Origin of the sequence: Reyranella sp., assembly GCF_965279465.1 — a bacterium.
GTDB lineage: Bacteria > Pseudomonadota > Alphaproteobacteria > Reyranellales > Reyranellaceae > Reyranella.
In genome coordinates this window covers 5139466-5249181 of record NZ_OZ257242.1, presented here as the reverse complement: position 1 = coordinate 5249181, position 109716 = coordinate 5139466, and the positions used below count along the sequence as shown (strand labels likewise).

Annotated in this window: 115 protein-coding genes and 4 tRNA genes (2 of these 119 cut by a window edge); 58 read left to right on the top strand and 61 right to left on the bottom strand. The window is 64.9% G+C overall.

Features of this window, described 5'->3' with window-relative positions; all coding sequences use genetic code 11:
* The 4 genes from ACQY8M_RS25655 to ACQY8M_RS25640 form a co-directional block, all read right to left on the bottom strand.
* A protein-coding gene (locus ACQY8M_RS25655) for an XdhC family protein (protein WP_428661555.1) crosses the window boundary here: on the bottom strand, positions 1–156 show its start. The gene continues 573 nt to the left of window position 1, outside the view; only the first 156 of its 729 coding nucleotides appear in the window; the start codon lies at positions 154–156; its stop codon lies off the left edge, out of view.
* A gap of 4 nt (positions 157–160) precedes the next feature.
* The gene (locus ACQY8M_RS25650; RefSeq protein ID WP_428661552.1) at positions 161–481 is read right to left on the bottom strand and encodes an XdhC family protein; all 321 of its coding nucleotides are present in this window, start codon (positions 479–481) and stop codon (positions 161–163) included.
* A gap of 3 nt (positions 482–484) precedes the next feature.
* A complete protein-coding gene (locus ACQY8M_RS25645) occupies positions 485–1732 on the bottom strand; it encodes a vWA domain-containing protein (RefSeq protein ID WP_428661549.1) in 1248 nt (415 codons plus the stop codon).
* Positions 1733–1877: 145 nt separating this feature from the next.
* Positions 1878–2801 carry an AAA family ATPase gene (locus ACQY8M_RS25640; RefSeq protein ID WP_428661546.1) on the bottom strand — a complete coding sequence of 308 codons (924 nt, stop codon included), beginning with the start codon at positions 2799–2801 and terminating at the stop codon, positions 1878–1880.
* A 53-nt stretch (positions 2802–2854) separates the two neighbouring features.
* Here ACQY8M_RS25640 and ACQY8M_RS25635 point away from each other — a divergent pair, with 53 nt between their 5' ends.
* On the top strand, positions 2855–3598 hold the full coding sequence (locus ACQY8M_RS25635; RefSeq protein ID WP_428661544.1) for an SDR family NAD(P)-dependent oxidoreductase: 744 nt from the start codon (positions 2855–2857) through the stop codon (positions 3596–3598).
* A 101-nt stretch (positions 3599–3699) separates the two neighbouring features.
* Positions 3700–5106: an amidase gene (locus ACQY8M_RS25630; protein WP_428661541.1), complete on the top strand. Its 1407-nt coding sequence runs from the start codon at positions 3700–3702 to the stop codon at positions 5104–5106.
* A gap of 11 nt (positions 5107–5117) precedes the next feature.
* On the opposite strand, the gene ACQY8M_RS25625 is transcribed toward ACQY8M_RS25630, so the two are convergent.
* From ACQY8M_RS25625 to ACQY8M_RS25605, 5 genes are all read right to left on the bottom strand, one after another.
* Positions 5118–5999: a TauD/TfdA dioxygenase family protein gene (locus ACQY8M_RS25625; protein WP_428661538.1), complete on the bottom strand. Its 882-nt coding sequence runs from the start codon at positions 5997–5999 to the stop codon at positions 5118–5120.
* Between the two features lie 115 nt (positions 6000–6114).
* Entirely contained in the window at positions 6115–7035 is a 921-nt protein-coding gene (prpB, locus tag ACQY8M_RS25620) for a methylisocitrate lyase (RefSeq protein WP_428661535.1), read from the bottom strand.
* An 11-nt stretch (positions 7036–7046) separates the two neighbouring features.
* Positions 7047–7937: a DMT family transporter gene (locus tag ACQY8M_RS25615; RefSeq protein WP_428661532.1), complete on the bottom strand. Its 891-nt coding sequence runs from the start codon at positions 7935–7937 to the stop codon at positions 7047–7049.
* A complete protein-coding gene (locus ACQY8M_RS25610) occupies positions 7922–8587 on the bottom strand; it encodes a DUF1007 family protein (RefSeq protein ID WP_428661529.1) in 666 nt (221 codons plus the stop codon). The genes ACQY8M_RS25615 and ACQY8M_RS25610 overlap by 16 nt, the downstream gene beginning before the upstream one ends.
* Before the next feature lie 11 nt (positions 8588–8598).
* Entirely contained in the window at positions 8599–8964 is a 366-nt protein-coding gene (locus ACQY8M_RS25605) for an acyl-CoA thioesterase (RefSeq protein WP_428661526.1), read from the bottom strand.
* A gap of 117 nt (positions 8965–9081) precedes the next feature.
* Between ACQY8M_RS25605 and parE the strand changes: the two genes are divergently transcribed.
* Genes parE through ACQY8M_RS25590 form a run of 3 tightly spaced genes read left to right on the top strand, consistent with a single transcriptional unit; the run spans position 9082 to position 12710 of the window.
* Entirely contained in the window at positions 9082–11097 is a 2016-nt protein-coding gene (parE, locus tag ACQY8M_RS25600; RefSeq protein ID WP_428661523.1) for a DNA topoisomerase IV subunit B, read from the top strand.
* A gap of 1 nt (position 11098) precedes the next feature.
* Complete coding sequence (locus ACQY8M_RS25595) at positions 11099–11662, top strand: hypothetical protein (RefSeq protein WP_428661520.1); 564 nt, start codon at positions 11099–11101, stop codon at positions 11660–11662.
* A 4-nt stretch (positions 11663–11666) separates the two neighbouring features.
* Entirely contained in the window at positions 11667–12710 is a 1044-nt protein-coding gene (locus ACQY8M_RS25590) for a quinone-dependent dihydroorotate dehydrogenase (RefSeq protein ID WP_428661517.1), read from the top strand.
* Between the two features lie 268 nt (positions 12711–12978).
* Here ACQY8M_RS25590 and ACQY8M_RS25585 read toward each other — a convergent pair whose 3' ends face one another.
* Positions 12979–14640 carry a winged helix-turn-helix domain-containing tetratricopeptide repeat protein gene (locus ACQY8M_RS25585; protein WP_428661514.1) on the bottom strand — a complete coding sequence of 554 codons (1662 nt, stop codon included), beginning with the start codon at positions 14638–14640 and terminating at the stop codon, positions 12979–12981.
* 59 nt (positions 14641–14699) lie between these two features.
* Here ACQY8M_RS25585 and ACQY8M_RS25580 point away from each other — a divergent pair, with 59 nt between their 5' ends.
* Positions 14700–15602, top strand: a complete 903-nt coding sequence (locus tag ACQY8M_RS25580) for an alpha/beta hydrolase (RefSeq protein ID WP_428661511.1) — start codon at positions 14700–14702, stop codon at positions 15600–15602.
* A gap of 13 nt (positions 15603–15615) precedes the next feature.
* On the opposite strand, the gene ACQY8M_RS25575 is transcribed toward ACQY8M_RS25580, so the two are convergent.
* Both ACQY8M_RS25575 and ACQY8M_RS25570 read right to left on the bottom strand, forming a co-directional pair.
* Complete coding sequence (locus ACQY8M_RS25575; protein WP_428661509.1) at positions 15616–16620, bottom strand: extradiol ring-cleavage dioxygenase; 1005 nt, start codon at positions 16618–16620, stop codon at positions 15616–15618.
* Between the two features lie 38 nt (positions 16621–16658).
* On the bottom strand, positions 16659–17756 hold the full coding sequence (locus ACQY8M_RS25570) for a choloylglycine hydrolase family protein (protein WP_428661506.1): 1098 nt from the start codon (positions 17754–17756) through the stop codon (positions 16659–16661).
* 257 nt (positions 17757–18013) lie between these two features.
* Here ACQY8M_RS25570 and ACQY8M_RS25565 point away from each other — a divergent pair, with 257 nt between their 5' ends.
* The gene (locus ACQY8M_RS25565) at positions 18014–18790 is read left to right on the top strand and encodes a hypothetical protein (protein ID WP_428661503.1); all 777 of its coding nucleotides are present in this window, start codon (positions 18014–18016) and stop codon (positions 18788–18790) included.
* A 23-nt stretch (positions 18791–18813) separates the two neighbouring features.
* Here ACQY8M_RS25565 and ACQY8M_RS25560 read toward each other — a convergent pair whose 3' ends face one another.
* Complete coding sequence (locus ACQY8M_RS25560) at positions 18814–19995, bottom strand: Rieske 2Fe-2S domain-containing protein (protein ID WP_428661500.1); 1182 nt, start codon at positions 19993–19995, stop codon at positions 18814–18816.
* Positions 19996–20120: 125 nt separating this feature from the next.
* Between ACQY8M_RS25560 and ACQY8M_RS25555 the strand changes: the two genes are divergently transcribed.
* From ACQY8M_RS25555 to ACQY8M_RS25540, 4 genes are read left to right on the top strand one after another with little or no spacing between them, the layout of a single operon-like run.
* On the top strand, positions 20121–21026 hold the full coding sequence (locus tag ACQY8M_RS25555) for a DMT family transporter (RefSeq protein ID WP_428661498.1): 906 nt from the start codon (positions 20121–20123) through the stop codon (positions 21024–21026).
* Between the two features lie 16 nt (positions 21027–21042).
* On the top strand, positions 21043–22206 hold the full coding sequence (locus ACQY8M_RS25550; protein ID WP_428661495.1) for a CaiB/BaiF CoA transferase family protein: 1164 nt from the start codon (positions 21043–21045) through the stop codon (positions 22204–22206).
* Entirely contained in the window at positions 22203–23747 is a 1545-nt protein-coding gene (locus ACQY8M_RS25545; protein WP_428661492.1) for an acetyl-CoA acetyltransferase, read from the top strand. Before ACQY8M_RS25550 ends, ACQY8M_RS25545 begins: the two co-directional genes overlap by 4 nt.
* 7 nt (positions 23748–23754) lie before the next feature.
* Positions 23755–24588, top strand: coding sequence for a phytanoyl-CoA dioxygenase family protein (locus tag ACQY8M_RS25540; RefSeq protein ID WP_428661489.1), 834 nt, complete (start codon positions 23755–23757; stop codon positions 24586–24588).
* Here the strand turns inward: ACQY8M_RS25540 and ACQY8M_RS25535 are convergent.
* The 5 genes from ACQY8M_RS25535 to ACQY8M_RS25515 form a co-directional block, all read right to left on the bottom strand.
* Positions 24558–25019 carry a GNAT family N-acetyltransferase gene (locus ACQY8M_RS25535; RefSeq protein ID WP_428661486.1) on the bottom strand — a complete coding sequence of 154 codons (462 nt, stop codon included), beginning with the start codon at positions 25017–25019 and terminating at the stop codon, positions 24558–24560. The two genes, ACQY8M_RS25540 and ACQY8M_RS25535, sit on opposite strands and share 31 nt — an antisense overlap.
* On the bottom strand, positions 25016–27694 hold the full coding sequence (locus tag ACQY8M_RS25530) for a valine--tRNA ligase (protein WP_428661483.1): 2679 nt from the start codon (positions 27692–27694) through the stop codon (positions 25016–25018). Before ACQY8M_RS25530 ends, ACQY8M_RS25535 begins: the two co-directional genes overlap by 4 nt.
* 70 nt (positions 27695–27764) lie before the next feature.
* A complete protein-coding gene (locus ACQY8M_RS25525) occupies positions 27765–28346 on the bottom strand; it encodes a DUF2497 domain-containing protein (protein ID WP_428661480.1) in 582 nt (193 codons plus the stop codon).
* Positions 28343–29758 carry a TolC family outer membrane protein gene (locus tag ACQY8M_RS25520; protein ID WP_428661478.1) on the bottom strand — a complete coding sequence of 472 codons (1416 nt, stop codon included), beginning with the start codon at positions 29756–29758 and terminating at the stop codon, positions 28343–28345. The genes ACQY8M_RS25525 and ACQY8M_RS25520 overlap by 4 nt, the downstream gene beginning before the upstream one ends.
* An 81-nt stretch (positions 29759–29839) precedes the next feature.
* Complete coding sequence (locus ACQY8M_RS25515; protein ID WP_428661475.1) at positions 29840–30499, bottom strand: protein-L-isoaspartate O-methyltransferase family protein; 660 nt, start codon at positions 30497–30499, stop codon at positions 29840–29842.
* A gap of 128 nt (positions 30500–30627) precedes the next feature.
* On the opposite strand from ACQY8M_RS25515, the gene ACQY8M_RS25510 reads away from it, so the two are divergent.
* A tRNA-Cys gene (locus ACQY8M_RS25510) sits at positions 30628–30701 on the top strand.
* Positions 30702–30798: 97 nt separating this feature from the next.
* Positions 30799–30873, top strand: a tRNA-Asn gene (locus ACQY8M_RS25505).
* A 94-nt stretch (positions 30874–30967) separates the two neighbouring features.
* Here the strand turns inward: ACQY8M_RS25505 and ACQY8M_RS25500 are convergent.
* Positions 30968–31702 carry an SDR family NAD(P)-dependent oxidoreductase gene (locus tag ACQY8M_RS25500; protein ID WP_428661472.1) on the bottom strand — a complete coding sequence of 245 codons (735 nt, stop codon included), beginning with the start codon at positions 31700–31702 and terminating at the stop codon, positions 30968–30970.
* 81 nt (positions 31703–31783) lie between these two features.
* On the opposite strand from ACQY8M_RS25500, the gene ACQY8M_RS25495 reads away from it, so the two are divergent.
* Positions 31784–32221 (top strand): winged helix-turn-helix transcriptional regulator, encoded by a 438-nt coding sequence (locus tag ACQY8M_RS25495; RefSeq protein ID WP_428661469.1) that lies wholly within the window; start codon positions 31784–31786, stop codon positions 32219–32221.
* 302 nt (positions 32222–32523) lie between these two features.
* On the opposite strand, the gene ACQY8M_RS25490 is transcribed toward ACQY8M_RS25495, so the two are convergent.
* A complete protein-coding gene (locus ACQY8M_RS25490) occupies positions 32524–33264 on the bottom strand; it encodes a dienelactone hydrolase family protein (RefSeq protein WP_428661466.1) in 741 nt (246 codons plus the stop codon).
* 84 nt (positions 33265–33348) lie between these two features.
* Between ACQY8M_RS25490 and ACQY8M_RS25485 the strand changes: the two genes are divergently transcribed.
* A complete protein-coding gene (locus ACQY8M_RS25485; RefSeq protein ID WP_428661463.1) occupies positions 33349–34569 on the top strand; it encodes an ABC transporter substrate-binding protein in 1221 nt (406 codons plus the stop codon).
* A gap of 14 nt (positions 34570–34583) precedes the next feature.
* Complete coding sequence (locus ACQY8M_RS25480; protein WP_428661460.1) at positions 34584–35633, top strand: VPS10 domain-containing protein; 1050 nt, start codon at positions 34584–34586, stop codon at positions 35631–35633.
* Positions 35634–35729: 96 nt separating this feature from the next.
* Here the strand turns inward: ACQY8M_RS25480 and ACQY8M_RS25475 are convergent, their stop codons facing one another.
* A complete protein-coding gene (locus ACQY8M_RS25475) occupies positions 35730–36806 on the bottom strand; it encodes an HlyD family secretion protein (RefSeq protein ID WP_428661457.1) in 1077 nt (358 codons plus the stop codon).
* The gene (locus ACQY8M_RS25470) at positions 36803–37249 is read right to left on the bottom strand and encodes a MarR family winged helix-turn-helix transcriptional regulator (RefSeq protein ID WP_428661454.1); all 447 of its coding nucleotides are present in this window, start codon (positions 37247–37249) and stop codon (positions 36803–36805) included. Before ACQY8M_RS25470 ends, ACQY8M_RS25475 begins: the two co-directional genes overlap by 4 nt.
* 45 nt (positions 37250–37294) lie before the next feature.
* Here ACQY8M_RS25470 and ACQY8M_RS25465 point away from each other — a divergent pair, with 45 nt between their 5' ends.
* Entirely contained in the window at positions 37295–38836 is a 1542-nt protein-coding gene (locus ACQY8M_RS25465) for a DHA2 family efflux MFS transporter permease subunit (protein WP_428661451.1), read from the top strand.
* Positions 38837–38842: 6 nt separating this feature from the next.
* Here the strand turns inward: ACQY8M_RS25465 and ACQY8M_RS25460 are convergent, their stop codons facing one another.
* Entirely contained in the window at positions 38843–40015 is a 1173-nt protein-coding gene (locus tag ACQY8M_RS25460; RefSeq protein WP_428661445.1) for a hypothetical protein, read from the bottom strand.
* A 320-nt stretch (positions 40016–40335) separates the two neighbouring features.
* On the opposite strand from ACQY8M_RS25460, the gene ACQY8M_RS25455 reads away from it, so the two are divergent.
* On the top strand, positions 40336–40506 hold the full coding sequence (locus tag ACQY8M_RS25455) for a hypothetical protein (RefSeq protein ID WP_428661442.1): 171 nt from the start codon (positions 40336–40338) through the stop codon (positions 40504–40506).
* A gap of 185 nt (positions 40507–40691) precedes the next feature.
* On the opposite strand, the gene ACQY8M_RS25450 is transcribed toward ACQY8M_RS25455, so the two are convergent.
* The 4 genes from ACQY8M_RS25450 to ACQY8M_RS25435 all read right to left on the bottom strand — a co-directional run bounded on the left by ACQY8M_RS25450 (position 40692) and on the right by ACQY8M_RS25435 (position 43831).
* The gene (locus ACQY8M_RS25450; protein WP_428661439.1) at positions 40692–41288 is read right to left on the bottom strand and encodes an NUDIX hydrolase; all 597 of its coding nucleotides are present in this window, start codon (positions 41286–41288) and stop codon (positions 40692–40694) included.
* Positions 41285–41461, bottom strand: coding sequence for a hypothetical protein (locus tag ACQY8M_RS25445; RefSeq protein ID WP_428661437.1), 177 nt, complete (start codon positions 41459–41461; stop codon positions 41285–41287). Before ACQY8M_RS25445 ends, ACQY8M_RS25450 begins: the two co-directional genes overlap by 4 nt.
* 10 nt (positions 41462–41471) lie before the next feature.
* Positions 41472–41873 carry a DUF3617 domain-containing protein gene (locus ACQY8M_RS25440; protein WP_428661434.1) on the bottom strand — a complete coding sequence of 134 codons (402 nt, stop codon included), beginning with the start codon at positions 41871–41873 and terminating at the stop codon, positions 41472–41474.
* A gap of 1184 nt (positions 41874–43057) precedes the next feature.
* Positions 43058–43831 carry an SDR family oxidoreductase gene (locus tag ACQY8M_RS25435; protein WP_428661431.1) on the bottom strand — a complete coding sequence of 258 codons (774 nt, stop codon included), beginning with the start codon at positions 43829–43831 and terminating at the stop codon, positions 43058–43060.
* A 136-nt stretch (positions 43832–43967) separates the two neighbouring features.
* Here ACQY8M_RS25435 and ACQY8M_RS25430 point away from each other — a divergent pair, with 136 nt between their 5' ends.
* Complete coding sequence (locus tag ACQY8M_RS25430; RefSeq protein WP_428661428.1) at positions 43968–44870, top strand: LysR family transcriptional regulator; 903 nt, start codon at positions 43968–43970, stop codon at positions 44868–44870.
* Between the two features lie 169 nt (positions 44871–45039).
* On the opposite strand, the gene ACQY8M_RS25425 is transcribed toward ACQY8M_RS25430, so the two are convergent.
* Positions 45040–45357, bottom strand: coding sequence for an H-NS family nucleoid-associated regulatory protein (locus ACQY8M_RS25425; protein ID WP_428661425.1), 318 nt, complete (start codon positions 45355–45357; stop codon positions 45040–45042).
* A gap of 371 nt (positions 45358–45728) precedes the next feature.
* Positions 45729–45920, bottom strand: coding sequence for a hypothetical protein (locus tag ACQY8M_RS25420; protein WP_428661423.1), 192 nt, complete (start codon positions 45918–45920; stop codon positions 45729–45731).
* A gap of 136 nt (positions 45921–46056) precedes the next feature.
* On the opposite strand from ACQY8M_RS25420, the gene ACQY8M_RS25415 reads away from it, so the two are divergent.
* Both ACQY8M_RS25415 and ACQY8M_RS25410 read left to right on the top strand, forming a co-directional pair.
* Positions 46057–46626: a hypothetical protein gene (locus ACQY8M_RS25415; RefSeq protein WP_428661420.1), complete on the top strand. Its 570-nt coding sequence runs from the start codon at positions 46057–46059 to the stop codon at positions 46624–46626.
* Positions 46627–47082: 456 nt separating this feature from the next.
* Positions 47083–47265: a hypothetical protein gene (locus ACQY8M_RS25410; RefSeq protein ID WP_428661418.1), complete on the top strand. Its 183-nt coding sequence runs from the start codon at positions 47083–47085 to the stop codon at positions 47263–47265.
* A 90-nt stretch (positions 47266–47355) separates the two neighbouring features.
* On the opposite strand, the gene ACQY8M_RS25405 is transcribed toward ACQY8M_RS25410, so the two are convergent.
* Entirely contained in the window at positions 47356–47610 is a 255-nt protein-coding gene (locus ACQY8M_RS25405; RefSeq protein WP_428661415.1) for a hypothetical protein, read from the bottom strand.
* A gap of 996 nt (positions 47611–48606) precedes the next feature.
* Between ACQY8M_RS25405 and ACQY8M_RS25400 the strand changes: the two genes are divergently transcribed.
* Positions 48607–49107, top strand: coding sequence for a hypothetical protein (locus ACQY8M_RS25400; protein WP_428661412.1), 501 nt, complete (start codon positions 48607–48609; stop codon positions 49105–49107).
* Positions 49108–49428: 321 nt separating this feature from the next.
* Here ACQY8M_RS25400 and ACQY8M_RS25395 read toward each other — a convergent pair whose 3' ends face one another.
* Complete coding sequence (locus tag ACQY8M_RS25395; protein ID WP_428661409.1) at positions 49429–49815, bottom strand: hypothetical protein; 387 nt, start codon at positions 49813–49815, stop codon at positions 49429–49431.
* A gap of 1221 nt (positions 49816–51036) precedes the next feature.
* Here ACQY8M_RS25395 and ACQY8M_RS25390 point away from each other — a divergent pair.
* The 3 genes from ACQY8M_RS25390 to ACQY8M_RS25380 all read left to right on the top strand — a co-directional run bounded on the left by ACQY8M_RS25390 (position 51037) and on the right by ACQY8M_RS25380 (position 53434).
* Positions 51037–51249, top strand: coding sequence for a hypothetical protein (locus tag ACQY8M_RS25390; RefSeq protein ID WP_428661407.1), 213 nt, complete (start codon positions 51037–51039; stop codon positions 51247–51249).
* Positions 51250–51399: 150 nt separating this feature from the next.
* Entirely contained in the window at positions 51400–51528 is a 129-nt protein-coding gene (locus ACQY8M_RS25385) for a hypothetical protein (RefSeq protein ID WP_428661404.1), read from the top strand.
* 580 nt (positions 51529–52108) lie between these two features.
* Positions 52109–53434, top strand: coding sequence for a tyrosine-type recombinase/integrase (locus ACQY8M_RS25380; RefSeq protein WP_428661402.1), 1326 nt, complete (start codon positions 52109–52111; stop codon positions 53432–53434).
* A gap of 65 nt (positions 53435–53499) precedes the next feature.
* Here ACQY8M_RS25380 and ACQY8M_RS25375 read toward each other — a convergent pair whose 3' ends face one another.
* Together ACQY8M_RS25375 and ACQY8M_RS25370 are read right to left on the bottom strand one after the other, a co-directional pair.
* Positions 53500–54438, bottom strand: coding sequence for a DUF2971 domain-containing protein (locus ACQY8M_RS25375; protein ID WP_428661400.1), 939 nt, complete (start codon positions 54436–54438; stop codon positions 53500–53502).
* A gap of 297 nt (positions 54439–54735) precedes the next feature.
* Positions 54736–55032 (bottom strand): hypothetical protein, encoded by a 297-nt coding sequence (locus ACQY8M_RS25370; protein WP_428661397.1) that lies wholly within the window; start codon positions 55030–55032, stop codon positions 54736–54738.
* A 286-nt stretch (positions 55033–55318) separates the two neighbouring features.
* Between ACQY8M_RS25370 and ACQY8M_RS25365 the strand changes: the two genes are divergently transcribed.
* The 11 genes from ACQY8M_RS25365 (at position 55319) to ACQY8M_RS25315 (ending at position 63395) form a co-directional block, all read left to right on the top strand.
* Positions 55319–56005, top strand: a complete 687-nt coding sequence (locus ACQY8M_RS25365) for a recombinase family protein (protein WP_428661395.1) — start codon at positions 55319–55321, stop codon at positions 56003–56005.
* A gap of 702 nt (positions 56006–56707) precedes the next feature.
* Complete coding sequence (locus tag ACQY8M_RS25360) at positions 56708–56929, top strand: hypothetical protein (protein WP_428661393.1); 222 nt, start codon at positions 56708–56710, stop codon at positions 56927–56929.
* A gap of 4 nt (positions 56930–56933) precedes the next feature.
* Positions 56934–57161 (top strand): hypothetical protein, encoded by a 228-nt coding sequence (locus ACQY8M_RS25355; protein WP_428661391.1) that lies wholly within the window; start codon positions 56934–56936, stop codon positions 57159–57161.
* A 90-nt stretch (positions 57162–57251) separates the two neighbouring features.
* Positions 57252–59180, top strand: coding sequence for a hypothetical protein (locus tag ACQY8M_RS25350; protein WP_428661388.1), 1929 nt, complete (start codon positions 57252–57254; stop codon positions 59178–59180).
* 212 nt (positions 59181–59392) lie between these two features.
* Entirely contained in the window at positions 59393–59980 is a 588-nt protein-coding gene (locus ACQY8M_RS25345; protein WP_428661385.1) for a hypothetical protein, read from the top strand.
* A gap of 271 nt (positions 59981–60251) precedes the next feature.
* Positions 60252–61181 (top strand): hypothetical protein, encoded by a 930-nt coding sequence (locus ACQY8M_RS25340; protein ID WP_428661382.1) that lies wholly within the window; start codon positions 60252–60254, stop codon positions 61179–61181.
* 89 nt (positions 61182–61270) lie between these two features.
* Positions 61271–61486 carry a hypothetical protein gene (locus tag ACQY8M_RS25335; RefSeq protein ID WP_428661379.1) on the top strand — a complete coding sequence of 72 codons (216 nt, stop codon included), beginning with the start codon at positions 61271–61273 and terminating at the stop codon, positions 61484–61486.
* 4 nt (positions 61487–61490) lie between these two features.
* On the top strand, positions 61491–61925 hold the full coding sequence (locus ACQY8M_RS25330) for a hypothetical protein (RefSeq protein WP_428661376.1): 435 nt from the start codon (positions 61491–61493) through the stop codon (positions 61923–61925).
* 240 nt (positions 61926–62165) lie between these two features.
* Entirely contained in the window at positions 62166–62678 is a 513-nt protein-coding gene (locus ACQY8M_RS25325; RefSeq protein ID WP_428661374.1) for a hypothetical protein, read from the top strand.
* A gap of 131 nt (positions 62679–62809) precedes the next feature.
* Positions 62810–63208: a hypothetical protein gene (locus ACQY8M_RS25320; protein WP_428661372.1), complete on the top strand. Its 399-nt coding sequence runs from the start codon at positions 62810–62812 to the stop codon at positions 63206–63208.
* A gap of 19 nt (positions 63209–63227) precedes the next feature.
* A complete protein-coding gene (locus tag ACQY8M_RS25315) occupies positions 63228–63395 on the top strand; it encodes a hypothetical protein (protein WP_428661369.1) in 168 nt (55 codons plus the stop codon).
* Positions 63396–63431: 36 nt separating this feature from the next.
* Here ACQY8M_RS25315 and ACQY8M_RS25310 read toward each other — a convergent pair whose 3' ends face one another.
* Positions 63432–64199, bottom strand: coding sequence for a hypothetical protein (locus tag ACQY8M_RS25310; protein ID WP_428661366.1), 768 nt, complete (start codon positions 64197–64199; stop codon positions 63432–63434).
* Between the two features lie 28 nt (positions 64200–64227).
* Entirely contained in the window at positions 64228–64908 is a 681-nt protein-coding gene (locus ACQY8M_RS25305) for an SOS response-associated peptidase (protein ID WP_428661363.1), read from the bottom strand.
* Positions 64909–65382: 474 nt separating this feature from the next.
* Between ACQY8M_RS25305 and ACQY8M_RS25300 the strand changes: the two genes are divergently transcribed.
* Positions 65383–65763: a hypothetical protein gene (locus ACQY8M_RS25300; protein ID WP_428661361.1), complete on the top strand. Its 381-nt coding sequence runs from the start codon at positions 65383–65385 to the stop codon at positions 65761–65763.
* Positions 65764–65797: 34 nt separating this feature from the next.
* Here ACQY8M_RS25300 and ACQY8M_RS25295 read toward each other — a convergent pair whose 3' ends face one another.
* From ACQY8M_RS25295 to ACQY8M_RS25255, 9 genes are all read right to left on the bottom strand, one after another.
* Positions 65798–66031, bottom strand: a complete 234-nt coding sequence (locus tag ACQY8M_RS25295; RefSeq protein ID WP_428661358.1) for a hypothetical protein — start codon at positions 66029–66031, stop codon at positions 65798–65800.
* Positions 66032–66205: 174 nt separating this feature from the next.
* Positions 66206–66281, bottom strand: a tRNA-Glu gene (locus tag ACQY8M_RS25290).
* Between the two features lie 62 nt (positions 66282–66343).
* Positions 66344–68164 (bottom strand): single-stranded-DNA-specific exonuclease RecJ, encoded by a 1821-nt coding sequence (gene recJ / locus ACQY8M_RS25285; protein ID WP_428661355.1) that lies wholly within the window; start codon positions 68162–68164, stop codon positions 66344–66346.
* A 34-nt stretch (positions 68165–68198) separates the two neighbouring features.
* Complete coding sequence (locus ACQY8M_RS25280; protein WP_428661352.1) at positions 68199–68600, bottom strand: SRPBCC domain-containing protein; 402 nt, start codon at positions 68598–68600, stop codon at positions 68199–68201.
* 72 nt (positions 68601–68672) lie between these two features.
* The gene (locus ACQY8M_RS25275; protein WP_428661349.1) at positions 68673–69188 is read right to left on the bottom strand and encodes a hypothetical protein; all 516 of its coding nucleotides are present in this window, start codon (positions 69186–69188) and stop codon (positions 68673–68675) included.
* Positions 69189–69201: 13 nt separating this feature from the next.
* Entirely contained in the window at positions 69202–70185 is a 984-nt protein-coding gene (gene glpX / locus ACQY8M_RS25270; protein WP_428661346.1) for a class II fructose-bisphosphatase, read from the bottom strand.
* 37 nt (positions 70186–70222) lie between these two features.
* A complete protein-coding gene (locus tag ACQY8M_RS25265) occupies positions 70223–71515 on the bottom strand; it encodes a homoserine dehydrogenase (RefSeq protein ID WP_428661344.1) in 1293 nt (430 codons plus the stop codon).
* A gap of 27 nt (positions 71516–71542) precedes the next feature.
* Complete coding sequence (locus tag ACQY8M_RS25260; protein ID WP_428661341.1) at positions 71543–72799, bottom strand: LL-diaminopimelate aminotransferase; 1257 nt, start codon at positions 72797–72799, stop codon at positions 71543–71545.
* 17 nt (positions 72800–72816) lie between these two features.
* A complete protein-coding gene (locus ACQY8M_RS25255; RefSeq protein ID WP_428661339.1) occupies positions 72817–73008 on the bottom strand; it encodes a hypothetical protein in 192 nt (63 codons plus the stop codon).
* 190 nt (positions 73009–73198) lie between these two features.
* Here ACQY8M_RS25255 and ACQY8M_RS25250 point away from each other — a divergent pair, with 190 nt between their 5' ends.
* Entirely contained in the window at positions 73199–75013 is a 1815-nt protein-coding gene (locus ACQY8M_RS25250; protein ID WP_428661336.1) for a PHA/PHB synthase family protein, read from the top strand.
* A gap of 36 nt (positions 75014–75049) precedes the next feature.
* On the opposite strand, the gene ACQY8M_RS25245 is transcribed toward ACQY8M_RS25250, so the two are convergent.
* The 5 genes from ACQY8M_RS25245 to ACQY8M_RS25225 all read right to left on the bottom strand — a co-directional run bounded on the left by ACQY8M_RS25245 (position 75050) and on the right by ACQY8M_RS25225 (position 77775).
* On the bottom strand, positions 75050–75592 hold the full coding sequence (locus ACQY8M_RS25245) for a gamma carbonic anhydrase family protein (protein ID WP_428661333.1): 543 nt from the start codon (positions 75590–75592) through the stop codon (positions 75050–75052).
* Complete coding sequence (gene queE, locus ACQY8M_RS25240; RefSeq protein ID WP_428661330.1) at positions 75592–76191, bottom strand: 7-carboxy-7-deazaguanine synthase; 600 nt, start codon at positions 76189–76191, stop codon at positions 75592–75594. Before queE ends, ACQY8M_RS25245 begins: the two co-directional genes overlap by 1 nt.
* Positions 76192–76256: 65 nt before the next feature.
* Positions 76257–76742: a 30S ribosomal protein S9 gene (gene rpsI / locus ACQY8M_RS25235; protein WP_428661327.1), complete on the bottom strand. Its 486-nt coding sequence runs from the start codon at positions 76740–76742 to the stop codon at positions 76257–76259.
* 2 nt (positions 76743–76744) lie between these two features.
* On the bottom strand, positions 76745–77209 hold the full coding sequence (rplM, locus tag ACQY8M_RS25230) for a 50S ribosomal protein L13 (RefSeq protein ID WP_428661325.1): 465 nt from the start codon (positions 77207–77209) through the stop codon (positions 76745–76747).
* Between the two features lie 119 nt (positions 77210–77328).
* Positions 77329–77775 carry a PaaI family thioesterase gene (locus ACQY8M_RS25225; RefSeq protein ID WP_428661322.1) on the bottom strand — a complete coding sequence of 149 codons (447 nt, stop codon included), beginning with the start codon at positions 77773–77775 and terminating at the stop codon, positions 77329–77331.
* A gap of 33 nt (positions 77776–77808) precedes the next feature.
* Between ACQY8M_RS25225 and ACQY8M_RS25220 the strand changes: the two genes are divergently transcribed.
* The 3 genes from ACQY8M_RS25220 to ACQY8M_RS25210 all read left to right on the top strand — a co-directional run bounded on the left by ACQY8M_RS25220 (position 77809) and on the right by ACQY8M_RS25210 (position 80702).
* Positions 77809–78603, top strand: a complete 795-nt coding sequence (locus tag ACQY8M_RS25220; RefSeq protein ID WP_428661319.1) for an enoyl-CoA hydratase — start codon at positions 77809–77811, stop codon at positions 78601–78603.
* A gap of 471 nt (positions 78604–79074) precedes the next feature.
* Entirely contained in the window at positions 79075–79533 is a 459-nt protein-coding gene (locus ACQY8M_RS25215; RefSeq protein WP_428661317.1) for a MarR family winged helix-turn-helix transcriptional regulator, read from the top strand.
* Entirely contained in the window at positions 79530–80702 is a 1173-nt protein-coding gene (locus ACQY8M_RS25210) for a multidrug effflux MFS transporter (protein ID WP_428661314.1), read from the top strand. The genes ACQY8M_RS25215 and ACQY8M_RS25210 overlap by 4 nt, the downstream gene beginning before the upstream one ends.
* A gap of 159 nt (positions 80703–80861) precedes the next feature.
* Here the strand turns inward: ACQY8M_RS25210 and ACQY8M_RS25205 are convergent, their stop codons facing one another.
* The gene (locus ACQY8M_RS25205) at positions 80862–81623 is read right to left on the bottom strand and encodes a class II aldolase/adducin family protein (protein ID WP_428661311.1); all 762 of its coding nucleotides are present in this window, start codon (positions 81621–81623) and stop codon (positions 80862–80864) included.
* Positions 81624–81755: 132 nt separating this feature from the next.
* Here ACQY8M_RS25205 and ACQY8M_RS25200 point away from each other — a divergent pair, with 132 nt between their 5' ends.
* The 5 genes from ACQY8M_RS25200 to ACQY8M_RS25180 all read left to right on the top strand — a co-directional run bounded on the left by ACQY8M_RS25200 (position 81756) and on the right by ACQY8M_RS25180 (position 87036).
* Complete coding sequence (locus tag ACQY8M_RS25200; protein WP_428661308.1) at positions 81756–83072, top strand: NtaA/DmoA family FMN-dependent monooxygenase; 1317 nt, start codon at positions 81756–81758, stop codon at positions 83070–83072.
* 11 nt (positions 83073–83083) lie between these two features.
* Positions 83084–84196: an ABC transporter substrate-binding protein gene (locus ACQY8M_RS25195; RefSeq protein ID WP_428661305.1), complete on the top strand. Its 1113-nt coding sequence runs from the start codon at positions 83084–83086 to the stop codon at positions 84194–84196.
* Complete coding sequence (locus tag ACQY8M_RS25190) at positions 84181–85272, top strand: ABC transporter ATP-binding protein (protein ID WP_428661303.1); 1092 nt, start codon at positions 84181–84183, stop codon at positions 85270–85272. Before ACQY8M_RS25195 ends, ACQY8M_RS25190 begins: the two co-directional genes overlap by 16 nt.
* A gap of 115 nt (positions 85273–85387) precedes the next feature.
* A complete protein-coding gene (locus ACQY8M_RS25185; RefSeq protein WP_428661300.1) occupies positions 85388–86233 on the top strand; it encodes an ABC transporter permease in 846 nt (281 codons plus the stop codon).
* Positions 86230–87036 carry an ABC transporter permease gene (locus ACQY8M_RS25180; protein ID WP_428661297.1) on the top strand — a complete coding sequence of 269 codons (807 nt, stop codon included), beginning with the start codon at positions 86230–86232 and terminating at the stop codon, positions 87034–87036. The genes ACQY8M_RS25185 and ACQY8M_RS25180 overlap by 4 nt, the downstream gene beginning before the upstream one ends.
* Here the strand turns inward: ACQY8M_RS25180 and ACQY8M_RS25175 are convergent.
* Both ACQY8M_RS25175 and ACQY8M_RS25170 read right to left on the bottom strand, forming a co-directional pair.
* A complete protein-coding gene (locus tag ACQY8M_RS25175) occupies positions 87014–87553 on the bottom strand; it encodes a peroxiredoxin (RefSeq protein WP_428661294.1) in 540 nt (179 codons plus the stop codon). The two genes, ACQY8M_RS25180 and ACQY8M_RS25175, sit on opposite strands and share 23 nt — an antisense overlap.
* A gap of 61 nt (positions 87554–87614) precedes the next feature.
* Positions 87615–88784, bottom strand: a complete 1170-nt coding sequence (locus ACQY8M_RS25170; protein ID WP_428661291.1) for an NADH:flavin oxidoreductase/NADH oxidase — start codon at positions 88782–88784, stop codon at positions 87615–87617.
* Between the two features lie 14 nt (positions 88785–88798).
* On the opposite strand from ACQY8M_RS25170, the gene ACQY8M_RS25165 reads away from it, so the two are divergent.
* Positions 88799–89299, top strand: coding sequence for a CoA-binding protein (locus tag ACQY8M_RS25165; protein ID WP_428661288.1), 501 nt, complete (start codon positions 88799–88801; stop codon positions 89297–89299).
* 184 nt (positions 89300–89483) lie between these two features.
* Here the strand turns inward: ACQY8M_RS25165 and ACQY8M_RS25160 are convergent, their stop codons facing one another.
* Entirely contained in the window at positions 89484–89849 is a 366-nt protein-coding gene (locus tag ACQY8M_RS25160; RefSeq protein WP_428661285.1) for a nucleotidyltransferase family protein, read from the bottom strand.
* Here ACQY8M_RS25160 and ACQY8M_RS25155 point away from each other — a divergent pair.
* Positions 89836–90840 (top strand): LLM class flavin-dependent oxidoreductase, encoded by a 1005-nt coding sequence (locus tag ACQY8M_RS25155; RefSeq protein WP_428661282.1) that lies wholly within the window; start codon positions 89836–89838, stop codon positions 90838–90840. The two genes, ACQY8M_RS25160 and ACQY8M_RS25155, sit on opposite strands and share 14 nt — an antisense overlap.
* Here the strand turns inward: ACQY8M_RS25155 and ACQY8M_RS25150 are convergent.
* Together ACQY8M_RS25150 and ACQY8M_RS25145 are read right to left on the bottom strand one after the other, a co-directional pair.
* Positions 90744–91586, bottom strand: a complete 843-nt coding sequence (locus tag ACQY8M_RS25150) for a DUF5131 family protein (protein WP_428661279.1) — start codon at positions 91584–91586, stop codon at positions 90744–90746. The genes ACQY8M_RS25155 and ACQY8M_RS25150 overlap by 97 nt on opposite strands.
* Positions 91587–91771: 185 nt before the next feature.
* A complete protein-coding gene (locus ACQY8M_RS25145; RefSeq protein ID WP_428661276.1) occupies positions 91772–93265 on the bottom strand; it encodes a Do family serine endopeptidase in 1494 nt (497 codons plus the stop codon).
* Between the two features lie 96 nt (positions 93266–93361).
* Between ACQY8M_RS25145 and ACQY8M_RS25140 the strand changes: the two genes are divergently transcribed.
* Genes ACQY8M_RS25140 through ACQY8M_RS25130 form a run of 3 tightly spaced genes read left to right on the top strand, consistent with a single transcriptional unit; the run spans position 93362 to position 96271 of the window.
* Entirely contained in the window at positions 93362–94036 is a 675-nt protein-coding gene (locus ACQY8M_RS25140) for a winged helix-turn-helix domain-containing protein (protein WP_428661273.1), read from the top strand.
* The gene (locus ACQY8M_RS25135) at positions 94014–95378 is read left to right on the top strand and encodes an ATP-binding protein (RefSeq protein ID WP_428661270.1); all 1365 of its coding nucleotides are present in this window, start codon (positions 94014–94016) and stop codon (positions 95376–95378) included. The genes ACQY8M_RS25140 and ACQY8M_RS25135 overlap by 23 nt, the downstream gene beginning before the upstream one ends.
* A complete protein-coding gene (locus ACQY8M_RS25130) occupies positions 95375–96271 on the top strand; it encodes an EamA family transporter (RefSeq protein WP_428661267.1) in 897 nt (298 codons plus the stop codon). Before ACQY8M_RS25135 ends, ACQY8M_RS25130 begins: the two co-directional genes overlap by 4 nt.
* Here ACQY8M_RS25130 and ACQY8M_RS25125 read toward each other — a convergent pair whose 3' ends face one another.
* The 5 genes from ACQY8M_RS25125 to ACQY8M_RS25105 all read right to left on the bottom strand — a co-directional run bounded on the left by ACQY8M_RS25125 (position 96272) and on the right by ACQY8M_RS25105 (position 101003).
* Positions 96272–96988, bottom strand: a complete 717-nt coding sequence (locus ACQY8M_RS25125; protein WP_428661264.1) for an ABC transporter ATP-binding protein — start codon at positions 96986–96988, stop codon at positions 96272–96274. It abuts the gene before it with no gap.
* Entirely contained in the window at positions 96985–97731 is a 747-nt protein-coding gene (locus ACQY8M_RS25120; protein WP_428661261.1) for an ABC transporter ATP-binding protein, read from the bottom strand. The genes ACQY8M_RS25125 and ACQY8M_RS25120 overlap by 4 nt, the downstream gene beginning before the upstream one ends.
* A 19-nt stretch (positions 97732–97750) precedes the next feature.
* On the bottom strand, positions 97751–98752 hold the full coding sequence (locus ACQY8M_RS25115; RefSeq protein WP_428661258.1) for a branched-chain amino acid ABC transporter permease: 1002 nt from the start codon (positions 98750–98752) through the stop codon (positions 97751–97753).
* A 6-nt stretch (positions 98753–98758) separates the two neighbouring features.
* Complete coding sequence (locus tag ACQY8M_RS25110) at positions 98759–99643, bottom strand: branched-chain amino acid ABC transporter permease (RefSeq protein ID WP_428661255.1); 885 nt, start codon at positions 99641–99643, stop codon at positions 98759–98761.
* 91 nt (positions 99644–99734) lie between these two features.
* On the bottom strand, positions 99735–101003 hold the full coding sequence (locus ACQY8M_RS25105) for an ABC transporter substrate-binding protein (protein ID WP_428661252.1): 1269 nt from the start codon (positions 101001–101003) through the stop codon (positions 99735–99737).
* 193 nt (positions 101004–101196) lie between these two features.
* Between ACQY8M_RS25105 and ACQY8M_RS25100 the strand changes: the two genes are divergently transcribed.
* The 5 genes from ACQY8M_RS25100 to ACQY8M_RS25080 all read left to right on the top strand — a co-directional run bounded on the left by ACQY8M_RS25100 (position 101197) and on the right by ACQY8M_RS25080 (position 106961).
* The gene (locus ACQY8M_RS25100) at positions 101197–102258 is read left to right on the top strand and encodes a lactonase family protein (protein ID WP_428661249.1); all 1062 of its coding nucleotides are present in this window, start codon (positions 101197–101199) and stop codon (positions 102256–102258) included.
* Positions 102258–103544 (top strand): O-acetylhomoserine aminocarboxypropyltransferase, encoded by a 1287-nt coding sequence (locus tag ACQY8M_RS25095; RefSeq protein ID WP_428661246.1) that lies wholly within the window; start codon positions 102258–102260, stop codon positions 103542–103544. Before ACQY8M_RS25100 ends, ACQY8M_RS25095 begins: the two co-directional genes overlap by 1 nt.
* A gap of 93 nt (positions 103545–103637) precedes the next feature.
* Complete coding sequence (locus tag ACQY8M_RS25090) at positions 103638–104972, top strand: Rieske 2Fe-2S domain-containing protein (RefSeq protein ID WP_428661243.1); 1335 nt, start codon at positions 103638–103640, stop codon at positions 104970–104972.
* On the top strand, positions 104972–106309 hold the full coding sequence (locus ACQY8M_RS25085; protein ID WP_428661240.1) for a Rieske 2Fe-2S domain-containing protein: 1338 nt from the start codon (positions 104972–104974) through the stop codon (positions 106307–106309). The genes ACQY8M_RS25090 and ACQY8M_RS25085 overlap by 1 nt, the downstream gene beginning before the upstream one ends.
* A gap of 43 nt (positions 106310–106352) precedes the next feature.
* Complete coding sequence (locus ACQY8M_RS25080) at positions 106353–106961, top strand: glutathione S-transferase family protein (protein WP_428661237.1); 609 nt, start codon at positions 106353–106355, stop codon at positions 106959–106961.
* On the opposite strand, the gene ACQY8M_RS25075 is transcribed toward ACQY8M_RS25080, so the two are convergent.
* Positions 106962–108230 (bottom strand): MFS transporter, encoded by a 1269-nt coding sequence (locus ACQY8M_RS25075; protein WP_428661234.1) that lies wholly within the window; start codon positions 108228–108230, stop codon positions 106962–106964. It lies immediately after the preceding gene.
* Between the two features lie 84 nt (positions 108231–108314).
* On the opposite strand from ACQY8M_RS25075, the gene ACQY8M_RS25070 reads away from it, so the two are divergent.
* Together ACQY8M_RS25070 and ACQY8M_RS25065 are read left to right on the top strand one after the other, a co-directional pair.
* Positions 108315–108391 (top strand) — tRNA-Pro (locus tag ACQY8M_RS25070).
* 425 nt (positions 108392–108816) lie between these two features.
* Positions 108817–109716, top strand: partial view of an ATP-binding protein gene (locus ACQY8M_RS25065; protein ID WP_428661231.1) — the 5' portion only. It continues 666 nt past the right edge of the window; the window shows 900 of its 1566 coding nt (coding positions 1–900); the start codon lies at positions 108817–108819; its stop codon lies off the right edge, out of view.

Genomic DNA, 109716 nt, shown 5'->3' with positions numbered 1-109716 from the left:
GGCCGCCGAGACGACTGCAGCATCGCCGGCCAGTTGCCCGTTCGCGGTATCGCGATAGACAAGGCCTTCGGCGCCGTCGCCGAGGCGGGTGGCAAGCGTCACCGCTTGCCGCTTGGTGCGCGCCTCCTGGAGGGCGGCGAGGGTTTCGCTCTTCATGGGATCAGTTCACCTTCTCGACGAAGACCTGAACCTTGCCGCCGCAGGCGAGGCCGACATCCCAGGCCTGCTCGTCGGTGACGCCGAAGTCGAGCAACCGCGGCTTGCCGTCCTTGATCGCTGCGAGGGCCTCCTGCACGACCGCGCCCTCGATGCAGCCCCCGGAGACCGAACCGACCATCTGGCCGCTATCGTCGACGCCGAGCTGGCTGCCGACCGGCCGCGGCGAGGATCCCCAGGTGGTGATGACGGTTGCAACAGCGACGCCCTTGCCGGACGCCTTCCACTTGCCGACCTGATCCAGAACTTCCAGCGCGTCGCTCATGGCCTACTCCTTGCGCAATTCGGTCTGCCAGCCCGACAGCCGCTTGTCCGAGCGGTGCTGGGGATGGCTGTCGAGGGCGGCGATCAGCCCGGCCAGGCTATCGAGATTGTGCACCGGCCGGAACTCATCGACATGGGGCAGCATCGCCTTGTTGCCCTGCGATTTGGGTTCATAGGCCCCGTATCGCAAGAGCGGATTGAGCCAGATGAGACGGCTGCAGGACTTGTGCAGGCGCTCCATCTCCTCCGCCAGACCAGCCGCGCCTTCGCGGTCCAGCCCGTCGGTGATCAGCAAGACGACCGCTCCTTGGCTCAACACCCTCCGCGACCACTTGTTGTTGAACTCGTGCAGCGCCACGCCGATCCGCGTACCGCCGGACCAATCTTCCACCTGCGCCGACGCTTTGGCCAGCGCTATATCCACGTCCCTATAGCGAAGAGCTCGGGTGACGTTGTTCAGGCGGGTGCCGAAGGTGAAGCAGAAGACCCTGTCCCGATCGTTGGTAATCGCATGCATGAAATGCAGGAACATGCGCGAGTAGCGGGCCATCGATCCCGAGATGTCGCACAGGATCACCAGTGGCGGCGGACGGCGGCGCGGCTCGCGGCGGCGCAGCTCGATCAGCCCCTCGGGCCGCAGCGCCCGGCGCAGCGAGGCGCGGAAGTCGATTTTTTGACCACGATGTGACGGCCGATAGCGCCGCGTACGCCGTTCCGGCACCGGCAGGCGCAGACGCGCGATCGCGCGTAGCGCGCTATCGATTTCAGCCTGTGTCATCTGCTCGAAGTCGCGGTGCTGCAGAACCTCGCGGTCGGAGACGGTGAAGGTCGCCTCGATCTCGACTTCGGGCGGCTCGTTCTCGTCGGCCTTCGGCGATTCGCCCTGCCCCGGCGACAAGGCGTCCTGCAGGCGGCGGCTGAGCTCCCGGCTCTTGTCGGGATCGGCCGGCGTATCGATCGACGGCAGCAGCATCTCCATCATCTTCTCGAGGAGACGCGGGTTGCGCCAGTAGACATGGAAGGCCTGGTCGAAGATCTCGCGCTGGTCGCGACGGTTCACGAAGACCGAATGGAGCGTCCAGTAGAAGTCGTCGCGCTTCTTGAGGCCGGCGGCTTCCACGGCTTCGATCGCGCGCAGGATCTGTCCGGGCCCGACCCGCAGGCCGGCCGTGCGCAAGGTGCGGGCGAAATGGACGATGTTGGTCGCGAGCCTGCCCTGCGGGCTTTCGCCGGTGGCAGATTGGCCGTCCATCACCACTGTCCATCCGTCGTCCCGACCGAAGCCGAGCAAAGCGAGGCGTAGCGGAGGGACCTGTTCACGCGACGTCCGCCGCGATGAGTAGGTCCCTCGACTACGCTTCGCTCCGCTCGGAACGACGGATACCGGGCCATGTGGTCTATCCCAACGGCTGGGCGGCGATGTCGGCCTTCACCTTGCGCAGGATGTCGGCCGCCTCCGTGCCCTGCATGCGCTGGATGTCGTCCTGGTACTTCAGCAGCACGCCCAGCGTGTCGTTGATCGTCTTCGGGTCGAGGTCGAGAACGTCCAGCTCGGACAGAGCTGTCGCCCAGTCGATCGATTCCGCGACGCCCGGCGACTTGAACAGGTCGATCTTGCGCAGCTCTTGTACGAAGCCCACGACCTGCCGGGACAGGCGCTCACCGGCGCCCGGCGCCTTGACCTTGAGGATCTCCAGTTCGCGCCGGAGGTCGGGATAATCGACCCAGTGATAGAAGCAGCGGCGCTTCAGCGCGTCGTGGATCTCGCGCGTGCGATTGGACGTGATGATCACGATAGGCGTTTGTGCGGCCTTCACCGTGCCAAGCTCAGGGATCGTCACCTGGAAGTCGGACAGGACCTCGAGCAGGTAGGCCTCGAACGGCTCGTCGGTGCGATCGAGCTCGTCGATCAGCAGGATCGGCGCGCCCTCGGCATGCGGCTCGAGTGCCTGGAGCAGCGGGCGGCGGATCAGGAAGCGCTCGTTGAAGATGTCGGACTCGAGCTGCCCGCGATCGTGCACACCCTGCGCTTCGGCAAGCCGGATCTCGATCATCTGGCGGGCGTAGTTCCACTCGTACACCGCGGAGGACACGTCGAGGCCCTCGTAGCATTGCAGGCGGATCAACGGCCGCTCCAGCGTCGCTGCCAGCACCTTGGCGATCTCGGTCTTGCCGACACCCGCCTCGCCTTCGCAGAACAGGGGACGCCCGAGCTTCAGGGCGAGGTACAGGACGGTGGCGAGGCTGCGGTCGGCGATATAGTCGCCGTTCTTCAGCAACTCGACGGTGGCGTCGATCGACGCAGGTTTGGCGGAGGACATGTTCCTTCGATATGATGGGAAAACAGCGTCAGTTCAAGCGCTTGGGAGGAAGCATGCAGGCGGAGACGTTCAAAGGTCGCACGGCCGTGGTCACCGGCGGCGCGCGCGGCATCGGGCTGGCCTGCGCGGGGAAAATTGCAGCCGGCGGCGGCCGGATCGCGCTGTGGGACCGCGACATGGACCGCGCCCGCCAGTCCGCCGCCTCGCTGGGCGATGCGATCGCCGTCGAAGTCGACGTCACGAGCGAGCAGTCCCTGGCGGACGCCGTCGCCGCGACGGAGAAGCAGCTCGCCCCGCCCGACATCCTGGTTGCGAGTGCCGGCATTACCGGCCCCAACACCACTGTGATCCAGTATCCAGTCGATGCGTGGAAGCAGGTGATCGAGATCAACCTGACCGGGGTGTTCCTCAGCAACCGCGCAATCGCGCCGGGCATGGTGAGCCGCGGCTGGGGCCGCATCGTCAACATCGCCTCAGTCGCGGGCAAGGAAGGCAATCCGAATGCTTCCGCCTACTCGGCCTCGAAAGCCGGCGTGATCGGCCTCACCAAGTCGCTTGGCAAGGAACTTGCGACGAGCGGTGTGCTGGTGAACTGCGTCGCGCCGGCCGTGGTGAAGACGGAGTTGTTCAGCCAGATGACCGAGCAGCACATCAATTACATGCTGTCGAAGATCCCGATGAACCGCTTCGGCGAGGTCGGCGAAGTCGCCGAGATGGTCGCCTGGCTCGCCTCCCCGCTCTGTACCTTCGCGACCGGCGCGACCTTCGACCTGTCCGGCGGACGAGCGACCTACTAGGCCTGCTGGGAGCGTGGCTCTCCAGAGCCGTTCTTCCTTCGGTTTGCCACATCCCATGAGCGGCTCTGGAGAGCCGCGCTCCCAGCGAGAGATCTCACCCAATGAAGCTGCACGAAAAGACGCTGACGGAGCTGGCTGCCGGCCTCTCCGCGAAGAAATTCTCCTCGCGCGAGATCGCCGATGCCCTGCTCGCCCGCATCGAAAAGGTGGACGGCAAGCTGCATGCCTTCACCGAGGTCTATGCCAAGGAAGCACGCGCGCTGGCCGGTGCGGCCGACACAGCGCGCGCCTCGAGCTTTCCGCTCGGGCCGCTGCACGGCCTGCCCATGGTCTACAAGGACCTGTGCGACATCAAGGGACGCATCGGGACCGGCGGCTCGAAGATGTGGGAGAATCGGGTCGCCACCGAGACCTCCGCCACGGTCGAACGGCTGACGGCGGCGGGCATGTTCCCCCTCGGCAAGCTGCACATGGTCGAGTTCGCCTTCGGCGGCTGGGGCACCAATCCGCTGATGGGTGCGCCCTGGAATCCGTGGGATCTCGAGACCCATCGCACGCCCGGCGGCTCGTCGAGCGGCACCGGCGTCGCGGTCGCGGCGCGGCTCGCGCCGGCCGGCATCGGCAGCGACACCGGCGGCTCGGTGCGCATCCCCTGCGCCTTCAACGGGCTGGTGGGATTGAAGGTCACGTTCGGCCGCATCAGCCTGCACGGCACCATGCTGCTGAGCTGGACGCTCGATTCGATCGGGCCGATGGCGCGCAGCGTCGAAGATTGCGCGCTGCTGCTCAACGCGCTTGCCGCGCCCGACCCGCGCGATCCGACGACGCTCGACCAGCCGCTCGAGGATTTCACGGCCGCCGCCAAGGGCGGCTCGATCGAGGGCATGCGGCTCGCCCTACCCGATTCGAGCCAGCTGCCGGATTTCGTCGACCCCGACGTGGTGCGGGCCTGGCAGTCGGCGGCGCGGACTTTCGAGGAACTTGGCGCCACAGTCGAGGCCGTGCGCCTGCCGGGCTGGTTCTTCGAGATGCAGAAGGGCGCAGGCACGATCTCGACCTCGGAGATGTTCTCGCTGCATCGCAAGTGGATTGAGGACAAGTCCAAGCCGATCGGTGACGGCGTGCGCGGCCGCGCCCTGCTCGGCAAGAATTTCGTGACGGGCGGCTATGCCGAGGAGCTGCGCTTCATGAAGCAGCGCCGCGCCGAGTTCGCCGAATGGATGCGGCCCTACGATGCCCTGCTCACTCCGACCGTCGCCGTGCCCGCGATCCCGCTCACCGAAGTCGACGAGACCTCGCCAGTATCCGGTTACATGACGCGGCCCGGCAACTATCTCGGCCTGTGCGCCCTGTCGATGCCGAGCGGCCTGTCGCGCGGCCTGCCGGTCGGCATCCAGATCTTCGGCAAGCCGTACGCCGAACGCGACGTGCTCAAGTTGGGCAAGGCCTTCCAGGACGCGACCGACTTCCACCGTCGCGCGCCGGATCTCTCGAGCCTGGGCTTGTAGAGGACAGCCTCTCAGTAGGGACGGTCGCCGCGCACCAGCATCCGATACAGGCGGCGATGCTGGCTGTGATCGTAATCGAATCCGGCTTTGTGCAATGAGGCGCGGTCATCGATGATCAGCAGATCGCCCTTCTCATACTGGTGCGCATAGCAAAATTGCGGCTGCGTGATCCTTTCAGTCAGATCCTGCAGAAAATCCTGGGTTTCTTCGGGTGACATGCCGGTGACCGTCTCGGTCTTGGCCTTATGAAACCACGCTGCCTTGGTGCCGGTCTCGGGGTGGGTGCGGACCAGGGGATGGATCGTCGGCGGCTTCGTCGCCTCGAGCTGGGCCTTCACGATATCCGGATTGCCTGTCTTCATCCGCGCGCTGCTGATCAGCGTATTCTCGGTCTTCGCATCGACGATCTTCAGTTTCACCTCGTCCGGAAGCGCTTCGTAGGCTGCGCGGGAGTTGCAAACCGATGTCGCGCCACCCTTGTCGGGCACGGCGACCGCATACAGCATGGTGAACTTGGGCGGCAGTTCCTGGTTGGTGTGGTCGGTGTGCCAAGTGGAATTGGTGCCGACTTTTGCGGGCTGCCCTTTGCTGTCCAAGTGCCGGTTGTCGAGCACACTGATCAACGGAAATCCGTCGACGAGATAGCGCCGGTTCTGGTCCTCCATCAGCTCGCCGAACATTTCTCCGGCGGCTTGCAACTGGCCCGGGGTGAGATGCTCCTGCCCGCGAATCACGAGGACCACGTTTTCGACGACGGCATCGTAGAGCTTCTTCTGCGTCGCGGCATCGATGGGGCGCGCAAGGTCGATACCTGTGACAATGGCGCCAATGTGCTCCTTGACCTTCTCGATCTTCATGGTCTGGGCGGGAATTATCGACGCGACAGCGCTCATGATCTGGCTCCTCATTTGTGACCCGCCGATTGTGGCGGGCGCATTTCGCAACTCGGAAGACCACTCTCGCCAATAGCATCAGCCGAATATTTGCATCTATCAAGTATCGTCCGAATTATCGTTGCGGCATGCCTTGCGGCACGACGGTCTGCACGATCGAGGCGTCGAGCGCCTCGTATTCGTGGTAGCCGATCGTCGCGTAAAGCTCGGCGCGGGTCTGCATCTCGCCGATCATGTTCTGGGTGCCGCCGTCGCGCTTGATCGCGGCGTAAAGCTTCGCCTGTGCCTTGTTGGCTACGCGGAAGGCCGATGCCGGCCAGATCACCATGCGGTAGCCCATCGCCTCGAATTCCGACGCGGTGAAGAACGGGGTGCGGCCGAACTCGGTCATGTTCGCGAGCAGCTTCACACCGGGCATCGCCTCGGCGAAGGCGCGGAACATCCCGGCGGTGGTCAGCGCCTCTGGGAAGATCGCGTCGGCGCCCGCTTCGAGATAGAGCCTGGCGCGGGCCACGGCGCCATCGATACCCTCGCTTGCGGCCGCGTCGGTGCGGGCAATAATCACGAGATCGCGCCGCGCCCTGGCGGCGGCGTGGACCTTGGCGGCCATGTCGTGCGGATCGGCAAGCTTCTTGTCGTTGAGATGGCCGCATTTCTTCGGCAGGAGCTGATCCTCGATATGGACCGCGCCGGCGCCGGCCTCCTCGAAGGCGCGGACCATATGCATCACGTTCAGCGCTTCCCCGTAGCCAGTGTCGCCGTCGACCAGAACGGGCAGGCCGCTCGCCCGCGCCACCTGGCGGACGAAGAAGCAGACTTCGTCGACGGTGATCACGCCGAGGTCGGGCAGGCCCATCGAGGCCGACATCGCCGCACCCGAGAGATAGAGCGCCTCGAAGCCGGCGGCCTTGGCCTGGAGGGCGGCGAGCCCGTTGTGCGTGCCGGGCATCTGGAGGATGCCCGGACGTTCAAGCAATGCCCTGAAGCGAGAACCGGCCGAACCGACTGGCAGATCGGCGGCAACGAGATACGGCATGCTTTCCTCCTTCAGCTCTTCTTCTTGCGGCCCTGCCATCCCACGAGCAAGCCGGCGACGATGATCACCGCGCTGCCGGTCCACGTGTAGAAATCCGGCACTTCGGCGAACATCAGATAGCCGACCACGACCGAACCGATCATCTGGGTATAGTTCAGCGGCGCGATCAGGTTGGCCGGTGCATAGCTGAAGGCGCGGGCCACGCAGTAATGGCCGAAGCCGCCGGAGACTCCCAGCGAGAGCATCAGCGCCAGGTCGCGCCAGTTCTCCGGCGTCTTCCAGTTGAACGGTACGAACAGCGACGCCACCAGGGTGCAGCCGAGCGCGCTGTAGAAGGCGGTGGTGGCCGGTGAATCGACGGCCGCCACGCGCCGTACGATGATCTGATAGACGGCGTAGGACACCGCGCTCGCGACGATCAGCAGCGACGCCCACTGAAAAACCGAGCTGCCCGGCCGGATGACGATCAGCACGCCGGCGAAGCCGATCACGACCGATGCAAGCCGAACGACGGTGATGCGCTCGCCGAGAATCGGCCAGGCGAGGAACGTCACCACGAGCGGCGAGATGAAGGAGATGGCGATGGCCTCGGTGACGCCGACAGACTTCGCCGCGGCGAAGAAGAAGAACGTCGCACCGAGCAGGCCGGCCGAGCAGATGACCTGTTGCAGTGGCGCCCGGGTGCGCAGGAGCGCCAGGCCGCGGCGTGGCAGGAAGACCACGCACATCAGGACGAGATGCGTGGCGAGCCGAACCCAGACGACTTCCTGGAAGGGATAGATCCCGGTCAGCAGCTTCACCACGGCGTTCTGGACCGGGAACAGCGCGCAGGCCACACACATGAAGAAGATGCCGAGCCACGGCCGGTACGCTGGAACGGGAGGCGTCAGGGAAGGCGGCACGTCACCCTGTCTGCGAACACCGGCTGGCCGGGAACGAACTCGGACTTATAGGTCGGATGCTTGTCGAGCGTGCAGCCGGCCGGCAGAGACTCCTTGTCGACCTCGACCCGCATCTCGTCGTCGGGCTGGTAGGTCGTGATCGAGAACGAAGTCACCGGCCGCGGCAGTTCGAAGCGCATTGTGTAGACGAGATTGCGCTCCTGCTCGCCTCTAGGCGGCAGCGACATCGCCTGGCTCTTGTTGTCCGGCATCCTGTCGCCATCGCCCGCGCCGCGATCCCATTCGGGCGGCGTGAAGGTGGCCGGATTGTCGATGCGCGCGTCGAAATCCGGGACCTCGGGCGGGCGGAAATCCTTCTCGCCGATGTTCAGCCACGTGAGGAAGCCGGCCTTTTGCAATTCGGGCATCATGTCGCGCACCAGCAGGCGGATCTCCTCTTCGGAGAACTGGCCGTCATTGTCCTCGTCGATCGCCGGAATCTCATCCTCACTGGCATGGGGGTCGAACTTCCATTCGATCTCGACGTGCGTATAGGCCCCGTTCTCCGTGACCACCCGTACGACTTGCGAAATCCACAGATGCGGATGCGCCGCAGCAGCGAGCGGAACGAAGGCGAGCGAAGCCGCCAACACAGGCCCTGCGATTTTCATGCCGACTCCCCTCACGGCGACACCTGGCGCGGCTTGCCGTCATCGTCGATCGCCACGAACACGAAGGTTCCGTGGGTCACCTGGATCGGGGTCGGATCGAGCCGGCGCTGGACGACGGTTTCCAGGGCAATGGTGATGGAGCTACGGCCGACCTTGCTGACCTCACCGTAGATAGAGACCAGGTCGCCGACCTTGATCGGCTGAACGAAGGTCATGGCGGTGATGGCGACCGTCGCTACCCTCCCCTTGGCCACCCGGGACGCCAGCGTGCCGCCGGCGATATCCATCTGCGACAGCACCCAGCCGCCGAAAATGTCACCGTTTCCGTTCATGTCGGCGGGTTGGGGCACGGTCCGGATGATCGGGTCGCGCGGCATTTCGGACATCAATTCCCCACCGGATGTGGTTGCTTTTCAACGTTTTTCCTACCATACCCATGACCGACCGGCCATCCGGCGATCCCCTCGCGCGGCCGACGAAAGATAAGAAGCAGCATGGCGAAGAACGGCGACCTTTTCGGAGGGTCGGGCGGCAAGCGTGTCGCGGCGACCAAGGACAATTCCTACACCGCGGCCGATATCGAGGTGCTGGAGGGGCTCGAACCCGTCCGCAAGCGCCCTGGTATGTACATCGGCGGCACCGACGAACGGGCGATGCACCATCTCGTCGCCGAGGTGCTCGACAACGCCATGGACGAGGCCGTCGCGGGCCACGCGGACACCATTCATGTCGAATTGCTCGCCGGCAACAAGGTCTCGATCCGCGATAACGGCCGCGGCATGCCGGTCGATCCGCACCCCAAGTTCAAGAACGTCTCGGCCCTCGAGGTCATCCTCACGACGCTCCATTCCGGCGGCAAGTTCAACAGCAAGGTCTATGCGACCTCGGGCGGCCTGCACGGCGTCGGCGTCTCGGTGGTCAATGCGCTGTCCGACGAAGTGGTCGTCGAAGTCGCGCGCGATCGCCAGTCCTGGGTGCAGACGTTCTCGCGCGGCAAGCCGACGTCGAAACTGAAATCCGCCGGCCCCGCTCCCAACCGGCGCGGCACGACAGTCACCTTCCATCCAGATCCCGAGATCTTCGGCAAGCAGCAGTTCCAGCCCGAGCGGCTCTACCGCATGGCGCGGTCGAAGGCCTACCTGTTCCGGGGCGTCGAGATCCGCTGGCGCTGCGACAAGAGCATCCTGCCCAAGGATGGCTCGATCCCCGAGGAGGACACGTTCCACTTCGCCGGCGGCCTCAAGGACTACCTCGTCTCCGAGATCGGCGAGCGCCCGACCGTGGTGCCGCAGCCCTTCGCCGGAGAGGCCAAGAGCGAGAGCAACGGCACGGCCGGCGGCAAGGTCGAGTGGGCCGTATGGTGGCCCAACGACGAGGAAGGCTTCGTCCGCTCCTACTGCAACACGGTGCCGACCGCCGAAGGCGGCACGCACGAATCGGGCTTCCGCAGCGCGCTGGTCCGTGGCCTGAAGCGCTATGCCGACCTCACCGGCAACCGCAAGGGCGCGGTGATCACGGCGGACGACGTGATTGATGGCGCGGCGGGCCTCGTCTCGGTGTTCATCGAGCAGCCGCAGTTCCAGGGCCAGACCAAGGAAAAGCTGGTCAGCGTCGAGGCCACCAAGCTGGTCGAGACCATCGTCGGCGACAATTTCGAGCACTGGCTGACCGGCGACAAGGAAGCCGGCACAGTTCTGCTCGAGCACGTCGTCGCCAAGGCCGAGGAGCGCCTGCGGCGCAAGCAGGATCGCGAGCAGCAGCGCAAGACGGCGACGCGCAAGCTCCGCCTGCCCGGCAAGCTTGCCGACTGCAGCAACTCCTCCTCGAACGGCACCGAGATCTTCCTGGTCGAGGGCGATTCGGCCGGCGGCTCGGCCAAGGCTGCCCGCAATCGCGAGACCCAGGCGATCCTGCCGTTGCGCGGCAAGATCCTGAACGTCGCCAGCGCCTCGGCCGACAAGCTGCGCGAGAACCAGGAAGTGCAGGACCTGATCCAGGCGCTGGGCTGCGGCACCGGCGCCCACTACAACGACGAGCGGCTGCGCTACGAGCGGGTCATCATCATGACCGACGCCGACGTCGACGGCGCGCACATCGCCTCACTGCTGATGACGTTCTTCTATCGCGAGATGCCGAAGCTGATCGAGAACGGGCACCTCTTCCTCGCCCAGCCACCGCTTTTCCGCATCACCAAGGGCGGCCGGACGGAATACGCCCAGGATGAGGCGCAGCGCGACGAACTGCTGCGCTCGGTGTTCGGCGGCAAGGCCGACATCACCCGCTTCAAGGGCCTGGGCGAGATGCAGTCGGTCCATTTGCGCGAAACCACGATGGACCCGGCCAAGCGTGTCCTGCTCAAGGTCGATGTGCCCGCGATCGCCGATACCGACGGGCGCGTCGAGGACATGCGGACACGGACTCTTGTCGAGGATTTGATGGGCCGAAAGCCCGAGAAGCGCTACGCTTTCATTCAGGAGAACGCGAAGTTCGCCCATGACCTGGATGTCTGAAATGACCATCTTGAAGAAGCTTGCGGCCACCCTCGCCCTCTCGATGCTGCCCGTCGCCGCCCTCGCCGCGACCATCGGCGGGACCGAATACGCGCCGCAGTACGACTATCGCGAATTCTTCACCGCCGCCGATGGCAAGCAGTTCCGCGTGGTGCTTGCCGGCAATGCCTTTCCCGGTATGGCGGTCGAGCAGGTGGCAGGGCCGCTGCTGACCCAGATGCAGGCCAGCAAGCCGCAACCTCGCCTGACCTTCACCTACGACCAGCCCACCGAGCAGCCGCGCCCGGATTACCGCCTGGTCCTGATGTTCGACCCCGCCAACGATATGGGCGCATATTCCGTGTGTGCCGGCGTCAAGCCGCGCTTCAAGGCCAACACGCCCGGCCGCGTCTATATGCAGGCCGTCTATTGCCGCAACGACCTCGCTTTGTCGCAGACGACGGCATGGACCGATGCCTCCGGACCGGACGATCCGCGGCTGGGCGAGCTGTTCCGCCAGCTATTCCCGGTGGTGTTCAGTGATGCGATGGGCCTGCGTCCGCAATCCGGCGGCTCGCTAAGATAGACGTATGGCTGTTTGGTACCGGGCTACCGATTTTTTCCTGTCGCGCATCGACGCCGAAACCGCCCACGGCCTTGCGATCCGCGCACTGAAGGGAGGGCTGGCACCGCGCGACAGAAAGCCAGATCCGCCCTCGCTGGCCGTGACCGTGTGGGGCCGAACGCTCCCCAATCCGATCGGCCTCGCCGCCGGCTTCGACAAGAACGCCGAAGTACCGGACGCCATGCTCGCAATGGGCTTCGGGCTGGTCGAGATCGGCAGCATCACTCCCAAGCCGCAGGAAGGCAATCCGCGTCCGCGCCTGTTTCGCCTCGGCGAGGACCGCGGTGTCATCAACCGCATGGGATTCAACGGCGAGGGCCTGAACGCCGCGCTCGCGAGGCTGAGCGCCCGTCCCCGTCAAGGGTTCGTCGGCGTGAATGTCGGCGCCAACAAGGACAGCACCCACCGCAAGGCCGACTACGTTACCTGTGCAGCCGCGCTCGCACCACACGCCGACTATCTCGTCTGCAACGTCTCCTCGCCCAACACGCCCGGTCTGCGCACCCTGCAGGGCCGCCTGCAACTCGCCGATCTGCTCAAGCAGGTGCAGGACGCCATTGCGGTCAAGCCGATACCCTTGTTGGTGAAGATTGCGCCCGACGCCACCGACGCTGACCTCGATGATATCGTCGCCGTTTGTCGCGACCTCAGGATTGACGGCATCATCGTCGGCAACACCACGTTGGAGCGTCCGGCCTCGCTCCAATCGGCACGGCGCGCCGAAACGGGCGGCCTGTCGGGCGCACCGCTGATGGCGCTCTCGACTGATGTCCTGCGCAAGACGGCACGACGGGTGGAGAAGCAGTTCCCGTTGATCGGCACCGGGGGTATCGGCTCGGGTGCCGACGCCTATGCCAAGATCCGCGCCGGCGCGACCCTGGTGCAGCTCTATTCGATGCTGGTCTACGAGGGCCCGCCGCTCGTCCGCCGCATCAAGGACGAGCTGGCCGCACTGCTCCTCCGAGATCGTTTCACCTCGGTAGTCGACGCGATCGGGGCCGACCTGTAGCGCTCGGTGCCGTCAGGCCCAGTGGCCGAAGCTCGCGATGCTCGAGCGCGCCGGCGGCGCAGCCCACGATCCAGCCGCCGCGTCATCTCGGGGGCGCGCTTCCCGCATCCTGTTCGGCACATTGGCGATCGTCTCTCCGCGGTAGACGCGTTGCCGTGCTGCTCGAATTCGACGGTCAGCAAATCACGAGCGATATCCACGGGCTAACCAGGCATTGCGGACGCGATGCGCTTCTCTTGGGACTTGCCACTCATGATCTAAATCGACATCAGTCGGACTGGGGGACCATGGGCGACTCCTCGGCGGTAGATATGGAATCGGAAAGGCCAAGCGCGATACGGTAGAAGCGAAGCTCGCGCTCTCTGTGCTCGGGGCGTCGAAGTCCCGAGATGCCCTTGCGCACGCGCTCCTGAAACAGAGGAGATTTGATCCGATCGGCTTCGATCCGGGCGTGCTCGATCTGGCCAAGCCCAACATGGAGCTTGATGGCGGCTTGGATCGTCGGGCGAAAGTCCGGGTGAATTCGTCTGCTCTCGGCCACCCACCTCAGGCCCTCGGCGTACTCACCCGTCAAGACACAGACGTGCGCGAGGAACGAAGTTGTATTGTAGCGCATCGGATCCTGGGGATTCAAGCGGAGCGATTGCAGTCCATGCTCCTTGGCCAGCTGTGCGTCGCCGTTCCTTAGTTCGCCGTAAGCCAGAACTTGCAAGGCGAGTGCATCACTGGGATTGAGCTCGCAGGCCTGCCGAAGGTCGGACAGCGCCTCGTCGTAACGCCGGAACTCCAGATGGAGCATCCCGCGGAACATGTAGGCGCGATGCTCGAACCGATCCAGCTCAATGGCCCGTCGCGCGGCGTCGAGGCCGGGCTGGCACATTTCCTGTGTCCGCTCCTCCTGAGAGTAAAATACCGACTGCCAACACAGGTACGCGACTGTCACCCAGGCGAGAACACAGTCTGCGTCGAGCGCGAGCGCCTGCCGCGCCGACGTTCTTGCGCGCTCCTGCACGGCGGCGTCGGCCGAAACATAGGCGGCGTCCGCCTCGTGCCATGCGCGCAAGGCAAGCTCGTGGGCGTTCAGGTTGGCGAGACCGAGTCGACGTGCGCGCGCAATCTCCAATGCCTCTATCGCCGGCGCGATTCTGGAAACGATGCTACGAGTGATCTCCTCCTGAACCGCGAAGAAGTCGACGAGCTCGCGATCGTAGCGTTCGACCCAGAGATGGTTTCCGCTCTCGCAGTCAATCAGCTGTGCTGCGACGCGCACGCGGTTGCCGACCTTCCTGCTACTCCCCTCCAGCACGTAGAGCACGCCGAGCTCGCGCCCTACCTGCCTTATGTCAACGGCCCTGCCCTTGTAAGTGAAGGAGGAGTTGCGAGCGATGACGAAGAGTTCGCGGAAGCGCGACAGGGCAGTGATGATGTCCTCGGCGATGCCATCGACAAAGTGTTCCTGCTCGGGATCTCCGCTCATGTTCACGAATGGCAAGACTGCGATGGACGGCTTACCGGTCGAAGCTTTGGCAGACGTCACGGGTCGACCCGTGACCGGCGCGACCAATCGGTAGCCACGCCGATATCGGGTCTCGATGTAGCGCGGCTGTCTTGCATCGTCGTTGAGTGCCCGCCGCAATTCCTGGATGCAAGTGGTCAGGGCCTCGTCGCCCACTGCCTTGCCGTCCCACACCCGGGCAATGAACTCCTCCTTCGCGACCAGCCGCGGCGCGCGCTCGACCAGCAGCGCGAGCACGGCAGCGGCGCGCGGCGTCAGCCGCGCCGAGCTGCCACTCGCTTGCAGCTCGCCGGTCCGGGTGACGAAGCGCATGTCGCCGAAGGCGATCACGTCCTCGCTGCCCCTGGATGCCTCCAGCGCCTTCCCGGAAATCTCCCGGATTCCTCCCATGATTTCCTGCTCGCGTTCGCACAACTTTCTCGCACGTGGGCGGGCGCGGCGCAACCACGGCGGCAACCTGAGAGGCGGCACAGATGCGCAAAGATGTCGAGTTCAAGACCGAGGACGGCGTGACACTGCGTGGATGGTTGTATCTGCCCGATCAGATGCACGGCCGGGTGCCGGCGATCATCATGGCGCACGGCTTTTCGGCGGTGAAGGAGAACTATCTCGACAAATATGCCGAGGTCTACGCCGCGGCCGGTCTCGCCGCGCTCGTATTCGACAATCGGAACTTCGGCGCCAGTGACGGCGAACCCCGTCAGCATATCGACCCCTGGCGTCAGGTCGCCGACTATCGGGATGCCATCACCTACGTGTCGACGCTCCCAGAGGTCGACGACACCAGAATTGGCATTTGGGGCTCGAGCTACAGCGGGGCACACGTTCTGGTGGTCGGTGCGCTCGACCGCCGGGCAAAGTGCGTTGCGTCGCAAGCGCCGTTGATCAGCGGTCGCCGGAACGCCCGTCGACTGATCAGAGCGGACATGATTGCTGCCGTGCAGGCAATGTTCGTGGAGGATCGCAAGGCGCGGTATGCTGGCAAGCCCCACGCCATGATCCCGGTCGTCTCCAACGATCCCAATGGCCCATGTGCGCTACCGACGCTGGACGCGCATCAGTGGTTCACCGAGACGGCCAAACTGCGGGCGCCGGCCTGGCGGGATGAGGTAACGCTGCAATCCGTGGAACTGTTCACTGAATACGAACCGGGCGCCTATATCGAATACATCAGCCCAACACCGCTTCTCATGGTGGTAGCGGCGGGCGATCATCTGACGGTGGCGGACGAAGCGATAGCTGCATATGGCCGCGCACTCGAGCCGAAGAAGCTCGTCCTATTGTGCGGCGGACATTTCGACGCCTATGTCAAAGACTTTGCCGTATCCAGCGGCGCCGCTCGGGACTGGTTCGTGGAGCACCTCGGCTGCACCTAAGAGAGAGTCTCCCTCAAGCCCAATGGGCGAAGCAAAGGCCGGTTCCCGTGCCCGCGGGCGTCCGGTATCCCGGCGCGTAGTGCAGCCATTGCAGGTCGAGATGCTCGAGCGCGCCGGCGGCGCAAATCCAGTTGCGGATCTCGGAACTTCCGGAATTGAGCTGCTCGCGCGGCAGGGATTGCAGCGCGTCGGCGTCTTTTTCGCGGAGCGCCCGAATGACTTCGCCATCGAGCGCTTCGTCGATGGTGAAGTGGCTGAGCCCGCCTGACGCGACGACCCCGATGCGAAGATCTTCCGGATAGCCTTCGATCGCTTGTCGGATGGCCTGGCCGAGCCTGTAGCAGCGGCGCGGCGACGGCTGGTTCGGCGGGTAATAGGTATTGAGGAAGACCGGGACTACGGGGATCGCCAGTCCCTTCATGAGCCGCTGATGGACGAAGCCGAACGCGTGCCCTTCCCCCTCTCCTGCGGGAAGAGCGTTCGCGGTCGACACGTCGAACTCGCGGTCGACCAATGCAGCGATGAGGTGATTGGCGAGCTTCGAATCGACCGGATAGTGCCGCGTCTCGCTCTCTTCGTAGTACCGGGCGGATGCGCGCTTCGCCCAATCCGGCCGCCATGCCACATCGGGTTCCGTTGCCCGCGTCCGGTTCGGCACGTTGGCGATCGTCTCACCGCGATAGACGAGGATGCTCGGCATGTGATCGTCGTGATAGATTTCCTTCTGGTCGTCACCGACAATAACGGCCACATCGAGCCTTGCTGCGGCCAGCGTTTGATGCAGCCGACCCAGCGCTGTCATTGCCTCCGCATGACGCTCGGCGAGCTTTTCCGGAGCAAGCTCGGCCTGCAGCGACGGTGGCGCGATCGCCAAAAGCTCGCCGTAGGTTGCGGGCCGTCCGTCCTTGTGAAGGTGCGAGCGCCGTCGGTCGAGGTCTTCGAACCGCCGCCAGTCTTCAACCCCGACATTGAGCATCGGCGTATGCGAGGTTCCGATTCCGAGGACGATCCGAGCCATGGGCTTCGCTCAATCTTCCAGTTGCCTTGCCTCTCCGACTATTTGATCAGTGCCTTCGTTCCATCGACGCCCTTCGGATAGGGCAGCGCCGAGACAAGCACCGACGCAGGCTTGTCCTGCGCAAAGACCTGGTTGAGATCGAGCGTCAGATAGGTGGTGCGGTGATCGTAGTCGGTGATGATCAGCCGGTTACCGGTCAGGTCCTTGATGGCGATCCACTGCGTGTAATCCGACACGATCTCGTTGCCCGCCTTCGACTGGGCGATGCCGAGCGGTATGTCCACCGTGTTCAGGATGTGGCCGACGAGCTCGGTTGCCTCGTCCACATTCCTGGGCTTTGTCGAATAGTGGCGCAGGAAAGCGGCGCGTACGAAGCGCGATGGCGGCGTGTAGTCGCCCGGAATGCCGACGAGTCCCCCTCCCTGACCGAGTGCCGTGACGTTGGTCTCCCCGATGCGCAGGGAGCCCGCGGCCACGGTTGAGAGACTGAGGTAATTCCGGACATTGGAGAGATGCCAGTCATAGGTCGGCGCATTGGTCAGCACGCGCGCGGCATTGTCGAAGATTCGCTGCTGACCGTTGACGAACTCGACGACGATGCTGGCGCCGCTCTTGTCGGTGAAAGCGAAGTGCAAGGTCGGTGGCGTCGGACCGCTCTGCAGCGTGTCGTCCGCCCACACCTTGATGCCGGGCAGCGCCTGGCGCAGCTCGCCGACGGTCGCGAACTGGCCGAGAGCCCATGCGCCAAATCCGAGGATCGAGACATAGCCTTTATCCTGCGGCATCACTGTCTGATATTCGGTGAAGCCGGGAAGGAAGTTTCCACTCATCCCCAGCCCGGCCGAGTTCTGGCCTTCGAGCAGAGTATCGCCCGGGATGATCCCCGGCTTGACCCCGACCACGGCGTATTTCGACGTCACCGTCACGGTCGGAAGCTTGAGAGCCGGCGTCGCCGTCATCGCCAAGGAGGTTCCCTTGGGAAGGCTGACAAGGGTCCACTGCATGTCGAACGCCCATTCCATCGTCCGTCCTGCGACGACGGAGCCATCGGCAGCGACCATATCGACGGCTGTGCAAGCCAGCGCGGCATTGAAAGTTGCAGCGACGGCCGCTGTGGCAATGATTGCTTTGAACATCGCTTCACTTTCTTCTACTGACGCTCGGTCGAGTTCTCACTGCGAGGAGTTGTATGCGAAGATGCGGTGAGAATGACATGACCAAACGAATTTCCCGCAGCCCTATTGGCGCGCTTCTGCTGACAGCGATCTCTGCCTTATCGCCCCCTTCCTTCGCGCAGACGACTGCTGCCGACCCGGCGGCGAAGCTGGCTGTGGCGTCCCCGCAAGAGAGGGAGTGGTCCTATACCTTCACGCCGTACGCTTGGCTTACCTTCATGTCGGGGAGCCAGACGGTCAAGGGCCGAACCGTTCCGGTCGACACCAATGTTTTCCAGCTGCTCGAGAGGAGCCAGTCGCTCGTGCCGTTCATGGGATACTTCGAGGCGCGCTACCAGGATCGCCTCGGACTATTCGTCGATCTGATGTACGCCAACATCACTGCCGGAGACTCGGCCACCAGGAACTACAATATTCAACCGGGCGTCGACCTGAACGTAAGGGCGCGGGCTTCCGTAAACTACGAGAGCCTGACCATCCAGTTCGGCGGCGCCTACCAGGTGGTCAAGGTCGGGCCCGACAGGAGCGCGGAGGGGCCCAGGATGGCGGGCGTGGGCCAGACGGCGTTCGACGTTCTGCTCGGCGGCCGCTACTGGTACCAGAAGGCCGACATCACGTTTGACCTGAATGCCGCATTGAACGTCAACGTGCCGGATCTCGAGTTCTCGGGCGATCGACGAAAGGTGATCGCGCGGTCGGGGAATATCGGTTGGGTCGATCCCTTCATCGGCTTCCGCGTCAAGCACAGGGCCGCTCCAGGGCAGGACCTGTCGCTCGAGGCCGATATCGGCGGCTTCGGCATCGGCAGCCGGATTTCCTATCAAGCGCTGGGCGCCTACCGCTTCAATGTCGGTGCGACCGGCAGCGTCGCCTGGGCGGGCGTGCTGGGCTACCGCGTCCTCTATGTCGACTATATCCGAGGCTCCGGTTCCTCGCTGTTCGAGATGAACCTGCTCCAGCACGGTCCGCTTCTCGGGCTGAGCGCGCGATTCTAGCGCCGCACATCGTCCGGCAGTCGCTAGTCGTCGAGGTACTGCCCGGCGTCGAACTTCACATAGGCGTCCTTCTCGTTGAACGTCACACCGATGGGATCCTTGCCCGCAGCAACAGTGTCGACCTGGCGCTGGAGCAGGATTCGCAGCATCGAGACGCCCTGGTCGGAAGACATCAGGTGCTCCTCGGAGTGGAAGGTGATCGGCCCTTGGCCGACCTGAGCCTCGGCGTCGCCGGGGAACCTCTGGTGCTCCTCCGGCGTGAGCTCGGCCCAGCTCTTGCCATTGTACCGTGACTTGAACCTGGTGAGGTCGCCCTTCTCCCTGACGCGTCCGGCGACATAGATGCGGTAATGCGTGTCGTCGATCGGCAAAGTCCATCCGATCGACTCGACCATGCCATACTGCGCAACTTGCGGGTTCGGCACCACGCGCAAGGTCGGCACGACGGCCTCCGTAACACGCCGAAAGCTCTTGCCATCCGGTCCGGGACGAACCGATGTCGCCTTCACGCCCATCGGGCCGTATTCGAACTTCACCTTCGGGAAAGCCGACATCTGTTCCACGAACTGCGCACCGCTGAAGGAGCCGTGCAGGATCGGCACGTGGTATGGATCGACGACGTTCTCGAAGTGCTGCAGCCAGTTGCAGGGTGCGATCGCAATTCCACCCGAGCCGATGCTCGAATCGTCGGCTTCGACGAACTCGCCAGGCCCCTTGACCTCGAGGCATTCGTAGCGCGGCAGGACCGGCTTCTTCTCCGGTGGCCCGAGATAGGCGAACACCAGCCCATAGCGATCTTCGGCCGGATACCACGGCTGACGCACCCGCGCGCATTGAGGACCGGTCGGATTGGGCTCTGCCGGCATCTCGAGGCACCGGCCTTCGACGTCGAACAGCCAACCGTGATAGCAGCAGCGGATGCCGCGCTCTTCGACCTTGCCGTAGTAGAGCGTCGTGCCGCGATGGCAGCAACGGGGATAGACGAGGCCCGGCCGGCCCTGTCCGTCGCGGAACAGGATGAGCTCCTCGCCCAGGATCTTCACCGGCTGCGGGGTCGCGCCGGCGTCCTCCGTAAGCCCGACAGGATGCCAGTAGCGGCGCAGCAATTCGCCCATCGGCGTGCCGCGTCCGACCTCCGTGAGCTTGGCATTGTAAGTCGGTTGCTCGAGAGAATAAGCCGACCCGGAATCGGTCGCGGCCATCATTCCACCTTCTGGCGGCGGACTGCTGCGTCAAGCCACCCCGCCGCCGTCAAACCCTGTCGCATCGTGAAAAATCTAGATGGCAGACGTCGGCGCGTCGAGGCCATACACTGATGATCGGAGGAAACGTGCCACTCTGGATACCGATCACCATCGCTGCGGCGCTGTGCCAGAACATCCGTACGACGATGCAGCAGAAGATTCGCGGCATCCTGAGCGTCGATGGCGCCAACTTCGTCCGCTATCTCTACGGCGCGCCCCTCGCCCTCGGCATGCTGGCTTTCCTGGTGTTCGGCACGGGCCGGCAGGTCCCGCACATATCTCTGGCATTCCTCGGCCTCGTAACCATCGCGGGCGTGGCCCAGATCGTCGCCACCTCGCTCATGATCCATTCCTTCTCGCTGCGCAATTACGCGGTCGGGACGGTGTACTCCAAGACCGAGACGGTGTTCGTCGCCCTGTTCTCGACCTTCATCGCCCATGAATCGCTGAAGCTCGGTGCGTGGATCGGCATCCTGGTTTGCCTGGGCGGTGTGGCGATCCTGAGCGTGCGCGGCTCCTTCGCCAACGTGCGCTCGGTGCTGGCCGACCTCACACACAAAGGCGCGCTGTTCGGCATCGCTTCAGGGGCGATCTTCGCCGTCGCGGCCGGCACGATCCGCGAAGCCTCCAAGCTGCTGCCCGAGGGCGATTTCATGATCCGCGGGATCACGACGCTCGCCTGCATGAACACCATTCAGGTCGTCCTGATGGCGCTCTATCTCGCGCGAAGGGACCGGCCGCAGCTCGGCAAGGTGTGGTTCAACTGGCGATCGTCGATCTGGGTCGGCATTTTCAGCGTGCTGGGCTCGGCCGGCTGGGCGCTCGCCATGACGCTCGAGAACGCAGCCCTCGTGCGCGCCGTCGGGCAGATCGAGCTGGTCTTCACCTTCATTGCGTCGCACGTCGTGCTCAAGGAACGGCCGTCCGCAGGCGAGTGGATCGGCAGCATTCTCGTGATCGGCGGCGTGGTCCTCATCCTCATTGTCCATTGATGCATCAGGGAAGCCCATGACCAACGCCAATCCGCGTCCGCTCTCAGACGTCCGGGTGCTCGACTTCTCGACCACCATCGCCGGGCCGCACTGCGCGCGGTTGCTGGCCGACATGGGTGCCGATGTGATCAAGGTCGAATCGCCCGAAGGCGACCTGATGCGGAGCCGGCCCGTGCAGCGCAACGGCCAGGGCACGATGTTTGGCCAGCTGAACGCCGGCAAGCGGTCGATCGTGCTCGACCTCAAGAAGCCCGAGGCGATCGCGGCGATCAAGAAGCTGGTCGCCAGGGTCGACATCCTGGTCGAGAACTACCGGCCGGGCGTGATGAAGCGGCTGGGCCTCGACTATCCCGAGCTTGCCAGGATCAACCCGAGGCTCGTCTACGGCGCGATCTCGGGCTATGGCCAGACCGGCCCCGGTGCGGGCCGCCCGGCCTACGCGCCGGTGATCCATGCCTCGACAGGATACGACCGGGCGCATCTCTTCTACCAGCAGGGCCGCGAGCGGCCGGACAATTGCGGCATCTTCGTCGCCGACTACGCTTCGGGCGCCTATGCGGTGGGCGGCATCCTGGCGGCACTCCACCAGCGCGACGTGACCGGCAAGGGCCAGATGGTCGACGTCTCGATGTTCGAGGCGCTGGTCGGCATGCTGCTCGGCGAGGTCAACCGCGCGCAGTTCGATTTCGAGATGCCGTCCCGGCCGATGTACGGGCCGGTCGAAGCCAAGGACGGCTACGTCATGCTCGCGACGGCCAGCGAGAAGACCTTTCAGGACATGGCGACCGCGGCCGGCCGGCGCGATTGGCTGACCGACCCGCGCTTTGAGAAATATGCCGACCGGCGAATGAACTGGGATCAGTTCGTCGACGAATTCGAGCGCTGGTCCAAGACGCTGAGTGTCGCGGACTGCGTCGCGGCGCTGGAGAAGCACGGCGTGCCCTGCTCACCGTATCTCACCGTCACCGAAGCGCTGCAGGACCCGCAGGTCGAGCACCGCGGCACTCTCTGTCCAATCGAGGACAGCGCCGGCAAATACCTCTCGCCGGCGCCGCCGTTCCGCTTTTCCGGCTCCCCGCTGCAGAGCGGTCCCACTGTTGCCGAGCTCGGCCAGCATACGGAAAGCGTGCTGACCGAGGCAGGCCTCAGCCCCGACGAGATCAAGGTCCTGACCAAATGATCGATCCGCGCACACCCATCCTGGTCGGCTGCGGCCAGATCACCGACACCACGAGCCGGCCTTCCAGCGAGCGCTCGCGCGTTGCTTTCTGTGCTGACGCGGCGAAGCTCGCGCTCGAGGATTCTGGCGCAGCGATCGGTGGCCATGCGCTCGGCCACGAGATCGACGCGATCGCCGTGATGGAGTTCTTCAGCGACATCAGCCCGCGCTTCGCCTCGCCCTTTGGCCGCTCCAGTAACCCGCCGCAAAGCGTGGCCCGCCGCCTGCACGCCCACCCGCGGCAGCTTCTCTACAGCCACTCCGGCGGCAACATGCCCCAGTACCTGGTCAACCGCTTCGCCGAGGAGATCGCCAATGGCGAAACCGAGCTGGCGCTGATCTGCGGCGCCGAGCTGCTGCGCAGCACGCAGAATGCGCGCAAGGCCGGCATGGCGATCGACTGGAACGAGGATCCCGGCGGCGAGCCGACCCGCATCGGCGACAATCGCTGGGGCTTCTCCGAGGAAGAGGCGCGGCACGAGCTGCGCGCCGCCATCCACTTCTATCCGCTGCTGGAGAACGCCATCCGCGGCGGACTGAAGCGCGACGTGGCGAGCCATATGACGGCGATGGGCAAGCTGTTCCATCGGCTAGCCGTCGTGGCGAAGGACAATCCGCTGGCGACCCGGCGCGAGGGCTACAGCGCGGAGCGTCTGGCGACGATATCCGACGACAATCGCTGGATCTGCTTCCCCTACCCCCGGCTGATGAACGCCAACGCCATCATCGACCAGGCGGCCGCCGTGCTGGTGACCTCGGTCGGCAAGGCGCGCGAATGGGGCATCCCGCCGGAGCGCTGGGTGTTCCTGCACGGCTGCGCCGACGGCACGGATACCTGGGTCGTGTCGGAGCGTACGCGGCTCGACACGTCCCCGGCGATCAGGGGCTGCGCGCGCATCGCCCTCGACATGGCCGGCAAGACGGTGGCCGACGTCTCGGCCTTCGACCTCTACAGCTGCTTCCCTTCGGCGGTGGAGGTGGCCATGAAGGAGATCGGCATCGCCGAGGACGATCCGCGCCCGATCAGCGTGACCGGCGGCCTGCCCTTCTTCGGCGGACCCGGCAACAACTACGTCACCCATTCGATCGCCGAGATGATGAACGTCGTGCGCGCCAAGCCCGGCTCGTTCGGCATGGTGACCGCCAACGGCAACTATCTGACCAAGCACTCCGCCGGCCTCTATTCGACCGAGCCGACCAGGGGCCCTTGGCGGCGCGAGGATCCGAAGAAGTTCCAGGCCGAGCTCGATGCGCAACCGAAGCAGCGTGTGAACACGGCGCCGAGCGGCACCGGCACGATCGAGACCTACTGCGTCGCGTACGGCAAGGACGCGCCCGAAAGAGGCTACATCCTCGGCCGCCTCGACGGTTCCGCCGAGCGCTTCGTCGCCATGACGCCGAAGGAGCCGGCCCTGCTCGCCGACATGCTGACGAGGGAGCAGCTTGGGCGTAAGGTCGCGGTCGATCAGGAGGACGGCCGAAACGTCTTCCGCCCGATCTGAGGAGACCATGCCCAACGTACTGAATGCCGCGCAAACGGCCGAATTCGCCCAGAAGGGCTTCACCTACGCCCGCGGCCTGTTCACGCCCGACGAGGTCAAGCTGCTGACCGACGCCATGGAGCAGGACCCGGCAGTGCGCTCCAGCATTCTCGACCGGCGCGACGGCGAGGGCCGGTCGACGCGCATCGCCCTCTGGAATCGCGCCGGCGACAGCGTCTACGGCCTTGCAGCACGCTGCGAACGGATGGTCGACACTTCGGCCGGATTGCTGGGTGGCGACATCTATCACTACCAGTCGAAGCTCACGGCCAAGGAGCCGGAGGTCGGCGGCGCCTGGGAATGGCACCAGGATTACGGCTACTGGTACTATAACGGCTGCCTGCGGCCCGACCTGCTTTCAGTCATGATCGCGCTCGACAAGACCGACCGGAGCAACGGCTGCCTGCAGATCGCAACGGGATCTCACCGGCTCGGCCGCATCGACCACACACCGCTGTCACCGACCCAGAACGAGGTCGACCCCAAGCGCATGCCGTACATCCTCGAGCAATGCCCGATCGAGCATTGCGAGCTCGAGGCTGGCGATGCTCTGTTCTTCCACTGCAATGCCATCCATCGCTCCGACGCCAACCGCTCCGCAAACCGGCGGTGGACCCTGCTGATCTGCTACAACCGGGTCGACAACGACACGATCGTCAAGAGCGACGACCGCTATTTCGTGCCGCTCGAGAAGGTCGACGATGGCGCGCTGCTGCGCACCGGGCTGCGCTTCGCCCGGGGCGACAACCAGGAGCACTTTGCGTCGCGCCCCTACGTGCCGGACCTGCGCAAGGCCTCGTAGCGGCGGAAGCGGTATTTCGGCCCGTCGCCTTCGCCGGTCGGTGCGAAGCCGAGCCGGGCCATCAGGCGATGGGAGCGTTCGTTCGGCAGGTCGACCGTGGCGAGGATACGCCCAAGGCCCAACATATCGAAGCCATGCCGCATAGAATGACGTGCGGCCTGCAACGCCGCGCCGCTTCCCCAATGGCGCTCGCTGACCGCGACGATCAGTTCCCGGTCGGCACCGACGGGACGCAGCGCTACCAGGCCGACGATCTCGCCGTCCCGCCGGATCGTCCAGGCATCCTGGGCGGACGCCGCCTCGACATGCTCCTGTGTCTCCGCGCGCGTCAGCTCGAGGTCGTCGAACAGGAAGCGGCGAACCCCGGGTTCGGTGAAGATCGCGTGCAAGGCATCGCCGTCGGCACTTTCGACGGCGCGCAGGGCGATCATGCGCTCAGGCGTTCGAGGGCCGTGCTGAGGCGTGCGCGCGTCTGCTCGGCCTGGGCGCGGCGCTCGCGCTGCTCCTCGACCACCTCTTCCGGCGCTTTCGCCACGAAAGCGGCATTACCGAGCTTGGCGTCGATCTTGACGACCTCGTCGCCCAGCCTCTTGATCTCCTTCTGGAGACGTGCGCCCTCGGCCTTGAGGTCGATCACCTCGCCGACCGGCAGCGCATAGGTCGCCTCGCCGACGACGATCTGCAGCGCGGCCTTCGGCGGGGCAGCCGCCGTCTCGACACCTTCGACTCGCGCCAACCGTTCGATGGCGGCGCGGTGCGTCTCGAGCCGCTTCTGCGTCGTGTCGTCGGCGCCGACCACAAGCAGCTTCAGCTTGGCGCCGGCGGGCACGTTCAGCTCTGCCCGCGCCGAGCGGATGTCGGAGATCAGCTTCACCAGCCAGCCCATCTCGGCATCGGCGGCAGCATCGGTGGCGGCGGGCGCGGGCCACGGCTGTCCGATCAGAGCGCCGTGCGTGGCGCGATGGCCGAGCTTGTCCCACAGCTCCTCGGTGATGAAAGGCATCACCGGATGCAGCAGCTTCACCGTTTCGCGCAGCACAAAAGCGGTGACGGCGCGGGTCTCGTCCTTCTCCGGGCCGTCAGCGCCCTGCACGATCGGCTTGGTCAGCTCGACATACCAGTCGCAGACGATGCCCCAGATGAACTCGTAGAGCGTGGTCGCCGCCTCGTTGAGGCGGAACTCCTCGATTGCCCTGTCGATCGCCTGGTTGGCGCGCGCGAGCTCACCCAGCATCCACTTGTTGACAGTGAGCTTCACCCCTGCCGGATCGAATCCTTCCGGCAGGGCCGCGCCGTTCATCTCGGCGAAGCGCGTGGCGTTCCACAGCTTGGTCGCGAAGTTGCGCGAGCCCTCGACCCTCGCCGGCGTGAGCCGCAGGCGACCGGCCGAGGCGGCCGCGAGCGAGGCCATGGTGAAGCGCAGCGCATCGGCGCCGTATTTGTCGATCAGCTCCAGCGGGTCGATGACGTTGCCCTTGGACTTCGACATCTTCTGGCCCTTCTCGTCCGTCACCAGCCCGTGCAGGTAGACGGTGCGGAACGGCACCTCGGTCATGAAGTGCATGCCCATCATCATCATTCGGGCGACCCAGAAGAACAGGATGTCCCAGCCGGTAACCAGCACCGACGTGGGATAATACTTCGCCAGCGCCGGCGTCTCGTCGGGCCAGCCGAGCGTCGAGAACGGCCACAGGGCCGAGCTGAACCAGGTGTCCAGCACGTCGGGATCGCGCTCCAGCGGCACGTCCTTGCCATAGTGCTTGCGCGCTTCTTCCTTCGCCTCGCCCTCGCTCAGCGCGACGAAGACCTTCTTGTCCGGCCCGTACCAGGCCGGAATCTGATGTCCCCACCAGAGCTGGCGCGAGATGCACCACGGCTCGATGTTCTCCATCCAGCGGAAGAACTCGTCGCGGCCGCGCTCGGGCACGAAGCGGACGCTGCCGTCGCGCGCCGCCGCGATCGGCGCCTCCGCGAGCTTCTTGGCGTCGGCATACCACTGCTCGGTCAGCAGGGGCTCGACCGGCACACCTCCGCGATCGCCATAAGGCACGGAGTGGGTGTGCGGCTCGATCTTGTCGAGCAGGCCCGCCGCCTCCATGTCGGCAACGATCTTCTTGCGCGCGTCGAAGCGGTCCATGCCGCGATACTCCTCCGGCGCGTTCTCGTTCAGCCGCGCGAACCGGTCAAAGATCGAGATCGCCTCGAGCTTGTGCCGCTTGCCGACCTCAAAGTCGTTGAAGTCGTGCGCCGGCGTGATCTTGACGGCGCCCGAACCCTTCTGCGGATCGGAATATTCGTCGGCCACGATCGGGATGCGCCGGCCGACCAGCGGCAGGATCGCATGCTTGCCGATCAGGTGCTTCCACTTCGGATCGTCGGGATGCGCCGCGACCGCGGTGTCGCCGAGCATCGTCTCGGGCCGGGATGTGGCGACGACGATATGCTCGTCGCTGCCCTCGATCGGGTACTTGAAATACCAGAGACTGCCTCTCACCTCGCGCGATTCGACCTCGAGGTCCGAGATCGCCGTCAGCATCTTGGGGTCCCAGTTGACCAACCGGTTGTCCTTGTAGATCAGGCCCTGGCGATAGAGTTCGACGAACACCTTGAGCACCGCCTTCGACAGGCCCTCGTCCATCGTGAAACGTTCGCGGCTCCAGTCGCAGGACGCCCCCAGCCGCCGGAGCTGGCTGGTGATCGTGCCCCCCGAATAGGCCTTCCACTCCCAGACCTTGGCCAGGAACTCTTCGCGGTTCAGCAGCTTCTTGTTGGCATCGTTCTTTGCGGTACCCTCGACGGCCAGGCCGATTCCTTCCGCCTCGAGATTGCGCACCACGACCATCTGCGTCGCGATGCCGGCATGGTCGGTGCCCGGCTGCCACAGCACGTCGTCGCCCTTCATGCGCCGCCAGCGGATCAGGATGTCCTGCAGCGTGTTGTCGAGCGCGTGGCCCATGTGCAGGCTGCCCGTGACGTTGGGCGGCGGGATCACGATGCAGTACGGCGGCTTGGCCGAATCCGGATGCGCCTTGAACGCACCGCTCTGCTCCCATTCCGGGTAGCGGCGGGCTTCGATCTCCTGGGGGTCGTAGGTCTTGTCGAGCATGGGAGGCCTTATAACGAAAAACGCCACGGATTTGGCCCGTGGCGTTGATGGAAGGATCGGGCGCCTGGGGTCAGCGGCGGGTCAGCCGGACAATCTCGCGTTCGACGAAGCGTTCGACCACCGCCGGTAGGTTCTTGTCCAGCCACTCCTTGAGCATCGGCCGGAGCAGTTCCTTGACGATGTCCTCGATGTTGCGCCCGCTCGGGCCCATGCTCGGCCCCGGGTCGTACGCCACGGGTTGCGGTACGGCGTCCTGCACGGCGTGGCTCAACCGGTCGAAGGCGGATGCGGCAAGTCCGGCGGTCCCGGGTTCGACGAGACTCTGATCTGCGGGAGGTTGCTTCATCGAAGCCTCCACAGGAGGAACGGGCTTTGCAGCGGAAACCGATGGCGCTGGCACGGCCGGCTGCGCGAATGCGCTCGACGCCGGAGGAGACGGAGCAACCTTCGGTTCATCGACCAGATCGGTCAGCAAAAGCACGTCTTCGCGCGCGGCCGGCGACTCCGCCGCAACCGGTCCCGGCGGCTGCGGTGCCGGGGTCACAGCCTCACTTGCCCGGGCGCGCGCCTCGTCATCGGAAATGATCTTGCGGATGGAGGCGAGGATGTCGTCCATCGAAGGATCGTTGGCGGGGCCCTTGGGATCGCTCATTTATTGGCCGATCCCCTTGCAGCTCCCGGAGCTACCGGCACCGAGTCGCCGATCCAGCGGGAGCCCACATCCTTATAGTACCTCTCCTCGTCATAATATTCGACGGGCAGTCCGAGTGTGCGAGCGGTCAGTCGGCCGATGCCGGCCAAGACGCCGTAGTAGTTGATCTGAACGTCGCGGCGCGCGGAAATCAGGCTGACCTGCGAATTCAGCAGTTCCTGCTCCGCGTTCAAGACGTCAAGCGTCGTGCGCGATCCGACGAGCGCTTCCTGGCGCACGCCATTCAAGGCAACATCGTTCGCTTTCACCTGGGCAGTGAAGGACGTGACGCGAGACCGTGCCGAGTCGAGGTTGCGCCAGGCCGAGATGACTGTCTGTGCGGCCAGGCGGCGGGCGCTATCGAGTTCGTTGCGGCGCTGGCCGACCAACTCCTTGGCCTGGCGGATCAACGACCATTCGCTGCCGTTCTGATAGATCGGCACGGTCGCCTGCACACGCACACCGTACTGGTAGTACTGATCGTTGGGTACCTGCAGGTCCTGCTGGTACTGCACGAAACCCACCACGTTCACCGTGGGCAGCAACGACGCAATAGCACTGTTCACGCTATAGCTTGCCGCCGTGATGCGATTCTGAGCGCTGACGGCACGCGGACCATAGTCCATGGCGAGCGCAATGCACTCATCCTCGCTCGCCGGCAAGGCGCCGATCAGGGGAAGCTCACCCAGGATTCCCGGCCGCATGCCGGTCACACGCTGAAAGGCGGCTTCATCGACGCGCACCACGGCTTCGGCCTGGACAAGATCCGCCTTGGCCTGCTCGAGACGCGCCTCGGCCTGAGAGACGTCGGTGATGGTAAGCTCGCCGACGCGGAAGCGTTCGCGCGTCGCATCGAGCTGCTGCACCAGCACCCGGACGTTGTTCTTGCGGACGTCGACGATGCCGACGTCGCGAAGCAGATCAGCGTAGGTATTCGCGGCCTGCAGCAGCACCGTCTGCTCGGTGTCCTGCAGCAGCGCGCGCTGGGACTGGATGTTCGCTTGCGCAGACTTGGTGTCGGCCACCGTCTTGCCGCCGCGGAAGAGCGGCTGGGTGACCGATAGCAGCGTAGTCCGGCCGTTGAGGGCATAATAGGTCGCCGCACGCACCCCCGGCAGCGAGTTGAACTGGATTTTGTTGTACTCGACGGACAGCGATACTCTGGGCCGCCAGTTCGCGACGGCCTGGGCCAGGGTTTCGTCCGTCTGGCGCAGCAATGCGCGCTGGGCCAGCAGGTCGGGGTTGCTGTTGTAGGTGGTGGACAGCGCCTCGATCAGGCTCTGCGCCCGAACCGGCGCAGCGGTGGCCAACCCGAGCGCAAGCGTGGTCGCTGCCCCGGCGCAGGCGAGCCTCAGGTGGGGTCGGATACGCATGGAACTACCTTCATATGCATGGACCCTATCACTGCCGGAACCGCAATGGGTAGTCCCCACAACTGACCGGACACGGACTATCTAGAAAGTGAACCGCGGCGGAGCGACAAAACCCGGTAGAGGCGGTGTCCCCGCGTCGAACAGGGGACGGCCCGATGCAACGCCGCCTTCCTTCACCATGAGATGGGCCACGCCCAGCATGCCCGTGGGAGCAGCGATGACGGTTCCCAGCCGGCCGCCCTCGGCGAGCTGGTCGAGGATCGCAGCCGGCACTTTCTGCACGGCGCCTTCGATCAGGATCACGTCGTAGGGGGATTGGGCGGCACAGCCCTCCTCCATCTTTCCGACGACCTGCTGCACGTTGGTGATCCCTAAATTCCTGATGGTCTGCTCGGCCGTCCCGGCGAGTTCGGCGTCTGCCTCGACCGCCACTACGGCCTTCACAAGCCGTGCCAAAAGGGCCGCGCCGTAGCCGGCGCCCGACGCAACGACCAGTGCCTTGTCCTCCGGCTGGGGCTGCAGGGTCTGGAGCAGGCGCGCCAGCACCATGGGTTCCATGAGGAAGCGGCCTTTCCCGAGCGGCACGTCGTCGTCGGCATAAGCAACCGACTGGAGCCCTGCTGGCAGAAAGCGCTCCCGCGGCAAGTCGCCGATCGCGGCCAGAAGCTGCGCGCTGGTGACGCGGTTGGGCCGAAGCTGGCCGTCGACCATGTTGCGCCGCGCGAGCACGAAATCCGTCATCGACTCTCTGCCCCCAATGATTGGATGTTTATAGGCGGCGTCCCACAAGAGCGTCAAAGGCCGCCGCGTCGCGGGCCCGCTTGACCGTTCCCGCGCACCATGCGTATAGCACCGCCGTTCCTCGCGCCGGCCTGGTGGCAGAGTGGCTATGTAGCGGACTGCAAATCCGTCAATGCCGGTTCGATTCCGGCCCAGGCCTCCACGCGACGGCAGTGGATTTACACTCTTGCCTCGCAAGGGACGCTCTGCCAAAAGACCCAGCCTCGCAGGCCGAATACCGCCGGCCGCGACCGAGTTTTTCCGGAGTAGCTCAGCGGTAGAGCAGGCGACTGTTAATCGCCGGGTCGCAGGTTCGAACCCTGCCTCCGGAGCCACTGTCTTTCGTACGCTACGGCGAGCTGATGCCGCCGCAGCGTACGAAAGGGCAATGTGGATGAGGGCTTGCCTCACACTTAAAGGCCTGTCTCCTCAGACCTGCGCCAAGCCGCCGTCGACGAATACCTCGCCTCCGGTCATGAAGCTGCTGTCCCCGGACGCCAGGAAGGCCGCTACGGCCGCGGTTTCAGTCGGATCTCCCATGCGTCCCAGCGGGGTGGTGGCGCCCATCGCCTCCATCGCCTCCTCGCCCATGACCTCGATCGCCAGTTCCGTTCTCGTCGGCCCGGGCGAAAGGACATTGACGCGGATGCCCGTGCCCCGCAGGTCGAGCGCCCAGCTGCGCGCCAGATTGCGGATCGCCGCCTTGGTGGCGCTGTAAACGCTGAACTGCGGTGTCCCCATCACACCCGTGCTGGAACCGACGAGGATTATCGACGCTCCTGCTGACAGCAGCGGCAGGGCTTTCTGCACCGTGAACAAGGTCCCTTTCACATTGATGTCGAAAGTTTCGTTGTACTGTTCCAGCGTGATCGTCCCCAACGCGGCCTGCCCCCCGGTGCCAGCGTTGGCAAACAAGATGTCGAGCCCGCCCCGCTCCGCCTTTACTGTCTCGTAGAGCCGATCGAGGTCAGCCAGGTCGGCTACCGAGCCCCGCACCGCCCGGGCGTTGGGTCCCAGCTGCACAAGGGCGGCGTCGAGCGCCTTCTGCCGCCGTCCGAAGATGTAGACGAACGCCCCCTCTTCGACGAACCGTTTCGCCGTCTCCAGACCGATGCCGGTTCCGCCGCCGGTTATCACAGCCGTCTTATTTTCCAGTCTTCTCATGAAGTGCTCCTGCATTGAGGTTGCACACAGCTGGTGTGTCTACATACCTATTGGCAAGTATGCACCTTTTGGTAAGTATCCATGATGTCTCGAGACCACTCAGGTTCGACCCCGCCCTCGGCCCAGGCTCCGTCTCCAGTCAAGGCGTGCACGCCGACATTACCGGGGTTCACATGCGGCCTCGATGCGACCCTGCGCGTCATCGCGGGCAAGTGGAAACCGCTGATCCTCTACTTCCTCGCCCAAGACGGTCCGATCCGCTATGGCGAGCTTCGCCGCGCCGTGCGCGACGTCAGCGACAAGATGCTGATCCAGCAACTCAAGGAGCTGGAGGCTGACGGACTCGTGAAGCGAACCGACTACAAGGAAATCCCTCCTCGGGTGGATTACAACCTCACGCCGCTGGGCGTCAGCCTGGCCCAGGCGCTCGTGCCGCTCTGCACCTGGGGCACGGAAAACATGGCCGAGGTCACACGCGTCTTCGCGCAGCGGGCAGCATGGAATGGCACGAAAAGCTGAGCAGGTTGCCGAGGAGAAGCTCGATATCGCAATGCTGAAACCATGCGACGAAGCAGCTTGCGACGAAGGATAAGGCGGAGCCCGTCCGCCATGAGGTCGCGTTCCAGGGCTACCTCAAGGTCGGCCAATACCCGTTCCGGCACACGCTGCACGGTGGCGACCCGAGCGGCGTGCTCACACGCAAGGTGTTCGAGCGCGGCCAATCCGGCGCCACCTGAACCGCACTAACGGCAAGGTGGTGAGCGGCGTCCCCCGCTACGCCGGCCAGACAATCATCGCTGGGAGCGCGGCACTTGCTTCCTTCAGCCCAGCCGCCGGCGATAGAGCGCGATCAGGCGTTCCCAATGGCGCTCGGCGGCCGGCTTGTCGTAGCACCAGCGTTCGGGGAAGGCGAAGCCGTGATGGACACCCATCTGGATCTCGAGCTCACCGCTGTTCCCCGACTTGTCGAACAGTGCCTTCAGCTCCTTCACCATATCCGGCGGCGCCAACTCATCGTGCTCGGCGCAGGAGATGTAGAGTTCGCCCTTGGCCTTCGCGAGCGTGAGGTGCGGGCTTTCGACGTTCTCGCTCACCAGCCACGTGCCGTAGAACGAGGCGGCAGCGGCGATCCGGTCGGGATAGCGCGCCGCAGCAGCCAGCGAGTACGGACCGCTCATGCAGTAGCCGTGGGTGCCGACGGGCCCCTTCTTCGATGCCGGCTGGCTGTCGGCGAAGGCGATCATCGCCGCAACGTCGTCCATCACCGGCGGGATCGTCATCTTGGTCCGCACCGCCCGCATGCGGGCCTGCTCAGCGCTGCCCTTTTCCAGCACGTCGGGGCCGTACTTCGTGTCCTTGCCCGCGCGGTAATAGAGGTTGGGCAACATCACGTAGTAGCCGACGGTCGCCAGCCGGCGGACCATCTCGTAGAGCTCCTCGCGGATGCCCGGCGCGTCCATCAGGAACAGGATCGGCGGATAGGGTCCGCCGCGCTCCGGATGGCAGATGAAGGTCTCCATCGCACCGTCCTTCGTGCCGATATCCTGAATCCATTCTTTCATGACGCTCACTCCCGCTTTGCGGCCATGCGAGCACCTTGCTAGGCTCGACACAACAAGAAAGCCTTTTGGGAGTGAAATAGCGAAATGATGAACCGCGGTGTGGTAGGTGCGATTGCGGCGGTGCTGGCCGCCTGGACGGCGCCGGCGTGGGCGCAACTCTCGAACGATTCGGTCAAGGTCGGCGTCGCCACCGACTTGTCGAGCCTCTATGCCGACATCAACGGTCCCGGCGCCGTCATGGCCACGGAAATGGCGATCGCCGATTTCGGCGGCACGGTCCTCGGAAAGAAGATCGAGCTGGTCTCAGGCGACATCCAGAACAAGGCCGACGTCGCGGCCTCGCTCGCCTCGCGCTGGTACGACAGCGAGAAGGTCGACATGATACTCGGCGCCGGCGCGTCGTCCTCGTCGATTGCCATCCAGGGCGTCGCCGGCGACAAGAAGCGGATCTTCATCGCGCCCGACCCCGCCTCGTCCGACCTCACGGGCAAGCTCTGCAACCCGTACTCCATCCACTGGGTCTATGACACCTTCGCCCTGGCCAACGGCACGGGCTCGGCAGTGGTGAAAGCGGGCGGCAAGGAGTGGTTCTTCCTGACTGCCGACTATGCCTTCGGCTACGCGCTCCAGCGCGACGTCGCCGCGGTCGTCACCAAGGCAGGCGGCAAGGTCGTGGGCGAGGTCCGGCACCCGATCAACACGCAGGATTTCTCTTCCTTCCTGCTCCAGGCGCAGGCCTCGAAGGCGCAGATCATCGGCTTGGCGAACGCCGGCGGCGACACCATCAACTCGATCAAGCAGGCGGCCGAGTTCGGAATCAACAAGGGAGGCCAGAAGCTCGCTGGGCTGCTGGTCTTCATCACCGACATCCATTCGCTGACGCTCGAGCGCGCCCAGGGCCTGCGCCTCACCGAGGCCTTCTACTGGGACCTGAACGACAAGACCCGTGCTTTTGCCAAGCGTTTCGCGGAGAAATTCAAGGGAAAGATGCCGACCTCGGTGCAGGCTGGTTTCTACTCGGCGACGCTCGCCTATCTGAACGCGGTCAAGGCGGCCGGCACCGACGATCCCGACAAGGTGATGGCGCAGATGAAGGCCACGTCCTGGGACGACCCGGTGTTCGGCAAGAGCTCGGTCCGCGCCGACGGCCGCAAGATGCACGACATGTATCTGTTCGAGGTCAAGACACCCGCGGAGTCGAAGGGGCCGTGGGACTATTACAAGCTTCTCGCCACGATCCCCGGCGACGAAGCCTTCCGTCCGATGGACCAGGGCAACTGCCCGATGGTCGCCAAGAAGAACTGAACTGGAGGTCTGCCATGGCTGATGCATCGCATGTCTACGCCGGCGTCGCCGGTTACTTCGGCAAGCCCGACCATCCCGGCAAGTCCGGGGTGTTCATGCGGCCGGCCAAGGGTGGCGAGTGGAAGCACGTTCTGGACGGCGTCGAGGCCTATACGGTCTTCGTCCATCCGGGCAATCCGGAGACTGTCTTCGCCGGCACCAACGACGGCGTGTGGCGCAGCACCGATCGCGGCGCCACCTTTCAGCGGACCGACTTCCCGAACAAGACGCAGGTCTGGTCGTTCCTGGTCGACCGCCGCGACCCGAAGAAGATGCTGGCCGGTGCCTCGCCGATCGACGTCTATCGCAGCGAGGACGGCGGCGCGAGCTGGCGCAAGCTCTCGACGCCCAAGGTCGGCGAGCACTGCAAGGGCCCGTTCGCCTCGCGCGTGATGCGCTTCGCGCAGAATCCGAAGAAGCCGGATGAGATCTACGCCGCGCTCGAGATCAACGGCGTGATGCGCAGCACCGACGGCGGCGAGAGCTGGACTGATTGCAGCGCTGGCCTGATCGCACTGGCCGAGCGGCCGCATCTCAAGAGCAAGATCGTCAGCGACACCACGGCCGAGGGCATGCTCGACGGCCATGCGGTGACGATCAATCCGGCCGATCCCGATTCGCCCATCCTGGCGCTGCGCATGGGCCTTTTCCGCACCAACGACCACGGCAAGACGTGGGAGGACATGGAGGTCAAGCGCTTCTCGCCGGTCACCTACGGCCGGGACGTGAAGGTCTCTACCAGCGAGCCGAACACGCTCTACACCGCGCTCTCCGTCGCCGCCTCCAGCCACGACGGTGCGGTCTATCGCAGCCAGGACAACGGCCAGAGCTGGCAGCGTTTCGACAAGGTTCAGGTTCACGGCACCATCATGTCGATCGGCCTGCACCACAGCGATCCGAACCAGGTCTACGTCGGCGCGCGCTACGACGGCGAGATCTTCGGCACCCAGGACGGCGGCAAGAGCTGGGAAGCGATGCCGCTTCCCGGCGAGGTACAGCACATCTACTCGATAGCCTGCGGCTGAGCTCATCCGCTGGGAGCGCGGCTCTCCAGAGCCGCTCTTCTTCGGATTGCCGCACCCCATGAGCGGCTCTGGAGAGCCGCGCTCCCAGCGGTCAGACTACTCGCTCGCGACCTTTGTCTGCGGCTCGCTCCGACCGAACAGGCCGGCGAGCGGCAGGCTCCTTTGCCGGCCGGTATCGATGCTGACCGTCGCCGTCATGCCGGCGCGCAAGGGCGGCTCGCCGACGTGGGCCAGCAGGCGGAGCTTCACCGGCAGGCGCTGCACCACCTTGACCCAGTTGCCCGAGGCATTCTGCGGCGGCAAGATCGCGAACTCCGCGCCGGTCGCCGGACTGACGCTCTCCACCAGCGCCTCCCAGGTCGTGTCGGGATAGGTGTCCAGCACCACGGTCGCCTTCTGGCCGACCTTCACGTGGGTTAGTTCGGTCTCCTTGAAGTTGGCCTCGACCCAGGGGCGGCTGGCCGAAACCAGGGCGAACAGCGGCGTCGCCGCCTTGACCTGCTCGCCCTGCTGCAGGCGGAGGTTCACCACCACGCCCTCGACCGGAGCCCGCACGCTGGTGCGCGCGAAATCGAGCGCCGCGCGCTCGCGCGCCGCCGTCTTGTCGCGCACCATGGGATGCTCGTCGGGCGGCATCTCGGGATCGCCGTTCAGCGCCGTCAGCACGCGCCGCAGCCGCTCCTTCACCGTCCTCACCCGATCGGACGCGGCGCGGGCGTCGTTCTGCGATTCGTCACGCTTGGAGGCCGAGGCGACGCCCTTGGCCGCGAGCTCATCCTGGCGCTGCCACTGGCGCTGGAAATAGTCGGCGCGCGCCTCTGCATCGGCCAGTTCGGTGACAGTCTCGCGCCACAGCGCGCGCAAGGTCTCGACCTGGGTGCGGGCAGCGTCGAGCTCGGCCTCGGCGCTGTCGAGCGCCAGCCGGAACGGTCGCGATTCGATCGTGAGCAGCGTCTCGCCCGCCGCGACGCTGGCATGGTCGCGAGTCAGCACGCGGCGGATCCGGCCGGAAACCTCGGGCGCGATCTGCACGATATGCGCCTTCACATAAGCGTTGTCCGTCGACACGTAGCGCCCGCCCGACAGCCACCACAATGCACCGCCCGCGATCGCCAGCAACGGCGCGACGACGATCAGCGCGAGGCGGACGAACGTCTGGCCACGATAGGTCACGGCGTCGCTCCGGCCAGCGCCTGCAGGCGTCCCTTGACCTGGGCGGTCATACGCGTGAACTCCTTGCGCTCGCGTTCCGACAGCGCGCCGAGCGCATCGTCGACCGTCGCTTCGGCGATTTTCCACATCCGCGCATGTGATTTGCGCGCACCGGGCGTGAGGTACAGGCGATTGATGCGCCGGTCACCGTCGTCGGGGCGGCGTTGCACCCAGCCCGCCTTCTCCATGCGGTCGATCATGCGGCCGGCGCTGGCGCGGTCGATCTCGAGCATGTCGGCCAGCTCGGTCTGGCTGGCGCCCGGGCGGCGGTGGAGGCGCGTCAGCACCAGCCACTGGGCACGCGTCAACCCGAGCTTGCGCACTCTCCGGTCGAACACAGTGCGGATCAGTCGCGCCACGTCCGACAGCATGTAGCCGATGTATCCGTCGTCGTCCGGGTTCAAAGCCCCTCGCCCCATATTGTTGCCTAGGCTACAGTAGCCTAGCCCATGGCATCAAGCGCGACTGCGGACGACGCCCTCCCGATCCCCACTGCCGATACCTACTCGGTCGGCCGGCGCATCCTCATTCTCGTCATGGTCGTGCTCGGCTCGACGCTCTACGCGACGACGCTGCTGATCGCGTCGACCCTGCTGCCCCAGATGCAGGGTACCATGTCGGCCACCCAGGACGAGATCGCCTGGACGATGACCTTCAACATCCTGGCGACCGCCGTCATGACGCCGATGACGGGCTGGCTCGCCGCCCGCTTCGGCCGTCGCGAGACGATGATCTGGTCGGTGTTCTGCTTCACCATGACGACCTTGATGTGCGGCCTCTCGGACTCGCTCGAGACGCTGGTGATGTGGCGCGTCCTGCAGGGCGCACTCGGCGCGCCGGTGATCCCCCTGTCGCAGACCATCCTGCTCGACACCTTCCCTAAGCGGCAACAGGGCTTGGTGACCTCGATCTTCGGCATGGCGGTCGTGATCGGCCCGGTGATCGGCCCCACGGTCGGCGGCATGCTGTCGGAACTCTACAACTGGCGCTGGGCCTTCTACATGATCGTCCCGGTCGGCTTCGTGTCCTTCATCGGATTGCGGTTGACCCTGCCGGCCGACAAGCCGCTCGGTCGCACCAACCTAGACTGGACCGGCTTCCTCTCGCTCTCGATCGCGATCGCCGGCGTCCAGCTCGTGCTGTCGCGCGGACAGCGGCTCGACTGGTTCGAGTCGGGCGAGATCCTGATCGAGGCCTTTGTGGCGGCGATCGCCTTCTGGATCTTCGTGAGCCACAGCCTGACGGCGGAAAAGCCGTTCCTGAATCTCCGGCTGCTGCTCAACCGCAACTACGCGCTCGGCCTGGTGCTGGTGCTGATCTACGGGATGCTGAACTTCACGCCGATGGTCCTGCTGCCGCCGCTGCTCCAGCAGCACGCGGGCTTCCCCGACGCGCTGATCGGCGAGATCATCGCCGCACGCGGCGTGGGGGCGACACTCGGCTTCTTCAGCGCCATCTTTCTCGGACGGCTCGACCCGCGCGTCGGCATGATCGTGGGTTTCCTGCTGCAGGCGATCTCGGGCGCCTGGCTGATGAGCGTCGACCTCAATGTCGACACCACCACGCTGATGCTGAACAGCCTGTGCCAGGGCATCGCCATCGGCGTGATCTGGGTGCCGCTTACCCTGGTGACATTCTCGACGATCAGCTCGGCCAACCTCGCCGAGGGGACAGCCGTCTATCACCTGCTCCGCAACATCGGCTCGAGCTTCTTCATCTCGATCTGCGTCGCCGAAATCGTGCGCGCGACGGGGGCCAACTACGCCTACATGACGGAATGGATCACCCACTACAGCCGCCCCCTGGCGCTGCCTTGGGTGATGGGGGGGTGGGACGCCGACTCGGTCGGCGGTCTCGCCCGTCTGTCGAAGGAGATCAACCGGCAGGCCGCGATGCTGGGCTACATCAACGCCTTCGGCTTCTATACGCTGTCCTCCGCGCTCGCGATCCCGCTGATCCTGCTGTTCAGCCACAGCCGCCACGCGCGCTGATTAGACCTATTCTGGCGGACGAGCAGGCTTGGGCCCTGGAGTCGCGGCAGGCGTCGTCAAGCTCGATGCCGCGGCATGGCGCGACGGATTGATGAGATCCGCCGGCCCGTGGCGGGCCATCCAGCGGCATCGCGCCGGCGCCGCATGGGCCGGCGCCGACAGGCCCTTGGGGCCGACCACGACAATATCGTAGATGTCGGGATCGCCGGTGGACAGGCTCACCTTGCATGACTGTCTCAGAGTCGCCGGCGTAGGCGCCACGTCGTAGATCATGCCGGACAGGTCGAGCAGCGGAAGGCCGGCTGCTCGAAGGCCTTCGTAGAGGTCGGACAGCGCTTTTTCCTCGCCCGCCGCCATCGCGGCTCGGAAGCGAGCCACGAATCGGTTGTTGGCGGCCGAGGCTGGACTGCGGCGTTCGACCTCGCGCAACAGGGCCAGCCGCATGTCATGCGCCGTCGTGGGGCGGACCTTGCCGCCTCCGCTGCGCCCAGCGGGACCGATCGCGTTGCTGCAGATATTGTCCGCCTGCTGCTCGACACTGACGGTCACCGCGACGGGCTGCGTCAGGCAGGTCTGCAGCTCGATGAAACTGCCGGCCGTGGCGATGTAATCGAACTCGTCGATCGGACGGCCGAGCAACCTTGCTGCGAAGCCGGCGTCGATCCCCATGTCGGTTACGTAGCGGATCAGCAGCGAGGCTCCGCCTCGGGCGACGTCGAAGCCGGCGATCGCCGCGTTCGGCGCCTCCTCGCGGCTCGAGTTGCGCAGCCCGAGACGGTTCAACCACACATTATGGAACCCGACCTGGCCGCCGAACTCGATACTGCGCCACGGAGCGGGAAACGCCCCTGGCGGTAGGGTGCTGCCGCCGAGAAATGCGAGCGCACAGGCCGAGAAACAGACGTCGGTCGCCCGCACCAGTGTCCCCACCGCGAACTGGCGAAAGACATAGCCGATGGCGACCCCCTCGTAGACGTCACCGCCGCTGCTGCTGAGCTCGGCGGTCGCAAGCGTGCCATCGGGGGCAATCGACGTTGCAGCCTTCACTTTCTCCAGCAGCTTGCGAAGCGCCTCCGCGTCGCCGCGCTCGATCATGCCAGTCATGCGGATTGTGTAGAATGGTCGGGCAGAAGCCAGTCCGGCGCGCAGAGGGGCACGATTCTCGATGGTCACGGTCATCGCAAACGCCGGGACTGCAAGCGACAGCAAAGCACCGGTCAGAAGCAACCGCACCACGCTAAACACTGCCAACCTTGTTGATACCGAAGGCCGCGCCCGACCGCGCGGCGCGGAATTGCATCCAAAGCCCCAAGTATCGCTCGCCGGATGCATTTCGACCGGTCACCTCGAGACAGACCTGCTAGTGGTATCTCGTTTGCGCTCTTGACATTAACATGCGGAAGGGGCCGCGTCAGGAGGGAACGCATGTCAAGTTGACAAGATTGCTGCCGCTGGGGATTGGGGATTCTGCTCGCCTCGCTGGACCGTGTGCGGCCGAGGTGGTCCGGCTCGAGATCAAGGAGGGCTACGGCACTTTCCAGCACGGCGGGTGCGCGCTGTGGAAAGGCCGTGTGCACGGCGACGTGGCACCTACCGAGCCGATCCCCGATCTCGACGAGGCCAGGCGAAAGGAGCGCCGCCAGCAAAATCAGCTTCCCTTGCGGCATTGATGCCGCCCCTGTCGTTGATCGTTTGGTAGAAGGTGGCGATCGCCTTGCCGTTCACGCCGCAAGCGGAGACCGCTTGGGAACGCAGGCCTGCTTGATTTCCTCTGCTCCCTCCCGACGCCGGAACTCATTGGTTCCTCCCGGGAAGCCCATACCGGCCGTCGCACCCATGAGAATGGGGAGGAAAGTCAGAGCGTCAGGCGACGGATCGCAGGATCGGTGCTGGCGCCGGCGAAGAGATGCAGCAGCAGCAAGGTCGACATCTGGTTCGCCTCGCGCAGGTGCAGCTGGCCCGAGCGCAGCCCGTCGGCGAATTCCGGCCAGGGGATTTCGCGCAGACGAAGACTTTCGCTTTCCTCCGCCACGGGCTCGGCGAGCCGGGTCACGCCGACCGCGAGGAAGGCATGGACCTGGTTGGTGAACCGCGACGCCGCCGGATGCAGCGCGCCCAGCGCGTGCCATGTGCCCCCGCCGTGGCCGGTCTCCTCCAGCAGCTCGCGGCGTGCGGCGGCCTCGAGACCTTCGTTCGGATCGACATGGCCCGCCGGAATCTCGAGCATGGTCCTGCGCACGGCGTGACGGTACTGCTCGACGAGCAGCATGTGGCCGCTGGCGCTGATGGCGACCACGTTCACCCAATCCGCGATTTCGATCACGTGGTACGGCGAGAGCGTGTTGCCGTCAGGCAGACGCACGCTGTCGCTGCGCAAAGTCAGCCAACGGTCGCGGAACGTATAGGTCGACTGGATCAGGCGCCACGGCTCGATCGGCTTGTCGCCGCTCACCGGCCGAGTTCCTGGCGCATCCGCGCAAGTGCTTCCTTCTGCGGCTCGGGTTCGTCGGCCAGTCGCAGGCACATGTGCGCGACGCCTGCGTCGGTGCAGGACTTGAACCCGGCGGCCGCGTCCCGGGCGTCGCCGGCGAAGCATATCAGCAGCAGGTAGCCCGGTTTCGCCATCGCGCGCTCCTCAGCAGTCGCCGAGCCTCTTGCCCGACAGCAGGCTCGTGCCCTTACTGTCGTGGCCGTCCCTGGCCTTGATCTCCACTGTGCCCGATCCTTCGAACGACGTCGGCGTGAATTTCAGCTCCATCGCCGCGCCAATGGCAGGATCGCTGTCGCTGACCGGACAGGACATGCTCATCCTGACAAGGCCCCGCCCCGTCGTGGAGACGCTTCTGTCGCAGCCGCGTGCCGCGGCCTCGTCGGCCGTGATCAGCATCAACCGCTCGAGGCTCGCTTCGCCGGCCTTGAGGCAGATTTTCTGCGGCCGGGACGGCAATTCTTTGCCGTCGAGCGTTGCCTTCTCGGTTCTCTCCCAGACCCCGGGCTGGATCGGCGTTTCCGCATAGGCTGGGAGAGCAAGCGACAAGACCGCTGCAATCATCCATGATTTCATGAGGACACTCGAAGGGCAGACCTGCGTGAGGACAACTACCACGTCGAATCGGCCTGTGAGCCTGTCATCGGGACAGCGGCACCTTTCACACAAGGCATGCAGGTTCGGCAATGGCGCGCGCCAGCCTCGCAGTTCTATCGTGAAGTATTTGCATCGTATCCATGAGGAACATGTGCATGACGCGATGGCGCGCCAATGAGCCACACCGCTCTCATCGCTCATTATCTCTCGATCCGAATCGAACGAAGGCATCACTCCCGCACATCGGACAAAGCTGCATAAGGGCGCTGCACGTATCAAGAAAGCTGGCGATCCAGCCGCCCTGGCGCACCGGTTCGAAGCGCGTATTTGGCAGGTAAAAGCAGGCGTCATGCATGTATATTTCTTCTTCGAGCGCCTCGGCACAAGCGCCTGCACCGGCGTCCGACTGAACTCGTCGTCATTCGACAGTAGCCTTTTCGGAGCGACGACTTCCCCTTCTCCTCTCGCTTGCTCATGGCGTGGTCCCTCCACGGGTTCGGTGACGTGCGAAACCTCGAACATGCCGTGAGCCCGCAAGCAGGCAGTTCTCTGATCCTGCTGAACACCGCCTTGGCGAGTGCGCCTGAGGCGCTCGCTTTTCACGGCATCGCCTACAGGAATGCTACAGCGACAGGTGAGAAGCCTCGGCGGATCTGATCAGTAGCGCTTCGGACGCACACCGGGAAGAACCGCAACTATAGCGCGCAAACAGTCGATCATCCTCCTCTCGCAATGGGTGTGCATCGCAGTTTGGCCTGGAGAAGAGAGCACCACATTCCCGTGGTGAACCAGCGTGCTCGCCGCGAAGCCAATCCAATGAGAGTCCTCGGCTCCAGGTGTCGGGGGGCCGCCAACACCAAGCACGCCGGCGCTCTATCGAACGCTTACGAGGCCCTGCTCACGCAGGAGACCGTCCAATGAAAAGCGCGACGATGATGATTCCGATGCCGCCGATCGCCGCCAAGGACAGGGCGATCCCGCGCAACGCACCCACGCAGCGCCTCTCGGTGCAGGAAATTCTGCACCTCGTAGACCGCGTCGAAGAGGACTGCGGGGCTGTAGCATGTGCCGCAGGGGCGGCAAACGAAGCGCCTCATGTAGCTTTCTATCGTCCTTCCTTCCTGCCGCCCGGCGAATCACTTGGTGGTGTAACCGCCGTTGACGAGGATGGTCTGGCCGGTCATCCACCAGCCGTCCGAGACGAGGAAGCGGATGTAGGGCACAATGTCCTCAATATCGGTCAGGCCGGTCTTCGAGAAGTGGGACAGTGCCGCCGCCGTCTTGTGGTAGGCCTGTGCCTCCGTGCTCTCCTGTCCGTAGAAGAAGGGCGTGTCCATCGGGCCGGGGCCGATCGCGGTCACCGAGATGCCGCGCTCGCCGAACTCCTTGGCCGCCGCACGGGTGAAATGCTCGACCGGCGCCTTCGTGCCGGCATAGATCGCATAGAAGGGTGTGAAGGCGCCGAGCAGCGAGGTGACGAGCGTGCAGAGCTTGCCGTTATCGTTGAGATGCTTGCCGGCTTCCTTGACAAAGAAGAAGGCAGCCTTTGAATTGATCGCGCTCATCTCGTCGTATTCGGCTTCCGAGATCTCGACGATCTGCTTCTTCAGCACCTTGCCGACGGTGTTGATGGCGATGTCGGGTTTGCCGAACGCCGCGACCGCATCGGCGAACAGCTTCTCGACTGCACCGGCAGTGGTCAGGTCGGCTTGGAAGGCCGCCGCGTCGGCGCCCGCAGCCTTGACGGCTGCAATGGTGGCGTCGGCATCCACCTTCGTGGCAGTGCTATTATAGTGGATAGCGATGGCCTTCGCGCCGTGGGCAGCGAGATCCCGGGCGATCAGTCCGCCGAGGTTCTTGGCGCCACCGCCGATGATGACGGTTTTGCCCTTGATGGAATGATCGGTCATGGATCGAGCCTCCGTGAGAAAGGGCGGCAGCACCAGACCGCCGTCCTTGTGGCTCAATCTACCGTCTGGAATATCCAGATAAAGAAAGGCAATCTGGCATCACCTGTCAGATCTCGCGAACAGTCAGCTGAATCTCGTGGACCGCATCGACCGCTTCCGTATCTTCGCTCGTGTCGTTGACGCGGCAAGTTTCACCCGGGCCGCCGACATGCTGGGGCTGCCGCGATCCTCGGTCTCGGCAGCGGTTGCGGAGCTGGAGGGGCGGGTTGGCGCCAGGCTCCTGCACCGCACCACGCGCAAGGTTTCGCCGACGCAGGATGGCGCGGCCTTTTACGAGCGCTGCCTGCGCGTCATCGCCGATGTCGAGGAAACCGAGGGCTTGTTCCGCCAACGCAGCGCCAAGCCTTCGGGCAAACTCCGTATCGACGTACCGGGCCGAATCGGCAGGCTCGTCGTCGCGCCGGCGTTGCCGGCCTTCCTTGACGAGTATCCCGAGATCGACATCGATCTTGGCGTGACCGATCGGGCGGTCAATCTGATCGAAGAGAGCGTGGACTGTGTGCTGCGTGTCGGCCCTCTGAACGATTCCGGCCTGATCGCGCGGAGTATCGGCAAGCTGCCGCTCGTCAATGTCGCCTGCCCCTCTTACCTTGCCTCCCACGGTACGCCGCGAACGCCTGGCGATTTGAGCCTGCATTGGGCCGTGAACTACGCCTCGCCCTCGACGGGCCGTGTCGAGCCGTGGGAGTGGATGGACGGCGATACCATGCACACCCTCCCGCTGCGCGGGCGCGTGACGGTCAATAGCGCGGAAGCCTATATCGCCTGCTGCCTGGCGGGCCTCGGCCTCATCCAGGTGCCGGCCTATGACGTACGCCATCATCTCCACTCGGGCGCACTGGTGGAAGTCATGCCGGACTATCGTGCCAAGCCGCTGCCCGCGACACTCCTCTATCCCCATCGCCAGCATCTCTCCCGCCGGGTGCAAGTCTTTGCGGACTGGCTGGAGCGGCTTCTGAAGAAAGCATTCGCGCCGTGATCTGTGGCCTTTGGCCGAAGTCAGTCGCTCGGACATTCCCTATTGCGCGAGCCCCCGAAGTTTCCTCCGAGGCACTCATTCTCACTTGGTGGGTTTTTGGGCGATGCTCGCGGTTATCCAGCTGATCGCCTTGTCCCTCATACGGGTTGCTGTGCCCCAGGCCCGAAACCTACTTGATCAGGAACGACTCGCGCTTCCGGCCGGTCTTTTCAGCGGCCACCAGCCACAGCGGCGGACGACCACGACCCGCCCAGGTATTTCCCTTGCTGTCACGATACTTCGGCGCCACGGACTTGCCAGCCATCGGGCTGCGGCCGCGTCGACCGTGACCATTCATGGCCATCTTGAGATCGCTCATGGACAGATCGTATTTGGCGATGACTTTCGCGGCGGCTTTGATGCCCTTCATATTTGAGCGTTCGCGTTCTCTGGCGGCGGCTTCCAATTTGGCGATTTGCTTGCGGATGGCTTCGAGGCTGAGAGACATGGCTTCTTCCTGAATCGTGTATCGAGTTTATGGTGTTCGATCCGAACGCCCTTTCTAACTGCACATCTCGCTATCGAAACGCAACCGCTGATGGGAGATATTTCACCGCGTGCACTGCAACAAATATGCACGCCCCAAACAGAAGTGCTCCGAATTCACGGCCCAGAAATTCAAAGTTCGGTGATGTATTCGGTGATGTATATAGCGTGCAGCAACCGGGGCGGTCTTGGTCGCGTCGGCATTTCGCGAGGGATGCTCCCCGTCGCCTCGCGGCCACTGTCGATCTTCCGCCGTACCTGTAACTCCCACGCGATCCACGCCCGTGGTCCGATGTAGATGTTGCTGATGCGCGTTATGCGAAGCTCGCTGGATTAAAGTTTGGCCTTCTTCTCCCACCTACCTGATTTCCGGTGCTCAAGCTGGATCAGGTCGAACGCAGCCTGAGCCAACCCCCTCCGGGCCGTGTTGATGTCCATAGGGCGACCCCCGAACGCCCGGACGATGGCTGTCACGGTGATCCGGGCGACTTCTTCCACCGTCACCGGATCGGGTTTGGGCGTCACTTAGGCTCCTCCATTCTTAGGTGGAACTTCGGACGGTAGTCGGACTCAGGAACGACACAATTTACATATGTTAAGATATTTGCAGTATGCTTGGGACAAGACCGTTGAGCCGAGAGTTGAGGCGCAACCCGGCGCGATGCACACCGTCGCGACACCGGGCCGGAAAGAGGTTTTTCGCTTTTTGGCAATCTTTGTGCCAAAGGACTTCAGATACTCGGCCTTGCCGGGCGCTTCTCTTAGGGTCCTTCGGGATGGCCCGGCGACCGTAGCAGAAGCCGGTGCGCGGATGCTTGAACGGAGTAGCTATTTGAGGCCGACTTTATTGCTACAGCCCATGCCAGTGAGTGTCGTCGTTGACCATCAGCACAGGCTCGTGCGCGTTCACGCTGAAGGCGAAGTCGGTTTGAAGGATGTCGAAGGCTTCCTCGATGCCCTGATCGTCGACAACGCGATGGCATACCGCAAGTACATCGATTCGCGGAATGCCATCGCCCGATACACTGCGGCGGACGTGGTGCAATTGGCGGCTCGCCTCAAGGTCTATGGACATGTCGACCGACGCGGTGCTGTCGCCATGGTGGTCAATCCACAGCACCGCGACCTCCTCGAGCAATTCCTCCAGCTGGGTCGGCCGCAACGCCCCGCCCGCACCTTTCTCGATCCCCAGACGGCTGAACTTTGGCTGAACGAGCAGCCCGAGGTCTAATCACGGGAGCAGGGCGAGAGCCACGAAGCGACGAGCGACTGTTGCCGGTGGTCTTTTCCTGCACATTGCCGCGTGCGTGGTACTTGAAGAGCGCGCGTTTAGGGCGACAGGAGGCCTGCTACGGGGAGCTGCTCGGCTTCGTGCCAAACCTCGACGCTGCGGGCTAGTGGCAGGCAAAAACCCCGACTTGGGCCCATTACTTCCTCGTTTGAAGGAAGCTGAATGATGCGCAGCACACTTCTCTGCTGCGCGGCCTGGGGGTGCTCCAATGGGTGTTCCTGCTATGTCCATGTCGGCGCCCGCGCTCTGCTTGCTATCGATTGCGGCGCTCATGGCCATTGGCTACGGCTGGAGGCGGTTAGCAGCCGAATTTCCGAGGTTGGCGACGGTGGAGAGGTTAGCCCCGGCTTGATCCAAATCAGACGCGAGCCGCCCGGTGCATCGTAGACTTGATCAATGATGAAGCCGATTCTCATTTGCTGCCCGACGACCGGCATAAATGTGCAGGCGGCCGTTCCGGGTGAGCCTGCGGTCGACGGGGTTCGCCGCTACGACGCGATCGACTGCGCGGCTTGCGGGCGAATTCACCTCGTAAATGCTGCGACCGGGAAGCTGCTGGCGGAAGAAGACAAAGAGTAGCGCTCGACGCCGGCGCCCGCATGAGATCTGACCAACGCCAGAATGTGAATCCGGGCGGTAACTCGCCATGTTCGAATGCGGCCTGGACGTCTAGGTTGGCGGGCCGGTGATGTAGATCCTCGGGCTGTACGTGGCGCTCCATGATTGCTCGGTCAGCGCCGCGGCGAGAGACAGCAGGACGCCCTCCGCGTACGCCCTTCCCGCCCTTGGCAAGATCTGAGGGTTGACGACGTTCGAAACTTCAATGCTCGCGTCAAGACCATCGTGCTCGAATCTACAATGAATGCTGCGTTGCGAGCTTTTCGGCGTGTTCGGCAGACAGATCACAGGTTTTTCGATGGGCATTGGGCCGGCCTCCCTCGCCTCCTTCCCATTCGAGTTAGCCCCGGGACTTCGCCGCTTTAGGGCGATCTATATTGCACGACTTATACTCCACCCCGATGGGGCTTCCTGATAACCCATCGAATTGACTGGCGTCCCCTACCGGAGTTGAACCCGTGCTACCGCCGTGAAAGGGAGACGTTACCCCCCTCGGCTGTCCACCCCCGTCCGCATAAATCCGCGATTTAATTGAATTTATGTGGACACCCCAGCTTGCGTCCGCGCACTTGAGCGGCCGCACGGCGATGAAGGCCGCGTGCGCGGCGGCCGGCATTGTGCCTCGTGGCGCGAAACCTTGGCCTCAAGGACACCCGCATGGTCGAGCGTCACTATGGCCACCTCGCCCCGAGCTATGGGGCCGATACGATCCGGCCCGGCGCGCCGCGTTCGGCATCGCGGAAACGGCCGACGTCGTGCCGCTGCTAAGCACCTTATGACCGGCAAGCCAAGGCCTGCACGAAGCAGCCCCAGCGGATGCCGCTATTCCCATGGAAAGCGGGGCACCATGACCCGCGCCACATACCGCCCGATATCCGGAATCTTCTGCCCAACGTCTTCGCGGCCGTTGCGAAGGAGTGGCTTGGCGCGGCTAGCCTCCCAACTGACGTTCCCGAATACGAAAAAGCCGAGACGCTCGAGGAGGTCGAGCGCCAATGTGAGGGTTGGACGAATCCGCATTCCGGGACTTGGTAGTCGCCTCCCTCGTGGGAAGCGGCGCTTGATTGCGCCGCGATGGTGGAGCGCACCGCCGAATATGTCCGCGACCGGTGCGGCGACGACCGGCAGGGAGACCACCGCCGCGCGTTCGAAGACAAGGTGTGGGCGTGCGAAAGCTTGCCGCGGCGAGGACACGGTAGAGACCTTCTCCGCGGCATTGTGGTTACTCCCACTGACGGTTGTACGAATGGTTGCCACTCGCGCTGCAGCATGCGACGCTTCCCTCAGTTTGGGGAAAAGAGCATGAAATTAGAAAGAACAATGGCCGCCATTGGCGGCTGCATACTGCTGGGCGCGTGCTCGAGCATTATCGAAGGGCGCAGCCAGCAGATCATGATCAACAGCAACCCGCCCGGCGCGGACTGCGGGCTGTATCGACAAGCCCTCCGCATCGCAACGGTGCAGAACACGCCCGGCATCGCGCTGGTCGAGAAGACCAAACATTCCATCTGGGTGGCCTGCGTCAAGCCGGGCTACCAGATGGCGAGCTACTACAACAAGTCGGGCGCGGCCGGCGCGACGTTTGGCAACATCATCCTGGGCGGCGGCATCGGCTGGGCGATCGACAGCGCCTCTGGCGCGGACAACAAGTACGATTCGCCGGTCAACATCACGCTGGTGCCGAACGTGCCGGGCCAGCCCGAGGGGCCGATGACCCTGCCTGCGTCCTATATGGCGCCAACGCCCGCACCCGCCACGACGCCGGAGGCAGTGCCTATGCCTGCGCCAACAACGGCACGGTGAGGCTCCTTGACGGCGCGCCGCCCGCCCGGTGCGCGGGGCGTGTGGCCTCGAGCGATCGTGATGGCCCCTGGTGTATCGTTAGAGGCCGCGGCTCCTTGTTCAATTTGTTCTGCTTGGAGCCTTGCCGGCATGTTCGAGGCCGGGCAGCTGCGTATGCCCGGCCGCATCTCGGCATTGCTCGATTTCACGGCCGGCTGCGCAGGGCTCGATCGGCTAACGGTCGGGCGAGGATGACGGTATCTGCGGGCGAGGGTTAAACAGCGGTAGCCAAAATCGACCGGTGGCGTTTAGTGGGCAAATACGGGTGTGGCGCCGGAAACGCTAGGCACCTCGGCCGCAACGGTCGGCGATGGCGCGAGTTTTGGATATCAAGTTGGCGTTCTTGAATACCGCGGCTATGCGGCGGAAGCGGACTTCGGTATTTGCGTTGGAACCTTGCTTCACGACAAAGTCGAATCGCTCGACGAAATCCGAGACCCCAATCGACTTCGTGGTCACGGTGATGATGGCGAGGCGCTCGCGCGGATCGATCTGGGGTGCCACGTCGTAATCCTGGGACATGCGCCGGACGAGGCAGTCGGTGAGCGCATCGAATTCGACCGGATAGGTCGCGCGCCACAAAACGAGTGGATCTCGGACATCGTCAGAGGTCGTGCAGCCGGCGGCAAGTGCTGCGACGGCTGCGGCAATTGGAATCACGCTCTTCAACAGGTCTTCTCCATCTGGTTGCAGCAGTGCGCACGAGGGCGTCCCCGGGAGAGCGTCTGCCTTGATGGCATGGATCTCTCACCGCGCTTTCCCCTTGGCCAGCCCCAGCTCGACCAGGCTGCGGATTGCCTCAGAGCGGGTAATGTCGCCTCCGGCCTTCGCGGCCCATGCATCTACGGCAGCGGTAAGGTCGGCAGGAAATCGAACGCCGATCATGGGATCTCGGCCGCCAGTTGGGGGCCGACCACGCTTTTTTGGTTTAGCCGTAATTGACTTCGCCATATTTTTGGCTTTACCATAAAGGACAGCCGAACGGAAGGCTGCAACCTCCGCCAGGCTCTGACCGCAACCCGGCCTCCTGAAAGGACGCCGGACTACGGTTGACGGCGACGCGACCGGCGGTGTCGGCGGTGGTCGCCCCAGCATCGACAGGAAGGCCCCGATGAGCGGGGCTTTTTTGGCGGCACCGTGGCGGAGGGCGAGGCCGCTACGCTGGCCATGGTGGCACGCCGACACGACCGCATAGCTTCGCCGACCTCGAGTAGCTACTCCAAGCGCTCGTAGATTGTCTCCGCGGCTCCTTGCCATGCGCGGTCCCAAACGGTGCAGATGTCAAGGTGAGCAAGTTGCCAGACATTTGCCCGGTCTGAGTGCGCTCCGTTCCAGTGAAGACTTGGTTGGTCGAGGCCGTGTAGCGGAGGTTCACCTTGTCGCCGTTGACCTTGTAGATCCCGCCGCCGGAACCGCCTGTTTTGCTCGGAAGCGCTCGGCATCGTGCGTTTCCCAACACCACCACTTGGGTTGCCAAGTCCTGTGCCGAGGCGATAACGGGTGATGCAAGCAGCAATGCAAGTGCGGCTGCTCCAACAAGTCTGTATGCCATGGATAGCCTCTTGTGCTGAGGGTCAGGTACTCGCGCGAGACCCCACGCAGCTGGACTATCTTAAGTAGAGCAGCGGTGAACATCGTTGGCAATGGCGCGGCTCCGGGCGGTCGTGACCTCGGGCGAGTTCGCCATGCGCATGTCTGTCGCATCGCGTGGGCAGAGCACCATCGGCGGACGCCGCCGGGCGGACTGCGGCGCTACCCGGCGATGCACTGGCCCCGCTGATCGGGGCCTTTTCTCCTTCTGGTCGGGCTACCTCCGCTGCGCCAGCCGCGCCGCCATCGGCGTGCGATACGCTCACAGCGCCACGCGGCAGGCACGGGGAGACCGGAGACATGGGGCGCGCAATTCTCTCGCTTGCCGGGTTCGAGATTGGCGGCAGCTGGCTCTTGGTGTCGACGCTCGAACTCATGCCGATCGCGGCCTACGCCTTGTCGGTGGGCGCCGCGTCCATCGTGGTGACGCTCTTCATCTTGCGCGCCTCATGGTCGCTATCGCGTCGCAGTCATCACCGGGGCGGCTTCGGTAGCTCCAATGTCCGCCGATGACAATGCCGCCGCGGCTCCGGCAGTTAGGTGGCGCCCCTCGCCCTGGCTTCGGCCGGAGTCCGAAGTGCACGGCAACGTCGCGTCGCCATGGTCGTTCATACTTCGGGTGCCTGCGCGAAGCGCGCGGGTGGGGTGTGCGTGGTGAATGTCGTGACAGATGTGATTTGGGACACCTTCGGGTGGATCCTCGACAACCCGACGTGGTCGGCGTCGATCGTCGCGGGAGTGGTGTTCTGCATGGTCTTTGCGCTGCCGGCGCCGCGCGGCAGCAAGAAGTGAAATAGCGCGCCTTTGCCCGGCCATAGCCTCGAGCGCGATCGCCGGCCCGACACGCGCCAGTGCGGCAATGGTTCGTCGTCTCGCAGGCGGTTAGGACGCTTTCCCGCCTTGCCGCGAGAAGCGCTCGATTGCGCTGGGCCAGGTTGCGGCTTGTGGCCACGTCATTGGGCGGCTCTCACGCCTTGCAACCGTCAGTCGCGCGTGCTCCGATCGCCGGCGTAGTGTTCTTCATCGCATGGCACGTTCTCGAGATGGTCCGCACGGGGAAGGCCTCAGGCTTTTGTATTTGAGACGACACTGGCCGCGCGGCCAGTGTGTCAGACCGCCCTTCCCAAGTCGCCCGCAGCCCCCTCGCCCCTCAGTCTATACGAGACCTCGGTGCCAATTCGCAGAGGCGTCATCTTGGCATTGGACAAATATTGGGCGTGCCACTTGGCGCGTGCCGCCAAGTCAGTCAAATCGCTGGCGTCCCCTACGGGAGGGGGCGACGATGGCCGATCTAAGTCAATAAACGCTGGACTTCCTGCACTTCTTGGCCCACCGATACTCCTAATTCCTACTACTATTTCGGAGCGATACGGTGCCGACTTATCTCGTCAAGCAGGGCAACAGGTATTGGGCGCGGTTTCAGGTACCCGAGGACGTGCGCGCCGCTTTCGACAAGCGCGAGCATTGGGAGAACCTGCGGACCGACGACCTCAAGCTCGCCCAGGCGCGGCGCAATCGAGCCCTCAGCGACTTCCGGGCGCGCGTCTTGGAGGCTCGAGGAAGTGTCGGCATCATGGACGACGACGCCCTCGCGTGGCGGCAGACGGTGCGCGAAGCGGCGGGCACAGAGGAAGCGGGAACCGTCGTTGATCTCACCTTGGAGAAGGCAGCGGAACGATATGTCCCCGGTGGCCTCAAGGCGGCGCAGCGGGCGGCGCGACTGTTTCATGATGAAGACCTGAGCGACGCGGTCCTCGACCTAGGAGGCCCTGAGGCGCGCCGGTTTATCGCCGTAGCGCTAGAAGGAAAGCTCCCCCTCGCCCCCTTCGTCGACCCGTGGAACACCGTGCGCAAATCCGAGGTTGAACCCAAGACCGCCCACATGGACAGGACCGTCGTCGAGCGGTTCGTCGCCACGTTTCCCCTTGCCGCCGACGTGACGCCTCCTGCCGTCGCCGCGTGGATCGACAAGCGCCGCACGGACGGAGACGTATCCCCGTCGACCCTACAGCGCGAAGTGAGTGGCCTGCGGAGCTTCTGGGGATATCTCAAGGGCCGCGGAGAGGTCCCCAAGGAGGCCCCTGACCCGTTCCAAGGGCTGCGCTTCAAGGGCAAGGCGAAGGACGCCACCCGTTCGAAGCGCCAACGCTTCTCCCCGGGCGAGATCGCCGCGCTGTACCGCGAGGCCCTGCGTCGAGACGATCAGGACTTGGCGGACCTGATCGCCATCGCGGCCTACTCAGGAGCACGGCGGGAGGAAATCTGCGCCCTGTCGATCCCGCAGATCGTCAAGGGGTGGTTCAGGATCGAAGACGCCAAGACCGAAGCGGGCGTTCGCGAGGTCCCGGTGCATCCGCGTATTGAGGCCATCGTCAAGCAGCGCATCGACGGCCGGAAAGCTGGCTACCTGTTCGAGGACCTCGACAGCGACAAGTACGGAAACCGAGGCGACGCCCTTGGGAAGCGCTTCGGGCGGCTAAAGACCGCCATGGGGCACGGCCCCGAAAAGGCGTTCCACAGCATCCGCCACACCTTCACCCGCATGCTGGAGGAGCAGAAGGTCCCCGAGAACCTCACGGCGGACCTGATCGGGCACGCCAAGACGACCATGAGCTATGGCGTGTACTCCGGGCGTGGCGCGACGCGCCCGCTGCTTGGCGATGCAATACGGAAGGTGTCCTACCCGAAGCCCCTATAGGTTGAGAACCTCGTGGTGAACAGCGCGGAGAATGAAAGGAGCCGCTCACCGTGAAACTCCGTCCGTCACTTGACCACGCGATAGGGCACTCCGGAGGAAGTGACGGGGACAGTGGAGCCATAGCCCCGCTGGACGAGAAGCGCCCTGACTGCCTCGGCCGTATGCGCGGCCATTCGGCCCGGCCCGACGATGATTTCAGCCAGGGGCATTCTTCCGGTCGTCGGAAGCTTCAGGTCGAAGTCCCAAGCGGGAGTGATGACCGTCTCATGGCCGATAAATGTAACCTTTGACAAGTCGCTCGGCTCGACTCTCCGCACGATGCGCCATTCATCTTCCGCGCGGAACGTCTTGTGCTTGGGAATTGCCGCTAGTTCGGTGCTTTTCTCATTCAGGGCAAAAGCGTAGTCCCGCGCCGACACCGCCACGCCTTCGGCTTGGAGCTGTTCGTAGAGTTGCACGCCCCGCTGGACAAGTTGGTCGGCCGCACGGCGTTGGCGAACTTCGTCGTACTCAACTGGTAGGAGAAGCTGTGGAACCCCGGGCGATTGCACGCGCTCCAATAGCGCATCGAAAGCGAACCCAATGCTGATGCCGCCCTCGGCACCCCCGTAAGCTCGCCACTGCGAGAGGTCATCTCTCGCCGCAGAGAACGCCCCGGCAAAGACAGCATTCGAGGTCGCCAGCGATAGGCCCATTGTGAAGAACCTTTCCATCTCGACCAGCACCGCTTGGGCGTGTTGCGATGGCATGGTCGAGCGCGCGGCGGCAATTCCGTCCAACACAAACTGCGCCGCGTGGATGTACTCTCGCTCATCGTTCATGAAGCGAATGTGCGACGCGCGAAGTGTGCCGTGCTCCAGAATCTTCAAGAACGCTTCGGGCTTCGTGTAGTGCCACAGGACGTCCGGAAAGCGTGCACCCCAACGGCTCGCCGCACCCATCAGCAAGTCGTTCAGAATGGAGCCGAGCAAAGCCGTCATCCGGTCAAGAATATCTTGGTTCATCGCGTCCCTTCCCAGCGTGACGACTAGCACAAGTTCCTGATCCGGAACGCCTGGGATTTTCTGCCGGAAACGCAAAGTGGTATTCGTCCCCACCGCGATCGACCGTTCCCCCCGTACCCCTCCCCCGCCACCCATCGCCTCGAACGTTGGCCCGCCGTGCTGCCGGCCCCGCCAGCCGGTCCGCAAGTCCACCGAGGGTGCCAGCCAGCGCCCAGCGCCGCCCCGAAGGCAGACATAGCGAAGCCCCGGAGGGGCGTCCTCCGGGGCTCCTATAGGCCCTCCTGATGCCGCCCTTGGCTACGCCGCGAGGGCTGCCGCCTCCTCCGCATCATACCGCGCCATGGCTTCGGCTCGCCTCTTGGCGTCCCTCTCCCGCTCCGCACGGACGTTCTCAGCCGAGTCGATCCAGCGCAGCCAATCGCCCCAGCGCTGAACGGAGCAGCCCGGAGCAATCATGAGCATCTCGTTGAGTTCAATGCCCCCGAACTGACCAGGGCTGTAAGGCTCCCACGACACCCTCGTCCCGTTCTTGCGCACCCTGCCCGCGCCCTTCCACCACTCCTTCTTCGCTTGCCGCATGCCGATCTCCTTCATGTCTCGCAGCGCCCCGCGCGGCGTGAGGAGGAGTCTAGTCGCGGGCCAATCGCTGGCCCCACGAGATTTCCGGCACGCGCCAAGGGGCTTCGATTGAGTCCCCATGCGAACTTCGCGTGAGCCCCTCTAATCTCACCTTGGAATTTTTGCGATACGGGAAGAGTTGCAGCCCGGAGGCTTGTCTCCCGCCATGGTGAGTCAACCCGCCGCAGGGACAGCGAGCGACTCAAGCCCATATAAATCCGCCTAAGGTCCCTCACGGGGTTCTACAAGGGGAGCGCGGCACATGGACAGGCTGGTTAGCTACCTTCGGGTTTCGACCGACAAGCAGGGACGAAGCGGCCTCGGGCTGGAGGCCCAGCGTCAGGCAGTGGCTGACTACATTGGCGGCGGGCGCGGCAAGCTGGTGGCCGAATTCGTCGAGGTCGAGAGCGGCGGACACGATGACCGCCCCCAGCTCAAGGCCGCGCTTCACCGGGCCGAAGTGACGGGCGCGGTCCTCTTGGTCGCCAAGCTCGACCGACTGTCGCGCGACGTGGCCTTCCTCGCGAACCTCCAGAAGAGCGGCGTGAAGTTCCGCTGCTGCGACATGCCGGACGCCAGCGAGTTCACCATCAACATCCTGGCCGCCGTGGCCCAGCACGAACGGAAGCTCATCCGCGACCGCACGAAGGCCGCCATGGCAGCCGCGAAGTGGCGAAAGGGCTTCAGGGGCTACGGGAACCCGAACGGCGCACGGGCCTTGCGTCGCGCGAGGAAAGGCAACGCGGCGGCTATCGCGGTCGTGGCTGCCAACGCGGACACGCGCATGCAAAGGCTGCTCCCGGTGATATCCGACATCCGGGCGTCCGGGCACACATCGCTGCAGGCCATCGCGGACGAGTTGAACGCGCGGGAGATCAAGACCGCACGCGGCGGACGCTGGTACCCCACGAGTGTGAAGAACGTCCTCGACCGCAGCGCGGCGGCGTGAACAGGCGGGCGAACCGGATGGCCCTAGGAGGCGCTAGGAGACTCGTATAGCGCCTCCGTCGCGACTGGCACGGAACAGCGCGCCAACCCCCGAGGGCCTCCAGCGAGTCTCCTAGAGTCTCCTGAGGGCATCCATCGGGGAACCCTGCGGTCTTGGAAGCGTGTCCGCCAGATCCTCGGCTTCGGCGTGCTCGCCTTGAAAGGCCCACCCTTGCAGCTACCAGCCGGGGGCGACCCGCTGGGATCACCCCTCGACGCCTAGATGTGGTGGCATTCTTGAATGGCGCACCATTGCAGTACAGAACCACCCGGTGACGTACCAGTGGTGGTCGGCCGCCGGTTCGACTTGAAGGTCGCACCTATGCAGTACGAGACCCGCCCCGGCGCACGGTCCTGGCGCTGGCGGGCAATGACGGGTCACGCGCTTGTAGACCTCCGGTAGCAGTACGGGGCGGCTCGCCGTGGCCCGTCGCGACCTCTCATCGTTTTTGCCCGTACATCCCCAACAACCCGAACAACACGACACACCATGCCCAAAATCAAACTCAAGGCGGCATCCATGCGGGTCGCCGTAGACGCTCGCTGCACTTCGCAGCTCGATTGGCTCCGCAAGGTCAGCGTCCTGACCATCGGCGGCAAGCGCCCGCCTTCTCACTCTCAACTTGTCCGACGCGCTGTCGGGCTCCTCACGGAACACACCACCATGAAACTAGAAGCTGGCCGCCACGACGGCCTGACCGGACCTCGCCCCGAGGACACTGCAGCCGAGCGCGCCGCGCTGGAAGACCACGGCAGGATCACCGACGCCGCCTCGCCCGCCCGCATGGTCGACCCGGAGGGACGGCTCCTGCCTTGGCAAGAGGCGATCCTCTCCAGCCTTGCGGGCGCCCTTGGCCGGCGCCTCGCGTTCCCGGTGAAGGAGTAAGCCCATGAGCATCCGCCTTACCGATGACGAGCGGACCGGGCTCCTCTGGGCGCTCTATGACGCTCTCCTGAAGCATCTTCACGCGGCACTCACGAGCGGCGGCCCGGTCAAGGCGTCCATGCTCGACGTGGCTCGCCGCTTCCTGGCATCCCAGGGCATCCATGCGACGACCCGAGGCGAAGCCGCGCGTAGTCTCGACGCGCTGTCGAAGCTGCCGTTCGACCGACAGTAACGGGGCGAGACCACACGCCCTTTTTCCTTTCGCGCTTTCTTTGAGGATGACCCCCTCGATCTCCTAGCGCATCCCCACCCGGAGCCGACCATGCAACTCCCGAACCGTCATCAACGGCGGTCGATCAAGCACGCCCTCGCGCGATCGGACTACGCGACCCCAACCAATGGCGTCACCCACGACGCACTCACGGGAGGCTCATTCGCCGTCCTGTGCCGTCTCCTGCAGGACAACGGTAACGTCCTCAGCGAGGAACACCAAACCGCGCTCTATGCCCTGTGCGGGCTGTTCACGAAGTCGGCTCAACACAAGCTGACCGGACGGTGGGCTTTCGGGCTGCCGACGGGGATGGGTAAGACCTCCGCGATCGTCGCATGGTGCGCCACGCTGGTGGCCCAGGGACACGACCACATCTCCGTTGCCGTCTCCGCGTCCAAGGTCGAGGCTCTTTGCGATCTCAAGCGCGCCTTGATCCGACAGGGTGTCCCCGAGGAACGCATAGGCCTCCTGTACGCGGACGGCGGGCGCTACTCCATGCCCCGCACCCTCGACAATGAGGACCGACAGATCATGCTCGTCTCCCATGCCCGCGTACGGATGGGGACCGGGCTGGAGCGGTTCAACAGATATCGGGGCAAGCCTCGGGACCTGCTGGTTTATGACGAGAGCCTCATCACCAGTGACGCAAAGGGCATCTCCGCTCTTGAGCTCAAAGGTGCCGCGGCACTCATGGCTGTCCTCATTGCCGAACACGACGGAGCGAAGGACATGCTCGCCTATGTCTCCGGCGCAGTGTCTGCGATCGACGCCGCTCTGGCGCGGGCCAAGACCACGGACAGAGCCCAGGTCATCCAGCTTCCCCAGCCTGCCGAAGGGACCGTTGAACAGTACCGCGCGCTCGTTCCCAAGCGGGCCTCCATGGCGCCCATCGAGACCCTTCTAGACCTCGCGCATGAGGACCTTCGGGTTGTCTCGACAAGCGAAGGGGGAGCCGTCTGGTACGACCTGGCAGTCCCCCGTGAGCTTCACAACGTGCTGGTCCTCGACGCGAGCTACTCGATCCGGGAACTATGCCTTGCAGACGCATCGATCCGGGACGCCGAGAAGCATCTCGACGCGGTGAAGCGGATTGGCGTTCCCCTGTCACATCTCAAGGACTACTCCGCGGTCGAGCTGCGACAGCTCTTCGTGAGCGGCGGCAGACACAGCATGGAGCGCGACTACAGCCGCGACCCGTGGGACCGCAAGATCACGAAGGAGATCGTTGAGGTCGTGAAGGCGATCCCGGAAGACGAAGCGGTCTTGGTGTTCGTGTTCAAGCCTCGGGCATCCGGGCCGGACTTCGGACGCCTTACCTTGTCTGCTCTCGCACAAGCGGGCATCGACGTTCGCGCCCAGGTGACTGCCCTTGAACACGGCAAGGAGGTCCCACGCGATCGGATCAACGTCGTGACGTGGGGCATGGAGACATCCCTGAACTGCTACGCCCATTGTCGAAACGTCATCCTCGCTGGTGTCCTGCACCGATCGACCCTCGACCTCGCGGGCCTCTATCTGGGCCAGCGCGACAACCTCACCGCCGACTTGGACAGCAACCTCATTCACCGCCTTGTGCGTTCCGAGGTCTGTCACTGCATATACCAAGCGCTCAGCCGCGGAAGCTGTCGAGTGATCAACAACGGCAAGGCGGAAGCCATGCGCGGCTGGATCATTCACAAGGACCTCGAAATCCAGCGCACCCTCTCCAGCGTCATGCCCGGTGCGGTCTGGTCCGAATGGGCGACCGACGACCAAGGCGTCCGTGGGAACATCACATCCAAGACCGCGCACGCGATTTTGGCGTATCTCAAGGCCCTCCCCGACAGCGTCGACAAGGTCTCCTCGCGCAAGCTCAAGGACGACCTTGGGCTAGCGAATGTCGTCGCCAAGACCTTCACGCGCTCTCTCACTGTCGCCCTCTCCTCCGTCGTTGGATGGCAGACGGAGGGGAGGTCGCTGGTCAGGGTCGCCGCCAGTTAGTGGACGTGTCCCCTATAAAGAGAACCCTATAGGGATATGTCCATTAAGTTGGTCCCTCAACTCGTCTCCCTGCCCGGTCATCACCCCGGCGCATCGAGACAATCCCCCCGCGCCCCGTAGACCTCCGACAGAGACCCCGAGGGGTCGAAGAACGAGACACCTGCAGGGCTCGGGGGTGATCCCTAGCTCCTCCCACAACCTTCGGTCTCACCATGGAAAGCTGTGCTGCCACGGCTTGCAGTCGTTCGCGTGCGAAGCGCGGACGCTACTGCAAGTCCCACAGTAAGAAGCTGAACAAGTACGGCCACCCTCTGGGCCGCCCCATCCCGCGCAACTGGCTGTTCCACTTCGCCGCCCAGGCGATGCCGGTCATCGTGGCCCACAGCACCGACCACCCAGGCATCAAGCTTGCGTTGGGTGAACTCCAGTCCCTCCTAGGCGCCCCTCACGTCCTCCTCGGAAGCCGTGCAGGGGACCATATCGCCCGTATCGCGGCCACCGCCATCGAGCCCCGCTACGTGCTTGCTATGGTCGCGTCTGTCGCCCTGTTCGACAGGGACCAGCCTCGCTTCCTCCGGGACGCGAAGGCGTACCGGTTCGCCATCGCTCGCGCTGTCTTGTCGCTGGCCCCGTGCCCGCGCTCGATAGCCCCTCGTTCACGCGCCCTCGACGCCATCGGCTCTCTGATGGTCACCCGATACAGCGCGTTACTCGCCGTGATCCTCGCGGCGATCGACACCACCGACAGGCAGGCCAGAGAACGGGCCGCCGCCATGTCGGCTCCTCTCCCCACTCTCTGACTTCAACAACAGCAAGGTCAAACACATGTGCTTCCCATCAGGCGCTGCTGCGCCCGCCCCCGTCCAGACCGTCGCGGCCGTGCCGCCCCCGCCGCCCCTGAAAGACCCCAAGGCGCCCCAGATCGACCCCAACAAGATGAACGGGCAGGACACTGCCTCCGCAAATCGGCGAGGTACTTCGCTCTTCCGCAATGACCTCTCGTTGCCGACCACGTCGGGCTTCGGCTCCGGTCTCAACATCCCCCGCTAATCGAAAGGAACCACCATCATCATGGCCAGCGATCAATCAGTCACCGTCACTTCCGAGGAAGCCAAGCAGCTCGCGGAATTCTCCCGCGCCCAGCGCGAAGCCGAGGCCCGCACCCGCCCGCTCCCTCCCCAGTCTGGCATCCCGGAAAGCGCGTACCCGCCCGGCGAAGGCCCGGCATATGTGGCCCGCATGATGGCCCGTGCCGATCAGGGTGGGTGGTCCAACACTCAAGACACGGTGAGTGCCTCAAGTGCCGGTGACCTTCCGCCCCTCGACGCCTCCAACGTCGACCCGCGAGGTGATGCCGGCGCGCGGTCCCTTTCGGCGCTGCGCCCTGGCGCAACCGTGTTTCATGCCGGCATGCGGACGCGTATCGAGGTCGAGCAGGCCGTTGCATTGGGCCTGCTGGAACACTCCGAACGCGGCGGCTATCGCTTGCCCGACCGCCGTGACCCCGCCGTGAATGGCGACGCCAAGCCGCGCATTGAGCAGCGCGTTGGCCAAGATCAGCGGCAGGAAGCCGACCTTCCGGCGGAGCGAGAAGCCGGTGAGGTCGCCGACGCCGAGACCCGAGGTGCGATGGACCTTGCAGAAGGTCTCATCGACGCCCCCGTCTTGAGCGCGATCACAGAGGACCTTGCGGTGAACGGCTCCTTCTCGATGGCCCATATCGCCGAGGCTTCCCAGCGAGCGGGCATCTCGACCGAGCACGGTCAGGCGCTCGCCTACAAGCTGTTCACGGGCGGCATACGTCAGGCCACGCGGGCGGCCGTTACCGCCGGTGTTCCTGCCGATGAGGTCGACGCCCTCTGGGGTTGGGCTCAGCGCGAGCGTCCCGGTGATCACCGCAACGCGGTCCGCGAGATCGCGATGGCCGGTCGGGCGGGAGCCATCAAGGTTCTCGCCAAGGCCTATCTGGCTCAGCGGAACGACAAGGCCCGCAACAGCTAAGCGCGCCTCCCGCACCGCCTTACACGCCACCGCCCTCGACGTTCATTCGTCGGGGGCGACTTTTGCCAAAGCGATCAAGGAACACATTCATGAGCCGCATTGCACTACCTCGGACCGTCGACGCCCTGATTGACATGCTCGACACCAGCGCCTTTCCGCTGAAGACCCTGCCGGTTACCGCCACTGTCGACGAAGTCCACCGCCACTTCGGCACACGCGACGCGGTCGACTTTCTGCGGGCACTCCAGCGCGAGAGGGATGAAGCTATCCACGAACGGAGCATCACCTTTGACGGTGACGAGTAACCCCGTGGCCGCTCAGACATCATTCCGGGGCCGCGTCGATCGGCGCACCCGTCGCCTGACCCTGCCCGTCCCCTCGGGCCTCTGTACGTTCTCCATCGCGGGCTGTTGGGGCAACCCCGCGATCGACGGCAACGGCTCCGCGGTCGTGAAGGTCCACTGCCGCTCTGAGAAGACCGGACAGCACGCCAGCTTCCGGTTGACCCGTGACGCCTCCTTCGACCTCCCCGCGACGGATGGCGTGGTCGTCGAGGTCCTCCAGGCCGTCAACGCGACCTCGCTAGAGGTCTCCGTAGCGACCCGTGAAGCGCCCTCAGCGGCTCCGAAGGCACCCGCCCCCGGACGCTATCGTCACCGGTTGCCCTCTATGCTGTCCGGCGAGGTGGTCCTGGCGATCTCCAAGGGCCACTTTCCGACTGCACATGCCTACTCGCGCACGTAGCCCCAAGAGGCAACGCAAGACGCTCGCAGAGCAGGCGCGCGAGTTGGCTGAAGAGATCGCCGCCACGAGTGCGGCGCGTTCGTCGCCTCCTCCTTCGACGCCGGACTTAAGCTTCGATACCGAGCCGGGTTGGTTCGACGTGCCGGACAACCCTTTGCCGCGCCCCAAGACAACCCTACGGGCCATGGGCGTGCGTCGATAGCGATCCCGGCACGCTCCCCCTACACGAGGAACATTACCATGCTTGAACCTCTTCGATCGGGGGAGCGTCGACGCGCGCTCCCGGCCGGTGTCGTTATTCGTCCTGCCACTGCTGAAGATTGCCACGACATCGCGCCGCGCCTGCGGTCCGCCGATGCCCAAGAGCTTCTCGCCGCTACTGGTAGTCCTCCAGACGTGTCGTTGCCCTCGACCCTTCGTTGGCATCCTTCCGTTGTCGAATTGGAGGGGAGGCCCGAGGCGATCATGGGATGCGCGCGCCTCGACGATATCGAGGGTGTTCCTTGGTTCGCCTCAACGGACGTTCCGGTGTCCCCGAGGTGGCGCGTGGCGTTCCTGAGATACAGCCGTCAGGTGGTCGACGACTGGCAACGGACGTTCCCGCTCCTCCACAACTTCACCGACGCGCGCAACACGGTCCATCACCGATGGCTCAAGCGCATCGGCTTCACATTCCTCGCCCGTCATGAGCGCTTTGGCGCCCTCGGGCTCCCATTCCTCGAGTTCGTAAGGATAGACCACCATCATGTGTGATCCAGCATCCGCAATGGCCGGCACCTCGCTCGCCATCGGCACGACCCAGTAGCCCGCCTCCCTTCGCGATCCTCCGGTGCCGCTCCCTTGGCATCGGAGGCCGCTCCCCTCTCCACCCCTTTAGGAACCCCATGACCATCACCGCACACGCGCGCGTCGATCGCCGAACGCGCCGCATCACACTCCCCTTGCCCGACGCCGCGGGCCACCACGAGTTGACCATCACCGGCACTTGGCGAGACCTCGCAGAGGACGGCCCGGACGCTACGGCGATCGTTGTTCGTTGCGAGGGCTACAAGGGTCTCACGGGGTCGTTCAGGATCACCGAGGACGCGACCTTGCGGTTGCCCGCGAAGACGCTGGGCGTGAAGCTGGAGGTCCTCGACGCGTCTCCTGTAGCCGACCTCAGGGTGACCGTGCGCCCGGCCGATGCGTCACCCGTGGCGAGCGATGGTGTCGCCCCCGAGGGCACGGGAATGCCGGACTATGTCATGCCGCCGGTGCTACGCGGGATCTTTCGCCATGGGTAGGCGCAGAGGTTCCAGGGGGTTGTCGAAGGAGAACGAGACGGAAGCGGACATCACCCTGGCCGACATTTACGAGAACGACGCCCCGCGCGGCGATGCTGTGTTCGCGCCGGACCGCCTAGAGGATGACGATTATTGGTTGCCGGGGAAGGAGTTGCGCTCGCAGCTTGTTCGTAGGTCGGTTCGCTAGCTGGAGGACGATCAGTTAGGGATGAGGGACGCGCTGCTATTTCGATCCTCGGCGCTCCTTCACTCGCCTGATGTCGCCTTTGGGAACCCAAAGCCAGTCTTCGCCTTGAGCCAAAATAAGGCCTGAGTCGAGGACGCGTACTAGTGTGCCGACAATGACGCCCCTTTGCATTGCTTGGGAAACCTCGACCTCGACAGTTAACGCCTTGCCCTGGTCAATGGCGGTGCGACTGCCGCGAGCGCTCAAGGCAGACCCTCCGAGGAGAGCGAGTACCGCGAATACGCCAATAGGCCAGAGTGCAACAAACCCGACTAATCCAGAAGCCTCGGCTCTTTTAATGACCCACGAGGCGCCATAAGCGACTGCGAATATAGCGGCCGTGAACCCAACGATCAGTATGATTGATGTTCCTGTTACCTTCTCAATGCCAAGGCGTTCCTGTAGTGACGTACCCTGTACAACCCAGAAGAAGAAAAACAATGCGCCATAGCCTCCGAAGCTCAGGGCCAAAATGGGCCAATCTGAGAATTGCAGGGGCCGCATTCTGTAAAAGTACCAAGCGCCTACCACTGTAATGACCCCGACCCCAAGCCCAAATGGTAGCGCGTACATCGTGGAAACAAGGTTGTCTGCTGCAGAGACATAGAAGAGCCATGGCGACTTCTCGCCCGCAAAGAACGCGATGTTGTAAGTGATACCCAGCAGTAGGCTTGCGGCGCCTAGAACGGCAGCGACCTTGATTAAGGTCTCTATCGACAGTCCAGTTTCACGAGATTGTGGTTGCTCTGGCGGCGCGTTTGTCATGGCTGCTCTCCCCCCCTTGCTACGCAGCTCACAGCAGCGCTGCACGTTCCATCAACTCGGGACCTTTATTGCGCACGTTGCCCACCGCATCGGGCACCTGCCACAGGTCGATAGCTCCCCCATAGGGTTGCATCATAGCCGCTGCGTCCTCCGGCGGACCGCGCATCCAGTCGTCAAACTGGCCCTCTTCCAAGACCAGCGGCATGCGGTCGTGATAGGCGGCCGTGCCGGGCGCGGCGTCCGTCGTCACGATGGAAAAGCTTGTTACCTTCGCCTGACCATCCGCGCCCCACGCGTCATAGACCCCGCCGAACGCGAACGGGGTCGACTTGGGTTGGAAGTGATAGGGCCGCTTGATCTTCGCACTGACCTTCTGCCACTCATACCAGCCCGTTGCTGGGACGATGCAGCGCCGCTTTTTGAACGGCTCGCGGTAGGTCGGGGCCGTGGCGATGCGATCCGAGCGCGCGTTGATGGTGCTATAGGGTTGCTTGGCGAGTTGGTCGGGCTTGAGCCAGAACGGGATGAGCCCCCAGCCTGCCATGACAAGCTCACGCCCGTTCCCCGCCGGTCTAATGATCGGCATGACGGTTGTTGGCGCTACGTTGAAGTTCTTCTTCAGGGCCTCGGGAGGCTCGTCCGGAAGCGTCAGGCGGTACAGGTTAACGATTTGCTCCCAAGTCAGGTTGTGAGTGTAGCGCCCGCACATGCTCAATCCCTCCTCATGAACCTAGCCAGGTCGCCACGACGGCCAAAGGTCTCAACAACGAAGTCTCGATGGCCACACTTGGTGCACCTGAAGCGAAGGTCCACGAGCTTCCTCATGAGACCGTGCTTCTCAATCAAAGTACCGAAGTCCACCAGCGATCTTTGAAGGCAGAAGTTGCACATGACCCCGAGTGGGTGATGAGTGTCGCGAAGCATCCGAAGGTTTCACGGGTCGTCCACCATCACAACACATGATGCTCTCGACAGCACCGCCAGAACCACGCCCGATGCTCACGCTCCGCCCATTCGATCATGTAGCCCGCCCAGACTAGCGGGTAAGGCACGGACGCGTCAGTCTTCGCCAACACTCTCCCCGGTGCCTCGCGCACCTTGTAGGAGGACGCCCAAGCGGTTCGCCTTGACACTATCTGGCGGGTTGCGTTTCGATGCAGGACCTAAACTTCTGGAGTGAAGCATGGCCATACTGAGCACCTTTACGCCCCTATCAATCGCCCTCGCCGCGATAAGCATTTCCACGGCTGCCCTTGCGCAGCCCGCGCCACCTTCGTTTCAGGGCGATCCTGAGGTCTACAAAGTGATCTATGAGGACCAGAACTTTCGCATTATCGAGTCGACACGCGGGGTTGGCGTCCGAGACAAGCCGCACGGACACCCCTTGCCGTCTGTTGTGTACAATCTGACTGACTGCCAATCGAGGCAGTACGCAGCCGACGGCAAAACCACGGACAACGCGGTTAAGGCGGGCGTTGTGACCCCTCTCCCTATCATCGCGTCGCATGCGGCCGAGAACACCGCTAGCACCGATTGCCGCCAACTCTTCATAGAACGCAAGTAGCTACCGGCCGGCGTGACGGTACCGCCAGCCACAGCTACCTCGCGGCGTAGTTCTGGGCCTCGAATAGCTCGTCAAAGAGGACTGCCGTGCTTCGGCCCAGCGTCCCACACACCCGGCACCGTAGGGCCTCCTCCAGTGGCCTGTAGTCCCCCTTGGCGACCCCGAGGTCCCGCGCCTCGACCACTACACGTTGGCCGCAGTTGTCGCACTCGATGCCTACCAGTGCGTCGCTGGAGGCGACCTCGTGGCAGATAGGGGCGAACTTCATGGGACGGAGTCTACGTCACCTGCACATGTTCTTCAATTGTTCTCTCTTTTACCGGATGGTCAGATACTCCTAAATCCTACTCCTAAAGCCTCCGCGATCAGCACGTTACGAGACGGCGGTAAAATGCATCTCTGCTTGTATATTATGGCATTCCGCAGGGCTCCTGTAGAGCGCTGGCGTCCCCTACGGGATTCGAACCCGTGTTACCGCCGTGAAAGGGCGATGTCCTAGGCCTCTAGACGAAGGGGACGAGGCCGCGAGCGGCAGGGTGTAACGGCCCGCGCCGACGAAATCAAGGCGGCCCGATCACCTTCAGGGAAGCATCGATCCGGTCGCCCGGGCGGCGTCGTCGATCTGCAGGCGGACGCTTTCGCGGCCGTTGTAGCGGTCGATACGCAGGGCGCCTGCGACATGCAGGATCGGCCGCGCCGGATCGAGCAGCGCCGGGCCGAGCTCGCTCTGGCCGGCGCGGAAGGCGATGGCCTCGACCCGGCCGCGCTGGTGGCCGACCAGGGTGCACCGGACGTGGCCCTCCCCAACCCGCTGCGCAAAGTCGACACGGACACCGGTCAGCGCGAAGCGCGGCAGGGCGTTGCCGGCGCCGAAAGGACCGGCGCGCTCGATCATGGCGACCAGTTCCTGCGTTGCCGCGCCCGGCGCCAGGGCGGCATCGATGCCGAGCTCGCGCACCGGCGGCGCCGCGCCGAGCTGCGGCGCGATCCGCTCGTCGAGGAACTGCGCGAGATGCGGCAGCTGCTCGCGTTCCACCGTCAGGCCGGCCGCCATGGCATGGCCGCCGCCGTTGACCAGCAGGCCCGACTGCCGGGCGGCCAGCACCGCCGCGCCGAGATCGACGCCGCGCACCGAGCGGCCGGAGCCCTTGCCGATGCCGCCGTCCATGCCGATCACGAAGGCCGGCCGGCCATAGCGTTCCACCAGCCGGCTCGCGACGATGCCGATCACGCCGACATGCCAGCCCTCGCTCTCGACGATGAGGGCCGCAGGCAAGCCCTTCCGGTCCGGCCCGTAGAGCCCTTCGATCCGGGCAATCGCCTGGTCAAGCACCTCGCGCTCGATGGCGCGGCGCTCCGCGTTGAACTCGTCGAGGCGCAGCGCCAGCGCGCCGACCTCGTGCGCATCGTCGCTCGACAGCAGGCGTGCGCCGAGATCGGCCTGGCCGACCCTCCCGCCCGCATTGACCCGTGGCCCCAGCAGGAAGCCGAGATGATAGGCCCCCGGGGCCTCGCGCAGCCGGGCCACGTCGGCGAGCGCGGCGAGGCCGGCGTTGCCGCGCTTCTGCATCACCAGCAACCCTTGGCGTACCAGCACGCGATTGACACCGGTCAAGGGCACGACGTCGGCCACCGTGCCGAGCGCCACGAGGTCGAGCCACTGGCGCAGGTCCGGTTCGGGCCGCGCGTCGCCGTACCAGCCTGCCTCGCGCAGCGCGCGGTTGACTCCGACGCAGAGCAGGAAGGCGACGCCGACCGCGGCGAGCTGCTTGTGCGGGCTTTGATCGTCGATCCGGTTGGGGTCGACGACGGCGACGGCGTCCGGCAGTGCGAGTTCGGCCTGGTGATGGTCGATCACGATCAGGTCGAGCCCGGCCTTCTTCGCCGCCGCCAGCGGCTCGTAGGCGGTGACGCCGCAATCGACCGTGACGACGACGGAGGCGCCCTCCTCCTGCAGCTTCAGCAGCGCCGGCGCGTTCGGACCGTAGCCTTCCTTGCGGCGGTCCGGGATGTAGACGCCGATCGAGCCACCGACGCTGCGGAAGAAGCGCAGCAGCAGCGCCGAGGAGGTCGCGCCGTCGACGTCGTAGTCGCCGAACACGACGATGCGCTCGCCCTGCTGCACCGCGCGCACCAGCCGCGCGACGGCTAGGTCCATGTCCCTGAGATGAAGTGGGTCGGGCAGGAATTTGCGCAGGGTCGGCTCGAGGAAATCCGGCACATCGTCTAGTCCGACCTCGCGCGCCGCCAGCAGCCGGCAGATCGCATCGGGCAGGCCGTGGCGCTGCGCCATGGCCAGCGCGATACGCTCGTCGCCGAGGCGCTCGGCCCATCGCCGCCCGGTCAGCGAATGCTCGATGCCGAGGAATGCCGCGCGCTGATGCCGTGCTTCTGAGGACATGCCGTGTCTATAGACCAAACGGCTGGGGAGCGTTTCAGCCGGCGAGGAGGCGGCGCCACGGTGTCCAGTAGTAGAGCTGCCAACCCTCGGTGACGCCCTTGTAGTCGGCCTTCGGCACATCGAGCTGGACCAGGTCGATGCGGCCCTTGTTCTTGCCCGCGTCGTAAAAGCTCAGGAACAAGGTGGAGTCAGGGTCGTCGGCATGGAAGTTCGTCGAGCGCCACGACTGCACGATCAGGCGCGGCTTCTCCGCCAGCAGCGTGCGGCCGCTCAAGGAGCCGTTGAACGCGCGAAAGCGCGAATTCGGGGTGGCCGAGATCGTCACCGCGCCGCCGGTGATCGCGGCGTGCTTTTTCGGATCGAGATACATAGCGAACAGCTTGCCGGAAGCCGCAGGCAGGACGACCGAGAGGTGGATGATGCTTCTGCGTGCCATCCTTCATGGTACGCTAGCACGATACGCATGACCAATCGATGCGTCAGCGACCCGCGCTGCCAGCCACGAGAATCACCAGCGCCACTCGAAGGGCCAGACCCGCACCACGGCGATGTTCATGCGCCGCACGCCGGCGCCGCCGAGCTGCAGCGTGAGCGGCTCGCCCTTGACCTCGATCTCGAAGCTCCGCCGCACGCCACGGCATTCGACTTTCCGGCCCGAGGGCCTGATCGGCAGGCGCGCGTTGTCCTGGATCGCCTCGATCCAGGCCTCTTCGGAGAGAGCGATCTGGTAGCGACCGGCCGCGACGTTCTCCAGCGTGATCACCGCACCCCACGCCCCGTCGCTGCCGCGCTCTGGCAGCGTCGGGTAGATCACTTCGGCGAGGGGCCGCAGCATCACCGCGAAGACACCTTCCTTGGGCAGCGACTGGGCGCTCTGCACCATAGGCAACGGCTCGTCGAAGAGATCGATCGACCGCCCCACGGACCAGGAGAAATTGCGGCAGTTCTCCTCCGCCGTGGCCTCGGCCGCGGCGATGAAGGGAAAGACGAGAGCAAGGCCCTTGGCGATCAGCGCTGCCGGCATCTTTCCATCATGATCACGCCCAGCTCGGCAGGCCAGTCTTGATCGAGAAATTGTGATGGGCTGAGACCCACCGCACCGTGCCGGTCTTGGAGCGCATCACGATCGAATGCGTCTCCGCGCCGCTGCCGAAGCGGCGCACGCCCTTCAGCATCGAGCCCGAGGTGACGCCGGTCGCCGCGAACATCACGTCGCCCTTGGCCATGTCGAGCATCGAATATTTGCGGTTGAGGTCGGTGATGCCCCACTTCTTGGCGCGGCCCCGCTCGTCGTCGTTGCGGAACAGCAGCCGCCCCTGAATCTGGCCGCCGATGGCGCGCAGCGCCGCCGCCGCCAGCACGCCTTCCGGCGCGCCGCCGGACCCCATGTAGATGTCGATGCCCGAATCGCCGGTCGAGGTGGCGATTACGCCCGAAACGTCGCCGTCGCCGATCAGCATGATGCGCGCGCCCGCCTCGCGCACCTTGGCGATCAGCTCGGCATGGCGCGGCCGGTCCAGAATGCAGACCACGAGGTCGGAGAGATCGACCTTCTTGGCCTTGGCAAGATCGGTGAGATTCTGCAGCGGCGTCTTGTCGAGATCGACAATGCCGTCGGGCAGGCCGCCGCCGACCGCGATCTTATCCATGTATACGTCGGGGGCATTGAGGAAGCCGCCATGCTCGGCCATCGCCATGACGGCGAGGCCATTGGGCAGGCCCTTGGCGGTGATGGTCGTGCCCTCGAGCGGATCGAGCGCGATGTCGATCTTGGGGCCGCCCGCGCCGACCTTCTCGCCGATATAGAGCATCGGCGCCTCGTCGCGCTCGCCTTCGCCGATCACGACAGTGCCGTCGATGTCGAGCACGTTGAGCGCGCTGCGCATGGCGTCGACCGCGGCTTGGTCGGCCTTCTTCTCGTCGCCGCGACCCATCAGCTTCGATGCCGCGAGCGCCGCCGCCTCGGTCACGCGCACAGCTTCCAATGCGAGATTTCGGTCCATCTTGCCAATGTCGGCCATCGTTTCCTCTCCTCGGTCCTTGCCTAGCGCCGTTTGCCTAGAATGCCTCGATGCGGATCAGGCAGGGCTCCTCGGCGACCGCCTTCAATCTGGAAATCCTCGCGAGCGCGCGCTGCATGCGCGCTTCCTCCGTCTCGTGCGTGGTCAGCACCACCGGCACCTCGCCGGACTGCGACCGTCCGCGTTGTAGCATCGACTCGAGTGAGATGCGCTCCCCGGCCAGCGCCTTGGAGACGGCGGCGATGACGCCCGGTCGGTCCTGCACCATAAGGCGCATGTAGTAGGCGCCGACATGGCGATCCATCGGCGAGGCCTTCTTGTCGGCCAGCCGCGCGGCGGGCACGACGAAGGCCGGCATGTTGCGCCCGCGCGCCACGTCGACGATGTCGGCGACGACCGCCGACGCCGTCGGACCCTGCCCCGCGCCACGGCCCTGGAACATTGTCTTGCCGACGTAGTCGCCCTCGATCGCGACGGCGTTGAACACGCCCTCGATGTGGGCGATCGGCGCTTCGAGCGGCACCATGCAGGGATGCACCCGCTGCTCGATGCCGTAACCGGTCTCGCGCGCCAGCCCGAGCAGCTTGATGCGGTAGCCGAGCTCCTGGGCGAACTCGATATCCATCGACGTCACGCGGCGGATGCCCTCGACATGCACGCCCGCGAAATTCACCTTTGCACCGAAAGCCGTGCCGGTCAGCACCGCGAGCTTGTGCGCCGCGTCGATGCCGTCGACATCGAAGCTCGGATCGGCCTCGGCGTAGCCGGCGGCCTGCGCCTCGGCCAGTACGACGTCGAAGTCGCGGCCGGTTTCGCGCATCGTGGTCAGGATATAGTTGCAGGTGCCGTTGAGGATGCCGTAGAGGCGCGAGACGCGGTTGCCGACGAGGCCCTCGCGCAGCGCCTTGATGATCGGGATGCCACCCGCGACGGCAGCTTCGAAGGCGAGCATGCTGCCGCGCTTTTCCGCGAGCTCGGCCAGCTCGGCGCCATGCATGGCGAGCAGCGCCTTGTTGGCGGTGACGACGTGCTTGCCGGCGCGCAGCGCACGTTCGGCGAGCCGCTTGGCGACACCGCCCGAGCCGCCGATCAGCTCGACGACGACGTCGATGTCCGCCGCGTCCGCCAGCGCCAGCGGATCCTTTTCCCAGCGGACGCTGCCGAGATCGATGCCGCGCTTCTTCGCCCTGGAGCGTGCGCTGACGGCCACCAGCTCGAGGCGCCGGCCGCCGCGCAGCGCCAGGAGCTTGTTGTGCTCGGCGAGCAGCTTGACCACGCCCGCGCCCACGGTGCCGAGCCCGGCGATGCCGATCTTGAGAGGTGAAGTCATATGGCAGCCTGATACGACAGGTTCCGATCAGGCGCGAGCTTTTAGCGGCGTGACGTTGTCCCCCACGCCGCGCAGGTAGAGATCGATCGAACGCGACGGATCGCCCAACACCGAGCGGATGCTGCGGATCGCCTGACGGATACGATGCTTGTTCTCGACCATGGCGATACGGACGTAGCCGTCGCCATGCTCGCCGAAGCCGATCCCGGGAGAGACCGCGACATTGGCCTGCGTCAGCAACAGCTTCGAGAAGGCGAGCGAGCCCAGCTCGGCGAATGCCTTGGGGATCGGCGCCCAGGCGAACATCGATGCCGACGGTGCGGGCAGGTCCCAGCCCGCCGCGGTCAGGCCCTCGATCAGCACGTCGCGGCGTTCCTTGTAGGTGTTGCGCGCCTCGGCGATGCAGTCCTGCGGGCCGTTGAGCGCCGCCGTTGCCGCGACCTGGATCGGCGTGAACGCGCCGTAGTCGAGGTACGACTTGATCCGGGTCAGCGCCTGGATCAGCGTCCTGTTGCCGGCGGCGAAGCCGATGCGCCAGCCGGCCATCGAGTAGGTCTTGCTCATCGAGGTGAACTCGACGGCGATGTCGCGCGCGCCCGGCACCTGCAGCACCGACGGCGGCGGATTGCCGTCGAAGTAGATCTCGGCATAGGCGAGATCGCTCAGGATCCAGATGCCCTGGCGTTTGCAGAAGTCGACGATCGCGGCATAGAAATCGAGGTCGACGACTTGCGCCGTCGGGTTCGAAGGATAGTTCAGCACGAGCGCGATCGGCTTGGGCACGGCATAGCGCACTGCACGCTCGAGCGCGGGCAGGAACTCAGCGAGCGAGGTTGCGCCCGGCACCGGGATATGGCGGATCGACCCGCCGGCGATGATGAAGCCGTAAGGGTGGATCGGATAGCTCGGGTTCGGCACTAGCACGATGTCGCCCGGCGAGGTGATCGCCTGGGCGAGGTTGGCCAGGCCCTCCTTCGAGCCCAGAGTGACGATGACCTCGCTCTCAGGATCGAGAGAGACGTTGAAGCGGCGCTGGTAGTAAGCGGCCTGGGCCTTGCGCAGGCCGGGGATGCCGCGCGACGCGGAGTAGCCGTGGGCGCGCGGATTGCCGGCGGCCTCGGCGAGCTTGGCGACGATGTGGGGCGCGGTCGGCAGATCGGGATTGCCCATGCCGAGATCGATCACGTCCTGGCCGGCGGCGCGGGCGCGCGCCTTCATGGCGTTCACTTCCGCGAACACGTAAGGCGGCAGGCGCTTCAGGCGGTGGAATTCCGAATCGTCCATTGCTCTTTCCTGGGATGCTACAAATCGAGAAAGACTTCAGTGCGCCGGTTTGCGGCGAGGCCGCGCGCGATGCTTGTGCCACAGGCCGGCTCGGCATCGGAAGCGGCTTCGGCCAGGACACTGCCGCGCGGCACGCCGAACCGCATCAGCAGATTGGTGGCGTCGAGTACCCCGCTGCCGATCCTTTGCGCATGCTTGTCTATCGTCATCGCCCCACCGCTCATCGTCCCCACCCCCAATTTCTAGCGGAAAGCGAGGAGCCGTTTGACCCGTTGTTTGTCGCAGCCTACCTAGGGAGGGTACTTGGCAGCCTGGGCAAACCAACTCACAGGACCATTCCGGGACGTCAAAAGTACCGCAAGAAACGACGCAAAGCCAATGATATTAAAGGGGAAACGCATGTCGGACACGCCCGCCCCGGAGGTTATCCCCGGTTTCTCGCCCGCCGAGGCCGAGAAGATGCAGACCGCATTCAAGGATATCGCGGAGCGCAGCCAGAAGCTGCTGACCGAGTTCGCCGAGCGCTACAAGGCCGACGGGCCGCAGCCCGCCGACCCCATGAAGCTCACCCAGACCTTCATGGATTTTACGGCCAGGATGCTGGCCGATCCGAACAGGCTGCTGCAGGCGCAGATGGAGCTTTGGGCCCAGTACATGAAGCTCTGGCAGACCACGGCCCAGCGCCTGATGGGCCAGACGGTCGAGCCGGTCGCGGAGCCGGTCAAGGGCGACAAACGCTTCACCGACCCGGCCTGGAAGGACGAGGTCGTGTTCGACTACCTCAAGCAGTCCTACCTGCTCACCGCGCGCTGGCTGCAGGGCACGGTCAAGGAGGTCGAAGGCATTGACGACAAGACGGCGCAGAAAGTCGAGTTCTATACGCGGCAGTTCATCGACGCGATGTCACCGTCGAACTTCGCTCTGACCAACCCGCAGGTCGTGAAAGCGACGATGGAGAGCAAGGGCGAGAACCTGATCAAGGGCCTGCAGAACCTGCTGACCGACCTCGAGCGCGGCAAGGGCACGCTCGCCATCCGCCAGACCGACATGAAGGCGTTCAAGGTCGGCGAGAACGTCGCGACCTCGCCGGGCAAGGTCGTTTTCCAGAACGAGCTGATCCAGCTCCTCCAGTACGCGCCGGCGACCGAGCAGGTCTACCAGACCCCCCTCCTCATCGTGCCGCCATGGATCAACAAGTTCTACATCCTCGATCTCAAGCCGCAGAACTCGTTCATCAAGTGGGCGACGGAGCACGGCTACACGGTGTTCGTGATCTCGTGGGTCAATCCCGACGAGAAGCTCACCCACCTCGTGTTCGAGGACTACATGAAGCTCGGTCCCCTCGCCGCGCTCGACGCGATCGAGAAAGCGACGGGCGAGAAGAAGGTGTCGGCGATCGGCTACTGCATCGGTGGCACGCTGATGGCGACGACGCTGGCCTATATGGCCGCACGCAATGACGACCGGATCGTGGCCTGCACCTTCTTCACCGCGCAGGTCGACTTCACCGAGCCGGGCGAGCTCGGCGTCTTCATCGACGAGGACCAGCTCGCCAGCGTCGAGCAGGTGATGAGCAAGAAGGGCTATCTCGACGGCTCCGAGATGGCGACGACCTTCAACCTGCTGCGCGCCAACGACCTGATCTGGTCGTTCGTCGTGAACAACTACCTGATGGGCAAGGATCCCTTCCCCTTCGACCTGCTGTTCTGGAACGCCGACGCGACGCGCATGCCCGCGGCGATGCACATCTACTACCTGCGCAACATGTACCAGAAGAACCTGCTGGCGAAGCCGGGAGGGCTGGTGATCGACAACGTGCCGATCGACCTCGGCAAGATCACCACGCCTGTCTACCTGCAGGCAGGCAAGGAGGACCACATCGCGCCGGCCAGGTCAGTCTACAAGGCCACGCAGCTCTTCTCCGGCCCGGTGCGCTTCATGCTGGCGGGGTCGGGCCATATCGCGGGCGTCGTCAATCCACCATCGGCGAAGAAGTACCAGCATTGGCTGAACGAGACGGCGAAGAATCCGCCGACGCTCGAGGAATGGCGCGCCGGCGCGACGGAGTACCCCGGCTCGTGGTGGAACGATTGGGATAAGTGGCTGTCGGAGAAATCCGGCCCCAAGGTACCGGCGCGCGTGCCGGGCCATGGCGGCCTGCCCGCGATCGAGGATGCGCCGGGCAGCTACGTGAAGGTCCGCCTGATCGAGTGACGATGACCTGTGAAGAGCGCGAACTGCGGCGCCGGCTTAATCTGCCGCCGACCTGACGGCCTCGTCCGGCCCATAGGACCGGGCAAGATTCACGTAACCGGCGACGACGCGCTTGAAGTTTGCGTAGTCCTTCTCGGTGAGGTCGCGCAGCTTGCGTCCTGGATTGCCGGCCCACAGCTCGCCCCGCCGAACGATCTTGCCCGGCGGGATCAGTGCGCCGGCAGCCACCATGGCTTCGCTCTCGATCACCGCACCGTCGAGCACCGTCGAGTGCATGCCGACGAAGGCGCCGTCCTGCACCTCGCAGGCATGCAGCAGCACCATGTGGCCAACAGTGACGTTCTTGCCGACGACGGTCATCAGTCCACGCGCGGCGACATGGACGACCGTGCCGTCCTGGAGGTTGGAGTTCTCGCCGATCCGGATGCCGGGGCCGTCGCCGCGCAGGATGACGCCGAACCAGATGCTGGCGTTGGCGGCGATCTCGACATCCCCCACGAGCGTGGCATTGGCGGCGATGAATGCCGTCGGATCGACGCTGGGAACGAAACCCCTGTGGGGAACGATGAGGCCTGACATTAGCGAATTCCCAGGTACTTATGTGTCTGCAGGCTGAGCTGCCATCGCGGGTGCGCCAGGCAATAGGCGACGGCACGCGCGGTGTTCTCCGCCAGTGCCGGCCCGTCCATCGGCTGCAACGAGAAACGGTCGAAGGCAAGATCTGCAAACGCTTCAGGTGGCACCTCGGCCTGCGGATAGACCAGCTTCAGCTCGTTGCCCGCGCGGAGCTTGAGGCCGTCTCGGCTTTTCGGGCTGACGCAGATCCAGTCGATCCCCAACGGAGCATGGAGTGTGCCATTGGTCTCGACTGCGACCTCGAAGGCGCGCTCATGCAGGCGAGCGACGAGTCCGGCGTCGACCTGCAGCAGCGGCTCGCCGCCGGTCAGGACGACGAAGCGACGCGCTGATGGGCCGTCCCAGACGCGCTCGATCGCGGCTACGAGGTCGCCGGCCGAGTCGTAGCGACCGCCGTCAGTGCCGTCGACGCCGGCGTAATCAGTATCGCAGAACGTGCAGCCGAGATTGCATCCCGAGAAGCGGCAGAACACGGCGGGTCGCCCCGCGTGAGCTCCCTCCCCCTGCAGCGTCTTGAATATCTCCTTGACGGCGTAGCTCATGCGATCGCCACCAAAAGGAAGGGCGCCGCGGAGGCGCCCTTCGATGACAATCCAGTCGCGTACGGTCAGCGCTTCGAGAACTGGAAGCGGCGGCGGGCGCCGGCCCGGCCGTACTTCTTGCGCTCGACCACGCGGCTGTCGCGGGTCAGGAAGCCGTTGGTCTTCATCGCGCCGCGCAGGCCCGGCTCGAACTTCGAGAGCGCCTGGGCGATGCCGTGGCGCACTGCACCCGCCTGGCCCGACAGGCCGCCGCCGGAGACGGTGGCGATCACGTCGAACTGGCCGTTGCGCTGGCTGACGTCGAACGGCTGCTGGATGACCATCTGCTGCGTCGGACGCGCGAAGTAGACCTTCTGGTCGCGGCCGTTGACGGTGATCTTGCCGGTGCCGGGCTTGACCCACACGCGCGCGACGGCGTTCTTGCGGCGGCCGGTTGCGTAGGCGCGGCCCTGCGCGTCGATCTCCTTCTCGCGGATCGCGGCGGGGGTCTGGATGCCGGCGGCGACAGGCGCCTTCTTGAGCTCGGCGAAGGACGAAAGTTCGGTAGCCATGGTCAGCCGATCCTCGAATTCTTGCGGTTCAACGCGGCAACATCGAGCTTCTCGGGCTGCTGGGCCTCCTGCTCGTGGTTGGGTCCCTTGTAGATGCGCAGGTTCTTCATCTGCGCACGGCCAAGCGGGCCACGGGTGATCATGCGCTCGACAGCCTTCTCAATGACCCGCTCGGGGAAGCGGCCTTCGAGCCGCTTGCCCAGGGTCTCGCCCTTGATGCCGCCGGGATGGCCGGTGTGCCAGTAGAACACCTCGCGCTCGGCCTTGCGGCCGGTGAGGCGGACCTTCTCGGCGTTGATTACGACGATGTTGTCGCCGCAATCGATGTGCGGGGTGAAGGTCGGCTTGTGCTTGCCGCGCAGGCGCATGGCAATGATCGAGGCGAGGCGGCCAAGAACCAGCCCGTCAGCGTCGATCAGCACCCACTTCTTCTGCACGTCGGCAGTCTTGATGCTAAAGGTTTTCATCGCTCTTTCTTCCGTGAGGCGGCGCTTATGGGGGCCATGCCGGGGAAAGTCAAATCTCCGGAAATTATCAAGGAATTACAATGGATTAAGATTGAGGTATCCAAATACCTCGACCTATCTTATTGATATCGCTCGAAAGACGCTCGGCGCGCTGGCGGGATCGAATAGGTCACCGTCGCATGGGCAACCGGATCCTCCTTGCCCTCGCTCCAGATCGTGAAATCGCCGACGGCCAACGCCCTGCCGAGCTTCAGCAGCCTTGCCTCGCCCAGCAGGTCGCCCGGCTCGGGCTTGCGCATGAAGTTGATATTGAGATTGGTCGTGACGGCCATCGCCACCGCCGCGGGCCCGAGCCTGCCCAGCAGCAGAAGGTAGAATCCGCAGTCCACCATCGCCATCATCGTCGGGCCGGACAGAGTGCCGCCCGGCCGCAGATGCCCGTCATGCGTCTTCTGGCGGATCCGGATGGTTGCGTCCTCGATCGCCTCGACGACAATGCCGGGAGGAGCCTGGGGAAAGTGCTCCTCCAGGAACCGATGCAGATCATCCGGCGTCATCACCGGCATGGCGCCCTGCCCTTCAGCGAGTAGAATGACACCATGCCTGCCGCTCCCAACGAACCGGTCCTGCTGCGCCGCGACGACGGCCCCGTTGCCATCCTGACGCTGAACCGCCCGCACGCCATGAACGCTCTGTCCGGCGAGCTTATAGACGCGCTGCAGGCGGAATTCGACAAGCTCGCCAAGGACCGCACGATCCACTGCGTGATCGTGGAGGCCAAGGGCCGCGCCTTCTCGACCGGCCACGACCTGCGCGAGGTCAATTCGCGCCACGACTACGCCTTCCACCACGACCTGCTGACGCGCTGCTCGGCGATGATGCTGAGCATCAACCGCCTGCCTCAGCCGGTGATCGCCAAGGTCCAGGCGATCGCCACGGCCGCGGGCTGCCAGCTCGTCGCCGCCTGCGACCTCGCCGTCGCCTCGAGCGAGGCGACTTTCGCAACCTCGGGCATCAACAACGGCCTATTCTGCGGGACGCCTTCGGTCCCCGTGGGGCGCAATGTCGGCAGTAAGCGCGCCCTCGACATGCTGTTCACCGGCCAGTTCGTGGACGCGGCGACCGCGCTACGCGATGGCCTGATCAGCCGCGTTGCAACTCCCGACAAGCTCGACGAGGAAACGCTGGCGCTCGCCCGTCACATCGCCAGCCAGCCACCGCAGCAGATCGCGAGCGGCAAGGCGATGTTCCACAAGCACATGGAGATGGACCTCGCGCAAGCCTACGCCTACGCGACCGAGTTCATGGCCGGCGCGATCCAGAGCGAGGACGCGAAGGCCGGCATCGATGCCTTCGCGAACAAGAAGCCGAAGCCGGAGTGGAAGGGGCGCTGACCGCAAGTGACCTATATTGGCTGTCGGTCAGGGCGAACCTTACAAACTCGCTCAAGTGGTTTGTCTGCCGCCTTGCAGTGCTCGCGTTATGGCGCTGGTTTCACCCGGTCGGGGTAGTGATACTTTCAAGTGTTGTGGCAACGGCCGTCCTGGAAGCAATCTCGACTGATCTGCACTTCAACTACGGCAGCAGTGACTAGGCTTTCGCTAGCATTTCCGGTCATCTGTTGGTGGCGCTGATCATCAACACAATGTTGGCAACACTCCTCTTCTTTGCCCTTGGGCGGAAGTGAGGCGAAAGCGGCGATAGCCAGCACCTGCCATTGGATCAGGCGAGTTGCTGCACCAACTGGCACCCGCAACTACATGGCGCCGCGGCAACATCGTTTCCCTCCCACTGCTCAACGAATTCCATCACCGGCGGAAAAGTAGATGACTTGCCATCTATTTATATGTCATCTAATTCGGAGTATGGCTTCCCGTCCCCAGACCGGTCGTGCCGCCTTTGGCTCCCTGCTGTCGCGCGCCTATCGCCAGTGGCGCCGCGCCGCCGATCTACGCCTGCAGCCCTTCGACCTCACGGAGGCGACCTGGCTGCCGCTGGTCTACATCGCCCGCGCCTCGACGCCGCCCCGGCAGAAGGACCTGGCGGCATCGATGTTCGTCGACAACTCCTCGGTCGTGCGCCTGCTCGACAACCTCGAGAAGGCCGGGCTCGTCCAGCGCCAGGAAGGCGAGACCGACCGGCGCGCCAAGACCATCCTGCTGACGCCGCGCGGAAAGGCGATCGCGGACAAGGTCGAGACAGTTGCGCGCCGCATCCGTACCGACGCGCTGGCCGGGCTCTCGGAGAAGGATATCGAGACGACGATCCGCGTGCTCGACCATGTCTGCCGCGTGCTCGATCCGACGGCGGAGCCCGTGCAGTGACTGCCCCGCTCTGGCTCCTCACGCTGATCACCTTCAGCGGCACCTTTGCCATGCACATGTTCGTGCCGGCGCTGCCCGAGGCAGCGCGCGCCCTCGGCGCCAGCATCGGCGAGATGCAGATGACGATGAGCGTCTATATCTTCGGTCTCGCGGCCGGCCAGCTCGTGTACGGCCCCCTAGCCGACCGGTTCGGCCGCCGCCCGATGCTTCTGGGTGGCCTCGCGCTCTACACGGTTGCCGGCGTTGCCGCTTCGGTCGTGCCCGGCGTTCATAGCCTGATCGTGGCCCGCCTCATGCAGGCTCTGGGCGGATGCGCGGGCCTTGTGATCGGCCGTGCCATCGTCCGCGACTCCGCCCTGCCTCGGGACGCGGCGAAGCGCATGGCGACCATGAACCTGATGGTCGTTCTCGGACCGGGCCTGGCCCCGCTGATCGGCGGCGCCTTGTCGACGACGTTCGGCTGGCGCTCGCTGTTCTACGCCTTGTCCGCGCTCGGTGCGTTCAACCTGCTCTTCACCATGTGGCTGCTGCCGGAGACCCGTGCGCCCACCGCGAATATCAGCGGCTCGGCGCTTGCCCGCAATTACGGCAAGCTGCTCACCTCGCCCGCCTTCCTCGGTTTCGCCATCGGAGGCGGTTGCGCGACCACGTCGATGTACGCCTTCATTGGCGTCTCACCCTTCATCTTCGCCGACCAGCTGCACCGTCCCGACTACGAGATCGGCCTTTACCCTGCCATCCTGGTCGCCGGCATCTGGCTCGGCAGCGTCGCCGCCACGCGGCTGATCCCACGCCTGCCGATCGACAAGCTCGCCGTGTGGGCGAATGTCGTCAGCGTCGCGGCGGCTCTGTTCTTCCTCGGCGCGGTGCTGTCGCAGCATCTCACAGTGTTGCTCGCCATCGGACCGATGTTTGTGTTCGGCATCGGCGCAGGCATCGCCTCGCCGGCCGCGCTGTCACAGGCGATCAGCGTCAATCCACAGGTGATCGGCTCGGCCTCGGGGCTCTATGGCTTCTCGCAGATGGGTGTCGGCGCAATCTGCACCGCGCTGGTCGGGCTGGGCAGCGATCCCGCGCTCACCGCCGCGATCATCCTCTCGGTGGCCGGTGTGATCGGCCAACTCTCGTTCTGGATCGCGCTACGGTACCGGGCGCCGACGACCTCATAGATTTCTTCCCCTTTGCGGACTCCGCGAAGGGGAAGTGTCCGCGTCTTACGCGGACGAAGGGGTCATGCGCCACGGTGCACATCGCGTCCGTGGCCCGTGACCTCTCCGTCCCGATTACGGGACACCTCCCCGCGCTGCGCGCAGGGAGGAACGGTCAGCCTACTGCGCCCAGTCGGTGCCGCCCTTCTTCTGGACCTGGCGCTTGAGCGCCTCGAAGTAGACGACGCCGAAGCTGGGATCGGAGCGGAGCTGCTTCATGCGCTGCGCGGCGCGGGCGATGATGTAGTCGTCGATCATCACCGGCTCCTCGCCGAGCTGGCGCGACATCACCTCGAGCTCGGAGGCGCGCTCCAGCATGTAGAGGCCGCGCAAGGCGCCCGGCAGGGTCGGTGCCGCGGTCAGCAGGCCATGATTGTGCAGGACGACGTGACCGCCCTTCTGGCAGGTCTTGCCCAGCTCCTCGCATTCCTCGACCGTCGCCGGCACGCCGTACTCGTGATAGACGATGTCGTCATAAACGCTGAGCGCGTCCTGGCTGATCGGGCGAATTCCCTTCTTCAGCAGCGACACGGCGCCGCCCGCCCGCGTATGGGTGTGCATCACGCAGTTCACGTCGGCGCGTGCCTTGTAGATGCCGCTGTGGATGGTGAAGCCCGCCGCGTTGAAACGGCCCTGCTTGCCGTAGATCTTCCCGTCGATGTCCATCTTGATCAGGCTCGAGGCCGTGATCTCGTCGAAGTTCTCCTCGTAGTGGTTGATCAGGAAGCAGTTCGGCTCGCCCGGAACGCGCACCGACATGTGCGTGTCGATCAGGTCGGTCCAGCCCAGGAAATCGCAAATCCGGTAGAGCGCGGCGAGATCGACTCGCGACTGCCACTCGGCTTCACTCATCTCGACGCGATCACTCACCATCGTATCCATCGCCTGCTCCTTATGCTGCGCGTGTGCCCACGAAGGAGCAATTCTAGGGTAAGTTTCGCCTCAGGGCGAGATTCGCGTGTACCGGCTGTCGGCACGGTATTTGCCTCGTTGTTCCATCAGTTGGAGAAGATCGTGGCCCCCAATCCGTTTCATCTGGCGTGGTTTCTACAAGGCTCGAGCGTACAAGCCTGGGCCGAGCCGTGGACCGGCCATATCGGCACGACATGGGAAAAGCCCGAGCTGTTCCTCAACATGGCGCGGTCGCTCGAGCGCGCCTGCTTCGACTACATCCTGATCGAGGACTCGTCCTACGTCGGCGAGAGCTTCGGCGGCTCGACCGAGATCTATCTCAAGAACGCGATCGCCGTGCCGCGCCAGGATCCGTCGGTCGTGGCCGCGCTGATGACCCAGGTGACGAGCCGGATCGGCATCGTCCCGACCTTCGGGACCTATGCCTATCATCCCTATCTGCTGGCCCGCCTTGTCGCCACGCTCGATCAGGTGTCGGGCGGCCGCATCGGCTGGAATGCCGTCACCGGCAGCTCGGACTACGCGGCGATGAACTTCGGCATGCAGGGCATGCCCGAGCACGACACGCGCTACGACATGGCGGACGAATACATGGAGGTCGTGCGCAAGCTGTGGGGGTCGTGGGAGCCCGACGCGATCATCGCCGACCGCAAGACGGGCGTGCTGGTGGATCCCTCCAAGGTCCACGCCGTCAACTATCAGGGCAAGTATTTCAGCACGCGCGGACCGTTGAACTCCGGCCCCGGCCCGCAGGGCCAGCCGGTGATCGCCCAAGCCGGCGGCTCGCCGCGCGGCCGCAAGTTCGCCGCCGCTCATGCCGAGACGATCGTGGTCAACGCCAAGGGCATCGACGCGATGCGCGCCTACCGCGCCGACGTCCACAAGCACATGGTCGCCCAGGGCCGCGACCCGAGTACCTGCAAGGTCCTGTTTCTGATCAACCCGATCCTCGGCGAGACCATGGAAGAGGCGCTGGAGCGCAAAAAGAAGCGCCAGTGCCTGGCGAACGAACAGGTCCATTTGCGGCTGGCGCACTTCGGCAAAGTAACCAACATCGACTTCGGCAAGTTCGACATCGACAAACCGCTGCCCGACCACGTCACAACCAACGGCCACCAGCTCAACCTCGAGCAGTTCCGCGCCATGGCCAAGGGCCGCTCGATCCGCGAGACGATGGCGAGCTTCAACGCGGTCGACCTGTCGATCGATCTCTGCGGCACCTGCGATTCGGTGGCGGCGCGCATGGGCGAGGTCATGGAGGAGGTCGGCGGCGACGGCTTCCTCTTCTCGATGCCCAACGTCAACCGCCGCACCCTGGCCGAGATCGAGGACGGGCTGATCCCGGCGCTGCAGGATCGCGGCCTGGTGCGCAAGGCGTACGAGCACAAGCACTTCCGCGACAACCTGCTCGCCTACTGACGGAGAACTTCATGGCCAGATACCGCTCTCCCTCGCCGCTCGGCCGTCGTACCGCCCTCGGCATTCTCGGTGCTGGCCTGTCGGCCCCCTTCATTCGGCCGAGCCTCGCCCAGGCGGCCTGGCCGGAACAGACGACCATCCCGGACAGCTTGAAAGGCACCGGCGAGGTGCGTATCGCGGGCTACGGCGGCACCATGCAGGAGGCCCAGCAGAAGGCCTACTACGACTCGTTCGAGAAGCTGAGCGGCATCAAGGTGCTCGCCTTCCCCGGCGCCAGCCCGACCAAGGTCAAGGCGATGGTCGAGACCGGCAACGTCGAATGGGACATGGCGCAGCTGAGCCGCGGCTCGATCATGAACCTGATGAAGACCGGCGACTACTTCGAGAAGATCGACTACTCGCTCGTCGACGACGGCGTCGGCAAGGAATACCGCTTCGAGTACGGCCTCGAGATGCTGGTCTGGGCCCAGGTGCTGGCCTATCGGACCGACGCCTTCAAGGGCGCGGCGCCGACGGGCTGGGCCGATTTCTGGGATACCAAGAAATTCCCCGGCGACCGCGCCATGTTCGGCACCTCGGGCGGCGGCTGGCCCGAAATGGAGTTCGCCCTGATGGCGGCGGGCGTACCGGCCGACAAGCTCTACCCGCTCGACATCGACAAGGCGCTGGCGAGCTACGGCAAGATCAAGAAGGACGTGGTCAAGTGGTGGGACACCGGCGCCGTGCCGATCCAGTTGCTGACCGACCGCGAGGTCACCATGACCACGGTCTGGAACGGCCGCATGGCGGCGCTGCAGGCGGCTGGCGTGCCGGCCGCGATCGCCTGGAACCAGGGCCTGCTGAAGCGCGATGCCTGGGGAATCCCCAAAGGCGCCAAGAACAAGGTCAATGCGATGAAGTTCGCGGCGTTCTCGACCATGGCGATCCCGCAAGCGCGGATCGCGTTCGCCATCCCCTACGGCTCGGTCAACAACGCTTCGAACGAGTACATCCCGCCCGATCGCCTGGCCGGGCTGCCGAGCGCGCCCGAAATCAAGAAGAAGCTGGTCAACTATGACTACGACTGGTGGATCGCCAATCGCGAGGCAGTGATCCCGAAGTTCAACAAGTGGCTGCTGAGCTAGGCGCTTCGGTCGCGCTCCGCGACCTCGAGAAGAGCTACGACCGCGTTGCCGCGGTTGCGGGGGTGTCGCTCGACATCCGCTCGGGCGAGTTCCTGACGCTGCTCGGGCCGTCCGGCTCGGGCAAGACTACGACCTTGATGATGATCGCAGGGTTCGAGACGCCGACCGGTGGCGACATCGCGATCGACGGAACGTCCGTCGTCGGGATGCCGCCGTACCGCCGCAACATCGGCATGGTCTTCCAGAACTACGCGTTGTTTCCGCATCTGACGGTCGCCGAGAATATCGGCTTCCCGCTGAAGCAGCGCGGCGTGGCGAAGGAGGAACGCGCCAGGCTGGTCGGCGAGGCGTTGGAACTGGTACACCTGCCCGGATATGGCGGCCGCTATCCGCGCCAGCTCTCGGGCGGCCAGCAGCAGCGGGTCGCTCTCGCTCGTGCCATCGTCTTCAAGCCGCGCCTGCTGCTGATGGACGAGCCGCTCGGCGCACTCGACAAGCAGCTGCGCGAGAACCTGCAGCTCGAGATGCGCCGCCTGCATGCCGACCTCGGCATCACCTTCATCTACGTCACGCACGACCAGGAAGAAGCGCTCACCATGTCGGACCGCATCGCCGTCATGAACGAGGGGCTGGTGGCGCAAGTCGGACGGCCGGAGGATCTCTACGACCGGCCGAGCAGCCGGTTCGTGGCGTCGTTCATCGGCGAGTCCAATTTCCTGCCCGCCGTCGTGCGCAGCCTGGAGCCCGACGACGTCGTGGTGGCCGAGTGCCAGGGGTCTCTGATCCGCGCGGTCTGCCCGACAAAGCCGGCCGCCGGCGAGAAGGTAATGCTGACGACACGGCCGGAACGCCTGCGCTTCACCGATGGCGCCTGGAGCTCCAACGCGCCGCAGAATCGCCTGAGCGTCACCGTGACAGAGGCCGTATTCGCTGGCGAGCGCTGCCGGTACATGCTGCAGGCCGGCGACGGCACCGCGGTCGTTCTCAAGGAACCGTCGAGTGCCGCGATTCGACGGCGCGCGGTCGGCGAACAAGCAGAGATCGCCTGGTCGGTCGCGGACACGATCCTTGTCTGAGGGAACCCTGTCATCGTCTTCCGGACCGCGAGCGTCCCGCTCGCTCATGATCATGGGCGAACGGGACGCTCGCAGTCCGGAAGAGCACAAGCACTCGCTTTCCTTGGCTGCGAAGATGCGCGACTGGAGCCGCGCGCTCCCAGCCGTGCCTTTGCTGCTCGCCGCGCCGCTCATTCTCTACATGGTGGCGTTCTATGCGCTGCCGGTGCTGACGATGCTGATGCGCAGCATCTCAGATCCCACCTGGTCGTTGACGCACTACACCGCGCTCGCCAATGACCCCGTCTTCATCAAGGTGTTCTGGAACACGCTCGAAACCTCCGTTATCGTCACGGTCAGCACGCTGCTGCTTGGCTATCCCGTGGCGCTGGCGCTGGTGCGTGCGCCGAAATGGGCGCCGCTGATCCTGGTCCTGATCCTGCTGCCGTTCTGGACCAGCGTGCTGGTGCGAAGCTACGCCTGGATGGTGCTGATGGGCCGGCACGGGCTGATCAACGAGGCGCTGCTCGCGGCCGGCCTGCTGGAGCGGCCATGGCGCCTGCTCAACACGCCGCTCGCAACGCAGATCGCGATGACGCACATCCTGCTGCCCTACATGATCCTGCCGATCGCCAATGCACTGCGGCAGATCGATCCGTCGCTGGCGCGCGCTGCGTCGGGCCTCGGCGCCGGGCCGTTCGCGACCTTCCGGCAGGTGATCCTGCCGCTCTCGATGGCCGGCGTCGCGGCTGGCGTGCTGCTGGTCTTCGTGCTGGCGCTCGGCTTTTACATCACTCCGGCCATGGTCGGCGGCCCGCGTGAGATCACCCTGTCGATGCTGATCTCGCAGCAGGTGGAGGAACTCAACTGGGCTTACGCCTCAACCCTGTCGGCCATCCTTCTGGCGACGGCCCTTGGCATCATCGCGCTGTTCTATCGACTTCCCGGCATCGGCAACGCCTTCAAGACGAGCGGACGATGATCGCTCGGGTGCTGCCGACCACGGTCGTCGGACTGATTCTGCTGTTTCTCGCCTTCCCGATCGTTGTCGTCGTGGTGGTGTCGTTCTCGTCGGCGACCTATCTCACCTTCCCGCCGCCCGCCTTCAGCCTCAAATGGTACGAGGCCTACTTCGGCAATGCCGATTGGCTGCGTCCGACCTGGCTCAGCCTTTGGATCGCGGCCGCGGTGGTCGTTCTGTCGACCGTGCTCGGCACGCTGGCCGCGCTCGGCATCGCCCGGCTGCCCCGCACGCTGCGCATCATCGCCACCGGCCTGATCCTGTCGCCACTGATCGTGCCCGTGATCGTCGTAGCGATCGGCATCTACTACGCCTTCTCTCGCTATGGCCTGGTCGGCTCGCCGTTCGGCCTGGTGCTCGCACACACCTGCCTCGCCGTGCCGTTCGTGGTGACGAGCGTCAGCGCGAGCCTCGCCGGTATCGACCCGCGCCTCGAGCAGGCGGCTCTGAGCCTCGGCGCGACGCCGCTCGGCACCTTCTTTCAGGTTACGCTGCCGCTGATCCGGCCGGGTGTCCTGGTTGGCGCGCTGTTCGCGTTCATCACCTCGTTCGACGAGCTGGTGGTGGCGCTGTTCCTGTCGGGCTCCGGTGCGGTGACCCTGCCGCGGCGCATGTGGGACGACCTGCGCTTCCAGATCGATCCCACCATCGCCGCCGTGTCGACCCTGACCATTGTGCTGACGGTCGCGCTGATGGCCTGCGCCCATTTCCTGCGCAAGCGCGCCGAGCAAACGCGGACGGCTACTTCTTCGACAGCGCCCTGACCGCCGCCAGCGTGTTCTCGACGTGCTTGTCGGGATTGCGGTCGGAATAGGCGAAGGCGATCTTGCCGTTCCCCGCGATCACATAGGAGATGCGGTCGGCGATGCCGATGCTGCCGACGCGGATCAGTGCCGAATCGTAGGCCTTGATCACCTTGAGGTCGGGATCGGCGGCGACCGGGAATTTCGAGCCGCATTCCTGCAGCGAGAACTTGTGCAGCGTGCCGATGTCGTCGGCCGACATGCCGATCAGGGTCGCACCGGCCGCGGTGTAGCTCGCGGCGGCTTCGGCGAAGTCGTGCGCTTCGGCCGTGCAGCCGGTGGTGAAGGCCTTGGGGAAAAAATAGAGCACGACAGGGCCCTTCTTCAGCGCCGAGGCCAGCGAGAACGAGAACTCCTGGCCGCCGAGCGTCGCAGTCGCGGTAAAGTCGGGCGCGGCATCGCCCGGCTTCATGGCGGCGAAGGCAGGCGCCGCGAAGAGTGAAGCGGCCAACAGGGCCGCCGTGGCAATACGCGTCATGACACTACTCCGCCAATTGGGTTTGGCGGCCATCATAGGCGCCTCGAGGCTCAACGCGCTGTCACGTCCCGGTGACCGTCTCGTTCAGTCCCTTCATGTAGGTCGATGGAACGACGGTCTTCACGGACTGTGCGCGCTTGGCGAGCCAATAGGCCTGTGGCGGAGGAACGGAGCCGAACTGGCGGTCGACGCCGAGCTTTTGCGCGGCATCCATGGGCCAGTTGGGATTGTAGAGAAGCTCGCGCGCGAGCGCGATCAGGTCGGCGCGCCCCTGCTGCAGGATCTGCTCGGCCTGGTCGGCATGCACGATCAGCCCGACAGCCATGCTCATGATGCCGGCGTCCTTCCTAAGCCGCTCGGCGTAGGGCACCTGGTAGCCGTAGGTCACCGGCCCCGCACTCACCACCGGCGAGCCGCGCATGCCGCCCGAGCTGCAGTCGATCACGTCGATACCCTTGGGCTTCACGATCTTCGCCAATTCGACGCTCTGGTCCGGACCCCAGCCCGAATCGTCCTCGACCGACAGCCGCAGGAACAGAGGCTTCGAGGCCGGCCAGTGCGCGCGCACGCTCTCTACCACCTCGATGCAGAAGCGCATGCGATTGAGCTCGCTGCCACCGTACTCGTCGTTGCGCACGTTGGAGAATGGCGAGAGGAATTGGTGGATCAGGTAGCCGTGGGCGCCATGGATATCGAGCACCTCGAAGCCCGCCTCGTTGGCGCGGCGCGCCGCCTGGCCCCAGCGCTCGATCACCTGCGGGATCTCCTCCCGCGTGAGCGCGCGCGGCGTCGGGTCGCTCGCCGGCGAATTGATGCCGCTCGACGAGACCAGCTCCCAGCCTTCCCAGTCCCAGACATCGGGCGAGTTGGTGAGCGGCGCCCCGCCCTCCCAGGGCCGGAAACGCCGCGCCTTGCGGCCCGAATGGCCGAGCTGGATGCCTGGCACCGAGCCCTGCGCGCGGATGAAATCGACGCAGCGCTTGAGGCCGGGGATGTGCGCGTCTTCCCAGATGCCGAGGTCGCCGACCGTGCCGCAGCCGCGCCGCTCGACCTTGGTCGATTCCATGATCACCAGCCCTGCCCCGCCTGCCGCGTAGCGGCCGGCGTTCATCAAGTGCCAGTCGGTCGCGAAGCCCTTGTCGGCGGCATATTGGTGCATCGGCGCCACGACCACGCGATTCTTCAGGGTCACGTCGCGGATCTGTATCGGTTCAAACAGCAATGGCGCCATGTATAGTCCCTCCCATGTCCGCACCCAGTCCCGCCATCGTGCACGATCGTTACGACGATCTCTACCTGCGTCGCATCCTGCGCGAGACGAAGACCATCGCCATGGTCGGCGCCTCGGCCAACTGGAATCGTCCGAGCTATTTCGCGATGAAATACTTGCTAGACCGCGGATACAGGGTCATCCCCGTCAATCCTGCCGCTGCCGGCCAGGAAATCCTCGGCCAGAAGGTCTACGGCTCGCTCGCCGAGCTGCCGCAGAAGGCCGACATGGTCGACATCTTCCGCAACTCCGAGGCAGCCGGCCCGATCACCGACGAGGCGATCAGGCATGGCGCCAAGGTGGTATGGATGCAGCTCGGCGTGGTCAACGACGCCGCGGCGAAGCGCGCGGAGGATGCCGGCCTCAAGGTCGTCATGAACCGCTGCCCCAAGATCGAGCACAGCCGCCTCGCCGGCACCATCGAATGGCACGGCATCGCCAGCGGCGTCATCAGTAGCCGCAAGCGGGCGCTTTAAGCTCCGCCATCCCGACCGGAGCTGAGCGTAGCGAGGCGAAGTGGAGGGATCTCTTCAAAAACCTCTGCCGAGATGAATACGCCCCTCGACTGCGCCGCCCTTCGGGCGGCTTCGCTCGGGACGACGAGACAATTCGCTATCAGCGAGAGAATTGCGTCACGTTTTTCCTACGCGGCGGTCTTGATCAGGCGGCATAGAGCCGTCTCTGGTCCCGCATGATCGATTGGCGTCGAATCGGATTTCGGATCGCGCCCTCGACAACGACATCGACAGGCCGGCCGAAAAGGTCCGCGAGCTCGTCGCGCAGGTCGACCATGTCCCAAAGATCCCAATGCTCCTCCGGCTGAAACGTCACTAGAACGTCCGCGTCGCTTTCCGGCCCCGCCTCCCCGCGTGCGAGCGAGCCGAAGAGTGACAGCTCCTTGATGAGCCAGCGCTGACAGAGGGCGGACAAGGCCTTCTCGGTCGGCAGCGTTTCGGGCGAGACATCGGTCATGGGTCGATCATACCATGCGTGAAAATGGGGGAAACTGCACATGAAGTTCGGCATCTTCGATCACATGGACCGCGCCGGCGGCGATCTTCACCGGCAATTCGACGAACGGCTGCGACTGATCGAGCTCTACGAGAAGAGCGGCTTCCACGCCTATCACCTCGCCGAGCATCACGCCACGCCGCTCGGCATGGCGCCCTCGCCCAGCGTGTTCCTCGCTGCCGTCGCCCAGCGCACGAAGACGCTGCGCTTCGGGCCGCTGGTCTACACGGTCAACCTCTATCATCCGCTGCGCCTGATCGACGAGATCTGCATGCTCGACCAGATGAGCGGCGGACGGCTCGAGCTCGGCATCGGCCGAGGCATCTCACCCTACGAAGTGGGCTATTACGGCGTCGATCCGGCGACCGGGCCGGAGCGCTTCGCCGAGGCGTTCGAGGTGATCCTGAAGGGGCTGACGCACAAGCGCCTCGACCATGAAGGCAAATATTTCACCTTCAGGGACGTGCCGATGGAGATGGTGCCGGTGCAGCGCCCCCATCCGCCGCTGTGGTACGGCGCCAACTCGCTGGAGAGCGCCGACCGGCTCGCCAAGCAGGCCTGCAACACGGTGGTCGGCATGAAGCCGGAAGGTGTCGGCGAGTTCGCCGCGCGCTACCGCGCTGCCTGGAAGGCACTGGGCAAGAGCGAAGCCGACATGCCGATGATCGGGCTCAGCCGCCATATCGTGGTCGGCGACACCGACAAGGAGGCGCAGAGCGCGGCCAAGCGCGCCTTCGCACTCTGGTACGACGCGCTGATCCATCTCTGGCGAGCGCACGGCGTCGGCCTGCCGCGCCAGATGATCCCCGCCGAGTTCGAGCCCGCCATGGACGGCGGCTACTTGGTCGCCGGCTCGCCCGCTACCGTGCGCGAGCGGCTGAAGCGCGACAACGATGTCGCCGGCATCAACTACTGCCTGTGCAGGCTCGCCTTCGGCGACCTGTCGTTCGAGGAATCGAAGCGCTCCGTCGAGCTGTTCTCGAAGGAAGTGATGCCCGCGCTCTGAACCGGCGCGGCGCGATGCGCGCGGCCGTCGAGCATCGCGCCGGCTTTGCGGCGGCCGACCTTGACCATATCCTGGCCGTGCTCACCCCACTGCTTGAAAAACAGCGGGATGCCGGCGGCTACGCATTGCGCGCGCAACGAACGGAACCAGTCGGGATTCGATGGCCGCGCCCGCGGCCCGCTTTCGCCGCCGGCGATTATCCAGCCCAATCCTGCCGACCACTGCGAGACATCGAGCGGCCCCAACAAGGGTTCGGCCGACACAACGCGTACCCTGGCGTCGATCGCCAGAAGATGCGGCGCCCGGAGGTCGAGCGTGGTCTGGTTCTCGGCGGTGATGCCGGGCCAGAGATTGTCGGGCACCTTGCGGCCGGCGAAGAATTTGCGTGCCACCAGCGGCCGCTTGGTCAACAAAATCCAGTCGAGCGATGGCGTCGCCTCGATCAGCCGCAGGTAATCCTCACGCCATTCCGGCGAGACTTCGGCGTCGAACGGATCGGCCAGGCTCGGGCCGAACACCTTGGCGCGAACGCCGGCCGCCTCGGCCTTGCGATTCCAGCGCAGCGGCAGCAGCCAGTTGCCAGCCGAGGTGCGTCGCCGGGGCGCGCGGGCCTCGAACCGGGCCCAGCGTCGCCGGTGCGACATGGCAGCGGCATAGCAATTGTCGCACGCCGGGCTGACCCTCGTGCAGCCGATCCACGGGTTGAAGGTGTGGTCGACCCATTCGATCCTGGTGTGCTCCGCCATTTCGGCACTGTACTACGGCAAGAGGCCCGCGGCGCCACATACGCCGGCACCGCGAGCCTCCGCCCCGCGCGCCACGCTCCTCGATCGCTTCGGACCGACGGCAGCGCGCCTCCCTTGTCGATTTCCAGATAAGACAAAGCCGGCGGTGGTGGGGCCCACCGCCGGCTCCGCCGCGAGGTTTTCGCTTAAGCCGCCCGGGGAGAGACAGCGACGAAGCGAGTGGACCCCTCACGATAGACTTTCATCAGCACCGGCTTCTTGGTGTCCTTCGCTTCCTTGAGCTTGGACACCGCCTCCTTCGGCGTCTCGACCGCGTCGCGGCCGACCTGCTGGAGGATGTCGCCGGCGCGCAGGCCCTGCTCGTCGGCGGGGCTGCCGGATTCCACGGCGGCGATCAGGGCACCCTTCACGCCGTCCTTGAGGCCGAGCTGCTGGCGCGTCTCCGGAGAGATCGGCGCCAGCGAGAAGCCGAACGAGCCGCCCGACACCTTCTCCGGCGCCTTCTGCTCTTCATCATCGGCCTTCGCTTGCTTGCCCATCTTGGAGTAGTCGCCGAGCTTGGCACTGACGGTCATGTCCTTGCCGTCGCGCACCAGGCCGAGCTTGACCGTGTTGCCGGGCGTGACATTCGCGATCGTGCGGGTCAGGTCACGGACGGTCGCGATGTCCTTGCCGTCGACCGTCTTGATGACGTCGCCCGACTGGATACCCGCCTTCTGCGCCGCGCTCTTCGGCTCGACCTGCGCCACCAGGGCGCCGGCGGATGAGCCGAGCGACAGGCTGCTGGCAATCTCGTCCGTCACCGGCTGGATCTGGACGCCCAGCATCCCGCGCTCGACCCGCCCATGCTCCTTAAGCTGGCCCACGATCGGCTCGGCGAGGCTCGCCGGGATGGCGAAGCCCAACCCGATCGAGCCGCCGGTCGGCGAATAGATCGCGGTGTTGATGCCGATGACGTTGCCGTCCATGTCGAACAGCGGGCCACCAGAGTTGCCGCGGTTGATCGCCGCGTCGGTCTGGATGTAGTCGTCGAACGGACCCGACTGGATGTCGCGGCCGCGCGCCGACACGATGCCGGTCGTCACGGTGCCGCCCAGCCCGAACGGGTTGCCGACCGCCATGACGGCCTGGCCGACGCGCACCTTGCTGGCGTCGCCGAACTTCACCGACGGCAGCGGCTTGTCGCTGGACACTTTCAGCACGGCGAGATCGGTCTTCTCGTCGCCGCCCAGCAGCTTGGCCGGCAGCTTGCGGCCGTCCGCCAGGGTGACGGTGATCTTGTCGGCCTTACCGGCGACATGGAAGTTGGTCACGATCAGTCCGGACGAGTCGATGATGAAACCGGTGCCGACGGCCTGGGCCTTGGGATGCGGACGCTGCTGGCGGCCGCCCTGCTGGCCGAAGCGCTCGGCGAACTGGCGCATGAACTCTTCCATCTGCGACTGCGCCGAGCGGTCGGACATCTGGGTCTCGTCATTGTCGGCCGCATCGGCCTTCATGGTGACGGAGACGTTGACGACGGCCGGCGTGACCTTGGCGGCCAGGTCGGCGAAGTCGTGCGGGACCGGCTCGCCGGCGACGGCCGCGGGTGCGGTCAGCATCGGGACGATCAGGGCCGGTGCGGTCAGCGCCGTCGTGAGGGCCAGGGCGGCGAAGATACGGGACTTGGTCTTGGTCATTTTGAGAGAGCCTCCTCGTTGCTCACGGGAGGAATATGGGGCCCGGTCCATGGCACCCCCATGGCCGCAACATTGAATGTTTGTATAGTTGGCCCCGTGAAAATCCTTTTGATTGAAGACGATAGGCAAACCGCCGACTACATCGCCAAGGGCCTGCGCGAGCACGGCCACGTCGTCGACAAGGCCGACAACGGCCGCGACGGGCTTTATATGGCGACCGGCGAGCCCTACGACGTAATGATCGTCGACCGCAACCTGCCCCAGATGGACGGGCTGTCGCTGGTCAAGGCCGCGCGCGCTTCGGGCACCAAGACGCCGGCCCTGTTCCTGACCACCATGGGCGGGGTCGACGATCGGGTCGCCGGCCTCGAGGCCGGGGCCGACGACTACCTGGTCAAGCCCTTCGCCTTCGCCGAGCTGATGGCAAGGGTTGGTGCGCTTGCCCGCCGGCCGCCAATCGTCGCGACGACCTCGTTGCGCGCTGGTGACCTCGAGATCGACCTGCTCGCCCGCACCGTCACGCGCGGCGGCAAACGCATCGAGCTGCTCGCCCAGGAATTCAAGATCCTCGAATACCTGATGCGCCACGCCGGCGAGATCGTCACGCGCACCATGCTGCTGGAGAAGGTCTGGGACTTTCATTTCGACCCCAAGACCAACATCGTGGAGACGCACATCTCGCGGCTGCGCGGCAAGATCGACAAGGGCTTCGACAAGCCCCTGCTCCACACCGTGCGGGGAGCTGGCTATGTCATTCGCACCCCTGACTAGGATCCTGCGCTCGGCCGCCTTCCGGCTGGCGCTCGTCTACGCGGGCCTGTTCGTCGTCTCGGCGGGCGTGCTGTTCGCCACAGTGTTCGTGATCGCCACCGCAGCACTGCAAAGCGACATGCAGGCCGTGCTGCGCACCGAGGCGCTGCAATTGGCGGAGATCCATCGGCGTTCGGGCCTGCTGGGGCTCGCCGAACAAGTGACTCGGCGCATGAACTTCCGCACGCGCGGTCCGATCTATTACCTGGTGCAGGCGCCCACCCAGCAGGTCGTCGTCGGCAACCTGCCCGGCATGCCGCCGGTCGAGGGCGTCGTCGACTTCGTGCGCGACCATGTTCCCGGCGACCCCGAGGATGCGCGCAGCAAGCTCACCGGCTTCGGCCTCACCTTACGCGACGGCTCGTTCATCCTGGTGGCGCAGGACGCGAGCCGCCTGATCGACATGCAACACGCCATCATTCAGGCCTTCGCCTGGGCCGGCGCGCTGACTCTCCTGCTCGCGATCGGCGGCGGCGTGTTGCTGGGCAGCAACTTCGTGCGCCGCATCGACACGATCGGCCGCACCAGCCGCGCCATCATGGAAGGCGATCTCAGTGCCCGCATCCCCGTGCGCGGCAACAACGACGAGATCGACCAGCTCGTGGTCGGCCTCAATGCCATGCTGGACCGCATCCAGCAGCTGATGGACGGCCTGCGCCAGGTGACCAGCGACATCGCGCACGACCTGCGCACGCCGCTCGGCCGCCTGCGCCAGCGGCTCGAGGATGCCCGCGAGCGCGCCACGACCACCGGCGAGTACGAGGCCGCAACAGAGGCCGCCATTACAGAAGCGGACGGGCTGCTCGACATCTTTTCCGCCCTGCTGCGCATCGCCCAGATCGAGGCTGGCGCGCAGCGAAGCGCCTTCGCCGAGGTCGACCTGTCCGGGCTCCTGCGGAGCATCGTCGATGCCTACGCGCCACCGGCGGAGGATGTGGGCCACAGGCTCGAGGCAGCGATCGACGACAGCGTCACCCTGACGGGCGACCGCCAGTTGCTGGCGCAGCTCTTCTCCAACCTCATCGAGAACGCGCTCAGTCACACGCCGGCCGGCAGCACGGTCCGGCTCGTGCTGCACAAGACGGCAACCGGCTTCGAAGCTCAGGTCACCGACACCGGCCCCGGCATCCCCGAGGCCGAGCGCGACAAGGTGTTCGACCGCTTCTACCGCCTCGACCGCAGCCGCACCACCAAGGGCAGCGGGCTCGGCCTCGCACTGGTGAAGGCGATCGCGAGCCTTCACGGCCTGTCGCTCGCTTTGAAGGACAACAATCCCGGACTGGCCGTGATCCTCACGCGATGATCGCCCCTTCCTGGCTCTGGATTCCCCTCACCCTCTTCGCCGCCGCTGCCCAGACCGTCCGCAACACCGCGCAGCGCCGCCTGACCGACGAGCTCGGCACGCTCGGCGCGACGCTCGTGCGCTTCCTCTACGGCCTGCCGCTGCTGGCGCTCTGGCTCCTTGGCATTCTTGCGCTGCGCGAATTCGACTCGCCGCGACTGACATGGAGCTTCGCCGGTTGGGTCGTGCTCTCGGCCCTCAGCCAGACCGCCGGCACCGCCCTGCTGCTGCGCGCCATGGCTGCGCGCAGCTTCGCGATAGGGCTGGTCTACTCCAAGAGCGAGGTCATCCAGGTCGCGCTGTTCTCGATCGTCTTCCTCGGCGAGCGCGCCTCCCCGCTCACCTTTGCCGCCATCGCGCTCGCGACCTTCGGGGTCGTGTTGCTGTCGCCGCGAACCACGGGAAGCTGGGCCGATCCCGCCGCGTTGTTCGGCCTCGCGTCCGGCACTGCCTTTGCCATCTCGATCGTCGGATACCGCGGTGCCAATCTGGCGCTCGCCGCCGATTCGCCCTTCCTCGCCGCCGCCGAGACGCTGTTCTGGGCCCAGTTGCTTCAAACCGTGCTGCTCGCCGCCTGGTTGCTGGCGCGCAGCCCCGCGATCCTTCTGGAGGCGTTCCGGGCCTGGCGGCTATCGCTATTCGCGGGGGGCGCCGGCGCATCGGCCTCGCTCGCCAACGTGACGGCCCTCGCTCTCGAATCGGCATCGAAAGTCCGCACGTTGATACTGATCGAGGTGCTGTTCACCTATGCAGTGTCCCTGCGCATCTTCCGGGAAGCGATCAGCCGGCGCGAGCTGGCCGGAATCGTTCTGATGGTTCTGGGCGTCGGAACGATCCTCGCCACTTCCGGCTGACTAAACGGCGAGATAGCGGCGCTTGACCTCGTCATTTGCCTTCAGCCCGTCGATCGAATCGCGATAGACGATGTGGCCCTTGTCGATGACCGCGACATGGCTCGCGATGTCGAGGCAGAAGTGCATGTTCTGCTCGGCCACCACCAGGGTGATGCCCATGCCGCGCAGGTGCTGGATCAGCTCGCCGATCTTCTCGACTATGATCGGCGCCAGTCCCTCGCTCGGCTCGTCGAGCAGCAGCACTTCGGGATTGCCCATCAGGGTCCGGGCGATGGTCAGCATCTGCTGCTCGCCGCCCGACAGGCGCCCGCCCATCCGCCCGCGCATCGACGCCAGGATCGGAAAGACGTCGTAGATCTTCTCCAGGGTCCAGTCGCTGCGGCCGCCGGGGCCGTCCTTGGCGCCGATCAGCAGATTGTCCTCGACCGAATGCTCGGGAAAGATCTGACGGTCTTCCGGCACGAAGCCGATGCCGCCGCGCGCGATGTGGTCGGCCGACTTTCTATGGACCGCGACACCATGCAGCGTGATCGTGCCGCGCCGCGGCGGCGCCAGCCCGATGATCGCCTTCATGGTCGTGCTCTTGCCCGCCCCGTTGCGGCCGAGCAGCGCCAGCGACTGGCCGCGCTCGACGTCCAGCGACACGCCGAACAGGATCTGGCTCGCGCCGTAGAACACGTCGATGCCGTCGACCTCGAGGATCGTCTCGCCGCTCATGCAACGGCCGACTTGCCGAGATAGGCCTCGATCACCCTGGGATCTCGCCTGATCTCGTCCGGCGTTCCCTCGGCCAGAACCGTGCCATAGGACAGCACACGAACCGTCTGGGCGACCTTGAAGACGATGTCCATGTCGTGCTCGATGAAGATCAGCGTCATGTGGACAGCGCGCCACAGGCCCTGCACCGTCTCGATCATCTGCCAGCGCTCTTCCGGGCCCATGCCGGCGGTCGGCTCGTCGAGCAGCAGGACCTTGGGATCGAGCGCCAGGGCGAGGCCGATATCGAGCAGCTTCTGGTCGCCATGGCTGAGGTTGCGGCTCAGGATGCCCGCGACCCGGGTGAGCTTCAGAATCTCCATGATCTCGCCGGCGCGCGACGCGGCGGAGGCGAGCGGAAACGACTGCAGCTTGGCGGTTTCCCGGCGCTGATGGGCATGCACCGCCGCCGCGAGCGCTTCCTCGACTGTCAATGTCGGAAACAGGCTGGCCACCTGAAACGCCCGGCCGATGCCGCGGCGGACGATCTCGCGCCGGTCAAGGCCCGCGATGTCGACGCCGGCCAGCAGGATGCGGCCGGCGTCGGGCGCAAACCGGCCAGTGATCAGGTTGAACAGGGTGGTCTTGCCCGCGCCGTTGGGACCGATGACGGCGGTGAACGAGCCGTCGGCAAAGGTGAGCGACACATTGCGCGTGGCCGCAACGCCGCCGAAAGACTTGGCGACTCCCTCGAGCTTCAGCACGACGAGACCTCCGCCCGCGTCATGGCTTCTTCCCGCCGGCGGCATCGGCCGCGTCGCGCACCTTCTCGGCCTTCGCCTGGCGCCGATTCTCGAGGCGTTCGGCGATCACGTCGAGCGGACCTTTGCGCAGCCCGAGCACAAGGACGAGGATCACGATGCCCAGGACCAGCTCGGTGTGGCTGGTGTAGGCGACAGTGACGTCGGTCAGGATGCGCAGGATGACCGTGCCGATGACCGGGCCCAGGAATACGGTCGAGCCGCCCAGTAGGATCATGAAGATCGCCTCGCCCGAGGTCGTCCAGAAGCCGAAGTTGGGATAGGCGCCGGACACGAACAGGGCGAGCAGGATGCCGCCGACCGACGCCACGCAGGCCGAGATGACGAAACAGACCAGCTTGGCGCGCGCTACGTCGATGCCGAGGAACGCCGCGCGCTCCTGGTTGTCGCGAATCAGGCGCAGCGTATAGCCGAACGGCGAGGTCACGATCTGGCGCATGATGGCGATGCAAACGACGAACAGGACCGAGCAGAACACATAGAGCTGGGTGCGGTCGGCGAGGTCGATGCCGAGGAACTTCGGCCGCGGGATGCCGCCCATCAGGCCCTGGTCGCCGCCGGTGAACGACACCCAGCCGAGGATGATGTTGTAGATCAGCATCTGGAAGGCGAGCGTCAGGAACGCGAAATAGATCTCGTTCAGCCGCACGCAGATCGCTCCGATGATCACCGCCAGAACGGCGGTGAAGACGATCGCCAGGGCAAAGGCGGCCGGGATCGAGAACTTGCCCGACTGCATGGCGAGGCCGAAGGCATAAGCACCCGAGGCGAAGAACATCGCGTGCCCGAACGAGACGAGTCCGGTGTAGCCGATCAGCAGGTTGAGGGACATCGCCAGCAGGCCGTAGGCCATCGCGAACATGATGAAGTCGCGGATGGCGGGTGGTGCGCCGAGCAGCGGGACGAGCAGCAGGACGATGAAGCCGAGGCCGGCCAGTCCGAGATCGCGCCAGCGTCTGGTCATGCCGCTCTACCGGTGGGGACGGCCGAACAGGCCGCTCGGCTTGAAGATCAGCACCAGCGCCATGAACAGGAACATCACGCCGTCGACGAACAGCGGAAAGCCGATGCTGCCGAACGACCGCGTGAAGCCGATCAGCAGCGCCGCCACGAAGGCGCCCACGATCGATCCCATGCCGCCGATCACAGTGACGATGAAGGACTCGATCAGGATCGAGAACCCCATGCCGGGTGTCAGCGACCGGACCGGCGCAGCGAGCGCGCCAGCGGCCCCGGCCAGCGCGCTGCCGATCCCGAACACCGCGGCGTAGTAGAGGTTGACGCGGATGCCGAGCGCCGAAACCATAGGACCGTTGATTGCAGCGGCGCGCACGATCTTGCCGAAGCGCGTGCGCTCGATGACCAGCCACAAGGCGACGCCGATCACCATCGCGGCCGAGATCATGAATAGGTAGAACGGCGGTACGACGCCGCCCATGAAGCGCAGCGGCGGCAACCGGAACTCGGCCGGCATGCCCATCGACAGGCTGCTCGGCCCCCAGATGATCTTGACCAGGTCGTCCGAGATCAGGATCACGGCGTAGCAGACCAGAAGCTGCATCAATACGTTCGAGCCGTAGACCTTGCTCATCAAGAGCCGTTCGAACGCCACGCCGAGCAACCCGACGGCAACCGCCGCACCGAGGGCGGCGATGAAATAGTTGCCGCTGGCCTGGTACAGCGTGAGCGCGATGTAGGCGCCGGCCATGTAGAGGGAGCCGTGCGCGAAGTTGGTTACGTTCAGGACGCCGAAGATCAGCGTCACGCCCGATGCGATCAGGAACAGCAGCATCCCGATGATCATGCCGCTGGTGAGCTGGGTGACGACGCACGACCCTGTGCCCAGGCAACGCATCAATGCTTCTAGATCCACGAGCTATCCAATCGAGCCCTATCCAATCAAGCTGGGCGTGACCGCAGGCGGCGAATGCCGGCGCACTCTCTAATCAGGCGTAGCCCAGCTTCTTCTTCCATTGCTTCTCGAGCTCGAGGATGGGTTCCCACGGCGAGCTCTTGAAGTCGCTGATGTAGGGTTCCTTCGACTGCGACAGGCCGTAGCCGATGATGTAGTTGACGATGGTATTGTCGTCGGCGCGCATGGTGATCGTGCCGTCCATGCCCCACGGTGACTTGATCGTCATGCCCTTGAGCGCCGCCGCGAGCTTCTTGCCGTCGGTGTCGCCGTTGGTCGCCCTCAGCGCTTCGACCAGGAAGGTGGCGGCCGTCGCGTTTTCCCACGACCAGTTGGTTGGCTTGTGCTTGTAGTTTTTCACATACGCCTGGTACCAGTCCTCGTTCTCCTTGGTCGCCGGCACGGTGCGATTGTAGCGGCCGCCGGAATAAACGCCGGCCGGGAACTGCTTGACCTCGTCGACCACGCCGTAGTCGCCGAGATTGACCATGAACGAGGCCTGCTTGTCGAACAGTCCGTAGAGATTGCCCTGGTCGATGAAGGCCGACAGGTCGCCGCCCCACAGCGCCGAATACATGGCGTCCGCCTTGGAGTTCAACACCTTGGTCACGACCTCGGTGTAGTCGGGCTGGAACAGCTTGGGCCACGCCTCCTCGACGACCTGGATCGAGCCCTCGAAATGCTTGGCATACTCCATGAACTCGGCGGTGTTGGACCGGCCATAGGCGTAGTCCGGCGAGCAGGTGACCCACTTCTTCAGGCCCTTGGCCTTGGCGATCCTGGCGGCGTAATCGCCGCCGCCGATCGCGTCATGGATGCCCTGGCGTGCCGTGCGGAACGCCGTCGGCACATGAAGCTTGGGGTCTGCCGTCAGCGACGAGGTCTCGGAGTTGGTGTGGAGGCAGAGCACGCCTATCTCGCGGATCACCTCGTGCACTGCAAACGCGCCGCTCGACGCCTCGGCGTCGATGATGATCTGGCAGCGATCGTTGTTGATCAGGTCGCGCGTGACCTTGGCGGCTTCCTGGGGCGCGCCTTTGGAATCGCGCACGACCAGCTCGATCTTCTTGCCGTTGATGCCGCCCGCCTCGTTGACCTTGTCGAGCACCGAGCGCAGGCCCCCGACGCTGGTCAGGCCAACCAGGGCCACGCGGCCCGACTGGATGGTCGGTACGCCGATCTTGATCGTGCCACCTTGCCCCTTGACGATTGCCGGCATGCCGACAGCGCCTGCGGCAGCCATAGCACCGACGCCCTTGATCAGACCACGCCGGCCCGCCAGGCGCGCATGGATTGTGTTCATGGCGTTCCTCCCTACTCAACTATTCTTGCGGTCTTCGACCGGTTGCCACGATCTTATGAACAATTGTTCACACCGGTCAATTGATCAGCGGAGGCCGCGCGACGATCTCCGAGAATTTTTCGCGCAGCGGCCAGCCGGTGCAAACCGGATTGCAGCGATTGTCGCCACCTCCGGCTAACGGCATGCTGGCGGCATGAACACTTTCGCATATGTCGGCTGCTACACCACTCCCGAGCGCGACGGCCGTGGCAAAGGCATCAACGTCTATCGCGTCGATCGTCGCACCGGGGCGTTCAAGCACGTGCAACTGCTGGGAGGGCTGGAGAACCCGTCGTTCCTCGCGATCGATAAGTCCGGCCGGTTCCTCTATTCGGTGCATGGCGACCGCAGCGAGGTCACCGCTTATGCGATCGATGGCAACACCGGCCACCTGCGGGCGATCGGCCGCCAGCCGACCGGCGGCTACAACCCGATCCATCTTGCCTTCGATGCGTCCGGCAAGTTCCTGTTTGTCACCAACTACGGCACCGACTCGATCGCGGTCTTCCCGGTGAAGCCAGACGGAACGCTCGGCCCCTACCCGACCCTCGCGACGGTCAAGGGCACGCTGGGGCCACATCGCACCGAACAGAAGAACGTGCGGCCTCATCACAATCCGCTCGATCGCCAGGGCAAGTTCTTCTACCTGCCGACCAAGGGCGCCGACAGTATCATCGCCTATCGCCTCGATTCCAAACGCTGCCTCGCGGTCCACGTCAACGAGGTCGCCGCGCGGCCCGGCGCCGGCCCGCGCCACATCGATTTCCATCCGCGACGCGCCTTCGCCTACGTAATAAACGAGCTCGATTCGACGATCACGACCTACAGCCAGGACCGCACCAGCGGAAAGCTTACGCCGCTGCAGACCGTGCCCTCCACGCCGCCCGAGTTCACCGGCTACAGCACAGGCGCGGAAATCGCCGTCGATCGCGCCGGCCGCAACGTCTACGTCTCCAATCGCGGGCACGACAGCATCGGCGTGTTCGCGATCGATCCCGGCAAGGGCACGCTCGAACCCAGGCAGTGGGTGCCGACCAAGGGCAGCGTGCCCCGCTTCTTTGCCTTCGATCCTTCCGAGAGGTTCCTCTACGTGGCCAACCAGGGCGGCCACTCGATCGTCACCTACAAGGTCGGCCGCGACGGCAAGCTGTCGCCCAGCCCCGTCAGGGTGAAGGTGCCGAGCCCGGCCTGCATCGTGTTCGGCGGAGTCGCCTAATGACCAAGACCTACGGCTTCGAGACCCTGTCGATCCATGCCGGTGCCGGCCCCGATCCGACGACCGGCGCGCGGGCGCTGCCGATCTATCAAACCACCGCCTATGCCTTCGACGATGCCGACCACGCCGCCGCGCTGTTCAACCTGCAGACTGTGGGCTTCATCTATTCGCGCCTGACCAACCCGACCAACGCCGCGCTGGAGACGCGGCTCGCCACGCTCGAAGGCGGCCGCGGCTGCACCGTCGCCTCGTCGGGCCATGCGGCACAGGTGCTGGCGCTGTTCCCGCTGATGACGCCGGGCGACGACATCGTCGCCGCCTCCCGTCTCTACGGCGGCTCGCTGCAGCAGATGAGGAACACCTATCCGAAGTTCGGCTGGAAGGCGCACATCGTCGATGCCGACGCGCCGGACAACTTCAAGCGGGGCGTGACTGACAAGACGAAGGCGTTCTTCATCGAGAGCCTGGCCAATCCGGGCGGCGTGGTCAGCGACATCGAAGCGATCGCGAGGATCGCCGAAGAAGCCGGCGTGCCGCTCATTGTCGACAACACGCTGGCCACGCCCTACCTCTGCAAGCCGATCGACTACGGCGCCACGCTGGTGATCCATTCGACGACCAAGTTCCTGAGCGGCACCGGCACGTCGATGGGCGGCGCGATCGTCGATTCGGGCAAGTTCGACTGGGCGAAAGGCGGCAAGTTCCCGAGCCTGGCCGGCCCGGAGCCTGCCTATCACGGGCTGAACTTCTTCGAGACCTTCGGCGACATGGCCTACATCTTCCACAGCCATGCCGTGGGCCTGCGCGACCTCGGTCCCAGCCAGGCGCCGTTCAATGCCTGGCTCACGATGCTGGGCATCGAGACGCTCGGCCTGCGCATGGAGCGTCACTGTGCCAATGCGCTGAAGGTCGCCCAATATCTCGAGAAGCATCCGGCGGTGGCGTGGGTGAACTACGCCGGCCTGCCGTCGAACAAGTACCATGCGCTGGCGCAGAAATACCTGCCCAAGGGCGCGGGCTCGATCTTCACCTTCGGCGTCAAGGGCGGCTACGAGGTTGGCATGAAGGTGGTCGACAGCGTCGATCTCTTCTCGCACCTGGCCAACATCGGCGACGCCAAGAGCCTGATCATCCACCCGGCCTCGACCACCCACCGCCAGCTCTCCGACGAGCAGCGCGTCGCGGCCGGCGCCGGGCCGGACGTGATCCGCCTGTCGATAGGCATCGAAACGGCTGACGACATCATCGCCGATCTGGAGCAAGCTTTGGAAAAGGCTACGACATAACTGTCATCCCGAGCGCAGCGAGGGATCCTTGCCGGATCAGGAAAGATCCCTCGCTGTGCTCGGGATGACATGGTTGCTTTGGGAGAAGCATCGATGCTGAGCAAGGCCGACAACGAATTCCTGACCCGGAGCGGCAAGGATACGCCGATGGGCGATCTGCTGCGCCGTTTCTGGATGCCCGCGCTCCTCTCCGAGGAGCTGCCGGAGCGCGACGGGCCGCCGAAGAAGATCAAGGTCCTCGGCGAGGATCTGCTCGCCTTCCGCGACAGCACCGGCCGGGTCGGCATCGTCGAGCCGCACTGCCCACATCGCGGCGCCAATCTCTACTACGGCCGCAACGAGGAATGCGGCATCCGATGCTCCTTCCACGGCTGGAAGTTCGATGTCGACGGCAACTGCGTCGATCTGCCGACCTCGCCTCCGGAATCGACCTACAAGGACACGATCAAGCTGCTCGCCTATCCGGTACGCGAATGGGCCGATATCATCTGGGTGTACATGGGGCCGCGCGACCAGGTGCCCGAACTGCCGCAGCTCGAGCTCGGCCTTGTCCCGGCATCGAGCCGCTACGTCACCAAAAAATGGCAGGACTGCAACTGGGTGCAGAGCGTCGAGGGCGCGCTCGATACCGCGCACTTCTCCTTCCTGCATGCCGTGCTGGCCAAGGACGAGGCCAAGGCGCGCGCGGCGCTCGCCAAGGCCGCGATCGCCGACCAGTCGACGCCGGACGATCGCATCCGCTGGATCCACAACGACCCGCGGCCCAGGTTCACCGTGCACGGCCACGATGCCGGCCTCCTGATCGGCGCGGCGCGCAAGACCGACACGACCGATCTCTACTGGCGCATCTCGCAGTTCCTGATGCCCAACCATGCCTACACACCCACGGCCTTCCCCGGCGAGATCTACTATGGCCAGTGCTGGGTGCCGGTCGACGATGTGTCGTGCTGGATCTACACTTATTGCTGGCAGCCCGACCGTCCCTTCAGCAACGCCGAGCGGATGAAGTTCGACGGCGGCTTCAACGTCCATGCGGAGGTCGACGACGACTTCATGCCGTTGCGCAACCCGCGCAACGACTACCTGATCGACCGCCAGGCGCAGAAGCACGAGACCTTCACCGGCATCGTCGGCGTCAGCGAACAGGACGCGGCCATCCAGGACAGCATGGGTCCGACCCAGGACCGCACGAAGGAGCATCTCGGCCCGACCGACGTCGGCGTCGTCGAATTCCGCAAGATGCTGATGGGCACCGCCCGCGCCCTGCAGGCCGGGACCCCGCCCAAGGCCGCCGCTTCCGCGCCGCGCTACGCGGTGCGCGCCGGCGGCGCGGTCGCGGCACCGGACAAGAACCTCGATGCCGTCATGACCGCGCGATTCGGCCACCCGCGCGGCTACATCGGCAACCAGTACGGATTGGGTGACTGATGCTTAGTAAGGCAGACAACGAATTCCTCACGCAGAGCGGCAAGGATACGCCGATGGGCGCGTTGCTGCGCCGCTTCTGGATGCCGGCACTCCTCTCCGAGGAGTTGCCCGAGCGCGACGGGCCGCCGAAGAAGATCAGGATCATGGGTGAGGATCTGCTCGCGTTCCGCGACAGCAATGGAAGGATCGGCATCGTCGAGCCGCACTGCCCGCATCGCGGCGCCAATCTCTACTACGGCCGCAACGAGGAATGCGGCATCCGATGCTCCTTCCATGGCTGGAAGTTCGATGTCGACGGCAACTGCGTCGACCTGCCGACCTCGCCGCCGGAATCGACCTACAAGGACACGATCAAGCTGCTCGCTTACCCGGTGCGCGAATGGGCCGACATCGTCTGGGTCTACATGGGTCCGCGCGACAACGTGCCGGAGCTGCCGCAGCTCGAGCTCGGGCTGGTGCCGGCGTCGAGCCGCTACGTCTCCAAGAAGTGGCAGGACTGCAACTGGGTGCAGAGCCTCGAGGGCGCGATCGACACCGCGCACTTTTCCTTCCTCCACAAGATCCCGTCCAAGGACGAGAAGACGAAGCTCGAGATCTTTCGCAGCACCTCTGCGATCGGCGCCGGCCAGGAGCTGCAGGACCGCATCCGCTGGGTGATGGACGATCCGCGGCCGCGTTTCGCGATCACCGGTCACGACACCGGGCTGGTGATCGGCGCCGCGCGCAAGACCGACAGCACCGACAAATACTGGCGCATCTCGCAGTTCCTGATGCCCAATCACGCGCTGGTGCCGGTCGCCTTCCCGGGCGACGTCTATCACGGCCAGTGCTGGGTGCCGGTCGATGACGTCAACTGCTGGATCTACACCTACAGCTGGCTACCCGACCGGCCGTTCACCAACTCCGAGCGCGAGAAGTACGCCGGGGGGCTCAGCCTCCACGCCGAGGTCGACGACGCGTACGTGCCGGTTCGCAACATCCACAACGATTACATGCTCGACCGCGAGAAGCAGAAGGCGGAGAGCTTCACCGGCATCATGGGCGTGAGCGAGCAGGACGCCGCCATCCAGGACAGCCAGGGCCCGATCCAGGACCGGACCCGCGAGCACCTCGGTCCGACCGACGTGGGCATCGTCGAGTTCCGCAAGATGCTGGTGGGCGCGGCGCGGGCGTTGTCGACCGGCGGCGAACCCCGGGCCGCGACGGCTGCGAAGCACTATGCCGTGCGGGCCGGCGGCTGGATCGCGGCCCCGGACAAGGATCTCGCCACGGTCATGACCGAGCGCTTCGGCCATCGCCACGGCTATGTCGGCAGCGAATACGGTTTCGCCGACTGACCGTTCGTCTTATCGTCGCTCCTGATTTGGGGGAGAGAACGTCGTGACCATCAAGATTTACGGACCTACCGCTTCACGCGCCGCACGCGCGCTGTGGATCGTGCACGAGCTGGACATTCCCTTCGAGCACATCGCGAAGGAAATGAAGGACCTCAAGAACCCCGACTATCTCAAGGTCAATCCCAACGGCAAGGTGCCGGCGCTGGTCGACGGCGACTTCAAGCTGTTCGAATCGATGGCGATCAACCTCTATCTCGCCGCGCGCTTCAACAAGAACGGCTTCCTGCCGGCCAGCCTCGAGGACCAGGCGCTGTGCCACCAGTGGAGCTTCTGGGGCATGACCGAGATCGAAAAGCCGCTGCTGACGATCCTGATCGACATGTTCATGACCGCGCCCGACAAGCGCAAGCCCGACGCCGTCGCCGAGGCCCAGAAGGCGCTGCCCAAGCCGTTCGCGGTGCTCAATGCGGCGCTCGAAGGCCGTGACTATCTGCTGGGCTCGAGCTTCACCGTGGCCGACCTGAACCTCGCCTCGATCTGCACCTGGGCCAAGCCGATCAAATACGATTTCGGGCCGTTCCCGAATGTCGGCGCCTGGCTCGACCGCTGCCTGTCGCGGCCGGCCTACAAGGCGGCGCGCGCGACCAAGTAGCTATTCAGCCGGTGCGGCTTGCGGCGCGACGATCGCCGCGCTGCGGGAGCGCTCGCTCGGCAGCAGGAGCGCCACCGCGGTGATGGCGAGCGACGTGCCAGCCAGGCCGAAGAACAGCAGGTCGAGGCTGCCCGTGGCACCGCGGATCCAGGAGATCAGCAGGATTGCGAGCGGGCTGGCGCCAAAGGCCACCACGAACTTCGCGCCGAAGCCGAGGCCGTGATATTTGCTCGGCGTGTAGCGCGCGATCATAATGTTCTCGACCGGACCCGCTGCTGCGCTCAGCAGCGCGGAGAAGATCGCGCCGGCAAGCGCAACGTAGCCGTTGCCCATCGCGAGGCCCAGCATCGCCACGACCTGCAGCGCCGAGGCCACCACGTAGGTCGTCTTGAGCGGATAGCGATCGATGATGCGCCGGCCCATCGCGTACTGTCCGACGCCCGAAACGATGTAGATCAGCGACGTCGCGAAGCCGACCCACAGCACGGTCTCGGTGATGAAGCCCCATGACGCGAAACCCTCGCGCAGGGCGGCAATCTCGCCGCTGAAGCGCGTTTCGAAGACCAGCGCAGAGCCGAACATGACCGCCTGCCAGATCACGCCTTCCAGCGCCATGGTTACGGAGAGCACGGAGAAGACGCGCCAGAACTCGGCGCGGCCGGCCGTGACGCCGGGCGTCGCGGGCATCGGCCGGTCGCCGATCCTGCCGGTGCGCAGGTTCCAGGCCGTGACGAACGCCATCGCGACGCAGATCAGGCCGGGAACGATGAAGGCGGCGCGCCACGACGCGAGCGTGATCAGCACGCCGGGCACGATACCGTAGAGTGCGAGCCCCGCGCTGCCCCACAGGCCGTTGACGCCCATCGCATGGCCCTGCTCCTTGGCCGTGCGGATGACCCAGGCTATACCGACCGAGTGATAGATCGCGGCGAATGCACCGATGCCGCAGAGCGCGATCGACAGGGCAAGCGTGTCGCCGGTCGGCACCAGGCCACAGGCGATCGAGCTCAGGCCCATGCCGGCGAACATCACCACCATCATGACCGGCGCGCCGAAGCGGTCGGAGGCCCAGCCGGCCGGCAGCGACATGATGCCCAGCAGCACCGTTGCCGGGGCATAGAGCTCGAGCAGCTTCTCGACCGGAAGGTTCCACACGGCCGCCAGGGTCAGCACGATCACGGCATAAAACGCCGTCATCATGTGCATCAGCCCATGGCCGATCGAGGAAAGCAGCAGGACACGCCCGGCGGAACTGGCGGCAATCTTCATGGTGGGGGTGTATAAACTCCCTGGGCCTCCAAGCAAGGCTGCTTGCGGCATCGCAGTCATTCGCGCTACACGCCCTTCCACGGTCGGGGCGTAGCGCAGCCTGGTAGCGCATCAGTCTGGGGGACTGGGGGTCGCAGGTTCAAATCCTGTCGCCCCGACCAATGTTTTAAGGCTTTTTCCCCTTCTTCGAGACAGCAGGGGTAACTGGTGGGGTAACACTTGGCCGACCGCCTGGAATGCTGGGCGCCTTCTGCGCCGCAGGGCAATGCTCGCACAGTGCGGGCACTACTGGGCGATTGCTTTGGTCGGGCAGTCCTCGGCGTTGAGTACCTGCCGATGAGGGACAAGCTGCGCATTACCTTTGATCCGAAACTGTGGCTGCAAGGAGCGGCGATCGGGACATCGTTACGCGACGAAATAGAGGCGTTTTTGACTGGGCCTGGCGGCGCACCGTCGGGCCGCCTCGAACTCCCGATTTGGCCCTAGCGCCCTGTCGTGATCGTCGAACGCGGCAGCGAGCGGATCATTCGTGTCTCACGCGCGTCTGTCGAGAGCAACTGATTGAGATATATGATCTATTAGAGCCATGTCGACGAGAAAGCCCCTGCCTCCTGGCTATCAGTACACGCTCGACCTACGGCCGCCTCTGCCCGCCCTGCCGCAACTTTGGACGGCGGACGATGTCTATAATTTTTGCGATGAAACAACCATTAGGAGCTTCGGGGAAGATCCACGGGTAGAGCGCAAACTACCGACCATTAGCCAAACGCTGCTGTCGGAATACGTTTCGATGTGGGCGAACACTCAACCACACGGTGGGGTGACGTTCATTGGTGTCTCAAATAAGGGGAACCTGGACGGATGCAAAGGCACGGCTGAACAACACCTCAACGACCTTCGCGCCGTCCGCGCCCTATGTCCGGACGCCAAGGTCGAGTTCAAGCGCGTGCCGGTCCGCAATGCCCGTGGCGACGACGACTTCATCGAGGTAATGCGGGTTTACTATCGTGAGGACAAGCTTGTTGAGACGGGCTCTGGGGAAGCCTTCATGCGCGAGGGCGACCGCAAACGGCGCCTAAGCGAAGACGAGAAGAGGGAGATCAAGCTCAACAAAGGTCAACTCGACATCGAGTCAGAGCGCGTCAGCCTCGTTTATCCAACCGACTTCGACGGAGCGTTGCTCAAGCAATATCGCGATCAATTTGTAGCTAAGAGACAACTTTCCGACCGCTTTACCATCGAGGACGTGCTGGTGCTGAGCAAGCTCGGCAAGTGGGTCGCTGGGCGCTTCTCCCCCTTCCTAAGTTGCGCACTCCTCTTCGCCAAGGATCCCCGTGAGGTTGCGCCGGGTGCGTATATTCGCGTACTGCGATATGACGGAACGGAGGAGGAATTTGGGCTAAGGTTGAATTCGGTCGCGGACAAGCGGATAGAAGGCCCTCTTCCCCTTCAAATTTCAGCCGCTGCTGACTTCATCGATTCTCAG

Bases quoted from the DNA above. Each gene is read 5' to 3' on its own strand.
- ACQY8M_RS25650 (WP_428661552.1), bottom strand. From the start codon at position 481: ATGAGCGACGCGCTGGAAGTTCTGGATCAGGTCGGCAAGTGGAAGGCG.
- ACQY8M_RS25645 (WP_428661549.1), bottom strand. From the start codon at position 1,732: ATGGACGGCCAATCTGCCACCGGCGAAAGCCCGCAGGGCAGGCTCGCG.
- ACQY8M_RS25640 (WP_428661546.1), bottom strand. From the start codon at position 2,801: ATGTCCTCCGCCAAACCTGCGTCGATCGACGCCACCGTCGAGTTGCTG.
- ACQY8M_RS25635 (WP_428661544.1), top strand. From the start codon at position 2,855: ATGCAGGCGGAGACGTTCAAAGGTCGCACGGCCGTGGTCACCGGCGGC.
- ACQY8M_RS25630 (WP_428661541.1), top strand. From the start codon at position 3,700: ATGAAGCTGCACGAAAAGACGCTGACGGAGCTGGCTGCCGGCCTCTCC.
- ACQY8M_RS25625 (WP_428661538.1), bottom strand. From the start codon at position 5,999: ATGAGCGCTGTCGCGTCGATAATTCCCGCCCAGACCATGAAGATCGAG.
- prpB (WP_428661535.1), bottom strand. From the start codon at position 7,035: ATGCCGTATCTCGTTGCCGCCGATCTGCCAGTCGGTTCGGCCGGTTCT.
- ACQY8M_RS25610 (WP_428661529.1), bottom strand. From the start codon at position 8,587: ATGAAAATCGCAGGGCCTGTGTTGGCGGCTTCGCTCGCCTTCGTTCCG.
- ACQY8M_RS25605 (WP_428661526.1), bottom strand. From the start codon at position 8,964: ATGCCGCGCGACCCGATCATCCGGACCGTGCCCCAACCCGCCGACATG.
- parE (WP_428661523.1), top strand. From the start codon at position 9,082: ATGGCGAAGAACGGCGACCTTTTCGGAGGGTCGGGCGGCAAGCGTGTC.
- ACQY8M_RS25595 (WP_428661520.1), top strand. From the start codon at position 11,099: ATGACCATCTTGAAGAAGCTTGCGGCCACCCTCGCCCTCTCGATGCTG.
- ACQY8M_RS25590 (WP_428661517.1), top strand. From the start codon at position 11,667: ATGGCTGTTTGGTACCGGGCTACCGATTTTTTCCTGTCGCGCATCGAC.
- ACQY8M_RS25580 (WP_428661511.1), top strand. From the start codon at position 14,700: ATGCGCAAAGATGTCGAGTTCAAGACCGAGGACGGCGTGACACTGCGT.
- ACQY8M_RS25575 (WP_428661509.1), bottom strand. From the start codon at position 16,620: ATGGCTCGGATCGTCCTCGGAATCGGAACCTCGCATACGCCGATGCTC.
- ACQY8M_RS25570 (WP_428661506.1), bottom strand. From the start codon at position 17,756: ATGTTCAAAGCAATCATTGCCACAGCGGCCGTCGCTGCAACTTTCAAT.
- ACQY8M_RS25565 (WP_428661503.1), top strand. From the start codon at position 18,014: ATGTCGGGGAGCCAGACGGTCAAGGGCCGAACCGTTCCGGTCGACACC.
- ACQY8M_RS25560 (WP_428661500.1), bottom strand. From the start codon at position 19,995: ATGATGGCCGCGACCGATTCCGGGTCGGCTTATTCTCTCGAGCAACCG.
- ACQY8M_RS25550 (WP_428661495.1), top strand. From the start codon at position 21,043: ATGACCAACGCCAATCCGCGTCCGCTCTCAGACGTCCGGGTGCTCGAC.
- ACQY8M_RS25545 (WP_428661492.1), top strand. From the start codon at position 22,203: ATGATCGATCCGCGCACACCCATCCTGGTCGGCTGCGGCCAGATCACC.
- ACQY8M_RS25540 (WP_428661489.1), top strand. From the start codon at position 23,755: ATGCCCAACGTACTGAATGCCGCGCAAACGGCCGAATTCGCCCAGAAG.
- ACQY8M_RS25535 (WP_428661486.1), bottom strand. From the start codon at position 25,019: ATGATCGCCCTGCGCGCCGTCGAAAGTGCCGACGGCGATGCCTTGCAC.
- ACQY8M_RS25530 (WP_428661483.1), bottom strand. From the start codon at position 27,694: ATGCTCGACAAGACCTACGACCCCCAGGAGATCGAAGCCCGCCGCTAC.
- ACQY8M_RS25525 (WP_428661480.1), bottom strand. From the start codon at position 28,346: ATGAGCGATCCCAAGGGCCCCGCCAACGATCCTTCGATGGACGACATC.
- ACQY8M_RS25520 (WP_428661478.1), bottom strand. From the start codon at position 29,758: ATGCGTATCCGACCCCACCTGAGGCTCGCCTGCGCCGGGGCAGCGACC.
- ACQY8M_RS25515 (WP_428661475.1), bottom strand. From the start codon at position 30,499: ATGACGGATTTCGTGCTCGCGCGGCGCAACATGGTCGACGGCCAGCTT.
- ACQY8M_RS25500 (WP_428661472.1), bottom strand. From the start codon at position 31,702: ATGAGAAGACTGGAAAATAAGACGGCTGTGATAACCGGCGGCGGAACC.
- ACQY8M_RS25495 (WP_428661469.1), top strand. From the start codon at position 31,784: ATGATGTCTCGAGACCACTCAGGTTCGACCCCGCCCTCGGCCCAGGCT.
- ACQY8M_RS25490 (WP_428661466.1), bottom strand. From the start codon at position 33,264: ATGAAAGAATGGATTCAGGATATCGGCACGAAGGACGGTGCGATGGAG.
- ACQY8M_RS25485 (WP_428661463.1), top strand. From the start codon at position 33,349: ATGATGAACCGCGGTGTGGTAGGTGCGATTGCGGCGGTGCTGGCCGCC.
- ACQY8M_RS25480 (WP_428661460.1), top strand. From the start codon at position 34,584: ATGGCTGATGCATCGCATGTCTACGCCGGCGTCGCCGGTTACTTCGGC.
- ACQY8M_RS25465 (WP_428661451.1), top strand. From the start codon at position 37,295: ATGGCATCAAGCGCGACTGCGGACGACGCCCTCCCGATCCCCACTGCC.
- ACQY8M_RS25460 (WP_428661445.1), bottom strand. From the start codon at position 40,015: ATGACCGTGACCATCGAGAATCGTGCCCCTCTGCGCGCCGGACTGGCT.
- ACQY8M_RS25445 (WP_428661437.1), bottom strand. From the start codon at position 41,461: ATGGCGAAACCGGGCTACCTGCTGCTGATATGCTTCGCCGGCGACGCC.
- ACQY8M_RS25435 (WP_428661431.1), bottom strand. From the start codon at position 43,831: ATGACCGATCATTCCATCAAGGGCAAAACCGTCATCATCGGCGGTGGC.
- ACQY8M_RS25425 (WP_428661425.1), bottom strand. From the start codon at position 45,357: ATGTCTCTCAGCCTCGAAGCCATCCGCAAGCAAATCGCCAAATTGGAA.
- ACQY8M_RS25415 (WP_428661420.1), top strand. From the start codon at position 46,057: ATGCACACCGTCGCGACACCGGGCCGGAAAGAGGTTTTTCGCTTTTTG.
- ACQY8M_RS25410 (WP_428661418.1), top strand. From the start codon at position 47,083: ATGATGAAGCCGATTCTCATTTGCTGCCCGACGACCGGCATAAATGTG.
- ACQY8M_RS25405 (WP_428661415.1), bottom strand. From the start codon at position 47,610: ATGCCCATCGAAAAACCTGTGATCTGTCTGCCGAACACGCCGAAAAGC.
- ACQY8M_RS25400 (WP_428661412.1), top strand. From the start codon at position 48,607: ATGAAATTAGAAAGAACAATGGCCGCCATTGGCGGCTGCATACTGCTG.
- ACQY8M_RS25390 (WP_428661407.1), top strand. From the start codon at position 51,037: ATGGGGCGCGCAATTCTCTCGCTTGCCGGGTTCGAGATTGGCGGCAGC.
- ACQY8M_RS25375 (WP_428661400.1), bottom strand. From the start codon at position 54,438: ATGAACCAAGATATTCTTGACCGGATGACGGCTTTGCTCGGCTCCATT.
- ACQY8M_RS25370 (WP_428661397.1), bottom strand. From the start codon at position 55,032: ATGAAGGAGATCGGCATGCGGCAAGCGAAGAAGGAGTGGTGGAAGGGC.
- ACQY8M_RS25365 (WP_428661395.1), top strand. From the start codon at position 55,319: ATGGACAGGCTGGTTAGCTACCTTCGGGTTTCGACCGACAAGCAGGGA.
- ACQY8M_RS25360 (WP_428661393.1), top strand. From the start codon at position 56,708: ATGAAACTAGAAGCTGGCCGCCACGACGGCCTGACCGGACCTCGCCCC.
- ACQY8M_RS25355 (WP_428661391.1), top strand. From the start codon at position 56,934: ATGAGCATCCGCCTTACCGATGACGAGCGGACCGGGCTCCTCTGGGCG.
- ACQY8M_RS25350 (WP_428661388.1), top strand. From the start codon at position 57,252: ATGCAACTCCCGAACCGTCATCAACGGCGGTCGATCAAGCACGCCCTC.
- ACQY8M_RS25345 (WP_428661385.1), top strand. From the start codon at position 59,393: ATGGAAAGCTGTGCTGCCACGGCTTGCAGTCGTTCGCGTGCGAAGCGC.
- ACQY8M_RS25340 (WP_428661382.1), top strand. From the start codon at position 60,252: ATGGCCAGCGATCAATCAGTCACCGTCACTTCCGAGGAAGCCAAGCAG.
- ACQY8M_RS25335 (WP_428661379.1), top strand. From the start codon at position 61,271: ATGAGCCGCATTGCACTACCTCGGACCGTCGACGCCCTGATTGACATG.
- ACQY8M_RS25325 (WP_428661374.1), top strand. From the start codon at position 62,166: ATGCTTGAACCTCTTCGATCGGGGGAGCGTCGACGCGCGCTCCCGGCC.
- ACQY8M_RS25320 (WP_428661372.1), top strand. From the start codon at position 62,810: ATGACCATCACCGCACACGCGCGCGTCGATCGCCGAACGCGCCGCATC.
- ACQY8M_RS25310 (WP_428661366.1), bottom strand. From the start codon at position 64,199: ATGACAAACGCGCCGCCAGAGCAACCACAATCTCGTGAAACTGGACTG.
- ACQY8M_RS25305 (WP_428661363.1), bottom strand. From the start codon at position 64,908: ATGTGCGGGCGCTACACTCACAACCTGACTTGGGAGCAAATCGTTAAC.
- ACQY8M_RS25300 (WP_428661361.1), top strand. From the start codon at position 65,383: ATGGCCATACTGAGCACCTTTACGCCCCTATCAATCGCCCTCGCCGCG.
- ACQY8M_RS25295 (WP_428661358.1), bottom strand. From the start codon at position 66,031: ATGAAGTTCGCCCCTATCTGCCACGAGGTCGCCTCCAGCGACGCACTG.
- recJ (WP_428661355.1), bottom strand. From the start codon at position 68,164: ATGTCCTCAGAAGCACGGCATCAGCGCGCGGCATTCCTCGGCATCGAG.
- ACQY8M_RS25280 (WP_428661352.1), bottom strand. From the start codon at position 68,600: ATGGCACGCAGAAGCATCATCCACCTCTCGGTCGTCCTGCCTGCGGCT.
- ACQY8M_RS25275 (WP_428661349.1), bottom strand. From the start codon at position 69,188: ATGCCGGCAGCGCTGATCGCCAAGGGCCTTGCTCTCGTCTTTCCCTTC.
- glpX (WP_428661346.1), bottom strand. From the start codon at position 70,185: ATGGCCGACATTGGCAAGATGGACCGAAATCTCGCATTGGAAGCTGTG.
- ACQY8M_RS25265 (WP_428661344.1), bottom strand. From the start codon at position 71,515: ATGACTTCACCTCTCAAGATCGGCATCGCCGGGCTCGGCACCGTGGGC.
- ACQY8M_RS25260 (WP_428661341.1), bottom strand. From the start codon at position 72,799: ATGGACGATTCGGAATTCCACCGCCTGAAGCGCCTGCCGCCTTACGTG.
- ACQY8M_RS25255 (WP_428661339.1), bottom strand. From the start codon at position 73,008: ATGACGATAGACAAGCATGCGCAAAGGATCGGCAGCGGGGTACTCGAC.
- ACQY8M_RS25250 (WP_428661336.1), top strand. From the start codon at position 73,199: ATGTCGGACACGCCCGCCCCGGAGGTTATCCCCGGTTTCTCGCCCGCC.
- ACQY8M_RS25245 (WP_428661333.1), bottom strand. From the start codon at position 75,592: ATGTCAGGCCTCATCGTTCCCCACAGGGGTTTCGTTCCCAGCGTCGAT.
- queE (WP_428661330.1), bottom strand. From the start codon at position 76,191: ATGAGCTACGCCGTCAAGGAGATATTCAAGACGCTGCAGGGGGAGGGA.
- rpsI (WP_428661327.1), bottom strand. From the start codon at position 76,742: ATGGCTACCGAACTTTCGTCCTTCGCCGAGCTCAAGAAGGCGCCTGTC.
- rplM (WP_428661325.1), bottom strand. From the start codon at position 77,209: ATGAAAACCTTTAGCATCAAGACTGCCGACGTGCAGAAGAAGTGGGTG.
- ACQY8M_RS25225 (WP_428661322.1), bottom strand. From the start codon at position 77,775: ATGCCGGTGATGACGCCGGATGATCTGCATCGGTTCCTGGAGGAGCAC.
- ACQY8M_RS25220 (WP_428661319.1), top strand. From the start codon at position 77,809: ATGCCTGCCGCTCCCAACGAACCGGTCCTGCTGCGCCGCGACGACGGC.
- ACQY8M_RS25215 (WP_428661317.1), top strand. From the start codon at position 79,075: ATGGCTTCCCGTCCCCAGACCGGTCGTGCCGCCTTTGGCTCCCTGCTG.
- ACQY8M_RS25205 (WP_428661311.1), bottom strand. From the start codon at position 81,623: ATGGATACGATGGTGAGTGATCGCGTCGAGATGAGTGAAGCCGAGTGG.
- ACQY8M_RS25195 (WP_428661305.1), top strand. From the start codon at position 83,084: ATGGCCAGATACCGCTCTCCCTCGCCGCTCGGCCGTCGTACCGCCCTC.
- ACQY8M_RS25185 (WP_428661300.1), top strand. From the start codon at position 85,388: ATGCGCGACTGGAGCCGCGCGCTCCCAGCCGTGCCTTTGCTGCTCGCC.
- ACQY8M_RS25180 (WP_428661297.1), top strand. From the start codon at position 86,230: ATGATCGCTCGGGTGCTGCCGACCACGGTCGTCGGACTGATTCTGCTG.
- ACQY8M_RS25175 (WP_428661294.1), bottom strand. From the start codon at position 87,553: ATGACGCGTATTGCCACGGCGGCCCTGTTGGCCGCTTCACTCTTCGCG.
- ACQY8M_RS25170 (WP_428661291.1), bottom strand. From the start codon at position 88,784: ATGGCGCCATTGCTGTTTGAACCGATACAGATCCGCGACGTGACCCTG.
- ACQY8M_RS25165 (WP_428661288.1), top strand. From the start codon at position 88,799: ATGTCCGCACCCAGTCCCGCCATCGTGCACGATCGTTACGACGATCTC.
- ACQY8M_RS25155 (WP_428661282.1), top strand. From the start codon at position 89,836: ATGAAGTTCGGCATCTTCGATCACATGGACCGCGCCGGCGGCGATCTT.
- ACQY8M_RS25160 (WP_428661285.1), bottom strand. From the start codon at position 89,849: ATGCCGAACTTCATGTGCAGTTTCCCCCATTTTCACGCATGGTATGAT.
- ACQY8M_RS25150 (WP_428661279.1), bottom strand. From the start codon at position 91,586: ATGGCGGAGCACACCAGGATCGAATGGGTCGACCACACCTTCAACCCG.
- ACQY8M_RS25145 (WP_428661276.1), bottom strand. From the start codon at position 93,265: ATGACCAAGACCAAGTCCCGTATCTTCGCCGCCCTGGCCCTCACGACG.
- ACQY8M_RS25135 (WP_428661270.1), top strand. From the start codon at position 94,014: ATGTCATTCGCACCCCTGACTAGGATCCTGCGCTCGGCCGCCTTCCGG.
- ACQY8M_RS25130 (WP_428661267.1), top strand. From the start codon at position 95,375: ATGATCGCCCCTTCCTGGCTCTGGATTCCCCTCACCCTCTTCGCCGCC.
- ACQY8M_RS25125 (WP_428661264.1), bottom strand. From the start codon at position 96,988: ATGAGCGGCGAGACGATCCTCGAGGTCGACGGCATCGACGTGTTCTAC.
- ACQY8M_RS25115 (WP_428661258.1), bottom strand. From the start codon at position 98,752: ATGACCAGACGCTGGCGCGATCTCGGACTGGCCGGCCTCGGCTTCATC.
- ACQY8M_RS25110 (WP_428661255.1), bottom strand. From the start codon at position 99,643: ATGCGTTGCCTGGGCACAGGGTCGTGCGTCGTCACCCAGCTCACCAGC.
- ACQY8M_RS25105 (WP_428661252.1), bottom strand. From the start codon at position 101,003: ATGAACACAATCCATGCGCGCCTGGCGGGCCGGCGTGGTCTGATCAAG.
- ACQY8M_RS25100 (WP_428661249.1), top strand. From the start codon at position 101,197: ATGAACACTTTCGCATATGTCGGCTGCTACACCACTCCCGAGCGCGAC.
- ACQY8M_RS25095 (WP_428661246.1), top strand. From the start codon at position 102,258: ATGACCAAGACCTACGGCTTCGAGACCCTGTCGATCCATGCCGGTGCC.
- ACQY8M_RS25090 (WP_428661243.1), top strand. From the start codon at position 103,638: ATGCTGAGCAAGGCCGACAACGAATTCCTGACCCGGAGCGGCAAGGAT.
- ACQY8M_RS25085 (WP_428661240.1), top strand. From the start codon at position 104,972: ATGCTTAGTAAGGCAGACAACGAATTCCTCACGCAGAGCGGCAAGGAT.
- ACQY8M_RS25075 (WP_428661234.1), bottom strand. From the start codon at position 108,230: ATGAAGATTGCCGCCAGTTCCGCCGGGCGTGTCCTGCTGCTTTCCTCG.